The sequence below is a fragment of the Aeromonas sp. 62-46 genome (genome assembly GCF_001898585.1).
Lineage (GTDB): Bacteria > Pseudomonadota > Gammaproteobacteria > Enterobacterales > Aeromonadaceae > Aeromonas > Aeromonas caviae.
Map to the genome: position 1 here is coordinate 113,778 of NZ_MKUI01000058.1, position 115,343 is coordinate 229,120.

95 protein-coding genes (2 of these 95 cut by a window edge) are annotated in these 115,343 nt (G+C 61.6%); 34 read left to right on the forward strand and 61 right to left on the reverse strand.

Features of this window, described 5'->3' with window-relative positions; all coding sequences use genetic code 11:
• From BGO64_RS18355 to BGO64_RS18370, 4 genes are all read right to left on the reverse strand, one after another.
• Positions 1-642, reverse strand: the beginning of a protein-coding gene (locus BGO64_RS18355; RefSeq protein WP_286701143.1) for an ABC transporter substrate-binding protein. The gene continues 885 nt to the left of window position 1, outside the view; the window shows 642 of its 1,527 coding nt (coding positions 1-642); the start codon lies at positions 640-642; its stop codon lies beyond the left edge, outside the window.
• A gap of 195 nt (positions 643-837) precedes the next feature.
• Positions 838-1,500: a glutathione S-transferase family protein gene (locus tag BGO64_RS18360; protein WP_286701144.1), complete on the reverse strand. Its 663-nt coding sequence runs from the start codon at positions 1,498-1,500 to the stop codon at positions 838-840.
• A 31-nt stretch (positions 1,501-1,531) separates the two neighbouring features.
• Positions 1,532-2,140, reverse strand: a complete 609-nt coding sequence (locus BGO64_RS18365) for a glutathione S-transferase family protein (RefSeq protein WP_041213036.1) — start codon at positions 2,138-2,140, stop codon at positions 1,532-1,534.
• A 120-nt stretch (positions 2,141-2,260) separates the two neighbouring features.
• The gene (locus tag BGO64_RS18370) at positions 2,261-2,716 is read right to left on the reverse strand and encodes a hypothetical protein (protein ID WP_286701145.1); all 456 of its coding nucleotides are present in this window, start codon (positions 2,714-2,716) and stop codon (positions 2,261-2,263) included.
• 200 nt (positions 2,717-2,916) lie between these two features.
• On the opposite strand from BGO64_RS18370, the gene suhB reads away from it, so the two are divergent.
• Positions 2,917-3,720 carry an inositol-1-monophosphatase gene (gene suhB / locus BGO64_RS18375; RefSeq protein ID WP_286701146.1) on the forward strand — a complete coding sequence of 268 codons (804 nt, stop codon included), beginning with the start codon at positions 2,917-2,919 and terminating at the stop codon, positions 3,718-3,720.
• 100 nt (positions 3,721-3,820) lie between these two features.
• Here the strand turns inward: suhB and BGO64_RS18380 are convergent, their stop codons facing one another.
• A complete protein-coding gene (locus tag BGO64_RS18380) occupies positions 3,821-4,696 on the reverse strand; it encodes a flagellar protein MotY (RefSeq protein ID WP_039038755.1) in 876 nt (291 codons plus the stop codon).
• Between the two features lie 68 nt (positions 4,697-4,764).
• A complete protein-coding gene (locus tag BGO64_RS18385) occupies positions 4,765-6,738 on the reverse strand; it encodes a methyl-accepting chemotaxis protein (protein ID WP_286701147.1) in 1,974 nt (657 codons plus the stop codon).
• Positions 6,739-6,883: 145 nt separating this feature from the next.
• Between BGO64_RS18385 and rnt the strand changes: the two genes are divergently transcribed.
• Positions 6,884-7,546 carry a ribonuclease T gene (gene rnt, locus BGO64_RS18390; protein WP_010675098.1) on the forward strand — a complete coding sequence of 221 codons (663 nt, stop codon included), beginning with the start codon at positions 6,884-6,886 and terminating at the stop codon, positions 7,544-7,546.
• Between the two features lie 226 nt (positions 7,547-7,772).
• Entirely contained in the window at positions 7,773-9,095 is a 1,323-nt protein-coding gene (locus BGO64_RS18395) for a Na+/H+ antiporter family protein (protein ID WP_039038758.1), read from the forward strand.
• Positions 9,096-9,158: 63 nt separating this feature from the next.
• Here the strand turns inward: BGO64_RS18395 and BGO64_RS18400 are convergent, their stop codons facing one another.
• The 8 genes from BGO64_RS18400 to ydiJ all read right to left on the reverse strand — a co-directional run bounded on the left by BGO64_RS18400 (position 9,159) and on the right by ydiJ (position 20,512).
• Positions 9,159-10,352, reverse strand: coding sequence for an MFS transporter (locus BGO64_RS18400; protein WP_286701148.1), 1,194 nt, complete (start codon positions 10,350-10,352; stop codon positions 9,159-9,161).
• A gap of 104 nt (positions 10,353-10,456) precedes the next feature.
• Complete coding sequence (locus BGO64_RS18405; RefSeq protein WP_128344664.1) at positions 10,457-11,362, reverse strand: LysR family transcriptional regulator; 906 nt, start codon at positions 11,360-11,362, stop codon at positions 10,457-10,459.
• A 208-nt stretch (positions 11,363-11,570) separates the two neighbouring features.
• Complete coding sequence (locus BGO64_RS18410; protein ID WP_213319197.1) at positions 11,571-13,487, reverse strand: putative bifunctional diguanylate cyclase/phosphodiesterase; 1,917 nt, start codon at positions 13,485-13,487, stop codon at positions 11,571-11,573.
• A 1-nt stretch (position 13,488) separates the two neighbouring features.
• Positions 13,489-13,971 (reverse strand): putative pterin-binding protein, encoded by a 483-nt coding sequence (locus tag BGO64_RS18415; RefSeq protein ID WP_286701149.1) that lies wholly within the window; start codon positions 13,969-13,971, stop codon positions 13,489-13,491.
• Positions 13,972-14,300: 329 nt separating this feature from the next.
• A complete protein-coding gene (locus tag BGO64_RS18420) occupies positions 14,301-16,199 on the reverse strand; it encodes a DEAD/DEAH box helicase (protein ID WP_286701150.1) in 1,899 nt (632 codons plus the stop codon).
• A 180-nt stretch (positions 16,200-16,379) separates the two neighbouring features.
• Positions 16,380-16,841, reverse strand: a complete 462-nt coding sequence (locus tag BGO64_RS18425) for a hotdog fold thioesterase (protein WP_286701151.1) — start codon at positions 16,839-16,841, stop codon at positions 16,380-16,382.
• Positions 16,842-16,967: 126 nt separating this feature from the next.
• Positions 16,968-17,456: a hypothetical protein gene (locus BGO64_RS18430; protein ID WP_069651416.1), complete on the reverse strand. Its 489-nt coding sequence runs from the start codon at positions 17,454-17,456 to the stop codon at positions 16,968-16,970.
• Positions 17,456-20,512 carry a D-2-hydroxyglutarate dehydrogenase YdiJ gene (gene ydiJ, locus BGO64_RS18435; protein WP_286701152.1) on the reverse strand — a complete coding sequence of 1,019 codons (3,057 nt, stop codon included), beginning with the start codon at positions 20,510-20,512 and terminating at the stop codon, positions 17,456-17,458. The genes BGO64_RS18430 and ydiJ overlap by 1 nt, the downstream gene beginning before the upstream one ends.
• A gap of 169 nt (positions 20,513-20,681) precedes the next feature.
• Between ydiJ and BGO64_RS18440 the strand changes: the two genes are divergently transcribed.
• From BGO64_RS18440 to BGO64_RS18460, 5 genes are all read left to right on the forward strand, one after another.
• Positions 20,682-21,608: a cation diffusion facilitator family transporter gene (locus BGO64_RS18440; RefSeq protein ID WP_010675108.1), complete on the forward strand. Its 927-nt coding sequence runs from the start codon at positions 20,682-20,684 to the stop codon at positions 21,606-21,608.
• 357 nt (positions 21,609-21,965) lie between these two features.
• Entirely contained in the window at positions 21,966-22,481 is a 516-nt protein-coding gene (locus tag BGO64_RS18445) for a hypothetical protein (protein ID WP_286701153.1), read from the forward strand.
• 638 nt (positions 22,482-23,119) lie between these two features.
• Positions 23,120-24,661: a TerC family protein gene (locus tag BGO64_RS18450; RefSeq protein ID WP_045524375.1), complete on the forward strand. Its 1,542-nt coding sequence runs from the start codon at positions 23,120-23,122 to the stop codon at positions 24,659-24,661.
• Between the two features lie 176 nt (positions 24,662-24,837).
• Entirely contained in the window at positions 24,838-25,947 is a 1,110-nt protein-coding gene (locus BGO64_RS18455) for an alkene reductase (protein ID WP_010675112.1), read from the forward strand.
• 144 nt (positions 25,948-26,091) lie between these two features.
• Positions 26,092-27,078, forward strand: coding sequence for a zinc-binding dehydrogenase (locus tag BGO64_RS18460; protein WP_286701154.1), 987 nt, complete (start codon positions 26,092-26,094; stop codon positions 27,076-27,078).
• A gap of 74 nt (positions 27,079-27,152) precedes the next feature.
• Here BGO64_RS18460 and BGO64_RS18465 read toward each other — a convergent pair whose 3' ends face one another.
• The gene (locus BGO64_RS18465; protein ID WP_045524369.1) at positions 27,153-28,172 is read right to left on the reverse strand and encodes an adenosine deaminase; all 1,020 of its coding nucleotides are present in this window, start codon (positions 28,170-28,172) and stop codon (positions 27,153-27,155) included.
• 201 nt (positions 28,173-28,373) lie between these two features.
• On the opposite strand from BGO64_RS18465, the gene BGO64_RS18470 reads away from it, so the two are divergent.
• The 5 genes from BGO64_RS18470 (at position 28,374) to BGO64_RS18490 (ending at position 32,925) form a co-directional block, all read left to right on the forward strand.
• Positions 28,374-29,123: an HAD-IIA family hydrolase gene (locus BGO64_RS18470; protein ID WP_010675115.1), complete on the forward strand. Its 750-nt coding sequence runs from the start codon at positions 28,374-28,376 to the stop codon at positions 29,121-29,123.
• A gap of 143 nt (positions 29,124-29,266) precedes the next feature.
• Positions 29,267-29,635, forward strand: a complete 369-nt coding sequence (locus BGO64_RS18475; RefSeq protein WP_201888224.1) for a cupin domain-containing protein — start codon at positions 29,267-29,269, stop codon at positions 29,633-29,635.
• Between the two features lie 205 nt (positions 29,636-29,840).
• The gene (gene asnB, locus BGO64_RS18480) at positions 29,841-31,505 is read left to right on the forward strand and encodes an asparagine synthase B (protein ID WP_041213050.1); all 1,665 of its coding nucleotides are present in this window, start codon (positions 29,841-29,843) and stop codon (positions 31,503-31,505) included.
• A gap of 167 nt (positions 31,506-31,672) precedes the next feature.
• Positions 31,673-32,173, forward strand: a complete 501-nt coding sequence (locus BGO64_RS18485) for a thioredoxin family protein (RefSeq protein WP_286701155.1) — start codon at positions 31,673-31,675, stop codon at positions 32,171-32,173.
• 128 nt (positions 32,174-32,301) lie between these two features.
• Positions 32,302-32,925 (forward strand): glutathione S-transferase family protein, encoded by a 624-nt coding sequence (locus BGO64_RS18490; protein WP_263308713.1) that lies wholly within the window; start codon positions 32,302-32,304, stop codon positions 32,923-32,925.
• Positions 32,926-32,996: 71 nt separating this feature from the next.
• Here the strand turns inward: BGO64_RS18490 and maiA are convergent, their stop codons facing one another.
• The 6 genes from maiA to BGO64_RS18520 all read right to left on the reverse strand — a co-directional run bounded on the left by maiA (position 32,997) and on the right by BGO64_RS18520 (position 38,543).
• Positions 32,997-33,635 (reverse strand): maleylacetoacetate isomerase, encoded by a 639-nt coding sequence (gene maiA, locus BGO64_RS18495; RefSeq protein WP_010675120.1) that lies wholly within the window; start codon positions 33,633-33,635, stop codon positions 32,997-32,999.
• Between the two features lie 69 nt (positions 33,636-33,704).
• Positions 33,705-34,703 carry a fumarylacetoacetate hydrolase family protein gene (locus BGO64_RS18500; RefSeq protein WP_286701156.1) on the reverse strand — a complete coding sequence of 333 codons (999 nt, stop codon included), beginning with the start codon at positions 34,701-34,703 and terminating at the stop codon, positions 33,705-33,707.
• 10 nt (positions 34,704-34,713) lie between these two features.
• Positions 34,714-35,862, reverse strand: coding sequence for a homogentisate 1,2-dioxygenase (locus BGO64_RS18505; RefSeq protein WP_286701157.1), 1,149 nt, complete (start codon positions 35,860-35,862; stop codon positions 34,714-34,716).
• Positions 35,855-37,009: a 4-hydroxyphenylpyruvate dioxygenase gene (gene hppD, locus BGO64_RS18510; protein WP_052814552.1), complete on the reverse strand. Its 1,155-nt coding sequence runs from the start codon at positions 37,007-37,009 to the stop codon at positions 35,855-35,857. Before hppD ends, BGO64_RS18505 begins: the two co-directional genes overlap by 8 nt.
• Positions 37,010-37,248: 239 nt before the next feature.
• Positions 37,249-37,902 carry an HAD family hydrolase gene (locus BGO64_RS18515; RefSeq protein ID WP_201957382.1) on the reverse strand — a complete coding sequence of 218 codons (654 nt, stop codon included), beginning with the start codon at positions 37,900-37,902 and terminating at the stop codon, positions 37,249-37,251.
• Entirely contained in the window at positions 37,899-38,543 is a 645-nt protein-coding gene (locus BGO64_RS18520; RefSeq protein WP_029314720.1) for a TIGR01621 family pseudouridine synthase, read from the reverse strand. The genes BGO64_RS18515 and BGO64_RS18520 overlap by 4 nt, the downstream gene beginning before the upstream one ends.
• 88 nt (positions 38,544-38,631) lie before the next feature.
• Between BGO64_RS18520 and BGO64_RS18525 the strand changes: the two genes are divergently transcribed.
• A complete protein-coding gene (locus BGO64_RS18525; protein WP_010675126.1) occupies positions 38,632-40,224 on the forward strand; it encodes a GGDEF domain-containing protein in 1,593 nt (530 codons plus the stop codon).
• Positions 40,225-40,327: 103 nt separating this feature from the next.
• Here BGO64_RS18525 and BGO64_RS18530 read toward each other — a convergent pair whose 3' ends face one another.
• The gene (locus BGO64_RS18530; protein WP_263308719.1) at positions 40,328-41,881 is read right to left on the reverse strand and encodes a methyl-accepting chemotaxis protein; all 1,554 of its coding nucleotides are present in this window, start codon (positions 41,879-41,881) and stop codon (positions 40,328-40,330) included.
• 383 nt (positions 41,882-42,264) lie between these two features.
• Here BGO64_RS18530 and prpB point away from each other — a divergent pair, with 383 nt between their 5' ends.
• The 4 genes from prpB (at position 42,265) to prpF (ending at position 48,361) form a co-directional block, all read left to right on the forward strand.
• The gene (gene prpB, locus BGO64_RS18535; protein ID WP_286701158.1) at positions 42,265-43,164 is read left to right on the forward strand and encodes a methylisocitrate lyase; all 900 of its coding nucleotides are present in this window, start codon (positions 42,265-42,267) and stop codon (positions 43,162-43,164) included.
• Positions 43,165-43,228: 64 nt separating this feature from the next.
• Positions 43,229-44,386: a bifunctional 2-methylcitrate synthase/citrate synthase gene (prpC, locus tag BGO64_RS18540; RefSeq protein ID WP_201872193.1), complete on the forward strand. Its 1,158-nt coding sequence runs from the start codon at positions 43,229-43,231 to the stop codon at positions 44,384-44,386.
• Positions 44,386-47,004: a Fe/S-dependent 2-methylisocitrate dehydratase AcnD gene (gene acnD, locus BGO64_RS18545; RefSeq protein ID WP_286701159.1), complete on the forward strand. Its 2,619-nt coding sequence runs from the start codon at positions 44,386-44,388 to the stop codon at positions 47,002-47,004. The genes prpC and acnD overlap by 1 nt, the downstream gene beginning before the upstream one ends.
• A gap of 157 nt (positions 47,005-47,161) precedes the next feature.
• The gene (prpF, locus tag BGO64_RS18550; RefSeq protein WP_286701160.1) at positions 47,162-48,361 is read left to right on the forward strand and encodes a 2-methylaconitate cis-trans isomerase PrpF; all 1,200 of its coding nucleotides are present in this window, start codon (positions 47,162-47,164) and stop codon (positions 48,359-48,361) included.
• Positions 48,362-48,465: 104 nt separating this feature from the next.
• Here prpF and BGO64_RS18555 read toward each other — a convergent pair whose 3' ends face one another.
• From BGO64_RS18555 to BGO64_RS18565, 3 genes are all read right to left on the reverse strand, one after another.
• Positions 48,466-48,699: a DUF6719 family protein gene (locus tag BGO64_RS18555; protein WP_162726184.1), complete on the reverse strand. Its 234-nt coding sequence runs from the start codon at positions 48,697-48,699 to the stop codon at positions 48,466-48,468.
• Positions 48,700-48,862: 163 nt separating this feature from the next.
• Positions 48,863-49,909 carry an alpha/beta hydrolase gene (locus tag BGO64_RS18560; protein ID WP_286701161.1) on the reverse strand — a complete coding sequence of 349 codons (1,047 nt, stop codon included), beginning with the start codon at positions 49,907-49,909 and terminating at the stop codon, positions 48,863-48,865.
• A 97-nt stretch (positions 49,910-50,006) separates the two neighbouring features.
• Positions 50,007-52,163, reverse strand: a complete 2,157-nt coding sequence (locus BGO64_RS18565; protein WP_286701162.1) for a TonB-dependent siderophore receptor — start codon at positions 52,161-52,163, stop codon at positions 50,007-50,009.
• A gap of 130 nt (positions 52,164-52,293) precedes the next feature.
• Here BGO64_RS18565 and BGO64_RS18570 point away from each other — a divergent pair, with 130 nt between their 5' ends.
• The 4 genes from BGO64_RS18570 to BGO64_RS18585 all read left to right on the forward strand — a co-directional run bounded on the left by BGO64_RS18570 (position 52,294) and on the right by BGO64_RS18585 (position 56,839).
• A complete protein-coding gene (locus BGO64_RS18570; protein WP_042880087.1) occupies positions 52,294-53,232 on the forward strand; it encodes a helix-turn-helix transcriptional regulator in 939 nt (312 codons plus the stop codon).
• A gap of 163 nt (positions 53,233-53,395) precedes the next feature.
• The gene (locus BGO64_RS18575; protein ID WP_010675134.1) at positions 53,396-54,052 is read left to right on the forward strand and encodes a Bax inhibitor-1/YccA family protein; all 657 of its coding nucleotides are present in this window, start codon (positions 53,396-53,398) and stop codon (positions 54,050-54,052) included.
• 179 nt (positions 54,053-54,231) lie between these two features.
• Positions 54,232-56,382 carry a YccS family putative transporter gene (yccS, locus tag BGO64_RS18580; RefSeq protein WP_201872188.1) on the forward strand — a complete coding sequence of 717 codons (2,151 nt, stop codon included), beginning with the start codon at positions 54,232-54,234 and terminating at the stop codon, positions 56,380-56,382.
• A 112-nt stretch (positions 56,383-56,494) separates the two neighbouring features.
• On the forward strand, positions 56,495-56,839 hold the full coding sequence (locus BGO64_RS18585; protein WP_102948544.1) for a TusE/DsrC/DsvC family sulfur relay protein: 345 nt from the start codon (positions 56,495-56,497) through the stop codon (positions 56,837-56,839).
• Positions 56,840-56,952: 113 nt separating this feature from the next.
• Here BGO64_RS18585 and dedD read toward each other — a convergent pair whose 3' ends face one another.
• The 7 genes from dedD to BGO64_RS18620 form a co-directional block, all read right to left on the reverse strand.
• Positions 56,953-57,753 (reverse strand): cell division protein DedD, encoded by an 801-nt coding sequence (gene dedD, locus BGO64_RS18590; RefSeq protein ID WP_182975825.1) that lies wholly within the window; start codon positions 57,751-57,753, stop codon positions 56,953-56,955.
• Between the two features lie 179 nt (positions 57,754-57,932).
• A complete protein-coding gene (gene folC, locus BGO64_RS18595) occupies positions 57,933-59,192 on the reverse strand; it encodes a bifunctional tetrahydrofolate synthase/dihydrofolate synthase (RefSeq protein ID WP_161469632.1) in 1,260 nt (419 codons plus the stop codon).
• Positions 59,193-59,194: 2 nt separating this feature from the next.
• A complete protein-coding gene (gene accD, locus BGO64_RS18600; RefSeq protein ID WP_010675139.1) occupies positions 59,195-60,058 on the reverse strand; it encodes an acetyl-CoA carboxylase, carboxyltransferase subunit beta in 864 nt (287 codons plus the stop codon).
• Positions 60,059-60,177: 119 nt separating this feature from the next.
• Entirely contained in the window at positions 60,178-60,987 is an 810-nt protein-coding gene (gene truA, locus BGO64_RS18605) for a tRNA pseudouridine(38-40) synthase TruA (RefSeq protein WP_041214976.1), read from the reverse strand.
• Between the two features lie 166 nt (positions 60,988-61,153).
• Complete coding sequence (locus BGO64_RS18610) at positions 61,154-63,280, reverse strand: FimV/HubP family polar landmark protein (protein ID WP_286701163.1); 2,127 nt, start codon at positions 63,278-63,280, stop codon at positions 61,154-61,156.
• A gap of 293 nt (positions 63,281-63,573) precedes the next feature.
• Positions 63,574-64,590 carry an aspartate-semialdehyde dehydrogenase gene (locus tag BGO64_RS18615; RefSeq protein ID WP_041214974.1) on the reverse strand — a complete coding sequence of 339 codons (1,017 nt, stop codon included), beginning with the start codon at positions 64,588-64,590 and terminating at the stop codon, positions 63,574-63,576.
• A gap of 147 nt (positions 64,591-64,737) precedes the next feature.
• Positions 64,738-65,859 (reverse strand): 4-phosphoerythronate dehydrogenase, encoded by a 1,122-nt coding sequence (locus BGO64_RS18620; RefSeq protein ID WP_201890120.1) that lies wholly within the window; start codon positions 65,857-65,859, stop codon positions 64,738-64,740.
• Positions 65,860-66,109: 250 nt separating this feature from the next.
• Between BGO64_RS18620 and BGO64_RS18625 the strand changes: the two genes are divergently transcribed.
• Complete coding sequence (locus BGO64_RS18625; RefSeq protein WP_069651435.1) at positions 66,110-66,832, forward strand: phosphatase PAP2 family protein; 723 nt, start codon at positions 66,110-66,112, stop codon at positions 66,830-66,832.
• A gap of 53 nt (positions 66,833-66,885) precedes the next feature.
• Here the strand turns inward: BGO64_RS18625 and BGO64_RS18630 are convergent, their stop codons facing one another.
• Positions 66,886-67,707 (reverse strand): MetQ/NlpA family ABC transporter substrate-binding protein, encoded by an 822-nt coding sequence (locus BGO64_RS18630; protein WP_041214971.1) that lies wholly within the window; start codon positions 67,705-67,707, stop codon positions 66,886-66,888.
• Between the two features lie 341 nt (positions 67,708-68,048).
• On the opposite strand from BGO64_RS18630, the gene BGO64_RS18635 reads away from it, so the two are divergent.
• The gene (locus BGO64_RS18635; protein ID WP_286701164.1) at positions 68,049-68,504 is read left to right on the forward strand and encodes a VOC family protein; all 456 of its coding nucleotides are present in this window, start codon (positions 68,049-68,051) and stop codon (positions 68,502-68,504) included.
• Between the two features lie 11 nt (positions 68,505-68,515).
• On the opposite strand, the gene BGO64_RS18640 is transcribed toward BGO64_RS18635, so the two are convergent.
• A complete protein-coding gene (locus BGO64_RS18640) occupies positions 68,516-68,713 on the reverse strand; it encodes a lipoprotein (RefSeq protein WP_180344801.1) in 198 nt (65 codons plus the stop codon).
• 220 nt (positions 68,714-68,933) lie between these two features.
• On the opposite strand from BGO64_RS18640, the gene BGO64_RS18645 reads away from it, so the two are divergent.
• On the forward strand, positions 68,934-69,473 hold the full coding sequence (locus BGO64_RS18645) for an isochorismatase family protein (protein WP_286701165.1): 540 nt from the start codon (positions 68,934-68,936) through the stop codon (positions 69,471-69,473).
• Between the two features lie 5 nt (positions 69,474-69,478).
• A complete protein-coding gene (locus BGO64_RS18650) occupies positions 69,479-69,670 on the forward strand; it encodes a hypothetical protein (RefSeq protein WP_286701166.1) in 192 nt (63 codons plus the stop codon).
• Positions 69,671-69,688: 18 nt separating this feature from the next.
• Here BGO64_RS18650 and modF read toward each other — a convergent pair whose 3' ends face one another.
• Positions 69,689-71,143, reverse strand: coding sequence for a molybdate ABC transporter ATP-binding protein ModF (gene modF, locus BGO64_RS18655; RefSeq protein WP_286701167.1), 1,455 nt, complete (start codon positions 71,141-71,143; stop codon positions 69,689-69,691).
• A gap of 118 nt (positions 71,144-71,261) precedes the next feature.
• On the reverse strand, positions 71,262-73,634 hold the full coding sequence (gene ppsA, locus BGO64_RS18660) for a phosphoenolpyruvate synthase (RefSeq protein WP_048207926.1): 2,373 nt from the start codon (positions 73,632-73,634) through the stop codon (positions 71,262-71,264).
• A 307-nt stretch (positions 73,635-73,941) separates the two neighbouring features.
• Here ppsA and ppsR point away from each other — a divergent pair, with 307 nt between their 5' ends.
• Positions 73,942-74,754, forward strand: coding sequence for a posphoenolpyruvate synthetase regulatory kinase/phosphorylase PpsR (gene ppsR, locus BGO64_RS18665; RefSeq protein WP_010675153.1), 813 nt, complete (start codon positions 73,942-73,944; stop codon positions 74,752-74,754).
• Positions 74,755-74,884: 130 nt separating this feature from the next.
• Here ppsR and BGO64_RS18670 read toward each other — a convergent pair whose 3' ends face one another.
• On the reverse strand, positions 74,885-75,160 hold the full coding sequence (locus BGO64_RS18670; protein WP_080944247.1) for a hypothetical protein: 276 nt from the start codon (positions 75,158-75,160) through the stop codon (positions 74,885-74,887).
• Between the two features lie 356 nt (positions 75,161-75,516).
• Between BGO64_RS18670 and BGO64_RS18675 the strand changes: the two genes are divergently transcribed.
• Positions 75,517-76,893 (forward strand): amino acid permease, encoded by a 1,377-nt coding sequence (locus tag BGO64_RS18675; RefSeq protein WP_010675155.1) that lies wholly within the window; start codon positions 75,517-75,519, stop codon positions 76,891-76,893.
• A gap of 161 nt (positions 76,894-77,054) precedes the next feature.
• On the opposite strand, the gene BGO64_RS18680 is transcribed toward BGO64_RS18675, so the two are convergent.
• The 10 genes from BGO64_RS18680 to mnmL form a co-directional block, all read right to left on the reverse strand.
• Positions 77,055-77,756, reverse strand: a complete 702-nt coding sequence (locus tag BGO64_RS18680; RefSeq protein ID WP_010675156.1) for an SIMPL domain-containing protein — start codon at positions 77,754-77,756, stop codon at positions 77,055-77,057.
• 54 nt (positions 77,757-77,810) lie between these two features.
• The gene (locus tag BGO64_RS18685; RefSeq protein ID WP_042879892.1) at positions 77,811-78,368 is read right to left on the reverse strand and encodes a hypothetical protein; all 558 of its coding nucleotides are present in this window, start codon (positions 78,366-78,368) and stop codon (positions 77,811-77,813) included.
• Between the two features lie 87 nt (positions 78,369-78,455).
• Positions 78,456-81,968: a beta strand repeat-containing protein gene (locus BGO64_RS18690; RefSeq protein ID WP_286701168.1), complete on the reverse strand. Its 3,513-nt coding sequence runs from the start codon at positions 81,966-81,968 to the stop codon at positions 78,456-78,458.
• On the reverse strand, positions 81,916-83,379 hold the full coding sequence (locus BGO64_RS18695; RefSeq protein ID WP_286701169.1) for a retention module-containing protein: 1,464 nt from the start codon (positions 83,377-83,379) through the stop codon (positions 81,916-81,918). The genes BGO64_RS18690 and BGO64_RS18695 overlap by 53 nt, the downstream gene beginning before the upstream one ends.
• 267 nt (positions 83,380-83,646) lie before the next feature.
• Entirely contained in the window at positions 83,647-85,572 is a 1,926-nt protein-coding gene (locus BGO64_RS18700; RefSeq protein WP_048207928.1) for an EAL domain-containing protein, read from the reverse strand.
• Between the two features lie 3 nt (positions 85,573-85,575).
• Positions 85,576-86,319: a transglutaminase-like cysteine peptidase gene (locus BGO64_RS18705; RefSeq protein WP_410169903.1), complete on the reverse strand. Its 744-nt coding sequence runs from the start codon at positions 86,317-86,319 to the stop codon at positions 85,576-85,578.
• A 114-nt stretch (positions 86,320-86,433) separates the two neighbouring features.
• The gene (locus BGO64_RS18710; RefSeq protein ID WP_010675164.1) at positions 86,434-87,765 is read right to left on the reverse strand and encodes a TolC family outer membrane protein; all 1,332 of its coding nucleotides are present in this window, start codon (positions 87,763-87,765) and stop codon (positions 86,434-86,436) included.
• 35 nt (positions 87,766-87,800) lie between these two features.
• Positions 87,801-89,216: an HlyD family type I secretion periplasmic adaptor subunit gene (locus tag BGO64_RS18715; RefSeq protein WP_286701170.1), complete on the reverse strand. Its 1,416-nt coding sequence runs from the start codon at positions 89,214-89,216 to the stop codon at positions 87,801-87,803.
• On the reverse strand, positions 89,209-91,353 hold the full coding sequence (locus tag BGO64_RS18720; RefSeq protein ID WP_029314735.1) for a type I secretion system permease/ATPase: 2,145 nt from the start codon (positions 91,351-91,353) through the stop codon (positions 89,209-89,211). The genes BGO64_RS18715 and BGO64_RS18720 overlap by 8 nt, the downstream gene beginning before the upstream one ends.
• A gap of 370 nt (positions 91,354-91,723) precedes the next feature.
• The gene (gene mnmL, locus BGO64_RS18725) at positions 91,724-92,668 is read right to left on the reverse strand and encodes a tRNA modification radical SAM protein MnmL/YtqA (protein WP_286701171.1); all 945 of its coding nucleotides are present in this window, start codon (positions 92,666-92,668) and stop codon (positions 91,724-91,726) included.
• 613 nt (positions 92,669-93,281) lie between these two features.
• On the opposite strand from mnmL, the gene gltB reads away from it, so the two are divergent.
• Positions 93,282-97,739, forward strand: coding sequence for a glutamate synthase large subunit (gene gltB, locus BGO64_RS18730; RefSeq protein WP_286701172.1), 4,458 nt, complete (start codon positions 93,282-93,284; stop codon positions 97,737-97,739).
• Between the two features lie 12 nt (positions 97,740-97,751).
• The gene (locus tag BGO64_RS18735) at positions 97,752-99,167 is read left to right on the forward strand and encodes a glutamate synthase small subunit GltD family protein (protein WP_103242941.1); all 1,416 of its coding nucleotides are present in this window, start codon (positions 97,752-97,754) and stop codon (positions 99,165-99,167) included.
• Positions 99,168-99,253: 86 nt separating this feature from the next.
• On the opposite strand, the gene BGO64_RS18740 is transcribed toward BGO64_RS18735, so the two are convergent.
• From BGO64_RS18740 to BGO64_RS18760, 5 genes are all read right to left on the reverse strand, one after another.
• The gene (locus BGO64_RS18740; RefSeq protein WP_010675170.1) at positions 99,254-100,015 is read right to left on the reverse strand and encodes an amino acid ABC transporter ATP-binding protein; all 762 of its coding nucleotides are present in this window, start codon (positions 100,013-100,015) and stop codon (positions 99,254-99,256) included.
• Positions 100,012-100,668 carry an amino acid ABC transporter permease gene (locus tag BGO64_RS18745; protein WP_201935501.1) on the reverse strand — a complete coding sequence of 219 codons (657 nt, stop codon included), beginning with the start codon at positions 100,666-100,668 and terminating at the stop codon, positions 100,012-100,014. Before BGO64_RS18745 ends, BGO64_RS18740 begins: the two co-directional genes overlap by 4 nt.
• Before the next feature lie 57 nt (positions 100,669-100,725).
• The gene (locus tag BGO64_RS18750; RefSeq protein WP_042879441.1) at positions 100,726-101,499 is read right to left on the reverse strand and encodes an amino acid ABC transporter substrate-binding protein; all 774 of its coding nucleotides are present in this window, start codon (positions 101,497-101,499) and stop codon (positions 100,726-100,728) included.
• A 439-nt stretch (positions 101,500-101,938) separates the two neighbouring features.
• Complete coding sequence (locus tag BGO64_RS18755) at positions 101,939-102,163, reverse strand: hypothetical protein (protein ID WP_286701173.1); 225 nt, start codon at positions 102,161-102,163, stop codon at positions 101,939-101,941.
• 24 nt (positions 102,164-102,187) lie between these two features.
• A complete protein-coding gene (locus BGO64_RS18760) occupies positions 102,188-102,766 on the reverse strand; it encodes an O-methyltransferase (RefSeq protein WP_010675174.1) in 579 nt (192 codons plus the stop codon).
• Between the two features lie 61 nt (positions 102,767-102,827).
• Here BGO64_RS18760 and BGO64_RS18765 point away from each other — a divergent pair, with 61 nt between their 5' ends.
• A complete protein-coding gene (locus BGO64_RS18765; protein WP_286701174.1) occupies positions 102,828-102,998 on the forward strand; it encodes a hypothetical protein in 171 nt (56 codons plus the stop codon).
• On the opposite strand, the gene BGO64_RS18770 is transcribed toward BGO64_RS18765, so the two are convergent.
• The 5 genes from BGO64_RS18770 to BGO64_RS18790 all read right to left on the reverse strand — a co-directional run bounded on the left by BGO64_RS18770 (position 102,995) and on the right by BGO64_RS18790 (position 107,706).
• Complete coding sequence (locus BGO64_RS18770; RefSeq protein WP_286701175.1) at positions 102,995-103,426, reverse strand: protease; 432 nt, start codon at positions 103,424-103,426, stop codon at positions 102,995-102,997. The two genes, BGO64_RS18765 and BGO64_RS18770, sit on opposite strands and share 4 nt — an antisense overlap.
• Before the next feature lie 44 nt (positions 103,427-103,470).
• On the reverse strand, positions 103,471-104,511 hold the full coding sequence (locus BGO64_RS18775) for a M35 family metalloendopeptidase (protein WP_029314738.1): 1,041 nt from the start codon (positions 104,509-104,511) through the stop codon (positions 103,471-103,473).
• Positions 104,512-104,764: 253 nt separating this feature from the next.
• Positions 104,765-105,400 (reverse strand): DUF2913 family protein, encoded by a 636-nt coding sequence (locus BGO64_RS18780; protein WP_286701176.1) that lies wholly within the window; start codon positions 105,398-105,400, stop codon positions 104,765-104,767.
• Between the two features lie 114 nt (positions 105,401-105,514).
• Positions 105,515-106,810, reverse strand: a complete 1,296-nt coding sequence (locus BGO64_RS18785; RefSeq protein WP_286701177.1) for a DEAD/DEAH box helicase — start codon at positions 106,808-106,810, stop codon at positions 105,515-105,517.
• A 245-nt stretch (positions 106,811-107,055) separates the two neighbouring features.
• Positions 107,056-107,706: a DedA family protein gene (locus BGO64_RS18790; RefSeq protein ID WP_010675180.1), complete on the reverse strand. Its 651-nt coding sequence runs from the start codon at positions 107,704-107,706 to the stop codon at positions 107,056-107,058.
• A gap of 332 nt (positions 107,707-108,038) precedes the next feature.
• On the opposite strand from BGO64_RS18790, the gene BGO64_RS18795 reads away from it, so the two are divergent.
• The 3 genes from BGO64_RS18795 to BGO64_RS18805 all read left to right on the forward strand — a co-directional run bounded on the left by BGO64_RS18795 (position 108,039) and on the right by BGO64_RS18805 (position 110,434).
• Positions 108,039-109,007 (forward strand): autotransporter domain-containing protein, encoded by a 969-nt coding sequence (locus tag BGO64_RS18795; protein ID WP_286701178.1) that lies wholly within the window; start codon positions 108,039-108,041, stop codon positions 109,005-109,007.
• A 242-nt stretch (positions 109,008-109,249) separates the two neighbouring features.
• Positions 109,250-110,113 carry a nuclease-related domain-containing protein gene (locus BGO64_RS18800; protein ID WP_286701179.1) on the forward strand — a complete coding sequence of 288 codons (864 nt, stop codon included), beginning with the start codon at positions 109,250-109,252 and terminating at the stop codon, positions 110,111-110,113.
• A gap of 81 nt (positions 110,114-110,194) precedes the next feature.
• Positions 110,195-110,434, forward strand: coding sequence for a hypothetical protein (locus BGO64_RS18805; RefSeq protein WP_286701180.1), 240 nt, complete (start codon positions 110,195-110,197; stop codon positions 110,432-110,434).
• A 67-nt stretch (positions 110,435-110,501) separates the two neighbouring features.
• Here the strand turns inward: BGO64_RS18805 and BGO64_RS18810 are convergent, their stop codons facing one another.
• The 4 genes from BGO64_RS18810 to carB form a co-directional block, all read right to left on the reverse strand.
• Positions 110,502-111,665: a DUF1615 domain-containing protein gene (locus BGO64_RS18810; RefSeq protein ID WP_286701181.1), complete on the reverse strand. Its 1,164-nt coding sequence runs from the start codon at positions 111,663-111,665 to the stop codon at positions 110,502-110,504.
• A gap of 145 nt (positions 111,666-111,810) precedes the next feature.
• A complete protein-coding gene (locus BGO64_RS18815) occupies positions 111,811-112,716 on the reverse strand; it encodes a GGDEF domain-containing protein (RefSeq protein WP_286701182.1) in 906 nt (301 codons plus the stop codon).
• A 244-nt stretch (positions 112,717-112,960) separates the two neighbouring features.
• Positions 112,961-114,619, reverse strand: coding sequence for a 2-isopropylmalate synthase (gene leuA / locus BGO64_RS18820; protein ID WP_286701183.1), 1,659 nt, complete (start codon positions 114,617-114,619; stop codon positions 112,961-112,963).
• A gap of 503 nt (positions 114,620-115,122) precedes the next feature.
• Positions 115,123-115,343, reverse strand: partial view of a carbamoyl-phosphate synthase large subunit gene (gene carB, locus BGO64_RS18825; protein ID WP_010675188.1) — the final stretch only. It continues 3,004 nt past the right edge of the window; the window shows 221 of its 3,225 coding nt (coding positions 3,005-3,225); the start codon falls outside the window, past its right edge; it ends in the stop codon at positions 115,123-115,125.

Below are 115,343 nucleotides of genomic sequence, written 5' to 3' on the forward strand. Positions count from 1 at the left end.
GCTCTCTGCACGCCCCACCGTCAGGTAGCTGACCACCTCGATTGCGGGCCTGGCCCCCTGCCAGCCGTCGAAACGCACAGTCTCTATCCGCTGGGGTTGTTGCAGGCGGGTGATGCGGTAGGGGCCAGAGCCTATCACCTGGGTTACCTCGCCCTTGGCATCGTAGGCGGCCTTCGCCAGGATCTGGGTGCTGGGGTGGGCCAGCACGGCGGGCAGGGAGGCGAAGGGTTCGCTCAGGGTGACCTTCAAGACGCCATCGCCAGCCTCGATGGACGCAATGGGAGCGCTGGTCATCACGCCGGGCTTGCGCCAGGCCTGTTGCAGGGCAAAAGCGGCCTGCTCGGCGCTCACCTCGCTGCCATCGTGAAAACGGGCCCCGGGGCGCAACGTGAATCGCCACTGCAGACCGTCATCGCTACGCGACCACTCACTGGCAAGCCCGGGTTGCAGATTGCCTTTCCCATCGACATCCACCAGGGTCTCCGCCACCTGCATGCGAGTAAAGAAGACCCCGTTGCTGGCGGGGTCGACACTGTGGATCTCCCAGGGCCCCACCATGGCAAGCGGTTTGCCGTCGGCTGCAGTCGTTCCTGCCATCAGAGCCAGGGCGAACCACCCGGCTGCGGTGCATTTTTTTGTCATCCTTTCCATCCAAGCTTCATGTTCATCAACCAAAGAAATGGCGTTATAACATAACAATTAATCAGGAAGAATGACTTTTGATTTTTGATAAATGGCTTATTTGAAAGACAAAAAACGACTGCGATGCAGATCGTCAAACAACGGGGAGTCAAAGGGGAATAAAAAAGATGGCCCGTCAGGGCCATCATGATGGTGTCAGCGAGTCACCATCTGCTGCGCCCGCTTGACCTGATCCTCGGGGCTCTCATTGCGCGGTGGAATGGTGATGCCCTTCTGGCAGGCGGGCCTGGCTTCCATGCGTGCCATCCAGGCCTGCAAATGCACCAACCCCTCGATGGAGATACCACTCCAGTCGTGGATGCGCACCCAGGGCCAGGTAGCGATGTCGGCGATGCTGTACTCGTCCGCAAGATACTCATGGTGTGCCAGATGACCGTCGAGCACCTCGAACAGGCGTCGCCCTTCCTTCTGGTAACGCTCGATGGCGGCCGGGATCTTCTCGGGGAAATAGCGATAGAAGACGTTGGCCTGCCCCATCATGGGACCGACGCCCCCCATCTGGAACATCAGCCACTGGATGGCCCGGGAGCGACGCTTGGGATCCTGCGGCAGCAACTTGCCGGTTTTTTCCGCCAGATAGATAAGGATGGCGCCGGACTCGAACACCGCAAAGTCACCATTGTCCCGATCGACGATGGCCGGGATGCGGCCATTGGGGTTGATGGCCAGGAACTCGGGCTTCTTCTGCTCCATGGTCACGAAATCAAGGGGAATGACCTTGTAGGGCAGCCCCAGCTCTTCGAGGGCGATCGACACCTTGAACCCGTTGGGCGTGGCGGCAGTGTACAACTCTATCATCTTCGACTCCTTGAACGTTCAGGGGAAAGGATCAGGCCTGGGCGCTGGACCGGGCACTCACCCGGTCATGCCAGTCCTGCAAACGGGGCTGTTCGGGGGTGATACGCAGGCCGACCACCTTGCCAAAATCAATGGTACAGAGGGCAAGAATGTCGGCGATGGTGAAGCGCTCCCCCGCAATATAGGGCACCTCGGCAAGACGGGCATCAAGCTTGTCAAACCAGATCTGAGCCTGTTGCTTGCACTCCTCCCCCCATTCGGGGAAGACCCGCTCCCGGTCTTTGTAAAAACCGGTGATATGACGAAACGCCATACCGGTCGGCAGCCAGAGGTTGAACTCGATGAAGCGACTCCACATCTCTATGGTGGCGCGCTCCAGCGCGGTGCTGCCAAACAGGTTCGGTTCGGGGTGAAGCTCTTCAAAATAGCGACAGATGGCCAGGGTTTCACTCAGACAGGTTCCGTCATCGAGTTCCAGCACAGGAATGCGCCCGGCCGGGTTCTTGGTCAAAAAAGCGGGCGCCAGGTTTTCCCCCGCCCCCAGATCGACCTGCTGATATTCCATCTCGATCCCCTTCTCCGCCAGAAACATTCTGACCCGACGGGCATTGGGGGCTCGTCTCAGCTCATAAACCTTCATGTCACCTCCGTCGACGAACACACGGTGAGCCGCTGCACAGGCCATAGCAAAGCGGCACAATGTCGGTCAGTTATGACAAATATTGTGCCGCTTGAACAGCCCGCATCGAGGGTGAGATGATTAGCTGCTCAGTACCCCTGGTTGGCGCTGGCGCAGCAAGATAAGACGGGAAAGCAGCGGGAAATAGGATTCAAACTTGCTTTGCAGCACCAGGCTGCAGGCAGGATCCGCCAGTTCGGCCTCATCCAGCAGAATACCGTTGGAGACAAAATAAAAATGCGGATCCCGGACATCCGGCCCCTGTGGAGCATGTTCATACTGTCGATGCACCAACAGGGGAAGCACCGGCAATCCCAGTGCACTGCCTCCTGCTGGCCAGAGCGGAACAGGCCAAGCAGCCCCCTCTTCTTCCAGCAGCAGTATCGCCGCTTCGTCCTTCGACGGTTGCCACTGCTGGGGCTGCGCCACCCGGACCTCGGTGACATAATCGCTCTCTTCGCTGGCGGCACGCAGTGCGGCCAACACACCCAGAGTCGTCCGCGACGACGGTTTCTGACTGACTAATGACAGATTCATGGCTCATATCCCTATGCTCACCACAGCCTGTTATCCGGCTGTCGCGATAAGACTAGTTGATTACAGGTCTTTATTGGAGCCGTCAGATCTGTCAGTCACCACCCTGACCGAATGAGGGCATAGCAGTTGCTATTCCCGAATATCTTGGTAAGATATCGCGTCCTTTTATCCCCCGTTCTTTAACATCCAGTGGTGAACCTATGCATCCGATGCTGAATATCGCCGTGCGCGCTGCGCGCAACGCCGGTCAAGTAGTAGTAAAAGCCTTTTCTCAACCCGAGAACATCGAGGTTATCCAGAAAGGCAGCAATGACTTCGTGACCAACGTTGACCGTGACGCCGAAGCGGCCATCATTCACACCATCAAAAAATCTTACCCGGAACACAGCATCGTTGCTGAAGAGTCTGGCGAGATTGCCGGTACCAATCCGGACTACCAATGGATCATCGACCCACTGGATGGCACGACCAACCTGGTCAAAGGCATTCCGCACTTTGCCGTTTCCATCGCTCTGCGCGTCAAGGGCAAGACCGAACAAGCCGTTGTCTACGATCCCATCCGTGACGAGCTGTTCACTGCCACCCGCGGCAGCGGCGCCCAGCTGAACGGCTACCGCATCCGTGTCGGCAAGGCCAAAGAGCTCTCCGGCACCATCCTGGCCACCGGGTTCCCGTTCAAGCAGAAGCACCACATCGAACCCTACCTGAAGATGTTCCAGAGCATGTTCATCGAGTGTGCAGACATCCGTCGTGCTGGCTCCGCCGCGCTGGATCTCGCCTATGTGGCCGCTGGCCGCGTCGACGGTTTCTGGGAAATCGGCCTGAAACCCTGGGACACCGCCGCCGGTGAGCTGCTGGCCAAAGAAGCCGGCGCCATCGTCACCGACTTCATCGGTGGTCACAACTACGAAAACTCCGGCAACATCGTGGTAGCCAACCCCCGCGTGCTGAAAGAGATGCTCGGCAAGATCCGTGAAAACCTGCCGGAATCCCTGGCCAAGTAATCCCGGATACCCGCGAAAAAAATGCCAGTCGGTTCGCCGACTGGCATTTTTTATTCCTGACTACAGCGAAAATACCGCCCCTCTCGATGACTCAAGTGGATCAGATAGTGCCGTTGCGTCCCATGTTGATCACCACCCGACGGTTCTTGGCTCGGCCAGCTTCCGTTTCGTTGGAGGCCACGTGCTGTTTCTCACCGTGCCCTTCCACCGAGATCTTGCCCTCCTCGATGCCGAGATCCACAAACACCTGCTTGATGGCATCCGCCCGCTTCTCGGAGAGCTTCTGGTTTGGCCAGCGGCCGCCATAGCTGTCGCTGTAGGCGTCGATCACCACCACATCGATGCTCTTGTCTGCCTTCACATAATCACCGATCATCGCCAGCCGCCGCTTGGAGGCCGGTGACAACTGATCGCTGTTCTTGTCATAGGAGAGCACGCTGAAGGCGATGTCGTTGAAGCTGTAGGGCAGCAAGCCACTCAGGCAGTCCATGAACGCCTGGTACTTGACCCTGAAATTGACCGACGAGAGCGATACCCGCACCGGCCTGTCCTGACGATACCAGTCGCGATACTGGAAAGTCGGCATACGCCCTCCTTCCAGCTCGTCCAGCATGGTCCAGGCGGTCTGCCCCGCCACCAGGCCGTCAAACTGCTGATAGAACTGCAACTGGCTGATCTGACGCCCGGCCACCCCGGGACGCCAGCTGGGGGGCATGATCCCGAGGCTCACTGTCTGGGTACGCGCCTGGGGTCGCTGCCCCTTGAGCTCGAAATCCAGATTGATCTTGCGCCCGGCCCGGCTGACAAAGGCCCCGGTTCCCCAGCGGGGAATAGGATGCTCCAGCCTGCACTCCACCTGGGTATCAGAGGTCAGGCGCCAGACGGATTGATCCAGACCGGCGCCAAATTCGGTCACGCCCGCCTGCAACTGCATACTCACTGATATGCTGATCAACCCCAACACCCAAGCATTCAACGGCTTGTCCTCCACACTATCTCGAATTATCTATCGGCAGCGGCAGGACAAGCTTTAGGTCAAAACGCTCAGTGGGGGGAAGAAGGGGCCATCAGCTTGAAGCTGGCGATGCGTCCCGCCAGATCCCGGGCCAGGGCATCCAGTTCGGCACTGTGTTGTTGCAGGGTATGGGAGTGCTGGCGATGGGCCTCATACACGTCACGGATGGTCATCACGTTTTGCTGGATGTCGTCGGTCACGTAACGCTGCTCCTCGGTGGCGGTGGCCACCTGGGCCGTCATGTCGCTCACCTTGCGCACCTCGTTGACGATGTCGGTCAGCTCGCTCCCCGCCCGTTTGGCCTCCGTCACGCTAAGGCCGGCCTGTTCGGTGCCCGTGTGCATGGCAGCCACCGCCTCGTTGGCCCCCTGGCGCAAGCGGCCCAGCATCCGCTCTATGTCGTCCGCCGCCTGCTGGGTACGGGAGGCAAGCGCTCTCACCTCGTCGGCCACTACCGCAAAGCCGCGCCCGGATTCACCGGCACGGGCCGCCTCGATGGCGGCATTGAGGGCCAGCAGGTTGGTTCTGTCCGAGATCTGCTTGATGAGGTTGAGCGCTTCGCCCACCGACTCGGTATCCCGATGCAGGCTGTCCACCAGTTGCTGGGTATCACTCAGGGTACCCGCCACCTGCTGGATGGTGTGGATGGTCTGATCCACCTCCTTGTCACCCTGCTTCGCCCGGCCGATGGCCTGCTGGGTCGCCTGGGAGGTCTGGGTTGCGTTACGGGCAATCTCCGCGACAGTCGATGCCATCTCGGTGGCGGCAGTCGCCACCAGATCCACCTGCCCGCATCCCCTGACTACGCCGGCATTCACCTCGGCAATGACCTCGGCCGAGCTGGCGGCGCTGCGTATCAGCACGTCACAGGAGTGGCGCACAGCCAGCAGCAAACTCTCCAGGTGCCCGAGGAAATGATTCAGATCCCGCGCCAGGGCCCCCAGCTCATCCCCGGATCGCCAGTCGACCCGCACGGTCAGGTCGTTCTCCTGCACCAGGCGCTTGAAGGTCTGGTGCAGGGCCATGAAGCCCAGATGCAGATCCCGCACCACCCGCCAGCAGACGAAGGTGGTCAGGACGATGCACAGCAACACGCCAGCCGCCCCCCACCAGAAGTCACTGGCACTCCCGACCCGCATCTGTTCAACCCGCTCGAAGAGCTGTTGATAAAGGCTGTCTTCTATCTCCTTGAGCAGGCCTATCTTGTCGGTACTCAAGGCAAACCAGGCCTCCGCATCAACACCAAAACCGCCGCTTGCCGCCTTGTCCAGGGCCAGTTTCTCCATGGCGGCCACCTTGGCCACCACGGGTGAGGCGAGGCTGTCGTTCAGCAACTGACGCTGGGCGGGACTCGCCACCGCCTGGAAACGTTCGAGATAGGTATTCTGGGCCGCCAGCAGGGAGATGAACTGCTGCAACAGCGCTGGCGTGAAGCTGTCACGGCCAAAGACGTTGCTGAGCGTCGCCCGCTCCAGCCCCGCACGCTCCTTGCTCTGCAGGAAGGCGGCATAGGCATTGGTCTGCAGGGCGATGGTGGCATCCATGCTGTCGACGCTTATCTTGTCCACCACCGCCAGCAAAGCGGTCACGAGGCGAGTATAGAAGCCGACCTGTTCCGCCACCTCGACCCCCAGGGCGCTGACCCGCTCACGCATGGCGGTGAGTCCCGCCACTCCCTGCTGCACCTCCGTCAGCGCCAGCAAGGCAGGATCCTGATGAAAACGCTGCAACAGGCTGTCCACCACCTTGCGCTGGGCAGGCAGCGCATCGCGAAACTTGTTGCCGCCAGAGCCGAGGAAGCCGGCCGACATGCCGCGCTCCTTTTGCAGCTCATGGGCCAGCTGCGCCGCCTCCTTCACCACCGCCAGCGCGACCAGGGCGCCGCTCATCTCCTGTTCGACCCGATAACGTTCATAGACGTACCGGCCGGAGAAAAACAGCAGGGCCAACAGCGGCAGACAGACCACCAACATCATCTTGTGTGCCAATCCCAGCTTCTTCATCGTCCTCTCCCTCCATGGTTGACGTCGCCCATTATAAGCACAGGTGTTTCAAAATGGTCCTCTTGCCGTCCCATGGCGGCAGATAAGGGACAAGGGCCCGCTTTTTTGCCATAATGCCGCCTCCTTTCACGCCGACCGAGATACCATGACCGACGCCGTTCACACCCTCAAGGGCCGTTTTCGCGGCTTTTACCCCGTCGTCATCGATGTTGAAACCGCCGGATTCAATGCCAAGACCGATGCCCTGCTGGAAATAGCCGCCCACACCCTCAAGATGGATGAGCAGGGCTGGCTCGTCCCTGACCAGATCTTCCATTTTCATGTCCAGCCCTTTGAGGGCGCCAATCTGGAGAAAGCGGCGCTGGAGTTCACCGGCATCGACCCTTTCAACCCGCTGCGGGGCGCGGTGGACGAGAAGGAAGCACTCACCGAGATCTTCAAGGGGGTGCGCAAGGGCATGAAGGAGCAGGATTGTGGTCGCGCCATCATAGTGGCCCACAACGCCACCTTCGACCACGGCTTCGTAATGGCCGCCGCCGAGCGGGCCGGCCTCAAGCGCAATCCGTTCCACCCCTTCGCCACCTTCGACACCGCCGCCCTCTCGGGTCTTGCCCTGGGACAGACGGTGCTGGCCAAGGCCTGTCAGAGCGCCAATATCCCCTTTGACAACAAAGAGGCCCACTCGGCCCTCTACGACACCGAGCGCACCACAGAGCTCTTCTGCCACATCGTCAATCGCTGGAAGAGCCTGGGAGGCTGGCCTCTGGCCAACCCGGATGAAACGACGGACACCGAAGACGAGGGCTGAACACTCCCAGCCCCTGCCCAGACAGGCTGCCCATGGCAGCCTGTCTGCATGAGGGGACCTGTCTGGGCAACGAAGAAGGGCCATTTTCCCGGTTCCCGTTCACCGCCAGCAGAAGATGCGTCCCTTGGCCGGGATCTGCCGATTTTTTTCTCGACATTTAGCCTGTTTTTCGCAAACTAGCTGGCTTTCACACGACTGACAGCAACACAATCCATAAGGAAATCAAATGAATCCTGTTGTTATCGCGGTGGCGCTGATGCTGGTGCTCAGCCTGCTGCGGATCAATGTGGTGGTCTCCCTCGCCATCGGTGCCATCGTGGGTGGCCTGCTCGGCGGACTCTCCCTCGAGCAGACCCTCAGCACCTTCACCGGCGGCCTGGGCGGCGGTGCAGAAATCGCCCTCTCCTACGCCATGCTGGGGGCTTTCGCGGTGGCCATCTCCCGCTCCGGCATCACCGATCTGCTGGCCCGCAAGGTCATCAACCAGCTCGGCAAGGATGCCAGCAGCACCCGCATTCTCTGGGTCAAGAGCCTGCTGCTCACCTCGGTGCTCGCGGTCTCCATCTCCTCCCAGAACCTGATCCCGGTGCACATCGCCTTCATTCCCATCCTGATCCCGCCGCTGCTGCATGTCATGGCCCAGATGCAGATCGACCGCCGTCAGGTGGCCTGCGTCATCACCTTCGGCCTGACCGCTACCTACATGCTGCTGCCGGTGGGCTTTGGCGGCATCTTCCTGAACAACATCCTGGCCAAGAATCTCGTCGACAACGGCGTACCGGTGGAATTCAGCCAGTTGCCCCTGGCGATGGCCATCCCGGTATTCGGCATGTTCCTCGGCCTGCTCATCGCCGTCTTCTTCAGCTACCGCAAGCCGCGTCAGTATGATCTGGAGAAGATCCTGGCCGCCGAACCCGAGACGGTCGAGCTCAATCTCAACCACATCTGGGTCGCCCTGCTGGCCATCGCCGTGGCACTCGGTCTGCAACTGATGACCAACAGCATCGTGCTGGGGGCGCTCGCAGGCTTCATCATCTTCACCTGCGGCGGCGTCATCAAATTCCGCGAGAGCCAGGATGCCTTCACCCAGGGTGTGCGCATGATGTCCCTCATCGGCTTTATAATGATCTCGGCCGCAGGCTTCGCCGCCGTCATGAAGGAGACCCACGGGGTGGAGAGTCTGGTGCAGTCCGTCTCCAGCATGATGGCAGGTCACAAGGGATTGGCGGCCTTCCTGATGCTGCTGGTGGGCCTGCTCATCACCATGGGGATCGGCTCCTCCTTCTCCACCGTGCCCATCATCGCCACCATCTATGTGCCCCTGTGCATCCACCTCGGCTTCTCGCCCATGGCGACCATCGCCCTGGTGGGTACCGCGGGCGCGCTGGGGGACGCGGGTTCCCCCGCCTCCGACTCGACGCTCGGCCCCACATCGGGCCTCAATGCCGACGGTCAGCACGACCACATCTGGGACAGCGTGGTGCCAACCTTCATCCACTACAACATCCCCCTGGTGATCTTCGGCTGGATTGCCGCCATGGTGCTCTGAGTCCATCCCGAGCAGACAGACAAAAGGCGACCCCGGGGTCGCCTTTCTTGTCTTGCACATGCCTCAGATGGCCGGTTGCAGCCCCCGCCTGCCGGCCAGGGCGCAGAGACAGGCAACCAGGGCCAACCCCATGCCGGCTGCTCCCACCCCGAGCCAGTGTCCCTGTTGCCAGACCAGCATCCCCAGGCTGGAGCCGAGGGTTCCCCCCAGGAACATGCCGGTCATGAAGAGGGTATTGATGCGCCCCCTGGCCTCAGGTCTCAGACCATAGATGCGCTGCTGATGGGCGATGAGTGCGCTCTGCACTCCGAGATCCAGCAAGATGACCCCGCACGCCAGCCCGGCCAGAGAGAGCCACAGCTCGAAGCAGATCCAGGCAAGCACCACCAACACGGCACCGGCCAATACCACTGGTCTGGCCCCCAACCGATCCGCCATCCGGCCTGCCAAAGGAGCCGCCACCACCCCAGCCACCCCGATGACGCCGAACAGACCCGCCATGTCGGCCCCCAACCCATAGGCAGGTTCGGCCAGGTAGAACGCCAGCACGGTCCAGAAGGCGCTGAAGGAGGCAAACAGCAAGCCCTGGGTCAGGGTCGCGCGGCGCAAGGCGGGCTCCTCGCGCCACAGACCGACCAGAGAGTGAAGCAGACGGCCATAACCGAGGGGAGAGCGCGGCAATCCGGACGGTATCATCCTGGCCATCAGCAGAGCCCCCGACAGGGCCAGGGGAATGGCCAGCCAGAACATGGCGCGCCAACTGCCATAAGCGGTGACCAGGCCAGCGACGGTACGGCTGAGCAGTATTCCGGCCAGCAGGCCGCTCATCACGCTGCCGACCACGGCACCACGGCGGGCGGGATCTGCCAGGGTCGCCGCCACCGGGACTATCTGCTGGGCCGCCGTGGCCCCGATGCCGAGCAGGACTGAGGCCAGCATCAAGGTGGCGGCACTCGTGGCCGTGGCCGCCAGCAGGGAAGCCAGCGCGATCAGTGCAAACTGCCCCGGAATAAGCCAGCGGCGCTCGACTACATCGCCAAGCGGCACCAGCAAAAGCAGACCCATGGCATAGCCGAGCTGGGTCAGCATGGCGATCAATGGCATGCCCGAGTGCCCGGGAAAGTCCTGCGCCATCACCGCCAACATGGGCTGGTTGTAGTAGATGTTGGCAACTGCCAGGCCGCATGACAGGGCCATGGCGAAGAGCAGGGAGGGGCCGGGGGTTGCGGCCCCTCCGGCAGAAGGCGATGTACTCATGATCTTCTCCTCGTGGTAGAAGGGCTCCCGCCAGGATACGGGCCCCATGCGCACAGCCTACCCGGGGAGCGTCGCCACCAGTAGAGCGGTGGGGACCATAACAGTTATTCCGCTGGCGTATGCCCCACGCCGGGCAGGCCGGTCACGAATGCCAGAAAGGCGCTCGCCTTGGCACCAGGCTGGCGACCTGCCGGGAGCAGGGTCCAGAGCTCCTGCATGGGCAGTTGCCACTCGGGCAGCACCGCCACCACCTCGCCGCGGGCAAGCTCGGGGGCAAACATCCACTCCGAGGCGATACCGAGCCCCAGTCCTGCCAGCACGGCGGCGCGCATGCCTTCGGCCGCCGAGACCGTCAGCCTGCCTTCTCCGGAAACCACCCTCTCCTCGACGCCACGGCGAAATCGCCACTGCTGCCCCACTCCGGGTCGTGGACTGTAAAGCACCAGATCATGCTGTTGCAGGGCCTGAGGGGTCTCAGGCTCTCCTTTGGCGGCCAGATAGGCCGGCGTCGCCAGCACCCGCATGTCGCTTCGGGCGAGGCAGCGGGCGACCAGCGACGAGTCGGCCTGTTTGCCGATCCGCAGAGCCACCTCGATGCCCGCCGAGATGAGATCCACATTGCCGTCATCCAGCAGGATCTCCAGATCCAGTCCCGGGTGAGCCGCCAGAAAACCGGCAAGATGGGGAATGATATGCAGGCGGGCGAAAGTGACGGGAGCGCTCACCCGCAGACGCCCGCTCAGGCCCGCCCGGCATTGCTGCACCATGGCATCAGCCTCGTTGACCTGGGCCAGGATCTCTCTCGCCCGCAGATAGTAGGCCTCTCCGGCCTCGGTGGGCGCCAGCCCCCGGGTCGAACGCAGCAACAGGCGGCTGCCAAGGTGCGCCTCAAGCTGGGCAATCAATCTGGAAACCGTGGGTTGCCCCATCCCCAGTCGGCGGGCCACCGCCGAAAACGAGCCGGTCTCCACCGCCAGCACGAACACCTCCATCACCCCCAAGCGATCCATTTATGGCTCCTCTGTCCTGTGGCACTGTTCGTGGCACAAGGTAGCACCGGGCCTGCCCTCTCGCACCCTCGTTCTGGCAGGAGGCACAAGAAAACCGCGTAATGGGAGGTCCTGCCATGGGAGAAAGGTGTCGGGATGAAATATCAACCAGGAACAATCGAACAGAGGGACTCGAAGACAAGGCTACAGGAGCTCGATTGCCCCAAGGCTACCCCAGTGCCACTTCCTGAATGGCGGCGCTGTGGGCGAAATAGCGGTGACAAAACTGCATGAACTCCGGCAGCGGCAAGGGACGCGAGTAGAAATAACCCTGGATCTCATCCACCCCTATGGTGAGCACCGCCTTGAGCTCATCGCTGTTTTCCACCCCTTCTGCCACGACACGCACCCCCAACTGATGAGAGAGGGTGGTGATGGTCTCGACGAAGAGCGCCTGCCGGGTGTCACTGTCGATCGCGGTGATAAAGGATCTGTCTATCTTGAGCTTGTCGAAATAGAGTTCACGCAGGTAAGAGAACGAGGACCAGCCGGTCCCGAAGTCATCGAGGGCCACCCGCACCCCAATCTGGCGCAGGGAGTGAATGATCTGCTTGCTCAGGGCGATGTCATCAAGGGCGATGGTTTCGGTCAGCTCCACTATCAACTGGTGCAATCCCAACGGACCATCACCCATCTTCTCTTCAATCTCCCTGGCCAACCCCATGTTGAACATGGAGTTGGAGAGGTTGATGGAGATCTCGAGCGGTTCTAGTACCTCCTTCGGGAAGCCGGACAGGTCGATCTGCATGCGCCGGATGATCCAGCCCCCCAGCGCCTCACCCAACCCGTTCTCTTCTGCCAGCGAGATGATGTCGAGGGGGGCAATAAAGCCATATTCAGGATGATGCCAGCGTATCAGCGCCTCGGCCCCCAGCCTCACCACACTCTGGCCGCGCACGATGGGCTGATAGTAAAGGGCCAGTTGCGGGCATTGCGGGCAGTGGATAAGCTCCCGCAGCTCGGTCGACAGCCGGCGTTTGCGCTGATAGTGCTGATACATGCTGCTGGAGAAGAGCACATTGCGATTCAGCCGTTTGCGCTTGGCGCTGTCGAGGGCGATATCGGCAAACAGCAGCATCTCTTCCGGTGAATGATCCGGTTTCACGTACTGGCTGGTGCCCATGAAGACCCGGACCCGGTGCGCCGGATCGGCGGCAAACACCAGATCCGCCAGCTCGCTGCGCAGTTGCTCCAGAAACGGAAAGCGCAGATAGGTGGGCATGGTGCCGGTGATGATGAGGGTGAACTCGTCACTGCCGGTACGGGCAACGAAGATCCCCTGGCCAGAGGCGGCCTTGATCCGCGCCGCAAGCCGTTTGAGCAAGGCGTCCCCCACTTCGTAACCCAGACTGTCATTGACCTCCCTGAAATGCCCCAGATCCATGAGACAGACGGTGATGCTGCTGCGCCGACCGGGATGGCTGGTCCACTGCTGGAGGTGCTTGATGAGCGCCGCCCGGTTGGGGAGACGGGTGAGAGGGTCGTTCCACGCCAGAAAATGCTGGCGACGCACTTCGCGAAACAGCACCATCAACATCACCATGGTCGCCAGCATCAGAAATCCCAGGATGAAGAAGTTCTGGGTTTTCGACTCGTTGAGCAGCTCGCGCTGGGCGATGGCAGAGGGCCCAGTGAAGTTTTTCACCATCACGTCCCGCACCCCGCGCATCTCGTCATCGAGCGCGGCCGTGAACATCTTGAGTGCGGGGGAATCCGGCTCCCCATGCACCACATCCTGCTCATAATGTTCGAAGAGAGCGAGGATCTTGCCGACCGCCTTGTCCGCACCGAATCGGGCCCTGACCGACTTTGCCTCCTCCCCGTGCAAGAAGACATCGAGCCGGTTCCAGGCAATGTCAAAGCGCTTGTTCATCTCCTCCCGGCTGGCGGCACCGGCACGATAGAGCTGCAAGCCCTCCTCGAAGGCGTGGATCTCCAGCTCGAGCTGGGCCAGTGCCCAGGCGGAGAGCTGGGTGTAGCGCGTCACCGCATTGAACGCGCGGTCATAGTTCCAGACCGACCAGAGGGTCACCCCCAAAAAGGTGGTCACCATCAGGATCAGGCTCAAGAACTTGCCGCGCAGCATCTTATTTGCTCTCCAGCGCCGTCAGCTGCCACACCATCCGGCTGTGATAGAGCTCCTTGTTGAGTTCGGGATGGTCGGTGAGGGGATAAATGACCCAGAGCGGCCCCTTGTTGCGCAGGGTCAGAGCCTTGCCATCCTGCTTCTCGGCCACCAGCACCGGGTACTTCTCCCCGTCTTCCAGCGGCAGTGCGGCCCAGTATTCATTGACCGCGAGGGCCTTGACCTCCTGGCTCTTGAGACCGTAGATCCTGACCAGGTCCCGCAGCAACACCCCGCGATAGAGGTGCCCCCCCTCGGTCCAGGGCGTCCCCGTCTTAACCTCCGTCTGCGGCAAGGCCTCAAACTCGGCACGGGTCAGCACCACCTCCCCCTTGCCATTGCAGCACCCCGCCCCCGCAATTCTGAAGAAGGGCTCCTCCGCCAACACCATACCCGACACGAGCCATCCAGATATCAGCAACACCTTGCCAAGCCACTTGCCCATCACGCACCTCCCTGTCATACGGTTTATTTATTCATCTCACTCTGCTGACTCATATGCAAACAACAGAATGCACCTTCAGACCAAAGTCGCAGTCGTTTGCAACCAGCAACGATTCTGCGTCTTCCCAAAGTATCCAATCGCTTCCCAAAGAATGACACCAGGCGCCACCCCCAGGCAAATGGATTGCACCATTTTCTTTTCACTGGCTCCTCATCAAACCGGATGCCCACCACGGCCGGGAAAAGGTGACAATCTTCGCTACGCATCTGAAAAACAGACACAAAAAAGGCCGCTCCATGGAGCGGCCTTCTCATCAGTGCAGTCAGGGTTTAGCTGTCGCGGCGCTTGTTGCCACCGAATTTGCGACCCTTGTCGAAACCGCCTTCACGGCGATCCTTGTTGAAGGGACGGTCACCCTGGGGACGGCGATCCTTGTTGAAAGGACGGTCGCCACGGAACGGACGATCACCACGGGGCGGACGGGGAGCAGTGTTGCCACCGGCCGGCACTTCGGTGTAACGGGTGATCTGCAGCGGACGCTGGCAGACACGGGCCTTCTTGATCACTTCCAGCACCTCGGCGCTCATGCCCTTGGGCAGATCGACGGTGGAGAAGTCATCGGCGATGTCGATGTTGCCGATGAAGCGGCTCTCGATGTTCGCTTCGTTGGCGATGGCGCCCACGATCTGGCCCGGCTTGACGCCGTGATGGGCACCCACGTCGACGCGGTAGCGCTCCATCTCCACGTCCGGGTTGTCTTTCAGCGGACGCGGCTCCAGGGACGGCATGCGACGGGCCTGACGATCGCCACGGTCACCGAAGTCACGACCGCCACGGTCGTTGAACTCACGACGCTCGAAGCCACCGCGATCGTTGCCGGCGTTGAACACCGGATCCGGGATGGAGTCATCCAGCAGCAGCGGTTGATCGCCCTGTACCAGCTTGGCCAGTGCGGCAGCCAGCTCCAGCGGATCGGCAGAATCTTCTTCGATCAGCTCGTTCACCAGGTTGTGGTAGATCTCGAGCTCTTCACCCATCATGGTTTCGCGGATGCGCTCCTTGAACTTGGCCAGACGGTGCTGGTTGATGTCCTCGGTGCTCGGCATCTTCATCGGCTCGATGGCTTGACGAGTGGCGTGCTCGATGGCACGCAGCATGCGACGCTCGCGCGGAGCCACGAACAGGATGGCTTCACCCTTGCGACCGGCACGGCCGGTACGGCCGATACGGTGAACGTAGGATTCGGTGTCGTAGGGAATGTCGTAGTTCACTACGTGGGTGATGCGCTCAACGTCCAGACCGCGGGCGACCACGTCGGTGGCGATCAGAATATCCAGCTGGCCCTGACGCAGCTTGTCAACGGTACGCTCACGCAGCTTCTGCGGGATGTCGCCGTGCAGCGCTTCACAGGCGTGGCCACGAGCGGCCAGCTTGCCAGCAAGCTCTTCGGCGGCGTTCTTGGTACGCACGAACACCAGCAGGGCTTCGTAGGATTCCACTTCCAGCAGACGGGTCATGGCGTCCAGCTTGTGCAGACCAGTCACCTGCCAGTAACGCTGACGAATGGTGGTTGCGGTCGCGGTCTTGGAGGCGATCTTGATCTCTTTGGGCTGCTTCAGGTGCTTCTGGGCAACACGACGGATCTGCTCCGGCATGGTGGCAGAGAACAGGGCAACCTGACGACCGGCCGGGCACTGATCCATGATCCAGTCCACGTCGTCGATGAAGCCCATGCGCAGCATTTCGTCCGCTTCGTCCAGCACCAGGGCTTTCAGACCGGAGAGGTCCAGGTTCTTGCGACGGATCAGGTCCATCACGCGGCCCGGGGTACCCACGACAACCTGAGCACCGCGGCGCAGGGCGCGGGTCTGGGTTTCGTAGGAAGCGCCGCCGTAGATGGGCAGCACGTGGAAATCGGGCATGTGGTGGGCATAGCGTTGGCACGCCTCTGCCACCTGCAGGGCCAGCTCGCGGGTCGGGGCCAGCACCAGGATCTGGGTGTTGCGGTTACCAGCTTCCAGACGAGACAACAGAGGCAAGGCAAAAGCAGCGGTCTTCCCTGTACCGGTTTGTGCCTGCCCCAGCAGATCGTGTCCCGCCATCAGGTGGGGAATTGCTGCGGCCTGGATGGGAGACGGGCGCTCATAGCCCACGTCCTGCAGCGCTTTCAATACAGGCGCGGCCAGTCCAAGCTCACTAAAAAGGGGCAGTTGTTCGGTATCAGACATAGATTCTTCCAGATTAAGGCAGGCGGCTAACACCGCGGAATAGCAAAAAGGCGGCGATTATAGCGCCACTTTGTTCTGCTGTCTTGAAAAATGTGATAGGTGTCTCAAGACGTTGGCAATTATAGAGGGATCTCGCGACTATGGCTTGCTTATTTTTCACTCATGATGCGTTATTGCGGATCACGCTTCGCCAGAGTCCTTGTCCCGCTTGTGCTTGAGCACCGCCATGGTCAATCGGCTGGTGCACAATAAACGACCACGTTCATCCCGAATTTCGATCTGCCACACCTGAGTCGTGGTCCCCAGATGCAGCGGGCTGCAGCGCCCCGTCACCACCCCTTCCCGCTTGGCCCGTAGGTGGTTAGCATTGACCTCCAGCCCCACGCAATAATTCTCCTCCCCCACCGCCATGTTGGCCGCAAGCGATCCCAGCGTTTCCGCCAGCACCACGGAGGCGCCGCCGTGCAGCATGCCGAGTGGTTGATTGGTGCGGTGATCCACCGGCATGGTGGCCTCCAGCCAGTCGGGGCCAAAGGCGGTGTAGACGATGTCGAGGTGGGCCATCAGGGTGTTGCGGGAGCTGGCGTTGAGCCCCTCCAGGCTCATGGGTTTGCGCCAGATGGGGCTGCTTTCTTGACTCATGGTGAGCGGACTCCTTGCGTGATCAACGGGTTATCGCTGCGCTGTAGCGGCAAACCAGCAGTGTCGGCGAAAAAGGAGCAAAAAAAAAGATGCCCACGCCGGGGCATCTTGCATCGAGATTGACCCTCACCAGGGATAGGTCACCCCTGGCCACTCGGCCCAGGGACCGTCCCGCCCCGGCAGACGCGGCTCGGACCAGCGCCATACCTTGCCGAGCCAGGCGCGCAGTTCGGCTTCGAGTTCGCTGTCCATGAGCGGCGCCTCGGCCACCTTCCAGAAGAAGAGCTCCACCTGCACCTCCGGCAGCACCGACGGATAGAGGTAAACCCCGCCCCAGAAGCGGGGCTCCCTGTCCGGGCTCCAGAGGCCATAGGCAAAGGAGCGCTTGGCCAGAAACTCGGCGTGCTGCCACTCCAAGTCGGCCTCGTGCTGACTCAGGCTGAAATTGGCGGAGGGCCACACATCGTCCGGGCGAAACAGCTGATGGAGCTGATCTCGCTCGCGCAGGATGGCGACAAACTCCACCACGGCCTGGGACGGCGTGGTAGGGAGCAACAGAAAATGCGGGTGCCGATAGGCCTTTGGCACCCGGAATCCCTTGGGAAAGTGGAGCATCAGAGCAGTTCCAGCAGGGCCTGCAGCGGATGCTTGAGCTTCTCCCCCTCCATCCGCTTGACCTGGCTGCGGCACGAATAACCGGTGGCCAGACAACGGGCTTGCGGCAGGTGAGCCAGGGGCTCGGCCCAGCTCAGACCGTAGATCCCCTTGGAGTTCTCCACCTGTTTGGCGTCGTGACCATAGGTGCCCGCCATGCCGCAGCAACCCACCGACACCGGCTGCAAACGCGCACCGAAGCGGCCAAACAGGGTGCTCCAGTCACCGTGGGTGGTGGGCTTGGCGGTCTTCTCGGTGCAGTGGGCAAACAGATACCAGGGGTCGGTGCCAGCCTCTTCCCGCAGCGGCAGCGCCTCGGCAGGCAGGGAGAGCAGCCACTCCTGGGGCAGCAGCACCTGGAAATCGCCGCGGGCGGGGCCGAGCGCCTTCACGTACTCGTCCCGGTAGCAGAGCACCAGAGAGGGGTCGACCCCCACCATGGGGATGCCGAGGGCCGCCACCTTGTTGAGGAACTGGGCGCTGCTGGCAGCAGTGCGGGCGAAGGCGCGCAGGAATCCCTTCACGTGCTGGGGCTTGCCGTTGGGTTTGAACGGCAGCAGGTAGGGCTGATAGCCCAGCTTGCTGGCCAGCTTCACCAGGTCACGCACCACGGAGGCGTCGTAGTAGCTGGTGAAGGGATCCTGCACGATGAGCACCACTTTTTGGCGCTGCTCGGGGCTCATGGCCTCGAGGCCCGGCAGATCGAAATAGCGGGCGCGGTGATCCCGCAGCTCCTCGGCCAGGGTCGGCACGGAGAGCAGCGGCACATCCACCATGCCGATGCTCTTCTCGGTCGCCTTCTGGGCCCACTCTTTTTCGAGGAAGAAGTTGACCAGCTTGGGGGCCTTGGCCAGCAGGGGCGCATAGCTTTCTACCGTGCCCACGAAGTAATCCTTGGGGCCGCGCAGATATCGGCTGTGATAGAGCTGCATGAAGCGGGCGCGGAAGGTGGGCACATCCACCTTGATGGGGCACTGGCTGGTGCATGCCTTGCACGCAAGGCACCCCTCCATCGCCTCCATCACCTCGTGGGAGAAGTCATACTCGCCCCGGGCGCGGGCCACCGTATTGCGGAACTTGTCGACGATCTGCTTGAAGCGCAGACCCCCGCTTTGCAGCGCCACCTCTTCGGCAAGGGGATCGAAGCCCTGCTCCGACAACTGGCGCAGCCATTCACGCATCAGGCCAGCCCGCCCCTTGGGGGAGTGACGGCGGTCGCGGCTGATCTTGACCGAGGGGCACATGGGGGAGTCGGTCTCGAAGGTGAAACACAGACCGTTGCCGTTGCAATCGAGGGCCCGTGTATAGCTCTCGCGCACGGCAATCGGGATCTGGCGGTCGAACTTGCCGCGCTTGGGCCCGTCCACCGAGACAAGCGAAGCGCCGCTGCCATAAGGCATGCAGATCTTGCCCGGGTTGATGCGGTTGGCCGGATCGAACGCCCCCTTGACCCGTTGCAGCTCTTCCCACAGCTCGCCGAAGAAGGCGGGGCTGTATTCGGAGCGAAAGCCCTTGCCGTGCTCCCCCCACATCAGGCCGCCGTATTTGGCGGTGAGCGCCACCACCTGATCGGAGATGCGCCGCAGCAGCACCTCCTGCTCGGGATCGCACAAGTCCAGCGCCGGGCGCACGTGCAGCACCCCGGCATCGACGTGGCCGAACATGCCGTAGTCAAGGCCGTGAGAGTCCAGCAGGGCGCGAAACTCCATGATGAAGTCCGCCAGGGATTCCGGCGGCACGGCGGTGTCTTCGGTGAAGGCCACCGGCTTCTTGCGCCCCTCGGCGTTGCCGAGCAGCCCCACCGACTTCTTGCGCATGCCATAGATGGTCTCGATGCTCGGCAGGTGGTCGCACACCTGATAGCCAATGACCCCCGCCTCCCCCCTGGCCAGCAGGGCGTCGATGCGCCGGCACAGCTCCGCCACCTTGGCCTTGTGTGCATCCTCGTCGGTGTCGGCAAACTCGACGATGTTGAGCCCCTGCAGATCCTTGCCCGGCACATCCTGGATGAGATCCTTCACCGAGTGCCAGATGATGTCGGCGCGGGCCAGTCCCAGCACCCGGGAGTCCACCGTCTCCACCGACAGGGCGTGGGCCTGTACCATAAAGGGGGCGTTTCTGAGCGCGGAGGGGAAGCTGTCGTACTTGACGTTGACGAGTGTGCGGTAGCGCGGGATGGGGGTGATGTTGAGCCGGGCTTCGGTGATGAAGCCCAAGGAGCCTTCCGAGCCGCACAGCACCCGGCTCACATCCAGAGTGTCGGTATCGGGCTGATAGAGGTGCTTGAGATCGTAACCGGTCAGAAAGCGGTTGAGCTTGGGGAAGGTGGCTTCGATGTCGGCGCGCCGCTCGCGGCCGATGCGATAGAGGGTGCGATAGATCTCCCCCTCGCGGCTCTCCAGCGCCAGTTTGTCCGCCAGGCGCTGGCCGTTCACCGGCTCGGTGGCCAGGATGTCGCCGTTTTCCAGCACGGCTTTGAGGCCCAGTACGTGATCCGAGGTCTTGCCGTAGACCAAGGAGCCCTGCCCCGAGGCGTCGGTGTTGACCATGCCGCCCAGGGTGGCGCGGTTGGAGGTGGAGAGATCCGGCGAGAAGAAGTAGCCGTGGGGTTTCAAGTAGGCGTTGAGCTGATCTTTGACCACCCCGGCCTGGGCCCGCACCCAGCCCTCTTCCAGATTAATTTCCATGATCTGGTTCATATGGCGCGAGAGATCGACGATAATGCCGCCGCCCAAGGATTGGCCATTGGTGCCGGTACCGCCGCCGCGAGGGAAGAAACTCAAGGTTGCGTACTCTGGCCCCTGGGCCAGCTTGAGCATCACCGCTATGTCATCCGCGCTGCGCGGATAGAGAACCGCCTGAGGTACGACCTGATAGACGCTGTTATCCGTCGCCATCGCCAACCGGCTTGCATAAGACTTTTCGATATCACCACGAAATGCTGATCGTGCCAGCAACTCAAGAAACTGCAGGGTTGTAGGTGACAAACTGTCCTGGTAATCGAGTCTCGGGATCATGAATCCTTGTTCCCATCCTTTGCTTGATGCCGGCATTCCGGCGACAACGACCGTTCGGACCTGCCTCTTTGCGGGTGTCCGAACCAGTCCGCTCACATGTGAGCGGGCAGTATATCAGCTAGAAAACCGCTTGCGCGCGCAATCTTCACCATTTGAAAGGAGGACTTTTATGGCTCACTACAGCCATGTTATCAGTACGCTTATTCGCACCGAAAAACAGGCCCTGACCCTGTCGCTGTTTGGTTGCATCACCTTTGCCATTTTCGGGATCGGCTATGGTCTGTTCGTCGGTTCCAACGCCATCATGCTGGACGGCATCTTCACCCTGTTCAGCATGGGCATGACGGGCCTTGGGCTCATCACCGCCTACCTGGTTACCCGCCCCTCCGACGCCCGTTTCCAATACGGCTACGCCCATTTCGAACCCATCGCCAACGTCATCAACGGCGCCATCATTCTGCTGCTCTGCCTCGGTGCCCTCTATGGCGGCATCACCTCCCTGCTGGCGGGCGGACGGGAGATCGATCTCGGCCACGCCCTCATCTATGCCGTCGTCTCCACCTTCTTCTGCAGCATCCTCTATCTCATCGAGGCCGACGTGGCCGAGCGGGTCAACTCCGAGCTGGTGCGGGTGGACTCCAAGGAGTGGCTGGTGGATACCCTGCTCAGCGCCACCCTGCTCATCGGCTTTCTGGTCGCCATCGGGCTCGATACCCTGGGTTACGGCCACTACAACCGCTACATAGACCCGATGCTGGTCTCCCTGCTGGCCCTGTGCGCCACCCTCATTCCCATCAAGGTGCTCGGTCGCAACCTGCGGGAGGTGCTGAAGATCGCCCCCAAGGGAGAGGTCAAGCAGCGAGTCGAACACGAGATCGAGGCCCTGCGCCAGCGCCATGGCATCGAATGCTACAGCCACTTGGCAAAAAGCGGCCGCCGCTTCGATCTCGAGCTCAACATCCTGGTGGCCCCCGGCCAGGAGTGGCCCGTCGAGCGCCAGGATGCCCTGCGCCAGGAGCTCTGGTCCCGCCTCGGCGACACCCTGGGAGACGCCTGGCTGTCGGTCTGCTTCACCCGGGAAAAACGCTGGCTCTGATCCGGCGCTCGTCATCGCGCTGCAACGCGGGGCCCAGTCGCCCCGCGTCATGACTCCCGGCGCAACCGCCGCCAAGTTCCCTCCTCTGTCGAGGCCCCATCCTGCTTGCCCCCTCACTCCTCGCGCCTTCCCCCTGTCCCGTTCAACCCGCCATGAGAAAACGTTTGCCACCCCTTCCGGATCAATATTCACTTTCATCCCAGGGAAAAATAATAAAAATTCGTTGCTAAAATAAAGTACCGCCGCTATTTATTCCGATCAGGGATGAAGGCTATTTCCTGCCTGGCAATGGAATTGTTGTTAACCGGAAAAATAAAATAATAAATCTCGTATCATTAAACAGTTGAGGTAATGTCCATGAAGAAAGTACTGATCGCTGCCATAACCCTAGCCATGGCGGGTGCGGCGAGCGCCGCCATTCCACAGTTGAATTATCAGTGCCCGGGTCAAATCCAGATGCACAGCGATGAAGGTGGCCCCGTCTATATCAATGGCAAGGAGGCCAAACTCAAGAAGTACAGCGAGGAGTTCTACGAGGCCAAGGGTGCCGGCATCACCCTCTCCATCAGCAACACCGGGGGCCAGTACGATGTCTCCTACACCAGCAAGAAGGGCTCGGGTACCTGCCAGCCAGGCTCCTCTGCGGCCCCTGCTGCAGTCACTGCCCACAAGGCCAGTCCCGCAGAGAAAGCCTGTCTCAAGGCGGTCTCCGACAAGACAGACGTGGCACAACAGCAGCTCCAGGTGATCGACGTGATGGACTCGGAAGCCGGGGTAGGCGTGACCATCAAGGTGCCGGGCGCAGAGGCTCCCTGGTCATGCCTGAGCGACAAGAAAGGGCATGTTCAGGGCGCGGCCTATACCGGCAATTGACCTGACGACCAGGGTTAACGTCCCCTGAAACAACCCGTGTGAGCGCAAACGAGGAGGCCTGGGCCTCCTTGCTTTTTATACGCTGAATATATGATTAATGTGAATTAGTTGGTGGCGAACAAGTTAAATTTAGAATAATAACTCCATATCAAACACCATAACCCCCTCTATTCCTTCTTTCTCCCATGACACAGCCGCAATATTTCCCCCTGAAACAAATTATTACAAAAACAATGGATATATATGAGCCTGATGAATCCGGTTGTCGGTATCAGATCGTTTATTTTCCTTGTTCAGCACCTATATTTGTGATCGTGTCAATGTGTCGCTCTTTTATCTCTAGTCAAACTTGGCTGCGCATCAATGCCCCTTTCCCTTGTCTCTCCCGTCGGCAATCCCCTCGTCGCGTCCCCCTGACAGCCCCCTTGCCAAATGGCGGCGAGTCGTTATCATCAGGGCTCACTTTTGACCCGAGGTTTTATTGCCCATCATGGACAATCCCCGAAGTAGCCCTTCGTTTTTTCCCATCAAAGCCTATCTGTACCTGCTCAACCAACGCCTCTGAAGCGATCGTCTCCGTCACCACGGCCACGCCGTGACCACGATTCACTGCATCTGTCTTCATTGAGGTCAATCACATGGAATTCTTGCTGGACCCGTCAATCTGGGTCGGTCTGCTTACCCTGATCATCCTGGAAATCGTTCTCGGGATAGACAACCTGGTCTTCATCGCCATCCTGGTGAAAAAACTGCCCCCCGCCCAGCGGGACAAGGCGCGCATCATCGGTCTCTCCCTGGCCCTGCTGATGCGCCTGGGACTGCTCACCATCATGTCATGGCTGGTCACCCTCACGGCTCCTCTGCTGCACATCTGGGATCACCCCTTCTCCGGTCGGGATCTCATCCTGATGGGAGGCGGACTCTTCCTGCTGTTCAAGGCCACCTCCGAGCTGCATGAGCGACTCGAGGCCAAGCCCGAGGAGCAAGGCGGCACCGGCGTCTATGCCGGGTTCGGGGTGGTGATCGCCCAGATCCTGGTGCTGGATGCGGTCTTCTCCCTGGACTCCATCATCACCGCCGTCGGCATGGTGGATCACCTCGGCGTCATGATGGCGGCCGTGACCATCGCCATGGTGGTGATGGTGCTCGCCTCCAAGCCCCTGACCCGCTTCGTCAACGCCCACCCCACTGTGGTGGTGCTCTGCCTGAGCTTCCTCTTGATGATCGGCTTCAGCCTGGTGGCGGAGGGCTTCGGCTTCCACATTCCGAAGGGCTACCTCTACGCGGCCATCGGCTTCTCGGTGCTCATCGAGTTCTTCAACCAGCTCGCCCAGCGCAGTGCCCTGCGCCATGAGGCGCGCCAGCCCCTGCGCGAGCGCACCACCGCCGCCATCTTCAAGCTGATGGGGGGGAACAAACGCTCAGCCCACCCGCAGGAGGACGAAGAAGAGGTGCAGGCTCAGCCCCTGCCCCCCGGTTTCGGTGAAGAGGAGCGTTACATGGTGAGCGGCGTGCTGTCGCTGGCCGAGCGTTCCATTCGCACCATCATGACCCCGCGCTCCGAGATGGAGTGGATCGACGTGAGCGACAGCGAGGACGAGATCCGCGCCCTGCTGCAACGGGCCCCCCACAGCCTGTTCCCGGTCTGTGACGGGGAGCTGGACGAGATCATCGGGGTGGTCAAGGCACGGGATCTGCTGTTTGCCCTCAACGAGGGGCAATCCCTGGCAGCACTTGCCAGACAGAACGAGCCCGTCATCGTGCCCCAGACCATCAACGTGATCCGGCTGCTGGCGGAGCTGCGCCAGGCCAGGGGCAGCCTCATCCTGGTGGCGGACGAGTTTGGCGTCATCCAGGGACTGGTCACCAACCACGATCTGCTGGAGGCCATCGTCGGCGAACTGCCGGACGAGGACGAGACCCCCGATGTGGTGCGCGAGGGCGAGCACTGGCTCATCCACGGCACCACCAACATCCATCAGGTGGAGCAGGCTCTGAACTGCGACGGTCTGGTGAGCGAGAGCGACGAGTACGTGACCCTGGCGGGCATGCTGCTCTCCCACTTCGGCAGCCTGCCAGACGTCGGTCAGCAGTTGCACCTCGGCCAGTTCCGCTTCGAGGTCATGGCCGTGAGCGAGCGGCGCATCGAGCGAGTACGGGTTACCCCACTCTCCCCCTGATCATCGGCGGCAATCACAGCAAGAGAGGGCCCTTGGCCCTCTTTTTTCTGGCGCGAACCAGGCCCCTCCCGGGCCATTGCTGCGATAACGGCAATTCTCTTCTGCAATACCCCCTCTTTTTCACAATAACAATCCCCTCTAGAGTCACCTCACTCCCAAAGATTGAGGAATCCATCATGCACCACGATCCCCTGTTCTGCCCCCTTCGCCTCGGCCAGCTGCACCTTGCCAACCGCATCGTCATGCCCCCCATGACCCGCTCCCGCGCCAGCCAGCCCGGGGACGTGGCCAACGCCATGATGGCGACCTACTACGCCCAGCGTGCCGGGGCCGGCCTCATCATCAGCGAAGGCACCCAGATAGATCCCCTGGGCAAGGGCTACGCCTGGACGCCGGGCATCCACAGCGCCGAGCAGGTGGCAGGCTGGAAGCAGGTAACCAATGCCGTCCACGCCGAGGGGGGCATCATGTTCGCCCAGCTCTGGCACGTGGGCCGGGTCACCCATCCTGACAACATCGGCGGCGCCCAGCCCCTCTCCTCCTCCGCCATCCAGGCCAAGGGAGTGAAGGTGTTCGTCGACAACGGCAGCGATGCCCCGGGGTTTGTGGAGACCGTCACCCCGCGCGCCATGACCCAGGCCGACATCGACGCCGTGGTGGGGCAGTTTCGCCAGGCCGCCCGCAACGCCATGGAGGCGGGCTTTGACGGCATCGAGTTGCACGCCGCCAACGGCTACCTCATCAACCAGTTCCTCGACTCCGAGTCCAATACCCGCACCGACGGCTATGGCGGTTCGCTCGAAAACCGGCTGCGCTTCCTGAAAGAGGTGACCGAGGCGGTCTGTGACGAAATCGGTCCCGACCGGGTCGGGGTACGCCTTGCGCCGCTCACCACCCTCAACGGCACCGTGGATGCCAACCCCCAGGAGACCTATCTGGCCGCCGCGCGCCTGCTGGGCCAGCTCGGCGTGGTCTATCTGCACGTCGCCGAAGCGGACTGGGACGACGCCCCCCTGATGGCGGAGAGCTTCAAGCAGGGGCTGCGCGACGCCTTCCCCAACACCCTCATCTACGCCGGCAAGTACGATGGGGAACGCGCCCGCGCCGCCATCGAGGCGGGCTGGGCCGACATGATTGGCTTCGGTCGCCCCTTCGTGGCCAACCCCGACTTGCCGAACCGCCTGCGCCACGGCCATCCGTTCGCCCCCCATGATCCCGCCACCCTGTTTGGCGGCGGCGAGAAAGGGCTGACCGATTACCCCGTCTATGGGGCAGAGCGGGCATAAGGCGGCTGGCGCCGAACCTCTTCCAGGGCGGGCCCTCCAACAGGGGGCTCGCCTTGTTGTCTTGCCAGTGCAACAGTAATTCAAGGCATTGTTACGCCATGTAATTCAATCAAGGCACCCACCCCTCTCATCCAAGGAGTCACCATGACCCATACCCAGGCCTGGTGCTGGCACGCCCCCGGCGAACCGGACCAGCTCACCCTCACCCGGCAAGCGCTCCCCACCCCCGGGCCCGACGAGGTCCTCGTCGCCAACCGGATCATCGCCTTCAATCCGGTGGACTGGAAACTCATCGAACAGGGTCATCCCCACTGGCAGCCAGGCCATGTGCCCGGCGTCGATGGCATGGGCACCCTGGTGGCACTGGGGGCCAACGTCACCCACCTGCGCCCCGGCACCCGGGTCGCCTATCACACCGACTTGCGCCACGGCGGCAGCTTTGCCCGCCACACCCTGGTGCCGGCTCGCGCCCTGATGCCGGTGCCCGATGCCCTGAGCGACGAAGCGGCCGCCGCGCTCCCCTGCCCCGGCCTCACCGCCTGGCAGGCGCTGGCCAAGCTGCCGCACCTGCACGGGGAGGCCCTGCTCATCACGGGGGCTGGCAGCAGTGTCGGCCGCTTCGCGGTGCAACTTGCCCTCCAGAAGGGGGCCCGCGTCTTTGCCAGCGCCAGCCCGCGCCACCACCAGTGGCTCAAACAGCTAGGCGTGCAGGGGGTGGCGGACTATCGGGATCCCGACTGGCTGGCCCAGTTGCAGGCCGCCAACGGCGGTGAACCCTTCGAGGGGATCATCGATCTGGTCTCCAGCCAGCAGGCAGAAGCCTTGCTGCCTGCCCTTGGCTATTACGGCCACATGGTGACGGTGCTCGGGCGCATCGCGCGCAACCCGCTGCCCGCCTTTAGCCATTGCCACTCATTGCACGAGATTGCCCTCGGCGCCCAGCACGCCTTTGGCTCGGACAAACAGTGGAGCCGTCTGGTAGCGGCCGGTGTCGCCATGATGGCGCAGATGGCGAGCGGCGAGCTGACCCTGCCGCCGCTGGTGGTGGGCGACTTCGACGCCCTGCCTGCCCTGCTCACCCGCGTCAAGCAGGAGGGACAAGGGGAAAAGTATCTGGTGAGGGTGGGTTGATACCCGCCCAACGATGGCACAAAGAGGCCCGCCATAGCGGGCCTCCTCCATTCAAGGTGTGCAAGGCGGCCTGCTCAGTGCAGGCTCACCCCGTGCAGGGCGGCATGGAGGCGAATGTCCCGGGTCAGACGCACCTTGTCCGCGAGGCTCAGCCAGCTCGCCTCCACGGCATTGAGACTGAGTCGGCACAGCTGCTCCTGGCTGGCGCCAAGCCCGTCGGCCAGGGCCTGGAAGTTGGCCCCCAGGTATCCCCCGAAATAGGCGGGATCGTCGGAGTTCACGGTGACGCAGAGCCCCTGCTCCAGCAGCCTCAGCACATTGTGATGGGCCATCTGGTCAAACACCCTGAGCCGCACGTTGGAGAGGGGGCAGACGGTGAGGGGCAGCCGGGTATCCGCCAGATAGCTCAGCAGAGCGGGATCCTCGACGCAGCGCACCCCGTGATCGATGCGTTGCACTCCGAGCTCCCGGATCGCCTGCCAGATGTAGTCCGCAGGTCCCTCCTCCCCCGCGTGGGCCACCACCGGCAGCCCCAGCTCGCGGCAGCGAGCGAAGACCCGGGCGAACTTGCTGGGCGGGTTGCCCTGCTCCCCCGAATCGAGGCCGACCCCGTGCAGGCGCGCCAGGTACGGCGTGGCCTCTGCCAGGGTGGCGAATGCCGCCTCTTCACTCAGGTGGCGCAGGAAGCTCATGATAAGCCGCCAGCTGATGCCAAAGGCTGCTTCGCCAGCCTGTAGCGCCCGCTCGATGCCCCCCAGCACGGTGGCAAAGGGCACGCCGCGGGCGGTGTGGGTCTGGGGGTCGAAAAAGATCTCCACGTGCACCACGTGATCGGCAACGCAGCGCTCGAGATAGGCCCAGGTGAGGTCGAAGAAATCCTGTTCGTGGATGAGCACGCTGGCGCCGAGGTAGTAGAGATCGAGGAAGGATTGCAGGCCGTCGAACTCATAGGCGGCGCGCAGGCTGCCAACATCGGGCCAGGGCAGCGCCACCCCGTTGCGCTGACCGAGGGCGAACATCAGCTCGGGTTCGAGGGTCCCCTCGATATGCAGGTGCAGTTCCAGCTTGGGCAAGCCGGCAATAAAGTGCTCCATGATGACGGCTCCATCGTCAGACTCCGTGCGGACACCACCGGGGCGGCGCCCTCCCTTCGCCTTCATTGTGCACCCATCTGGCCCGCCGGAGGAGACTTGTCATCAAAGGGCCTTATAATGGCGGCACAAAAACCATAACCGATTGAAGAGACGAACAGAGGGATGCCCTGTCCCCGCTCTTGCGCCCTACAAGGAGAATTCATGAAGAAAAACGTCATCTGTGACATTGACGGCGTCATCCTGCACAACAACGATCTCATTCCCGGCGCCGACCGCTTCGTCCACCGCCTGCTGGAGCAGGGCAGCAAGCTCCTGTTCCTCACCAACTACCCGGCCCAGACCCAGAAAGATCTGCAAAACCGCTTCCGCTCCGCCGGAATAGAGGTGCCCGAGGAGTGCTTCTACACCTCCGCCATGGGCACCGCCGACTTTCTCAAGCGCCAGGATGGCAAGAAGGCCTATGTGATTGGCGAAGGGGCCCTGACCCACGAGCTCTATAAAGCCGGCTTCACCATCACCGATATCGACCCGGACTTCGTGGTGGTGGGGGAGACCCGCAACTACAACTGGACCATGATGCAGCAGGGCGCCAAGTTCGTGGATCAGGGGGCCCGCTTCATCGCCACCAACCCCGATACCCACGGCCCCCTGATGTACCCGGCCTGCGGCGCCCTGTGTGCCCCCATCGAGCGGATGACCGGCAAGAAGCCCTTCTATGTCGGCAAGCCGAGCGCCTGGATCATTCGCGCGGCCCTCAACCGGATGGAGGCTCACTCCGACGACACCATCATCATCGGCGACAACCTGCGCACCGACATCCTGGCAGGCTTCCAGGCCGGTCTCGAGACGGTGCTGGTGCTCTCCGGGGTGAGCAAGGTGGCGGACATCGACCGCATGCCGTTTAGACCGAACCACATCTTCGACTCCGTGGTGGACATCGACATCGTCTGATCCCGGGTGCCGCCCTTCCGGTAGCCTTCAGCCTGCACGGGCCCCCTTGGCAAAGGGGGCCCGTTTCGTTTAACGTAAGCGCAACATCGTTAAACAAACTAAACGGGAGCAGGATGCTCCCCTCGCCACCCCAAGGACGCACCATGAAGAGCCTGAACGACTGGATCCTGCTGGACAAACACACTGTCTCCCCCACCCCGCTGATGCCGGCCCCCGAGCGCATCAAGGCCGGGACGCCGAGCCAGACGGCATGGAACCACTACTCCGACCCGAGCCAGCAGTTTCACGTGGGCTTCTGGGCTTGCGAGCCGGGCTGCTGGGCCGTTCACTATACCGAACACGAATACTGCCAGATGCTGGAAGGGGAGGCGGTGATCCACGACGAGCAGGGCGGCCGGCTGCACCTCAAACCGGGGGATCAGTTCGTCATTCCCGCCGGTTTTGTCGGGCAGTGGGAGACCCTCACCCCTTGTCGCAAGCTCTATGTGATCTTCGAACCCGCCGCGACTTGACGCGCACGTCAACCCTGGCCCTATCTCTTCAGGCGGCCGGGCGGCCGCCATCCCCTGCGCAACTTGACGCTTACGGCATGATTTTCTGCGGTTTTCCCGCTTGCAAAAGGGTTTTCCGCTAGGCATTGTGATTGGCGAGGAATGTAAATGGAATTTCGAGCCCAAACGTGGGGGGCTCATATAAAAATCAAGAGGATTACCGCCAATGTGTTCTATTTTCGGCATTCTGGACATCAAGACCGACGCCACTGCCCTGCGCAAATCGGCCCTGGAGATGTCCAAGCGACTGCGTCACCGCGGGCCTGACTGGTCCGGCGTCTACAGCTCCGACAAGGCCATCCTGGTGCACGAGCGCCTGGCCATCGTCGATCCGGGCAACGGCGCACAGCCTCTCTACAACCCCGAGCGCACGCACGTATTGGCCGTCAACGGCGAGATCTACAACCACAAGGAGCTGGAGAAGAACCTCAAGGTCGACTTCCAGTTCCAGACCCACTCCGACTGTGAAGTGCTGCTGGCCCTCTACAAGGAGAAGGGCCCGGCGTTCCTGGACGATCTGAACGGCATCTTCGCCTTCATCCTCTATGACGCCGAGCAGGATGCCTACCTGATTGGTCGCGACCACATGGGGATCATCCCCCTCTATACCGGCCGCGACGAACACGGCAACTTCTATGTCGCCTCCGAGATGAAGGCCCTGGTGCCCGTGTGCAAGAGCGTCGAAACCTTCCCGCCGGGACACTACCTGTGGAGCAAGGATGGCGAGCTTAAAACTTGGTACAAACGGGACTGGATGGAATACGCGCCGGTCGAGCACAACGTCAGCGACAAGGCCGAGCTCAAAGCGGCCCTGGAAGCGGCGGTCAAGCGCCAGCTGATGTGCGACGTGCCCTACGGCGTGCTGCTCTCCGGTGGTCTGGATTCGTCCGTCATCTCCGCCATCACCAAGCTCTATGCCGCCCGCCGGGTGGAAGACGATGGCAAGAGCGAAGCCTGGTGGCCCCAGCTGCACTCCTTCGCCGTCGGCCTGGAAGGGTCGCCGGATCTCGCTGCCGCCCGCAAGGTGGCCGATCACCTCGGCACCATCCACCACCAGATCCACTTCACCGTGCAGGAAGGGCTGGATGCCCTGCGGGACGTCATCTATCACCTCGAGACCTATGACGTCACCACCATCCGCGCCTCCACGCCCATGTATCTGATGGCCCGCTACATCAAGGCGATGGGGATCAAGATGGTGCTGTCGGGAGAGGGCTCCGACGAGCTGTTCGGCGGCTACCTCTACTTCCACAAGGCCCCCAACGCCCGCGAGTTTCACGAAGAGAACGTGCGCAAGCTCGCCTCCCTGCACCTCTATGACTGCCTGCGGGCCAACAAGTCCATGGCCGCCTGGGGCGTGGAAGGCCGCGTGCCCTTCCTCGACAAGGAGTTCATGGACGTGGCGATGCGCCTCAACCCCGCCGACAAGATGTGCGGCAAGGGCAAGATCGAGAAGCACATCCTGCGCGAAGCCTTCGAGGATCTGCTGCCCCACGAAGTGGCGTGGCGCCAGAAGGAGCAGTTCTCCGACGGCGTGGGCTACTCCTGGATTGATAGCCTGAAAGCCATGGTCGAGGAAGAGGTGACGGATCAGATGTTCGAGGCAGCGGCCTTCCGCTTCCCCGTCAACACCCCGCTCACCAAGGAGGCGTACTACTACCGCGCCATCTTCGACGAGCACTTCCCGCTGGAGTCCGCCGCCCGCACCGTGCCCTACGGCAAGTCAGTCGCCTGCTCCACCCCGACCGCGCTGGAGTGGGATGCCAAGTTCAAGGAGATGGCCGACCCCTCCGGTCGCGCCGTGATGGACGTCCACCAGCAGGGTTACTGATCGCCCCTGACCTGAATACAAAGCCCCTCTCGAGGGGCTTTGTTGTTTTCTGCCATTCCATTGCCGCTTTTTGCCTTCCCCTTCCCTGTTTGCGGCTTGGCGCAGGAAACGCCTCGTGTCACATTGTCTGCGCCTGGAAGCAAAGATAACGACACAAGGAAGAGACCATGAAACGACTGTTACTGCCCCTGATACTGGGCTCCCTCCTTTTCAATGGCACCGCCTGCGCGGGCGACCACCTCTGGAGTCAGAGCCTGCCCGATTACAGCCAGGGTTATGACGAGACGCGGGATCCGGCCCGCGATCTCGCCGCCGCTACCGCCAAGGCCAGTGCCGAGGGCAAGAAAGTCCTGTTGCTGGTGGGGGGCGAATGGTGCAGCTGGTGCCAGGAGATGAACCGCTTTCTGGACCGGGAACCCGATCTCGCCGGCCAGCTCAACCGCACCTTCGTGGTGGTCAAGGTGAACGTCAGCGAGCAGAACAAGAATGAATCCTTCCTGAAAGCCTATCCCGAATATCTGGGGGTCCCCCACTTCTACGTGCTGGATGCCAAAGGCAAGCTGCTGGAATCCTTCAACACCGGGCTGCTGGAGAAGGGGAAGAGTTACGACGGGGAGAAACTCGGCAAATTTATCGCCTATTTCCAGCCCAGGACCACCCACGGCTGACTCGCCAGTCAATCAAACAGGGCCCCGCACGGTCAGTGACAGTGCAGGGCCTTGATGGAAGCGCAAACAGGGAAGTGGCATGTCTGCGACAAACAGGCCATCCATCACCCCGGACAAGGACGAAAAAGATGTTGCGAATACTGGGCAAGGCGTCGTCAATCAATGTGCGCAAGGTACTGTGGACCTGCGCCGAACTGGCCCTCCCCTTCGAGCTGGAGGAGTGGGGATCCGGCTTCAAACCCACGGACACCCCGGCGTTTCTGGCGCTCAACCCCAATGCCATGGTGCCTGTCATTCAGGATGAGGATTTTACGCTGTGGGAGTCGAACACCATCATCCGCTACCTGGCGACGCGCCATGGTGCCAATGCACTCTATCCCGCCGAGGCGAGAGCCAGGGCTCGGGTCGATCAATGGATTGACTGGCAGGCATCGGACTTGAACAGCGCCTGGCGCTACGCCTTCCTGTCGCTGGTGAGGCGCTCCCCCCAGCATCAAGACCATCAGGCCCTTCACGCAGCTTGCCTGCAGTGGTCTCACTGCATGGAGATCCTGGAGAGACAGCTTCAAACAACCGGAGGATATGTGGCCGGTCCGCACTTCTCGCTGGCAGACATTCCCATCGGGCTGTCAGTCAACCGCTGGCTGGAGACGCCCTATGATCGCCCGTCGCTACCCGCCGTGGACGACTACTACCAGCGACTGAAAGAGCGGCCGGGGTTTCGACGCTATGGGGCCAATGGCACGCCCTGAGGCGAGCAAGATAACCCGGGCAAGAAAGAGACGGCAGACCGGGCCAACGCGCTGGCCCGGTCTGCACAGCTTCAGGGCTGGGCATCCGGCTGATTGGCGGGGGCGGCCTTGATAAAGGCCTGCAACTGCTCGCAGTTGGCGACGATGCGCGCAATGGTGGGGTAGTCATCCAGGGTCATGTCAAAGCGGCGGGCGTTGTAGACCTGGGGCACCAGCATGCAGTCCGCCAGGGTGACCTCGTTGCCCACGCAATAGATGCCGGCGGTGGTCATGAGAAGCTGCTCCAGCGCGGTGAAGGTCTCGTCTATCCAGTGGCGATACCAGGCATCCCGCGCCATCTTGCTCTGCCCCAGCTCCTGCTCCAGGTAGTGCAGCACGCGCAGGTTGTTGAGGGGGTGGGTGTCACAGGCGATCATGTTGACTATCTGGCGCACCCGGGCGCGCTCGATGGGGGCGGAGGGCATCAGGGGGTAGGCGGGATAGGTCTCGTCGAGGTACTCCATGATGGCCACCGACTGACCCAGATGCACGTCATCGTCCACGAGAAACGGCACCAGCCCCTGGGGATTGACCCGGCGGTAGGCCTTCTCCTTCTGCTCACCCTGCCGCAAGTTGACCGGGTGCTGCTCATAATCGAGCCCCTTGAGTTGCAGTACCAAACGCACGCGAAAGCTGGCCGATGAGCGCCAATATCCAAACAACTGCAGCATAGTGTGTCCCTGTGGTGGCAGGTGTCTGCCACCTGCCGTGTCGCCCGCCCCTCCAGGGGTCGGGCTCTCCTAGCTCGCCCGCTCGGCCGTTGCTTGCGTGACCCGCTGCAAAATGGTGCCAAACAGACTCATCCCGTTGCGATCCTGCATCGCGATGGACACTGTATCACCAAAGCGCAGAAAGGGTGTAGTGGCTTGACCTGACTCGATAATTTCCAGCATCCGCCGCTCGGCAAGGCAGGAGGATCCCCGGCTTCTGTCGTAGTTGGAGACGGTGCCCGAGCCGATGATGCAGCCCGCCCCGAGCGGCCTTGTCTTGGCGGCATGGGCAATCAGCTCATCAAAGGTGAAGGTCATGTCCATCCCGGCGTCGGGCTGCCCGAACAGGGCGCCGTTGAGGTGGGTCACCAGGGGCAGGTGGACCTTGCCATCGCGCCAGTCATCCCCCAGCTCGTCCGGGGTGATGGCCACCGGCGAGAAGCTGCTGGAGGGCTTGGACTGGAAGAAGCCGAAGCCCTTGGCAAGCTCCCCGGGAATGAGGTTGCGCAGGCTCACGTCGTTGACCAGCATCAAGAGCTTGATGTGGCTCGCCGCCCCCTGCGAACGGATACCCATGGGCACGTCGTCGGTGATGACGGCGACTTCCGACTCGAAGTCGATCCCCCACTCCTCGGAGCCCATCACGATGGGGCCACGGGGCGGCAGGAAGCTGTCAGAGCCTCCCTGATACATCAGGGGATCGTGCCAGAAGCTCTCAGGCATCTCGGCGCCGCGCGCCTTGCGCACCAGCTCCACGTGGTTGACGTAGGCACTGCCGTCAATCCACTGGTAGGCGCGGGGCAGCGGGGAGAGGCACGCCTCCTCATCGAAGGGGAAGGCGTCGGGGCAGGCGTCCTCGTTGAGTCGCTGATAGACGTTCGCCAATTGCGGCGCCACTTCGCCCCACTGGTCGAGGGCCGACTGCAGGGTCGGGGCAATGGTCGTCACGTGGACGGCGCGCGCCAGATCGCGGCTCACCACCACCAGGGCGCCGTCGCGCTTGCCATTGTTCAGGGTTGCCAGTTTCATATCGAATTCCTTATTTGCCGAGCGTCTCTGGACGCTGCCAGCTGGTGACATAACCGGGGTGTTCGACCCCTTCGCAGATCGGGCCGACGGCCAGGGCATCACGGGTGTCGAGCATCACCGCCACCTCGTCGGTGAAGGTCTTGGCATGAGCCAGCCCCGCCGCAAAGGCCTTGGGATGGGGACCATGGGTGAAGCCGGCAGGGTGGAAGGTGACCATGCCCTGCTTGATGTTGTCCCGGCTGAAGAAGTCCCCGGCGTGGTAGAAGAGCACCTCGTCGAAGTCGTCGTTGCTGTGGTAGAAGGGCACCCGCAGGGCACCTGGGTCACTCTCGATGGGACGCGGCACGAAGGTGCAGATGACAAAACGGCTCGCCACGAAGGTGGTGTGGGCCGAGGGAGGCAGGTGGTAGCGGTGGCTCATCAGCGGGCGGATATCCCGCCAGTTGAGGCGCACCACGCACAAGTCCCCGTGCCACCCTTGTGCATCCAGCGGGTTGAACGGCCAGGTGACGACCGAGACCTGATCGTGGCGCTTGATCTGCAGCGACCAGGGGTTTTCATCCTGCTGGGCCAGGAAGCGCTCATTGATGGCGGGCACGTCCAGGGCCGCCGGATCGAAGATGGCGTGATTGCCCACCAGTCCCTTGTCCGGCAGCTGATAACTGTCTTCCGTCGCCTCGATCATCAGGATGAAGAGGGGCGCGGTGGGCTCGATGCGCCACATGGTGCCACGGGGGATCACCACATAGTCGCCATCTCTCAAGATGAGGTGCCCGTAGTCGCAGTAAAACTCACCGCTCCCCTCGTGAATGAACAGGAGCTCGTCGCCATCGGCGTTTCGCACCAGAAACGGCATGGGCTCATGCAGGCGCCAGATGCGGTAGCGGCAGTGGGGGTTGCTGAGCAGATCCGGCATCACCCAGGGGGAGAGAGAGCTCACCTCCTCCTGCAGATCGTTCAGATCAAACGCCCGTGGCCGAAGCGGCCCCTCCCAGTTGACCCAGTCGGTGGGAGCATGCTTGTGGTGCATGTGGGTGGCCGGACCGAAGAAGCCCGAGCGCCCCAGCTCGCGCTCATAGATGGCCTGCTCCGGCAGATCGGCATGGGCCTGGCGGGAGTGGGTTCCCTCCCGATGGGGGAAGCTTATCCAGTTACGCATCGCTCGGTTCTCCGTTTTTCTGGCCCTGCGCGGCACTGTTCACCTCCCCTTGCGTGGATCCGTCCAGCACGCCACGGCGGATCTGATCCAGCTCGATGGATTCGAACAATGCCTGGAAGTTGCCCTCACCAAAGCCCTCGTTGCCCTTGCGCTGGATGATCTCGAAGAACACGGGACCGATGACGGTGTCGGTGAAGATCTGCAGCAGGATGCCGTCCTTCGTCGGCGAGCCGTCGATGAGGATGCGCAGCGTCTTCAGCGCGGCCAGATCCTCCTGATGACCCGCGACCCGGCTGTCCACCTTCTCGTAGTAGGTGTCCGGCGTCGGCATGAAGCCGGTTCCCCGCCCTCTGAGCGTGCGGATGGTGTGATAGATGTCGGCAGAGGCGAGCGCGATGTGCTGGATCCCCTCCCCCTTGTACTGGCGCAGGTACTCCTCTATCTGGGACTTGTCGTCCGCCGACTCGTTGATGGGAATGCGAATTTTGCCGCAAGGGGCCGTCATGGCGCGCGAGTGCAGTCCGGTCAGCTTGCCCTCGATGTCGAAGTAGCGGATTTCCCGGAAGTTGCCGATCCGCTCGTAGAAATTCGACCAGAGGTTCATGTTGCCGCGATGGACGTTGTGGGTCAGGTGGTCGATCTCATAGAGCCCCGCGTCCACCTCGGCCATGCGGGCCTGCCAGTCGGGGTAGAAGATAAAGTCCACGTCATAGATGGAGCCCCGCTCGCCATAGCGATCGACAAAGGAGAGGGTACTCTCGCCGATGCCGTAGATGGCGGGGATGTTGAGCTCCATGGGGCCGATTTTGCCCACAAACGGCTTGGCCCCCTGGCCAATAGCGTACTGCTGGGCACGGCCGGCATCGCTCACCCGAAACGCCATGCCGCACACGCTCGGACCATGGGCCCGGGCAAACTCCTCCGCTTGGGAGTGGGGCTCGGCATTGACCACGAAGTTGATGTCCCCCTGGCGATAGAGCCAGCACTGCTTGTGCCTGTGCTTGGCCACTTCGGCAAAGCCCAGTGAGACGAACAACGCCTTGAGGGCCGCAATGCCCTTGAGATCCGGCGCCGTGTACTCGACGAACTCAAACCCGTCAGTGCCAAGGGGGTTGATGGTGTGAGTACGGGAAGAAGGGGTGGTCATGATGCGCTCCTTGCGATGAACTGATAACGAAACGGTTCACGCCGCAAGGGCTCGACAGGCAGCCCGCACGGCATTGTTAACAACTTGTTTCATTAGAGTGACAAGCGCAGGGAATGAGAAGGGGCGGCGTTCAGATAGTTTGGCGAGGATCCGCGCCAAAAAATGTAAATGATATGTGACATCACAGCCCCAACCTTGCACTGCGCTCGTTAGCGTCCCGCAAGGCTGTCAGCTTTGCCTTACAGCGACCAATAACGGGGTTCGATATGGGGCAGTACCGCCCTCGCTTTTAGCAATCGAGTCCTTTGCGGGTTGATGAGCCAGGCCTGCTCCCCCAACGCCAGCAGGGGCAGATCGTGCAGGCTGTCACTCAGGGTGAGTGCGGCCTCCAGGGTCAGGAGCTCGGGCAGCAGCTTGTGCCTGCCATGGCAATAGAAGCGCGGCACCAGGCCGCCGAAACGGTAACCCATCCGCGAGCCGATGATGCGGTGAGGGAGCCTTGGCAGTTGACGATGGAGCTGGGCACGGACCAGGGCGCGGGGACTGGCGGAGATGACCCAGCAGCGGCACCCCTCCCCCGTCAGGAGGGCTCGCGCCTCCCGATACAGACCGGGCCGGGTCAGGCTGTACTGCCGTACCAGGGCGCGCCAGGCCAGGGGGGATAGCCCGAGGGTGATGGCCCACCAGATGAGTGCAATGCCGCGACTGCGCTGACCTGGCAGCAGATAGATCACGGCACCGAACGCCATCAGTGGCCACAGCAGCAGCGGCCAGATACGGCGGCGCAAGATGAAACGCAGCAACCCCGCATGGCTGTCATCCGGCGCCAGGGTGTCATCGAAGTCGGCCAGGATCCAGCCGCGGGCTGGGACTCTCGCGGTTGCAGCACTCATTCGGTGATCTCTGCGATGGCGGCATGCAACTCGGGCAGGAGGAACAGCGCTCCCTCATCGGGCGGACAAACGAGATCGAAGCTCTCACCTGCCAGGGTGAAGGCGAGGCGCCAGGCGTGCAGATAACCGCGATCCGCCGCCGTGCCGCCGTAACGCTCATCTCCGAGGATGGGGGCTCCCACGCTCTTCAAGGCCACCCGGATCTGGTGGGTCTTGCCGGTCCGGGGCTTGATACGATAAAGGCGCAGCCCCTCGCGCACCGAAACGGAGTCGAACCAGCTGATGGCCGGGTTATCCTGGGTGCGGCTCAGCATCCAGCTGCCGCCTCGCCCTTTCTCCATGTCACCCTTCACCCAGCCCTGCTTCTTCTTCGGCTTGCGATCGGAGAGGGCCAGATACTGCTTGCTCACTTCCCGCGCCGCGAAAGCCATGCTGAGGGCGCGATTCGCTTCGGCGGTGCGGGCCAGCAGCACCAACCCAGAGGTCATCTTGTCCAGTCGATGGACCGGATAGAGGTCAAGACCGGTATCCATTCTGACCCGATTGACGAGACCCGGCTCGCCGGCATCATCGTGCATGCCAATGCCCGGACGCTTGTTGATCACCATGAAATCTTTGTGCTGCAATTGTATCCGGTACATGTATAACCCTTTAGAATGTTACTTGTTAACAACTTGAATGCAGGCCTGCAGGCCATCTTCATGGACCCTCAGCACAAGAATCGCGCGAATGAAAAAATGCCTGTTTTGGCTGTTGTTGCTTGGCATCACTTGCTTCTCGCCCCTCCAGGCCAGTGAACGGACACGTGATCTGCCGGAGAAGGTGGTATTGCAGTTGCGCTGGCTGCATCAGCCCCAGTTTGTGGGCTATCACATGGCCAAGGCCAAGGGGTATTACGCCGACGCCGGTCTGGATGTCGAGATAAGGCCAGGTGGCAAGGGAATAAGTCCGGTTCAGGAGGTGCTGGCCGGACGCGCCGACTTTGGCGTCGGCAACACCGAGGTGCTGACCCACTACGCCCAGGGCAAGCCGCTGCTGGCGCTGGCCAGCGTCTACCAGCACTCTCCCTCCATCTTCCTGGCACGCCGCGACAGCGGCATTCTCACCGTTGCGGACATGCGTGGCAAACGGATCATGATGTTTCCGGGTCATCAGGATGCAGAACTGCTGGCCACCCTCTACTATCAGGGGCTTCACGAGCGCCAGCTCATCCCGGTACCCACTTCGGTCAACATCGACGATCTGATCGCCGGCCGGATAGACATCTTCAACGCCTATCTGAGCAATGAGCCCTTCTATCTGGAAGAGCGCGGCATCTCGGTGTCCGTCATCAACCCTCGCAACTACGGCATCGATTTCTACAGCGACATTCTCTTCACCACCCAGGCACAGGAGCGGCTCAATCCGGAGCGGGTGGCACGTTTTCGTGCAGCCAGCCTCAAGGGATGGCGCTATGCCCTCACCCACCCCGAGGAAGCCATCGCCCTGCTGCGCACAGAGTATGGCGTCAACCGCAGTCAGGCCCACATGGAATACGAGTTGCAGATGAGCAAGGAGATGATCCAGCCGCTCTATGTGGAGATCGGGTATATGAATCCGGATCGCTTCGCTCACATCATGCAGCAGCTGGTGGAGATAGGCCTCCTTGCCAAACCGGTCTCCCTGACCCGTTTTCTCTATCAGGTTCCCTCAGAACAGTGGAGCTTCTGGCGTCCATGGTTCCTGCTGAGCCTGGGTGTTGGTGGTCTCATCCTGCTGCTCTCCCTCTATCTTCTGATGAGCAACAAGCGGCTCAACCAGGAAGTGGCCCTGCGCAAGCAGCGAGAGCAGGAGATACTGCAACTGGCCCGCCTCGATCCCCTTACCGGGCTGCCCAATCGCCTGAGCCTGATGGAGCAGTTGAAACACCAGGTGCAAAGCGACAATCCGGGCTGCCTGCTGTTTTGCGATCTCAATGACTTCAAGCGCATCAACGACAACTTCGGCCACAGCCAGGGGGATGCCATCCTCTGCCAGCTGGCCCGACGGATCCACGACGCCATCGGCCACCAGTGCTATTTTGCCCGCTTGGCGGGGGACGAGTTCATCCTGCTGCTGCCGGGCTACGATATCCGTCAGGCAGAGGAGGTCACCGCCGTGATCCGCCAGGCCATGCAGGCCCCCTTCGTGGTCAATGACCAGCCGATGCAGGTGGGCATCAGCATCGGCGTCAGCCACTACCAGCATGACTGGAGCCCGGAGCAGTGGCTCATTCAGGCCGACAGGGCCATGTATTGTGACAAGGGCGGCCGCGTCATCACGCTGGCGGAGCAGTCCGGCTGACTGGTTCATCTCCCGGCACACAGAGCCGATACCCCCATGAAACCAATAAACAGGAAGGCCACCCCAGGGGTGGCCTTCCTGCATTGCATGAGTCTGACCGCTCTTACCCGAAGGTCTGCCCCAGGGATTTGAGCTGGCGAGCCTTGGTGAGCAGGATGTCGCTCGAAGCGTCCATGTCCTGCATCTTGTTGCTGTTGGTGTGGGAGTGCTGGGAGATGGCGTTGACGTTGCGGCTGATGTCCTCCACCACCGCCTGCTGCTCCTCTGCCGCCGTCGAGATCTGGGCCGAGAGGTCCACCACCCGTTCTATTTCCGCCAGCACCTGATGCAGGCTCTCTGATCCCTGGCGGGTCAGGGTCACGCAGGATTGGGTCTGTTGCAGGTTCTGCTGCATCATTCCCTTCCAGCCGTTCAGGGTACGCTGGATCTGGCCTATGCTGCTCTGGATCTGCTCGGTCGCCTTGTGGGTGCGCGTGGAGAGGGTTCGCACCTCGTCCGCCACCACCGCAAAGCCTCGCCCCTGCTCCCCTGCCCGCGCCGCCTCGATGGCGGCGTTGAGCGCCAGCAGATTGGTCTGATCCGCAATGCCCTGGATCTCGCTCATCAGCACACCGATGCGGTCCGACTCCTCCGCCAGTGCCACGGCGGCCGTGAAGGCATGCTCTGCCTGGGTGGCCAGCTCCGTCACCCTGTGCTGGGTATCTTCCAGCTGCTGATCGGTGTGTTGGCAGTGCGCCTTGGCCTGGGCTATCTGGTTGTCCGTCTCTAGGATATTGCGGGCAATCTCGTGGGCTGTCGCCGCCATCTCGGTGATGGCCGTCGCCACCTGCTGGGTCTGGATATCCTGTTCGGCGATGTCGGCGCTCGCCTCGCTGGAGGCTGTTTTCAGATGCACCGCGAGATCCTGCAGGGAGAGGGTCGCATCGTCCACTCGTCCAAGGACGGTGCGGATCCTGGCCTGCAACAGCTTGATGTGGAAGTCTGCAATGGCACTGGCATCCTCCCCCGAATAGATGAGCCGGGTCAGGCTGTCATATTCGTCCGCGAGCTGTCGCAGATAACGGGGGGTAGTGATGAGGGTGTCACGATAGATCAGGGCCAGCCACAAGAGAGGCAACAGGGTGAACAACGGCCCCCAGGGCCCCATCAGATAGCCCCCCCCCGCCAGCATCAGCAAGACACCGACGATGGCCAGCCCGTGGCGCATCGGGCGCAGGCTCAATCCGCCCTTTCGCTCCCCCCGCTCCACGCTCTTCAATCTGGCATAGGTGCGCCCGGCCACGGCTTTCATCTCCGGCGCGGCGCGACTGCGGACCGACTGGTAGCCATTGATCCGCCCCTGCTCGAAGATAGGGGTGACATAGGCATCCACCCAATAGTAACGCCCATCCTTGCAGCGGTTTTTCACCATGCCGCGCCAGGGTTTGCCCTGCTTGAGCTTGCCCCAGAGGTCAGCAAAGGCGGCCTTGGGCATGTCCGGGTGGCGAACCATGTTGTGGTGCTGGCCGATGAGCTCGGCCCGGCTGTACCCCGCTACCCGGCAGAAGTGATCATTGGCGTAGGTGATCACACCCTGCAGGTCCGTAGTGGAGACCAGCTGTTCATTGGCAGGAAAATCCACCTCTTCGTCGATGAGATGAACCTGGCTTTTCTTCATGGCGCACACCCCTTGTTTGATCACCCACTGAGCGTAGCCAAACGCCTACGGGCAAGCAACGCAGAGACCCAGTCGGGGAGGATGGCTGAGACACAATTTGCATCCTGTTTGACGCCGCGCAAGATTTTGGCCCCCAAAGCCCCTATTTGGCCAAAAAATGCCCGGTATTTTCCCAGGTTCACCTCTCTCCCGCACGATGCATCACACCAAAAAATGGGTCCAACGAGTCTGTGATACTGGCGTTGCAGGGAACCCCGTCAGGGGAGAGCGCACTTGATGCGACCTTGGACCTAAGCATAATTGACGTTAACGTAAACGTAGTGTGAGATGATACCGTTCACCCTACACATCCAGCAGACACGCACCCTATGAAAGGAGTCACCATGTCCCACCTCTCCCCCTCGGCCGGCAAGCGTTTTCGCACGGCCCTGGCCAACGAAAAGCCCCTGCAGATTGTCGGCACCATCAATGCCTACATGGCGCTGATGGCCGAGCGCAGCGGCTTCCAGGCCCTCTATCTCTCTGGCGCCGGGGTGGCGAACGCCTCCTATGGCCTGCCGGATCTCGGCATGACCTCCATGAATGACGTGCTCATCGATGCCGAACGCATCACGGCCGCCACCCAGGTGCCACTCCTGGTGGACATCGACACCGGCTGGGGGGGCGCCTTCAACATCGCCCGCACCATCCGCGCCTTCGAGCGTGGCGGTGTGGCCGCCGTCCACATGGAAGATCAGGTGGCCCAGAAGCGCTGCGGTCACAGGCCGAACAAGGCGGTGGTCACGGTCTCGGAGATGGTGGACAGGATCAAGGCCGCAGTGGATGCCCGCCAGGACGAACATTTCGTCATCATGGCCCGCACCGACGCCCTGGCGGTGGAAGGACTGGGCTCGGCCCTGGAGCGGGCCGCAGCCTATGTGGAGGCCGGTGCCGACATGATCTTCGCCGAGGCGGTCACCGAACTGGATCAGTACGATCGCTTCAAGCAGGCGGCCGGGGTGCCAATCCTCGCCAACATGACCGAGTTCGGCAAGACCGATCTGTTTGACAAGGAGGCGCTCGCCGCCCACGGCGTGGACATGGTGCTCTACCCCCTGAGCGCCGCCCGCGCCGCCAACCAGGCCGCCCTCAATGTCTATCAGACGCTTCGCCGCGACGGCCACCAGCGCGCCGTGGTCGACACCATGCAGACCCGGGAGTCCCTCTACGATTTTCTCGGTTACCACCACTACGAGCAGACCCTGGACAGGCTGTTCACCCAGGATCTGTCGACCAAGGAATAAGACGGCGACCGGCCGCCTTATGCTGGCGGCTGGCGCATCAACGGACTGAATGAGGAAACATGTGATGAGCGCCCTGCCCGAAACCACCGGCTTCAAGCCGAAGAAATCCGTCGCCCTCTCCGGCACCGCCGCCGGCAATACAGCCCTGTGCACCGTGGGCCTCTCCGGCAACGACCTGCACTACCGTGGCTACGACATCCTGGACGTGGCCACCAGCTGCGAGTTTGAAGAGATAGCCCACCTGCTGGTGCACGGCCATCTGCCCAATGTGGCGGAGCTCGCCGCCTACAAGGCCAAGCTCAAGGCCCTGCGCGGCCTGCCCACCGGGGTGAGGACCGCCCTGGAACAGCTGCCTCCCTCCGCCCACCCCATGGACGTGATGCGCACCGCCGTCTCCGTGCTGGGGTGCCTGTCGCCGGAGAAGGACGATCACAACCACCCGGGCGCCCGGGACATCGCCGACAAGCTGATGGCCTGTCTCGGCTCCGTGTTGCTCTACTGGTACCACTTCAGTCACAACGGCAAACGCATCCATGTGGAGACCGACGACGACTCCATCGGCGGCCACTTCCTCCACCTGCTGCACGGGCACAAGCCACGCGACTCCTGGGTGCGCGCCATGCACACCTCCCTCATCCTCTACGCCGAGCACGAGTTCAACGCCTCCACCTTCACCGGCCGCGTCATCGCCGGCACCGGCTCGGACATGTACTCCTGCATCACGGGAGCCATCGGTGCCCTGCGCGGGCCCAAGCACGGGGGCGCCAACGAGGTGGCCTTCGAGATCCAGAAGCGCTACGAGAATCCGGACGAGGCGGAGGCCGACATTCGCGCCCGGGTCGAGAAAAAAGAGGTGGTCATCGGCTTCGGCCACCCGGTCTACACCGTCTCCGATCCGCGCAACAAGGTGATCAAGGAGGTGGCGCGCGCCCTCAGCCAGGAGCAGCACAACACCAAGATGTTCGACATCGCCGAGCGGCTGGAATCCACCATGTGGGAAGTCAAGAAGATGTTCCCGAACCTCGACTGGTTCAGCGCCGTCAGCTACCACATGATGGGGGTGCCCACCGCCATGTTCACCCCGCTGTTCGTCATCGCCCGCACCTCAGGCTGGTCGGCCCACGTCATCGAGCAACGCATCGACGGCAAGATCATCCGCCCGAGCGCCAACTACGTCGGCCCGGAGGATCTCCAGTTCGTACCGCTCAAGGAGCGCAAGTGATGATCAACACGCAATATCGCAAGCCCCTGCCCGGCACACAGCTCGACTACTTCGACGCCCGGGAGGCGGTGAACGCCATCGCCCCCGGCGCCTGGGACAGGCTCTCCTACACCGCCCGCGTCCACGCCGAGAACCTGGTTCGCAAGTGCGATCCAGCCATCCTCACCGAATGCCTCGGCCAGATTGTCCATGGCAAGCGCGATCGCGACTTTCCCTGGTTCCCGGCGCGGGTGGTCTGCCACGACATCCTGGGGCAGACCGCCCTGGTGGACCTCGCTGGCCTTCGCGACGCCATCGCCGAGCAGGGGGGGGACCCCGCTCAGGTCAACCCGGTCGTGCCGGTGCAACTGATCGTCGACCATTCGCTCGCCGTGGAGTGTGGTGGCTTCGATCCCCAGGCGTTCGAGAAGAACCGCGCCATCGAAGATCGCCGCAACGAGGATCGCTTCCACTTCATCAACTGGACCAAGCAGGCGTTCAAGAACATCGAGGTGATCCCGCCAGGCAACGGCATCATGCACCAGATCAACCTGGAGAAGATGTCCCCCGTCATCCACGCCGATCGTGGTCTCGCCTACCCGGACACCTGTGTCGGCACCGACAGCCACACCCCCCACGTTGACGCTCTGGGCGTCATCGCGGTGGGGGTGGGTGGGTTAGAGGCCGAGAACGTCATGCTGGGGCGCGCCTCCTGGATGCGGCTGCCTTCGATCGTCGGCGTGGAGCTCTCCGGCAAGCCGCAACCCGGCATCACCGCCACCGATCTGGTGCTCTCCCTCACCGAATTCCTGCGCCAGCAGAAGGTGGTCGGCGCCTACCTGGAGTTTCGTGGCGAGGGGGCCGCCGCCCTGACGCTGGGGGATCGCGCCACCATCTCCAACATGGCGCCGGAGTATGGCGCTACCGCGGCCATGTTCTTCATCGACCAGCAGACCATCGACTACCTCAAGCTCACCGGCCGTGACGACGAGCAGGTCAGGCTGGTGGAAACCTATGCCAGGGAGGCCGGTCTCTGGGCCGATGCCCTGGCGAGCGCCCAGTACGAGCGGGTGCTGCACTTTGACTTGTCGAGCGTGGTGCGCACCCTGGCGGGCCCCTCCAATCCCCACCGCCGCCTGCCGGTGACCGAACTTGCCACGCGGGGCATCGCGGTGGATCTGGACAAGGCTCGTGCCCAGCAGGCTAACGGCCTCTTGCCCGATGGCGCCGTCATCATCGCCGCCATCACCAGTTGCACCAACACCAGCAACCCGCGCAACGTGATTGCCGCGGGCCTGTTGGCCCGCAACGCCAACCGGCTCGGTCTGGTGCGCAAGCCCTGGGTCAAATCCTCCCTCGCCCCCGGCTCCAAGACAGTCGCCCTCTACTTGAAAGAGGCGGGACTGGACGAGGAACTTGAGCGGCTCGGCTTCGGCGTGGTGGCCTTCGCCTGCACCACCTGCAACGGCATGTCCGGTGCCCTGGATCCCGCCATCCAGCAGGAGATCATCGACCGGGATCTCTACGCCACGGCGGTGCTCTCGGGCAACCGTAACTTCGATGGCCGCATCCACCCTTATGCCAAGCAGGCGTTTCTCGCCTCCCCGCCCTTGGTGGTGGCCTACGCCATCGCCGGCACCATCCGCTTCGACATTGAAAAAGATGTGCTGGGGGTGGTGGACGGCAAGGAAATTCGCCTCAAGGATATCTGGCCGTCTGATGAAGAGATCGACGCCGTGGTCAAGGCGTCGGTCAAGCCGTCCCAGTTCCGCCAGGTCTATATCCCCATGTTCACCCAGGAAGAGGATCAGGGTCCCAAGGTGACGCCCCTGTACGACTGGCGTGCGCAAAGCACCTATATCCGTCGCCCGCCTTACTGGGAGGGGGCACTGGCGGGCGAGCGCACCCTGCGCGGCATGCGGCCCCTGGCGCTGTTGCCGGACAACATCACCACAGACCACCTCTCCCCTTCCAACGCCATCCTGCCCGGCAGCGCGGCGGGGGAATACCTGGCGAAGATGGGCCTGCCGGAGGAGGACTTCAACTCCTACGCCACCCACCGCGGCGATCACCTGACCGCCCAGCGCGCCACCTTCGCCAATCCCCAGCTGGTCAACGAGATGGCGGTGGTGAACGGCGTGGTGCAGAAGGGGTCCCTCGCCCGCGTCGAGCCGGATGGCAAAGTGATGCGGATGTGGGAAGCCATCGAGACCTACATGGCGCGCAAGCAGCCCCTCATCATCGTGGCCGGTGCCGACTACGGTCAGGGCTCGTCCCGGGACTGGGCGGCCAAGGGGGTACGCCTTGCCGGGGTGGAGGTGATCGCGGCGGAAGGCTTCGAGCGCATTCACCGCACCAACCTCATCGGCATGGGGGTGCTGCCGCTCGAGTTCAAACCGGGCACCACCCGCCTCACGCTGGGCCTCGATGGCACCGAGACCTATGACGTGGTGGGAGCACGCCAGCCGCGCACCGATCTCACTCTGGTGATCCGCCGTCGCAGCGGCGAAGTGATCCAGGTGCCCATGACCTGCCGCCTCGACACCGCCGAGGAGGTCTCGGTCTATGAGGCGGGCGGCGTGCTGCAACGCTTCGCCCAGGACTTCCTGGCGTCGACCGCGCAAAAGGCCGTGAGCTAAATCGCAACCCCGCTCCGCCCCTTTGAAAAAGGGGAAGGCATAAAGCACCCTCTCCCTTTGAGAGAGGGTTGGGGTGAGGGGAAATCCCCCTCATCCGCCCTTCGGGCACCTTCTCCCAGAGGGAGCAGGATCTATGACTCTTCTCAGGACACTCTCTATGGCCCACATACCACAAGTAAAAATCCCGGCCACCTACCTTCGTGGCGGCACCAGCAAGGGGGTCTTCTTTCGCTTATCTGACCTGCCCGAGCGCTGCCAGCAGCCGGGCCCGGCACGGGATGCCCTCTTCCTGCGGGTCATCGGCAGCCCCGACCCCTACGGCGCCCACATGGACGGCATGGGGGGGGCCACCTCCTCCACAGCCAAGTGCGTGATCCTCTCCAAAAGCCAGCAACCCGATCACGATGTGGACTACCTCTACGGCCAGGTCGCCATCGACAGGGCATTCGTGGACTGGAGCGGCAACTGCGGCAACCTCTCCACCGGCGCCGGGGCCTTCGCCATCCACGCCGGCCTGGTGGACCCGTCCCGCATCCCGGAGCACGGCACCTGCGAGGTGCGGATCTGGCAGGCCAATATCGGCAAAACCATCCTCGCCCACGTGCCGGTGACAAACGGCCAGGTGCAGGAGACAGGCGATTTCGAGCTGGACGGGGTGACCTTCCCCGCCGCCGAGATCGTGCTGGAGTTTCTCGACCCGTCCGACGAGGGTGAAGACGGCGGCGCCCTCTTCCCCACCGGCAATCTGGTGGACGATCTGGAGGTACCCGCGTCTGTTGTAAAGAGCGGCGTACTGAAAGCCACCCTGATCAGCGCAGGCATCCCCACGGTGTTCGTCAACGCCGAGGACATCGGTTATGAGGGCACCGAGCTGCGCGAGGCGATCAACACAGACCCGCAAGCGCTCGCCCGTTTCGAGGCGATCCGGGTTGCCGGTGCCCTGCGCATGGGGCTCATCAAGCGCCCCGAAGAGGCGGCCACTCGCCAGCACACCCCGAAAATTGCCTTCGTCGCACCCGCCAAGGATTACCGCACCGCCAGCGGCAAGGAGATTATTGCCGGCGAGATCGATCTGCTGGTGCGGGCCCTCTCCATGGGCAAGCTGCACCACGCCATGATGGGCACCTGCGCCGTGGCCATCGGCACGGCGGCGGCCATTCCCGGCACCCTCGTCAATCTGGCCGCCGGGGGCGGCGAGCGCGAAGCGGTGCGCTTTGGTCACCCCTCCGGCACCCTGAGAGTCGGAGCCCAGGCAGAGCAGGTAGCGGGACAGTGGACGGTCACCAAGGCGGTGATGTCCCGCTCCGCCCGCATCCTGATGGAAGGCTGGGTGCGGGTCCCTGGAGATGTCTTCTAGCCCGCTGCGGCATCACACCAACCAGGCCAGCCAGACGAAAAGAGCCCCAAGGCGACTGCCTCAGGGCTCTTTTTGGGATGTTTCAGGCTGTGAAAATCACATCATCATTGCGGTCTTGCCACACACTCCACCTTTCTTGGCACATTGTGCTTCGCGTCCCCGCCGATGAGCCGCTTGACCTGCCCTGGTGGGCAGCGACCGTCATCCACATAGGCGGTCTCCCCAAGGGGCAGCCTGCCTGGGGGCGGATCCTGACTCAGATAGGTGACGGGAATGGGCGCAGGCGCAAACCCACTGCACCCCGACATCAGGAGTGCACTGCACCACAGGGCCAGCATGCCTCCCCTCTTTCCTGCAACCGCCATCGCTCACTCCCTGCCTCTGTCAGGGCACCGACCCGGCGCCCCTCGTTTCGGCAGTGTACCCAGGGATGGCGCCGGACCGACACCCGTCTCCGGCGCCGTTGTGACGATTCCAGACACAGGCAAAAATATCGGCTTTTCACGGCTTCGACCCGTAGTAGTGGGTCAGCAGGGCATCGGCCTCGTCCACGGGGATCGCCATCTGCGGCCAGCGCGCGGCCTTCTCCCTGATGTCCCGCAGGCTCCCCAGCTCCGGGCGCAGTGCGCTGCCGAGGTGGCGGTTCAGGGCATCAAAGCGGGCGATCACCCCCTGTCGGCTGAAGTGCCCGGGCGCCAGATCCAGCCGGTAGCCCTGAAACAGCCACTGGAGTCCCTGATAGACGGCGGGGTGGTAGACGCTGTGATGATCCTCCTCCTCGAAGTAGCGGCTGGTGACGTGCAGGTTTGTGCCGGGAGCCCCCACTACCTGCCGCGCAAACTGCTGCAGGCGATCCCGGTGAAACGCCGAGCGCCCGAATCCCGGGGTGAAGGGGTTGTTGGCCACCGCCATGAACAGCGAGGAGGCGTGCCTGAGCGGCCCGGTCAACTCCGACGCGATGCGCTCGTAATTGCGGGGGTAATCGAACCAGAGGCTGGCGTCGATGGCGATCACTCCCTGGAACTGGCCGCTATCTTGCGCCTGTGCATCGAGTGCCAGCAGGCCGCCGAGGGAGTGGCCCACCAGCAGGGCTGGCGCCCGGGTCCGAAACCTCTCCTCGATGAGGGGGCGCAGCTCCTCACTCAGATAGCGCAGGAACCGGTGCCCGCCCCCCGTCACGGCATAGCCGGGCCCCGCCGGTGCCCCATTGGGCAAGGTCATGGTGTGGCTCGGGGTGTAATCCCGCATCCGGTCGGTGTTGTGCACCGCGACGATGATGAGGGGGGGAATCGCCGGATTGAGCCCGGCCCGCAGGGCCCGGGTGATGCCGACAACCTCCAGCAGGCTCTTCTCCCCGTCGAGCAGATAGAGCACGGGGAACCGAGCCCCGGGCTCGCGTTCATATTCCTGGGGCAGGGAGACGCTGTATTGCCGCGTCTCCCCCAGCAGGGCCGAATGGTGGGTGAAGCGCTGGGCGTAGTGGAGCATGTCTGCCTGGGCAGAAGAGAGTGTGATCATGGTGAGCAGCAGGGTGATGAGTCTTGTCATGGGATGAACCAGGATTGTGTCGCCAGCCTTGGGGATCCCCCGTAGGGCGGCGCACAGAGACGACAACAGGGCCCGCAGGCCCTGCTGTCGTCGGTCGTTACAGCTTGTAGGTGAAGCCTGCCATCAGGTTCGCCGGCTCGCCGTACATGTTGAAGGTGCTGGTGGAGCCGACCCGGTAGAAGTACTCCCGGTCGAGCAGGTTGTAGAGGTTCAGGGTCGCCTGCATCTTGTCGTTGATCTCGTAACGCACCGCCGCATCGAACAGGGCATAGCCCCCCTGATGGGTCTCGACCCCCTTCTGGTTGAAGCCGTAGTCGCTCACCGCCGTCATTCCTGCCCCGAGGTGCAGCCCCTGCACCCAGTCGGCCAGGTGGTAGTCGGTCCAGAGCGAGAGGGTGTGACGGGGGATGGTGTCGAATTTCGGGTTGTGATCCCCGGCCTTCTCCTCGATGTCGGTGAAGGTATAGCCGGCCATCACCATCCAGTTCTGGCTGAGATAGCCGCTCGCCTCCAGCTCCACCCCTTGCGTCTCCACCTTGCCGGTAGCCCAGTAGGTGTTGGTGATGGCAATGCCCTGATCGTCGTAGGCCTGGGCCGCGATGTTGTCGTCCTTCATCAGGAAGAGGGTCGCCCGGGTGTTGAGCAGGCCGTCACGCAGCGAGGACTTGATGCCGGTTTCCCACTGGCTGCCCTCCCGGGGCTTGAGCAGGTTGCCGCTCTCGTCCTGGCTGGTCTGGGGCTTGAACACCTTGGAGTAGCTGGCATACCAGGCGTGTGCGTCGCTCAGGTCATAGACGGCCCCCGCGTAGGGGGTGAGCTTGCCGTTGAACGCACTGGACTCGCCGCTCTGGGCTCCGGAACTCAGGGTCGTGCTGACGGCATCCAGATCGTACCAGGAGACGCGGGCCCCGGTGATCACCGCCAGCGGCTCCATCAGCCGCCAGGTCACCTTGCCATACAGACCGAGCTCCGACTGCTCCTCATGGTCATTCTTGGTGTAGCTGTAGTCCGGCTTGGCGACCCGGGTCGGGTCGAAATCGAACACATTGATCTTGCCGAGGTTGCGGTTGGTGTAGGTCTGGATGTCCGACTCGTAGCGCTTGTAGTCGGAGCCCAGCACAAACTCGCTCTTGTGCCCCAACAGATCGAACATCTGACTGTAGTTGGCATCGAAGGCCATGTTCTTCTGCTGGTTCCCCTGACCGTTGAACATCAGCCCGGTGTTGCCCGCCGCGTCCACGGGGCCGTTGGTGAAGGTCTGCTCCAGCCGCATGTCGTGATCCATGTAGCGGGCCGAGACCTGACCCACCCCGCCGTTGGCAAAGGCGTGTTGCAGCGAGGCCCCCACATCCGTGGTGTCGGCGTCGAAGAAGTCTTCAGCCGACCCCAGGTAGGTGCTGCGGCCGATGTCGAGCAGGGAGCCGTCCTTGTATGCCGGCAGGCCGTTGGTGGGCAGGATGTCCTTGGTCTGGTGCAGGGCGTAGACGGAGAGGCGGGTGCGATCCGAGAGATCGAATTCCAGGGTGCCGTAGTAGGTACCGTTGTCGTTGTTGTTGTAGTCCACCTGGTTCTTGATGTCGGCGTTGGCCACCACGACGCGACCGCGCAGGGAACCCTCGTCGTTGAGTGCGCCCCCCATGTCCGCCTCCAGGTAATGCCTGTCCCAGCTGCCATAGCGCGCAGTGACCGAGCCCTTGAAGGCGTCGGTCGGACGCTTGAGCACCATGTTGATCACGCCCCCCAGCTCGCTGGTGCTGTTGAAGAGGCCGGAGGGGCCCCGCATGATCTCCACCCGATCCACCGCCGCCAGCGACGGCAGGGTGCCGTACTTGCTCTGCATGGGCGATGGCAGGCCGTTGAGGTTCACCTCGTCGTATTCATAGCCACGGGAGAAGATGGAGGAGCGACCGCTGTCGTTGACCAGGGTGCGCAGACCCGGCGTGTACTTGGCCAGATCGTCCACCGCCACGAAGTTGCGCTCCTCGATGTAGTCGTTGGTCAACACGGTGATCGACTGGGGGATGTCTTTGAGGGCCGCCGGCGTTTTGGTGCCGACGGTGGCCGAGTCGACCCCATAGCCTCCCGTCTCCTCCGACGGCGACATCCCGTAGAGTGGATTGCCATAGACGACCAGGGTTTCGTCCGGCTTGATGTCCGGTGTGTGTGCCCCTGCCGGGGCGGCAACGGTGACGGCCAGAGCGGCAGAGATGGCCAGAGCCAGCGGGCTTCGCGCTTTATCCTTCAAGACAACCATAGTTAGAACGACCCCAAGATAGAGATGATAATCATTTTCATTTAATTTTCCGGGGGCTAATATATCACTCCATCTTCCGCCGCAGTTTTGCGGTGTGGTCATTTCACTCTTCGACATGGTCAAATTGCACATGACTGACACAGTGGCAAGGGATACCAGCGCACGCCAGCGGGGGCGCTTCACCGGCAGGGTGGAGAACCTGGTGATCCAGGAGGGTCTTCGCTTTCACAACAAGGACATCGTTCACAAGGCAGACTTCGCCACCGAGCGGGAGTTGCCGCCGCAGTTGATCATCGCCATTCCCCTCGAGAGCCGGGCCCTGATGACCTATGGCGCCACTCACAGGCTCAAGGGGTGTCGCTTCCACGAGTCCGACCCCATAGTGGCAACCGCCATCCTCTATACCGAGCCCGACATCGTGCAGGGGGCGGCCAAAGCCCAGGTGCGCAGCCGCAGCATCGTCCTCTCCCTGGACCACACCTGGCTCGCCCACAACCTGGCACAGGCGCATCGCAAGGCTTTCGCACAGACCTTCAGCCGCCATCTGAGCCGCGTCGACTGGACCCTGCCCGCGGCGCTTGGACAGATTGCGGAAGCGCTCAATCTCACCAGCAGCCAGAACGCCTCCGAGATGCTGATGCGCAAGGCCTTTGCCCTCAGTGTCTGGGAGAGCCTGATGACCCACCTCCAGCAGGCCGCCTCCCCCTGCTGCCAACGCCAGAACGAGCAACCGACACGCCTCAAGATGCTGCTCAGGGATGAAAAAGTGGACGAGATGACCCTGACCGAGATCGCGGCCACCCTCGGCATGAGCGTCTCCACCTTGCAGCGAGCCGCAAAAAAAGAGCTGGGCATGAGCCTGCAGCGCTACCTTCGCCAGCGAAAGCTGCAAGAAGCGCGGGCCAGGCTGGAGGCGCGCAGCCTCTCTCTGCAAGGGGCCGCAGCCCACGCCGGCTATGACCATGTGGCCAATTTCATCACGGCGTTTAGAAAGCAGTTCGGCTTCTCGCCGACGCGGATCGCCAGACAGGGTAAAGAGCAGGAACAGGCGCCCTCTGCAACGCCTTGAGCCTCCTTGTTCATGCGCAATACATCTTTGCTCTGGGATAGTAGGCACCACGCAGGTGGGGTGGCGCTTGAAATCAGCGCTCGTCATCCACACATTCAGTGCATACAATGCGTTAACGAAGCACACTTGGTCGCTTCACCCCGGAAATCAAGAGGACATCAAGATGGATACCCGTTCTATCTACACTGGCACCCAGGGTGCCGTGCGCGACACCAACAAGGTGCTGCGCAACACCTACATGCTGCTCTCCCTCACTCTTGGCTTCTCAGCCGTGGTAGCCGGGGTAGCGACCGTCATGAACATGCCGCCCCTGCACTGGGCCGTGTTCCTCATCGGTGTCTACGGCCTGATGTTCCTGACCGAGAAGAACCGTGACAACGGCATGGGGCTGGTGTTCACCTTCGCCCTGACCGGCCTGCTGGGCTATAGCCTCGGCCCCATCATCAACATGTACATGAACAACGGCGGCGGCGAGATCGTGATGACGGCGCTGGGCGGTACTGCGCTCACCTTCTTCGGCCTGTCTGCCTATGCCCTGACCACCAAGCGGGATCTTTCCTTCCTCGGCGGCATGCTGTTCGTCGGGTTCTGGGTACTGCTGGTAGCCATGGTCGCCAACATCTTCCTGCAGATGAGCGCCCTGAGCCTGGCCCTGTCCGCCATGTTCATGCTCTTTTCCTCCGGCGCCATCCTGCTGACCACCCAGCAGATCGTGCGCGGCGGCGAGACCAACTACATCTCTGCCACCGTCACCCTGTATGTCTCCATCTACAACATCTTCCTGAGCCTGCTGAGCCTGCTTGGCGGCAACCGCAACTGATGGATGCTTAAGATGCACAAGACCCCGCTTCGGCGGGGTTTTTATTGGCGCCAATTTCTGTCAGGATAAGTTGCAAATCAAGGATATGAAGCGAAGTGGCCCTGATCCAAATCAGGGCCGTTTCGTTATCGACGGGTTATGCTGTTGCTTTCGTTTCGCTCAAGGGTTGCCTTCATCCCATGCCCATGGACTTCTCAGGTTTATTGCGCCGTCTGCTGACCGACAGCCACATCTATTTCGCCCTCAAAGTCCTGCTCGCCATCGCGGGGCTGCTCGCCTTCGCGCTGGCAACCGGTGACATCCAGCTCACCGTGCTGCTCTCCCTCGGGGTGGTGGCCGGTGCCATCGCCGAGACCGACGACAGCCTCTGGGGCCGGGTCAAGAACCTCGCCATGACCCTGCTCTGCTTCCTGTTCGCCTCATTGTGCGTGCAGTATCTCTTCCCCACTCCCTGGCTCTTTGCCATCGGGCTCGCGGGCTCCACCTTTATCTTCGTCATGGTGGGTGCCCTCGGCCAACGCTACGCCACCATCAGCTTTGGTTCCCTGCTGATTGCCATCTACACCATGCTGGGGGCCGCCAAGGCACCGGATCTGCTCTATCAGCCGCTGGCCCTGTGCGCCGGGGCCCTCTGGTACGGCCTGGTGTCCCTGGTCTGGCTCTGGCTGCTGCCCTACAAGACCCTGCACGAGCAACTGGCCCAGAGCTACTTCGCCCTCGCCCGCTATTTGCAGGAGAAATCCCGCTTCTTCCCGGCGGATGAGCACGGCGCCCAGGCCATCCGCCACAATCTGGCCCAGCTCAACATCAACCTGGTCAATGCCCTGAACCAGGCCAAGACGGCGCTCAATGCCCGTCTTCATGCCCCCGGCCGCCACGGGGTTGCCCCCGAGCTCGCGGGCCTGCTGCGCCTCTACCTGCTTGCCCTGGAGATCCAGGAGCGGGCCACCTCCAGCCACTACCCCTACAGCAAGCTGGAAGCGGAGCTCAAGCAGGGCATCGTCCTCGACGGCTTCCAGGAGGTGCTGTCACAGCTTGCCCACGCCTGTCAGCAGCTTGGCTACGCCATCCTGGTGCACAAGCCCTACACCCACCACAAACGCATTCACTGGACCCTGGAGGCCCTCGGCGATCAGCTGGAGTTCACCCACCTCAAGCAGCACTACCCCAAGACCCTGCTGACACCGATGAAGTTCCTGCGTCGCAACCTGGCCAGCATCAACCAGTTGCTGCAAAGCGCCGAAGAGCTGCAAAACCCCGCCGCGCCCCCCACCAGCCTGCCTCCCCTGGCACGGCCGGTCGCCCTGCCCCTGCTGGCATTGCTCAGGCAGCACCTGACCCCGAACTCCATGGTGTTTCGCCATGCCCTGCGGCTCTCCCTCGGGCTGGTCGTGGGCTATGGCATTCTGCAGGCGTTTCACCTGGACAAGGGGTACTGGATCCTGCTCACCGTATTGTTCGTCTGCCAGCCGAGCTACAGCGCAACCCGCCGTCGCCTGGTGCAGCGGATGCTCGGCACCTTCGCCGGTATCCTCATCGGCGTGCCCGTGCTCTGGTTCTTCCCCGAGCTGCACCTGCAACTGGGGATCATGGGGCTTGCCGCCTTCCTGTTTTTCACCCAGGTGCGCAGCAACTACAGCGCCGCCGTCTGCTTCATCACCCTCTACGTGCTGATGGCGTTCAACCTGCTGGATGGCATCGGCTTCGCCATCCTAGGACCCCGGCTGCTCGATACCCTGCTCGGCTGCCTGCTTTCCTACGCCCTGGTGGCCTGGCTCTGGCCCGACTGGCAATACAAGCGGTTGCCGACCCTTATCGCCAACTCCCTGTCCGCCAATGCGAAGTACCTCTCGGCGGTACTCGCCAGCCTGCATCGCCAACGGGATGAATCCCTGGACTACCGGGTGGCCCGCAAGTGTGCCCACCTCGCCGACAGCGAGCTGGCCATGGCCTGGCAGAGCATGCTGGTGGAGCCGAGCAAGCGCCGCCGCTTCCTGGATCTCTGCTTCACTCTCACCTGGCGCAACCATGCCCTGCTCTCCTATATCTCGGCGCTTGGGGCCCATCGCGACAAACTCGAGCCCATCGAGGGGCTGGAGGAGATAAGCCGCCACATCAGCCAGACCCTGGAGCAGGCCGCCGGTCACCTGGCGGGGGAGATGCCGACGCCGCTCGCGGGAGCCTGTCCGGCCATCGCTGCGGAGAGCAGCGAGGAGCAGCTGATGCTGAGCCAGCAGCTCACCCTCATCAGCCAGTTGGCAGACGAGCTGCTGATGCTGGCCAACGACGGCCAGCTGCTGACAGGTCAGGGCGAACCTAGCCGGACATAGCCGCCGGACCGATCCCGCCCGAGGCAGGTGCCAAGCGCCGCCCCGGTTGCCGGACGGGACGCAAGGCGCTACCATGCCCGCCCCATTGAGATAGCCTTTTCGAGGAAGCGTCATGTCCGAGCCACACCATTTGCAGTTCAACGGCCAACTCATCGAGACCGATGCCCAGGGCTATCTGCGCCACAGCGAGCAATGGAGCGAGGCGCTGGCCCTGGCGCTGGCCGAGAAAGAGGGGATAGTGCTGGAGGATCCCCACTGGGAAGTGGTGCGTTTCGTGCGGGCCTTCTATCTGGAGTTCAACACCTCCCCCGCCATCCGCGCCCTGGTCAAGGCGATGGAAAAGCAGTATGGCCCGGAGAAGGGCAACAGCCGCTACCTCTACAAGTTGTTCCCGGAAGGCCCCGCCAAGCAGGCCACCAAGATCGCAGGCCTCCCCAAGCCGGTGAAGTGCATCTAGGCCTCCTCGGCAGCCCGATAGCCCGATATCCACACTGCCTCCCCCGTGTTGGACACAAAAAAAGACCGCGCCCATGTTGCCATGAGGCGCGGTCTTTTCATTTCATCATGCTGTCAGGGGTTGTAGGCCACCACGGAGCCGCTCAGGCCCGTCATCTGGCTGATCCGGCTCTGCATGCCCTGCAACTTGGCCTTGGAGACATCCGGCCCGATGAAGACCCGGTTGATCTGCCCCTGCACCGGGGTTCTCGGCGACGTCTGGGCCGAGTAGCCCGCCGCCCTCAGCTTGCTCACCAGGGCATTGACGCTGTCTGCATTCTTGAAGGCGCCGAGCTGCAGGATCCAGCTCCCCTGAGCCGGGGCTGCCGGTGCCGTAGTCGGCTGGGCCATCTTGCTCGCGATGAGATCATCCATGGTCTTGATCTGGCCCGCCTGTGGCTTGGCCTCCACCGGTTTTTGCACCTCTACCGGCTTGGTTGGCACCGGCTTGGGTTTGGGCTGCTCCACCGGTTTCTTGGCGATCACTTCCGGCTTGGGCTCGGGTTTGGGCTGGGGCTTGGGTTGCGCCACGGCCTGTACCGGCTGCTGCTGGGTAATGGGAGCCTGACTGGCTCCCGCTGGATTGGCTCCCCCCTGATTGGCCAGGGTCACGGTATCGCCAATCTCCTCTACCTGCCACTGGGTCGCGGCAGAGGCCTGCTGCTGACTCGCCAGATGCTCGGCCGGCAGGGTGCTCGCCGCCGAGACCTGAAGCGCAGGTTTGGCGGGCTCGAGCTCCGGACGCAGGGGGATCTTGGCGAAGGCCTCGTCCTTCTGCTCCAGCTTGTTGCCGTCCATCAGGTCCGGCAGAAAGATGACCACCAGGGCGACCAGGATAACGGTCCCCACCAATCTGTTTTGAAACTTCGAAGCCAAGTTAATTTCCACCCATGTTACTTAGGATCCATTGCAATCTTGCACACTTCGCAAAGAACGCCTCCCCTCACGCCGGCTGGCGAAGCCGGGTCCCTCGCCACCCACTTGGCCTGAAAGGGGATTATCCAGTGCAAAACCCGGCCCGTCGTCACGTTGACAGAGCCAGGGGAGCGAACGACTCAGACCGCGCCCAGAGCCAGCACGTCGGCGACAGTGTAAAACGAGCCGAACACAATGACCATATCGTCAGGACTCGATGCGGCCAAGGCGGCGCCGTAGGCATCCCCCACGCTGGCAAAGGTGAGCGCCGCGCCCCGGCCGCTGCCAAGGGCCGTCGCCAACTGGTCGGCCGTGGCCGCGCGCGGGCCGTGGAGGCTTGCCAGGAACCACTCGTCAATCAGACCGTCAAGCTCGGCCAGCGACCCCGCCATGTCCTTGTCCTTGAGCATGCCAACCACGGCGCGGCGCTTGCCCTTGCCGGGGCGCCGACGCAGCTGGCTGGCGAGATAGGCCGCAGAGTGGGGATTGTGGGCCACGTCGACGATGACCAGCGGCGAGGTTTGCAACTGCTGCATCCGGCCAGCCAGGCGGGCATTGGCCAGGCCGTCGCGGATGGCGGACTCCGACAATGGCAGACCGAGGGACTCCAGGGCCGCCAGCACGGTGACCGCATTCATCAGCGGCAGGGCCGGTTTGGGCAATCCCGACCAGTGGTGCAGGCCGTGATAATCCCAGTCACCTTCATGCTCGTCACCACGAAAATCGATGCCGACCTGACGCAGGCAGGCGCCGAGGCGCGCCGCTTCGCTTGCAATGGTCGACGGCGGATTGGGCTCCCCACTGATGGCGGGTTTACCTTTGCGATAGACGCCAGCCTTCTCCACCGCCACCGCCTCCCGGGTATCCCCGAGCCAGTCGCAGTGATCCAGGGCAATGGAGGTGATCAGGGCGACGTCCGATTCCACCACATTGGTGGCATCGAGCCGCCCCCCCAGCCCCACTTCCAGCAAGAGCACATCGGGCGCGGCGCGGCGAAACAGCCACAGACCCGCCAGGGTGGCGAACTCGAAGAAGGTGAGGGCGATGTCGCCCCGGGCGGCTTCCACCTCGGCAAAGGCCGCGCAGTGATCGCCATCGGCCAGCTCCTGGCCATTGACGCGCACCCGTTCGGTAAAGCGCAGCAGATGGGGTGAGGAGTAAACACCGACCCGGTAGCCAGCGGCCATCAGGATGCTGGCCGCCATGGCGCAGGAGGAGCCCTTGCCGTTGGTGCCCGCCACCGTGATCACCTTGAACGGCAGTTCGGTGAGGCCCATGCGGCGGGCAACCGTGCCGACCCGCTCCAACCCCATGTCGATGTTGGCCGGGTGGATCTGCTCCAAATAAGAAAGCCAGTCGACCAGCGACCGGCTTTGGGATTGTTGCATGTGTGAACTCATCTTCAGTCTTCGATGACCTGAGTGTTCATCAGCTTGGCCAGCAGACCGGCCAGACGGTTGCGCATTTCGCGCCTGTCGATGATGAGATCGATGGCACCCTTCTCCAGCAGGAACTCGGAGCGCTGAAAGCCTTCCGGCAGTTTCTCGCGCACGGTCTGCTCGATGACGCGAGGGCCGGCAAATCCGATCAGCGCCTTGGGTTCGCCTACGTTGATGTCACCCAGCATGGCCAGACTCGCGGAGACGCCACCCATGGTGGGGTCGGTCAGCACGGAGATGAAGGGCAGGCCCGCCTTGGTGAGGCGATCTAGGGCCGCACTGGTCTTCGCCATCTGCATCAGGGAGAACAGGGCTTCCTGCATCCGCGCACCACCGGAGGTGGAGAAGCAGACCAGGCCGCGGCCCTCCTTGATGCTCTCCTCGACGGCGCGCACGAAGCGGGCACCGACCACGGAGGACATGGAGCCCCCGATGAAGGAGAACTCGAATGAACAGGCGACGACCGGTACCCCCTTGAGGGTCCCCTTCATCACCACCAGCGCATCCTTCTCGCCCGTCTCTTTCTGGGCGGCAGACAAACGATCCTTGTAGCGCTTGGAATCCTTGAATTTCAGGATGTCTTGCGGCTCCAGCTCGGCCGCGACTTCGCTGCGTCCCTCGGCGTCGAGGAAGCTCTCGAGACGGGCACGTGCGCTGATGCGCATATGATGGTCACACTTGGGGCACACTTCGAGATTGCGCTCCAGCTCTGCCCGGTAGAGCACCTGTTCGCAAGCAGTACACTTGGTCCACACCCCTTCCGGAATGTTGTGACGACGCGGTGTGGTGATCTTGCTCTTGGGAAGGATCTTCTCAAGCCAGCTCATGGAATTCCTTAATGCATTTGTGCCTGACAAAACACATCGAGCCTTGATTGTTCAATGACTTAACGGCTCGATGGCAATAAACGACGGATCATTAAACCACAAATTTTCGGGCCCAGTTACTAAAAACTGGTCGTACCCGGTGCCGAGTCCGGCAGCCACAGCGGGCCGAGGGGCGGCCGGGGCAACCCGAATTCGGCCGGGTAATCCACATCCACCAGATAGAGGCCGCCCGCCTTGGCGGTCGGGCCCGCCAGGTTGCGATCCTTCGCCGCCAGCACCTCGGCAATCCACTCCACCGGTTGAAGCCCCTGCCCCACCAGCAGCAGGGAGCCGGTGATGTTGCGCACCATGTGATGCAGGAAGGCGTTGGCCTTGATGTCGAGCACGATGTAGGGGCCGGAACGGCTGACACACAGGTGGGTCACATTGCGCCAGGGGGTGTTGGACTGACAGGCGACAGCCCGGAAGGTGCTGAAGTCGTGCTCCCCCAGCAGGCTCTGGCCCGCCTGGTGCATCAGCGTCGCATCGATGGCTTCGTGGTAGTGGCTGACGCCTTGGCCCAGGATCGCCGGGCGGTAGTTGTGGTTGTAGATGACGTAACGGTAGCGACGGGCGGTGGCGCTGAAGCGGGCATGGAAATGCTCGTCCACCTCCCTGACCCAGCGCACGGCGATGTCAGGGGGCAGGTTGGAGTTGAGCCCCAGGGTCCAGGCGCCTTCTGCGCGGTTCGACTCGGTATCGAAGTGGATCACCTGGCCGGTGGCATGCACCCCCGCATCGGTGCGACCGGCACACTGGATGGAGACGGGGTGATTGGCGATGCGGCTGAGGGCTTTTTCCAGCTCCTCCTGGACGCTGATCACTTCGCGCTGACGCTGCCAGCCGAAGTACCGGCTGCCGTCATATTCAATACCAAGGGCAATTCGCATGGGTAACGGTGTCTTCTGATGAAAGGATGCAGTGAAAGAAACGGGGCGGATTATACGCGCTCGGGCTCAAAAGTCCCAGACCGGGCGAGGCCGCGGTGCGGGGCCCCCAAAGCGAGAGGGCAGCCCGCGGGCTGCCCTCTCTGGTGCATGGATGACAAGGGCCTGCCTAGCCCAGGCGCTTGAGCAGCTTCTGCGCCTCGCTGCGCTGATGCTCGCTGCCCTGGGCCACCGCCTCTTCCAGCAGCTCGCGGGCGCTCTCCTTGTCGTCGATCTCGAGGTAGGCCCGGGCCAGATCCAGCTTGGCCCCCACCCCGCCGTCATCGGCATCCACATCAAAGCCGTTGGACTCCGGCAGCACCTCGGGGAAACCGTCCAGCCCCACATCCAGGGAGAAGCCCTGATAGGGTTCCTGCTCCGTGCTGCTGGCATCGGCATCGGCCAGCAGCTTGTCGATTTCAACGAAGTCGCTGTCTTGCACCTGTTCGCGGGGTTTCACCTCCCCCTGATGGGACTCCACCTCGGCGAAGGCATCCTCGAAGTCCGCCAGGGCCAGCTCGCTGGGATCCCACTCGGACGCCGTCGGCTTGGTAGGCTCCAGCCCGAGCTCGGCCAGCATGTCGTCCACATCGTCCTTGCCAAACCCCGTCTCGTCGATGTGCGGCGCCTTGGTGGCAAGCTCATCGTCGGTCGGCTCGCCAAACCCGGTCTCTAGATCGCTCAGATCGAAGTTGGCCAGTGTCTCGTCACGCTGGCTGCGGCTCTCCTCCTGGGCCTGGGCCAGATCCGCTTCCAGATCCGCGTCCAGCTCGGCAAACAGAGCGGCCTGCAGCTCCTCCTCGGTCATGATCTCGTCATGACCACGAGCAGAGGAGGTGGGCTCGTCGGAGAGATCGAGTTCCGGCACCACGGGCAGATCGAAGTCCCCCTCATGGGCCAGATCCAGCTCGGGCACCAGATCCGGATCCCGGTTCGCCGTCGTCACCGCAGGTTCCACATCAAAGGCGGAGAGCGCCGTCTCGTCATCCCGGAAGATGACATCGGCGGCAGCACTGGCACCATCTTGCTTCCTGCTCACTTCCGGCTCGTTGAGATCCGGCATGCCATGGAGGGGCTCGTCATCCGCGATGCCCACCGTCATCAACTGCTCAAACTCGCTGTTCTCGTCTCCCATGACCATGGAGGTCGACTCGGAGAGGCTCTTCTCCTGCTCTTCCAGCTCGCGGCGGGCACGAGCACGCAGCCAGAGCGTGACCAGGGCAAGCACCAGGAGCACCGGCAGCAGGATGATCATGGCGAGATTGAGCGGCGAAGAGAGCAGCTCCATCAGCCAGCTCTGTTTGGGCACCGGCGCCACCACGGGAGGCGTCGGATTGGCCTTGAGTTCCGCCACCTCTTTTTGCAGGGCGGTCTGATCCTGCAACTGGGCCTTGAGGGTCTCCACTTCTTCGGTCAGGGCTTGCAGACGCAGCTTGAGCCTGTGGTTCATCTCGGTGACCTGGCCGAGCTGGGCGTTGGCATCTTCCAGGGCCAGCGCCATCTCGGTAGAGGGTTTGCCCACCGCAGTGGCGGGCAGGGGCGCCGGCGCCGTGCTGGCGGCGCTGCTCGCAGCAGCGCTCACCACCACGGGGGTGGAGACAGCCGCCTTGGCGGTCTCCTTCACCTCGGGGGCTGGAGCCGTTGCCTTGGGTGCCGCCGGGATCGGCGCCGCCTTGGGCGGTGTGCTCTTGGCCACCACAGCCGGCTTGGCCGGAGCAGGCTTGCTCACCACCGGCTGGGCGACGTGGGATTGCTTGTTGGCCAGGTATTTGGGGCTCAGCCCCTTCCAGCTCGCGTTGTCGCTGTTGAAGCGACGGCGTGCTTCGGCATCCGTGATGCGCCCCGCCTCTGCGGCGGTGGGCAGCAGGATGTGGGAACCCACCAGAATATGGTTGATGTTGCCGTCTGCGAAGCTTCGGGGGTTCTTGTCATAGATGGCCACCATGGTCTGGTAGACACTTACCCGGTTGGACGGGCGATGCTTGCTCGCCAGACTCCAGAGGGTATCGGTGGGACGCACGGGACCATAACTGCCAGCCGACGCAGCAGGCACCTGACGCACGATGGGCTGGGCTCTGGGCAGGGTGACGGGCGCCACGGGCTGGGCCCGGGGCTCTGGTTGCACCGCGGGGGGCGGTGAGCCATCCGGTCCCTTGAGTTCGACAAAGAAGGGTTCTCGCGCCCCCTCTTCGGCCTGAACCGTGCCCAGAAGCCCCAATGCGAGTAGCGTTGCCAGCGTTATGCGGGAATGTCCCATATTCGTTCCTTCGTATGACGGCCCTATCACATTGAAAAATCTGGATAGTTACCCCAAAACAATCGGCTCAATATAAATCAGGCGCCGGTCTCAAGCCAGCGATCCGACATATTTCGCGCCCGGCGGCGACCAGAAAGCAGCCCCAGACGCGAACCAGAGTGTAGAAAAAAACCTAGTCCACTGATATCACACGGTATTCCAAAAACCGGAGAGTGGGTTCCCGGTCACATCCCGGGGCCAGGGCGCCCACATCAAGGCGGGGTTCCCTCCCCGCCCGGGGCCGACATCCGGCCTCAGAGGTAGTCGCGTACCAGCAGTTCGGCAATCTGCACGCTGTTGGTCGCCGCGCCCTTACGAACGTTATCGGCCACGATCCACATATTGATACCACTCGGATGAGAAATATCCTGGCGTACCCGCCCGACCATCACGTCATCCTGGCCGGTGGCATCGCGCACCGGGGTCGGGTAGTCCCCTTCATCATCAAACAGGGTGACGCCCGGGGCATTGCGCAGCAGCTCCTTGACCTGCTCGGCGTCCAGCGGCTGGTGCAGCTCCACATGGACCGCCTCGGCGTGACCGTAGAAGACCGGTACCCGCACGCAGGTAGGGTTCACGGCGATGCTGGCATCCCCCAGGATCTTCTGGGTCTCCCACACCATCTTCATCTCTTCCCGGGTGTAGCCGTTGTCGGTGAAGGCATCGATCTGCGGGATCAGGTTGAAGGCGATCTGCTGCGGATAGAGGGTCGGCTCCACCGGACGGCCGTTGAGCAGGTGGGCGGTCTGGCCCGCCAGCTCGCTCACCCCTTCCTTGCCGGAGCCGGATACGGATTGGTAGGTCGCCACGTTGATGCGGCTGATGCCCACCTCGTCGTGCAGGGGCTTGAGCGCCACCAGCATCTGGATGGTGGAGCAGTTGGGGTTGGCGATGATGTTGCGGTTGCGGAAATCGGCCAGCGCGTCCGGGTTCACTTCCGGAATGACCAGGGGAATGTCCTCGTCGTAGCGGAAGCAGGAGGTGTTGTCGATGACGATGCAGCCGTGCTCGGCGGCGATGGGCGCCCATTTGGCCGAGACCTCGGCACCGGCGGAGAAGAGTGCGATCTCCACCTGGCTCCAGTCAAAGGCCTCCACATCAAGGATGTCGACGTTCTTGCCGCCAAAACGCACCGTGTCCCCAGCGCTGCGACTGGAGGCGAGCGGATAGAGGGTCGCTACCGGGAAGGCGCGCTCCTCCAGGATCTCGATCATGGCCTGACCCACGGCGCCGCTGGCACCCAATACCGCTACGTTGAATTGCTGACTCACTGATCTGTTCTCCTGTGATGCGGCCCGTCGGGGCCGGGCATGAGGGCCCCGGCTGGCACGCGTATCGGTTTGATGACAGGCCCGCCATGATGCCGGGCCGGGGGGAAGCGCCGCCTGGGCAAGCCCCTCCCCTTGTTGAAATCGGGTTTATTGCTCCGAGACGGCAAAGCCCAGTCGGGCCAGTCTGTCGTCGGCGAAGGGCCCTTTTAGTTGCAAGGCGCCCAATTCGCGCCGCTCGGGGTAGCGCTTGCGCTGCTCATCGAAGCTGCCGGGCAGCCCGATCCGGTTGCGAAAACGGGCGTCGTCACGGCGCACGTCATAAACAAGGTGGACAAGCTGCTTGATGAGCGCCTGATCCGCCGGCTGCCCCGGCGTCAGCTCGCGCACCTCTGGGGCAGGCAGCAGGGATTGCAGATCCTGGCGCGGGGTGCGCCCCAGTTGCCGGCACAGCGCCTCATAGAGCATCCAGGTGCCACGGGCCTTGCCTTCCAGGCTGTAACCGGCGATGTGCGGGGTGGCCAGCTCGGTATGGGGCACCAGTTCCTTGAGGGGCTCCGGCTCTCCTTCCCATACGTCCATCACCAGCCGCAGGGGATGGGGCCCCTGCTGGCGGACAAGCAGGGCCCGGTTGTCCCACACCTCGCCGCGGGAGGCGTTGATGAGGATCTGCCCGGCCGGACGCTCGGCGATCTCCTCGGCTCCCAGCAGGTGGAAGGTGGCCTCTTCCCCTTCACGAAGATAGGGGACATGGAAGCTGACGATGTCGGCATCCAGGGCAGTGCGGTAATCCACGAAGTCGCCAGCGGCGCCGCTACGGGCCAGGGGCGGGTCGCAGCGCAGCACCTTCATCCCGAGCGCCTCGGCCTTGCCGGCCACGCTCTCGCCGGTGTTGCCGGCGCCGATGACGGCGAGGCTCATCTCGCTCAAGGTCAGCTCATGGCGTTCCGCCAGAACCAGCAGGGCGGAGAGCACGTAGTCCCCCACCGACACCTTGTTGCAGCCGGGGGCGCTGAAGAAGGGGATGCCCCGCGCCGCCAGCAGCCCCTGATCGATGTGATCCGTGCCGATGGTGGCCGTACCGACAAACCCCAGCCTGGGGCAACTCGCCAGGAGCGCTTCGTTGACCCGGGTCACGGAGCGCACCAGCAGCACATCCGCCTCTTGCAGATCCGCGGCCTTTATTTCTCGTCCCGGCAGGGGAACCACTTCACCAAATTCCGCAAACAGCTCCACCGCATGGGGCATATTTTCATCAACGACGATCTTCATCGGCACGCATCTCGTCCACAAGGGCCACAGGCGCGCCATTCTAGCCCAAACGCGACGGATTTTCAGAGGCTTGTTGGCAGACCGCTCTGCGGCCATCTTTCCGCCTCCCGGCCTCAGGTGCGGGCACGATGCCCGGCAGCATCATATGTAACAGCCTGTTGCCCTCGCCCCCTTCGCCTTGACCAGAGCAACCTGACTGGCACAATGACGCCTCTTTTTAGCCGCTCGCGCCACCGAACCGGACCCCTTGATGCCGACTCACTCCTCTTCGTTGCCACGCCGCAAGGTGCTTCATTTCAATGCCCTCCTGCTCCTCCCCCTGCTGCTGCTCGTCTGCCTGCCCTGGCAGCCGTTCATGACCCAGGCCCTGCAATCAGGCTGGCTATGGTGGCCCTACGCCCTCACCCGCATGGTGGACTTGCCGGGGCTGGTCTTCACCATCGCCGCCCTGCTGCTGCTCACAAGACACAAGCTGACGCTGGACAGTCGCGCCCTGCTGGCGCTGGCTGGCGCCCTCTTTGCCGTACTGGCGAGCGACTGGGTCATCAAGAGCCTCATCAAGCTGCTGACCGAGGAGCCCAGGCCCTACCTCATCTGGCTGGAGAGCCAGGAGCTGATCCCCGCCATCCGCCAGTTCTATGGAGGAAGCCAGGCCCTTCGCAGTGAACAGGTCCACGCCGCGACCCAGTTGCTGGCGCTGCCCGCCTGGCTCGGTCAGCACTGGCAGGCAGAGGTCAACTACGCCTTTCCCTCCGGTCACAGCATCGCCGCCATGAGCCTCGCCCAGTTCTTCGGCCTGATCTGGCTGGCCCGGGCACCCGCCGGGGCCTGGCTGCTGCCACTCTGGGCCATCGGGATTGGCCTCTCGCGCACCCTTATCGGCATGCACTGGCCCCTGGATGTACTGGCAAGCGCCCTGCTTGGCAGCCTCACCGCCCTCCTGGCCGCCCGCTGGTGGTTGCGCCACTACTGACCTCCAATAAAAAACGGGCACCTGGGTGCCCGTTTTTATCGCTTGTACGCCACTCACCCCTTCTGCTGCCAGCCCTCGGGATACTTGTAGCCGACGAAGCGCTTGGCGGCATAAGCCTTGAATTCAGGGGAGTTGTAGGCGGCCGCCACATCCTTGGCAAACGGCTTGCCCGCATCGGCGCTCTTTACCACCACCCAGTTGATGAAGTCATAGCTGCGCTCGAGGAAGAGGCCGGAGCTGAACGGGATCCCGCTTGAGGCGGCAAAGTTGCCGTTGATGACGGAGAAATCCACATCCTCACGGGAGCGCGGCAGCTGCGCCGCCTCCAGCAGCACCAGCTTGAGGTTGTGGGGGTTCTTCACCACGTCGAACTCGCTCGCCTTGAGGGGATTGATCCCCTCCTTGAGGCTCAGCCAGCCCAGATCCTGCAACATCAGCAGTGCCCGCGCCTGGTTGGTGGGATCGTTCGGGATGGCGACCGTGCTTCCCTCTTTCACCGCCTTCAGATCCCCCAGCTTGCCGGCGTAGAGGCCCATGGGACCGGTCGGCACCTGGGTGATGGGCGCCAGAGAGAGACCCCGGTCTTTGGCGAAGCTCTCCAGATAGGGCTTGTGCTGGAAGCAGTTGACGTCAAGCGACCCGTCCGCCAGGGCGATATTGGGGGTCACGTAATCGGTGAACTCCACCAGTTTGACCTTGTAGCCCTTAGCTTCGAGCTGCGGCTTGATAGAGTCGGTGACCATATCGGCAAAGTCGCCAACCGTGGTGCCGATGACGATCTCTTTCTTCGCCTCATCGATGGCAAAGGCGGACAGCGGCAGGCTGCTGGCGAGCAACGCCAGGGCGGAAAGGGTGAAGAAGGAACGACGTTGCATAAAAACTCCCTGTCAACATGATCATCAAAACGGTGAGCGGTCGGGGGCGCAAACATGCAGTCAGCGCACAACCATCTAGCCATCCAAACGGCTAACTTAGCACACCATAACAGAGCTCGTAGCCTTCGCCAAGCAACAAAACCGGGCAAGCTTGGCCAGCACGAAGCAAAGCGCATCCCGCAACTGGATGAAAAATCTTTGACGGAGCACGCAGTTATGCGCCTTGCCCTCTCCCTGCCTGGCGTCGAACTGACTTATTGTGGTCATTCGATACCCATTTCAACGGGTTCCCATGAGGGCCTGATGGGCTGCTCTACACCCAGGCAACACAAGGAGTCACCGTGTTCGATCATGTTGAAATCAAGGTGGTGTGTTTTGACTCCTGTCAGCACTTCTACGCCACCGTGCTGGCTCCTCTTTTGATAGAACTCAAATGGTCTGATGAGACGGCGGCCGGCTTTGGCCTGATGGGCCGCGATCACGTGGGCTTCATGATTGAGCAGGGCCAGCAGGGCGCCTCCTGCCATCTCGCATTCAGGGCCGACGACACGACACAGGTGGATGCGTTCCATCACGCGGGGATCAAGGCAGGCTTTGCCTGCAATGGGTTGCCGGGACTGCGTCCCCACTATGCCCCCAATTACTACGCCGCCTTCCTGCGCGATCCCGATGGCAACAACATCGAGGCGATGACCTACATTGAGTCCTCACACGCCGCAAACACATCGCAGCACTGTGCCACCCAGCAAAAGGCCCTGCATTCGGTGAATCCAGGGCCTGAGAAGTACACGGAATGAGTCGGGTTAGATTATTTGACCGCCTTGCTGGCGTTCTCCAAGGCCTGCTTCTCGGCGGCGTTCATGATGGACGCCTGGCGGTTTTGCTCGGCCTGGTAGCAGGCGTCCTTGCTGATCCCTTGCGCCTGGCATTCCGCCATGCGTTGTGCCGGACTGGCGCAACCGGCCAAAAGGCCAGCCAGGGAGAGGAACAGGATTATCTTCTTCATGGTACTTCTCATCGTTAATGGAAAATCGTCCAACTACGCAGTAGCGGGTTGATGCGTCGCCCCTTGTCATGCACACCACAACTGAGAAAACGGGCTCCATGACGGGCATCCTAGTGTCCCCCACGCCGTCGGTCAGCTCACAATTTGTATCAAGATGTACGCGAGAATGGCTCCCAGGATGGCGCTGTATCTCATCCGCAACGGAGAAAGGAGACAAAAAATGCAGAAACACCATCACCCAGGCCTGCTGGTGGTCGATATCCAGGGCAAGCTGGCCCGCCTGGTCGAGGAGAGCGACGCCCTGATTGCCAATACCGCCCGGCTGGTGCAAGGGGCCAGGGTGATGGGGCTGCCGGTTGTCTGGCTGGAGCAGAACCCGGACAAGCTCGGTGCCACCGTGCCCGAATTGCAGTCGCTGCAGGCAGGCGATCTTGTGCTGCCCAAATACAGCTTCGGCGCCCTGGGGGAGCCCACTGTGGCGACCGCGCTGGCCGAAAGCGGGGTAGAGCATTGGCTGGTATGTGGCATCGAGGCCCATATCTGCGTCTTCCAGAGCGTGCTGGGACTTCTGGCCAGCGGCGCCCGGGTCTCGCTGGTGGTGGATGCGGTGTCGTCTCGCACCCTTGCCAACCGGGATCTCGCCATCGCTCAGCTGGCGGCCCGGGGCGCCGCCCTCACCTCGGTGGAGATGTGCCTCTATGAGCTGATGGGGGACTGCCGCCATCCGGCATTTCGCCAGATCCTCTCCCTGGTGAAATGACCGCCATGATGGACAATATGGCGCCCTTTCTGTTCGCCCTCATCGCCTTCGGGGCGGCATTCATGGTGACTGTGACGGGGATGGCCGCCACCCGTCACTATCTGGCCTGGCTCTGGCTGGGGATCATGCTCTTCTTCGGGCTGTGGTGGACGCTGCTAGGGATGCCGCCGCTCCTCGCCGAACCGGCCCCTCTCTGACCATGCCGCCCGGACGGCTCAGCTCCCCAGACGCTCCTGCAGATAGTCGTATCCTTCCCCCTCCCTTGGCACGAAGCTCAGCCTGTGGGTCAGACCGGGGGGCGCATCATCGGCATGATGGGAAACGAACAACAGCTGGGTTCCCTCGCCCACGAGGCGCGCTACCATCTCCCGCACCAGGTGACGGTTGAGGGGATCCAGTCCCTGCAGGGGTTCGTCCAGGATGAGCAGCGGCGGATGCTTGACCAGGGCACGGGCGATCAGCACCAGTCGCTGCTGACCGAAAGAGAGAGAGTGGAAAGGCTGCGCCCCCTGATCGGCCAGCCCCAGCAGGGCCAGCCACTGGTTGGCCAGCGCCAGCTGACGATCCCCCGGCCGGGTATAAAGCCCGATGGAGTCGTAGAAACCGGAGAGGATCACTGTCTGCACCGGGCAGCTGACACGATAGTCCAGATGCAGCGCCGGGCTCACGAGCCCGATGTGGCGCTTGATCTCCCAGATGCTCTCGCCGCTGCCCCGCCGCCGTCCGAACAGATGGAGCTCATTGTTGTAACCTTGCGGGTGATCTCCGGTGATGAGGGAGAGCAGGGTCGACTTTCCAGCCCCATTTGGTCCCACCAGTTGCCAGTGCTCCCCCTCGTCAATGGTCCAGTCGAGCCCGTCGATGATCACCTGATCCCCGTAAGCGATACGCATGGCTTTCATGACGACCCGAGGGCCGGGAGGCAAGGGCTCGGGTATCGTCAGCGGGGGCGGCAAACGGGGGGATACCGTTTCGGCGCGTGCCAGCTGGGCCACCTCCTGGCTACCGAGCACCGCCTCACGCTCCCCCGCCAGCAGCAGACGACACTCGCCGAGCAGGCCGAGGTGAGTGGCAAAGGGGGGGATCTCGTCAAAACGATTGACGATCACCACCAGGCGCAGCCCCTCTGACACCAGGTCGGCCAGCAACATCATCAAAGAAGCCCTGGCCCCCTGATCCAGGCCATCGAAGGGTTCGTCCAGCACCAGCAGCTCGGGTCGCCCCAGCAGGGCGCGAGCCAGCAGCAGCTTGCGCCCTTCCCCGCTCGAGAGGTAGCGATAGGGGCGATCCCACAGGGGTTCGATGCCAAAACGGGCCAGCAGCGCGCGTGCCTCATGCTCCTCGCCCCCCGCCTCCAGCATCAGGGTCGATACCCGATACCCCGCCTCCTCCTCTTCTCCCAGCATGTCGGTATTGCGCCGCTGCCAGTCCAGCTCCCCCAGCTGTTGCTGCGACTCGAACGAGAGTCGCTCGGCCCGGACTCGACCCGATACCGCTCCGGCACGCACGGCCAGCTCGCCGCACAGGGCCGACGCCAGCGCCGTCTTGCCGCTGCCGTTGCTGCCGACGAAGGCCCAGCAGGCCTGCGGAGTGAGACAGAGTTCGGGAATAACCAGGGTGTGGTGGCCACGCAGGGCCAGGGTGGCGGATTGCCACTGCAATGAGGTCATGGGATCGTCCTGTGATGGGTGCGGAGCGCCTTGCGCATTCCCCTTGTAACAGAAAAAGGGGGGCGCAGACAAAAACGGCGCCATTGCGGCGCCGTGTCATCAAAAAGCGGGGACGGGTTTAGCCGGCCTTGTGCTGCTCGGCCAGATAGAGCCAGGTGTCGACCACGGTATCCGGGTTGAGCGACACGGAATCGATCCCCTGCTCGACCAGCCAGGCGGCGAAGTCCGGGTGATCGGACGGCCCCTGGCCGCAGATCCCCACGTACTTGCCCGCCTTGCGGGCGGCGGCGATGGCCATGGCCAGCAGTGCCTTGACCGCCTCGTTGCGCTCGTCGAACAGGTGGGCGATGAGCCCGGAGTCCCGATCCAGCCCCAGAGTCAACTGGGTCATGTCATTGGAGCCGATGGAGAAGCCGTCGAAGTGCTCAAGGAATTTGTCCGCCAGCAGCGCATTGGAGGGCAGCTCGCACATCATGATGACTTTCAGGCCGCGCTCGCCACGGCGCAAGCCGTTCTCAGCCAGTATCTCCACCACCTGCTCCGCCTCACCCAGGGTACGCACGAAGGGGATCATCACCTCGACGTTGGTCAGCCCCATGACATCCCGCACCCGTTTCATCGCCTCGCACTCGAGGGCGAAGCAGGGGCGGAAGCTGTCGGCGATGTAGCGCGACGCACCACGGAAACCGATCATGGGGTTCTCTTCATGGGGTTCGTAACCACGGCCCCCCACCAGGTTGGCGTACTCATTGGACTTGAAGTCCGACATCCGCACGATGACCCGCTCAGGCCAGAAGGCGGCCGCCAGGGTAGCGATCCCTTCCGTCAGCTTGGCTACGTAGAACTCGCGGGGGCTCTCGTAGCCCGCGATCATCCTGGTGATGGTGGCCTGGAGTTCCGGGGTCTGCTGATCGAACTCCAGCAGCGCCTTGGGGTGGACCCCGATCATGCGGTTGATGATGAACTCGAGGCGGGCCAGGCCCACGCCGGCATTCGGCAACTGGGCAAAATCGAAGGCGCGGTCCGGATTGCCGACGTTCATCATGATCTTGATGGGCAGGCGCGGCATGTTGCCCACCTCGGTCACCGCCACGTCAAAGTCGAGCTCGCCGTCATAGATGAAGCCGGTATCCCCTTCCGCACAGGAGACGGTGATGAGCTGACCATCCTGGATGTGGTCGGTGGCGTTGCCGCAACCCACCACTGCCGGAATGCCAAGCTCCCGGGCGATGATGGCGGCGTGACAGGTGCGTCCACCCCGGTTGGTGACGATGGCGGAAGCGCGCTTCATGATGGGCTCCCAATCCGGATCCGTCATGTCGGTGACCAGCACATCGCCGGGCTGCACTTCATCCATCTGGCTGATGGAGGAGATGACACGGGCCGGACCCGCGCCAATCTTGTGGCCGATGGCGCGCCCCTCGATCAGCACCTTGCCGGTTTGCTTGAGGGCAAAGCGCTCGAGGGTATTGGCTTCCTGGCGGCTACGCACGGTTTCCGGACGGGCCTGAACGATGTAGAGCTTGCCATCCTGACCATCCTTGGCCCACTCAATGTCCATCGGGCGACCGTAGTGCTGCTCGATGATGAGGGCCTGCTTTGCCAGGGCCATCACTTCCTCGTCCGTGATGCAGAAGCGGTTGCGCTCGGCATCGGTGGTGTCGACCACCTTCACCTGACGGCCATGACCGGCATCCCCGGAGTAGGTCATCTTGATGAGCTTGGAGCCCAGCGTCTTGCGCACCACGGCGGGGCGCCCGGCCTTGAGGGTCGGCTTGTGCACATAGAACTCGTCCGGGTTGACGGCCCCCTGCACCACCATCTCGCCCAGGCCCTGGGCGCCGGTGATGAAGACCACGTCGTTGAAGCCGGATTCGGTGTCCAGGGTAAACATGACGCCTGAGGCAGCGAGATCCGAGCGCACCATGCGCTGCACCCCGGCGGAGAGAGCGACCCCCTTGTGGTCATAGCCCTGATGGACCCGGTAGGAGATGGCGCGATCGTTGAACAGCGAGGCAAACACATGCTTGATGGCAGTCATGACGGCATCGATACCGCGCACGTTGAGGAAGGTCTCCTGCTGACCGGCAAACGACGCATCCGGCATGTCTTCCGCAGTGGCGGAGGAGCGCACGGCAAAAGATGCCTCGAGCCCCGCGCTCAGCTTGTCATAGGCCTCGCGCACCGCCTGCTCCAGAGCGGGCTGGAAGGGCGCTTCCACCACCCAGTCGCGGATCTGCTGACCGGCCCGGTTGAGGGCTGCGATGTCATCCACATCCAGACTGTCGAGCAGGTCATGGATCTTGCCGTTGAGGCCGCTTAACTCCAGAAACTCGTTAAACGCAAAGGCCGTGGTCGCAAACCCGCCCGGCACGGACACGCCGGCCCCCGAGAGGTTGCTGATCATCTCGCCAAGGGATGCATTCTTGCCGCCGACGCGTTCAACGTCCTGCATACCGAGCTGTTCGTACCAGAGTACGTACTGTTGCATTTGCATGTCTCCAGGTTGGGGGGCCAGGGTGACAATTCACCTGCTGTGCCAAGTCGTGTGTTTTTGTTAGTGTCTGTTGCCAACGACCATGAAAACGTTTTCTATTTATTGTCAAAAAAATCCCCGAGCAAGAGTTGGGGATGGTCGTTTGACACAGGCATTCTACAATAGCGACACAAAAAGGTAACGACTCAGGTTTGCAAGCGAGTTCACAACTTGGGCATGGCAGATCTGTTGACAAAAACGATATGGTTTCGAGAGATACTTATTTCTCGCCGCCCCCTGGAGCGCACCACAGGAGTCCGCAGTGCACACCGTATTCTATGTATCCGACGGCACCGCCATCACCGCCGAAGTCTTCGGCCACGCCGTGTTGAGCCAGTTTCCCCTGGCCTTCGAACAGGTCACCATCCCCTTTGTCGAGACCCAGGAAAAAGCGCGCCAGGTACGGGCACGCATTGACGAGCAGTTTCGCCAGACCGGGGTGCGCCCCATCCTGTTTCACACCATCGTCGACCCCATGGTGCGTGAAGAGGTGCTCAAGGCCCAGGCCAGCAGCCACGATTTTCTCAACACCTTCGTTAGCCCTCTCGAACAGGAGCTCGGTATCAAGGCCGAACCCAGGTTGCACCGCACCCATGGCATGGAAAACCGCAAGCTGTACGACGATCGCATCGAAGCAGTCAACTTTGCGCTGGCCAACGACGATGGCATCACCACCAGGGAGTATGACGAGGCAGACATCATCCTCATCGGGGTCTCCCGTTGCGGCAAGACACCGACCAGCCTCTATCTGGCACTGCAATTTGGCATTCGCGCCGCCAACTATCCCTTTATCGAGCAGGACATGGGATCGCTGGAGCTGCCCGCCGCCCTCAAGGCCAATCGCCACAAATTGTTCGGCCTCACCATCATGCCGCAGCGGCTGCACGAGATCCGCAACCAGCGCCGCGCCAACAGCCGCTACTCCTCGCTTGATCAATGCAAACAGGAGCTGGCCAGCGTCGAGAGGCTGTTCCGCCAGGAGGCGATCCGCTTCCTCGATACCAGCTCCCACTCGGTCGAGGAGATCAGCGCCAAGATCCTGGAAGCGACCGGCCTTCGCCGCCAGCTCTGCTAACCTGCAAGGCTGTGACAGCACAACACACCATTTAAACAAGTCAGTGGCAAGATAACGAAACAGAAGAACAGGATGAAAAAATGATGCCAGCATCATCGCTGGCATCCCATCACTCGCGGGGCGAGCAGGCTCAGGGCTTGTTGAGCTCCTTGTTGTTCATCAACATGCCGTGAAAATGGATGAGTCCCCTGCCCTTGCGGACTCGCTCGCTCAGCCAGCAGGCTGGCACCAGCCCCATCCCGGCAGCAAGGATGAGCACCATGGCGATGTGGTTCACCAGGTAATCCGCTCCCAACCAGCCCCAGACAACAAGGCTGCTCATCGCCATCGTCAGCAACATGGGGGATAGCCAGATCCCGAGCCAGAGCACGGCCATCACCAGGCCACCGACTATGCGCTCAATCATATGAGTCCCTTTTTATCAAAGGGAAACAAAGCCATGAAAACAGAACCGAGTCAAGAGATGGAAATCCACTCGAACACAAAACAAGCAATCACTCTCAAAACCCCTTTCCAGATCATGAAAAACCTGCATGGCGCACAAAACAGCAGCCAATGATGAGGAAAACAGGTGCATGGACGGTCGATTATCACTATTCTGCTCGGGTTGGTAGCCGCTACAAAAAACAGCCAGCGGCAAACCGTAACGATATAAATACGGATTTCGTCACGTTTTCGGCACAAGATGCCGCGCCAGGCAGAGGACGTGCTGTGGCTGACGGGACGCGAGCCGAGTGATTTCAGCGACGTAAGGAAGGAAGCATGGATCTTCAACAACACGGCGAGGAGCTCAAGCGCGGTCTGAAAAACCGCCATATCCAGCTCATCGCACTGGGCGGTGCCATCGGTACCGGCCTGTTCCTCGGCATTGCCGACACCATCAAGATGGCGGGCCCTGCGGTGCTGCTGGGCTATGCCATCGGCGGCTTCATCGCCTTCCTCATCATGCGCCAGCTGGGCGAGATGGTGGTGGAAGAGCCGGTTGCCGGCTCATTCAGCCATTTTGCCTACAAGTACTGGGGTGACTTCGCCGGCTTCGCCTCCGGCTGGAACTACTGGGTGCTCTATGTACTGGTGAGCATGGCCGAGCTGACGGCAGTCGGTATCTATGTCCAGTACTGGTGGCCCGAGATCCCGACCTGGATGTCGGCGGCCTTCTTCTTCGTGCTGATCAACGCCATCAACCTCTCCAACGTCAAGGCGTTCGGCGAGATGGAGTTCTGGTTCGCCATCATCAAGGTGGTCGCCATTCTCGGCATGATCGGATTCGGCGGCTGGATGCTGTTCTCCGGCAGCGGTGGCCCCGAGGCCACGGTCAGCAACCTCTGGGCCCAGGGTGGCTTCTTCCCCAACGGCGTCGGCGGGCTGGTGATGGCAATGGCCTTCATCATGTTCTCCTTCGGCGGTCTAGAGCTGGTCGGCATCACGGCAGCGGAAGCGGACAATCCCGAGAAGAGCATCCCAAAGGCCACCAACCAGGTGATCTACCGCATCCTCATCTTCTACATCGGTGCCCTCACCGTACTGCTCTCCCTCTATCCCTGGGGCAAGGTAGTGGAAGGCGGCAGCCCGTTCGTGATGATCTTCCATGCGCTCGACAGCAACCTGGTAGCCAACGTACTTAACCTGGTGGTGCTGACCGCCGCGCTGTCGGTGTACAACAGCTGCGTCTACTGCAACAGCCGCATGCTGTTTGGCCTGGCCAAGCAGGGCAACGGCCCCAAGGCCCTGCTCAAGACCAACAAGAGCGGCGTGCCCCTGACCGCCATCACCATCTCGGCCGCGGCCACCCTGCTGTGCGTGCTCATCAACTATTTGATCCCGGGCAAGGCCTTTGGTCTGCTGATGTCCCTGGTGGTCTCCGCCCTGGTCATCAACTGGGCCATGATCAGCCTGGCGCACCTCAAGTTCCGCAAGGTGAAGGCTGCAGAAGGCGTCACCACCAAGTTCAAGGCACTGTGGAGCCCGTTTGGCAACTACCTCTGCCTCGCCTTCATGGCCGCCATCCTGGTGATCATGTACATGAACGATGGCACCCGCATCTCGGTCGAGCTGATCCCGGCCTGGGTCCTGGTACTCGGTATCGGCTATCTGCTCAAACAGAAGAGCCAACGCAAGCTGGCTACCAACCTGGGCTAGGCATCATGCCTCTCCAGCAAAAATGCCGGTCACTGACCGGCATTTTTTTATTCCATTCCCGTTTCACTTGACCCAGTTCGCGGCTCGCTTGTCCTGCCAGCCCCAGCAATGACAAACCCGAGGGGTTGCCTCGGGTTTGAGTGATGGACAAAGGGGCTGTGTTATTCCAGCAGGAAGACGGCTTCTACATTGTCAGTGATGCTGATCTGCTGCTGTTGATAGCTGTTTTCCATCATGTCGGCGGCAGGGGCTGCCGCAGCCTTCATGGCACGGGTATAGACCGGCATGGGGGAACTGTTGCGGTATTCAACGCTATACACCTTGCCAAGCTTCATGCCGAAAGCCTTGGCCAGGGATTCCGCCTTGCTCGTGGCATCAGCAACAGCACCAAGCCGGGCCTGCTCCTTGATGACCTGTGGTGACTTCAGGCCGTACTCTATCTGGGTCACGGACTCCAGACCCGCCTTGAGGGCGGTGTCCATCAGCTGGCTCAACTTGTCGAGCTGGTAGAGTTTGACCGCCAGCTGACGCTGGGCACGGTAACCCACCATTTCGGGTTGCTTGTTCTGGGGGTACTGGTACTCGGGGGAGATCACCAGATTGCCAGCCTCCACGTCGCTGCGCTTGATGCCCAGGCTCTCCAGCTGGCCAAAGAAGGCTGCTACCTTGGTATCTACCTGCTGTTTGGCCTTGATGCCCTGCTTCTCCAGTGCCGTGACGGCGACATTGAGCGTCAGCATGTCTGGTTCAGCCTTCTGCTCCGCATAGCCACTGACGACCAGATGGGGGGCCTGAGGAACCTCGATGGCAAGCAACGGAGCACTGACAACCAGCGCGGACAGGGTAAGAAGGGGACGCCACATAAAAAAACCTCCATCATTTAGATGGAGGTCATTATGCATGTCGTCGATTGGGATTCATATATCGTGTGTCGGCGGGATCTGGTCCAGCACCTGATTGGTCATGTCGATATTGATGCTGATCTCCCCTCCTCCTGAATTGCCATGGCTTGTCATCACGGGAGCAGGCGCCGGGCTGCCAAACAGCGATTCATCCTCAAAGTGGAACGAATCCCACGACAGAACATGACCTTGTGATGGCAGATTCGGCTCGGACGTCGTCACGACGGCCAGCGCCCCCCAGTCAAGCTCCTCGCCGTGGCTGAGCAGCCCCTGCAAGGAGGTATCGCTCAGGCTCTGCAACGAATACTCCTGCTGCCCCCACTCATGGCCGACCAGCACCATCATGTGGGGCAGGGGCGCATCTTCTGCCGGCGTGAAGCTGATACGAGAAGCGGCAAAGTCCACATTCAGCAACCCCGCCACCTCACCATCTTCGCTCTCCAGCTCCAGACCGTTGAGCGTGTCACCCGTCATCGTGGCCTGATAGCCAAAGCGGCCGGTGCAGACGATATTGTCCTGCCCGTTCCAGCTATAGCGAATGCCGTCGATGTCGACCCAGTTGAATGACTGCATGGTGACCCTCTCCTGATACTGCAGCTATCTTATCTGCCCACTCCATCAAATAACAGGGGCCGGGCACACCCGGCCCCCATACCCTGCTTACGGATCGACCTTGAGGTTGCCCTGATCCAGCAGATCCTGAATGATCTGCAGATTGGATTTACCGGCCGTCAGATCCACGTTGTCAAAGAGGATGGTATGAGTCGTGGTGCCACTTCCCGCTCCATCCAGATCAATGGTCAGTGTCGACTTGCCACTGCCCGGACCAGGAGCAAAGGTAAGATAGTGATCCAGTGTGCTCGCATCGGCATGCTCACCACTGAGCAGTTCACTCAGGTCCAGAACATCTCCATTGGCCCCCGTGGTGAAGTCTTTGATGGTATCCGTGCCTCCTGCATCACCTGCCATCCATTTGAAGGTATCCTTGCCAGCCCCACCAGTCAGGGTATCACTGCCGGTACCCCCAATCAGCAGGTCGTCGCCACCACCACCACTCAAGATGTCGTTACCTGCCAGTCCGCTCAAGACGTTGGCATTACCATCGCCGGTCAGGCTGTCGTTGAACATGGACCCTACCAGATTTTCCATGTTGCTCAGGCTGTCTGTCCCTGCCCCTCCGGTATTCTGACTGGCACCATTGACTGTGACCGTGACCCCAGCAGCGCTGTCGAAGTAACTGGCCGTATCATTGCCGTTGCCGCCGTTCAGGGTATCGTTGCCAGCGCCACCGATCAGGAGATCATTGCCCTCACCACCATTCAAGGTGTCGTTACCGAGTCCTCCAAGCAGGATGTCGTTCCCGGCATTGCCGTTGAGCGTATCGTTTCCAGATCCCCCAATAAGGATCTCGTCGAGATAGCTCCCGGTAAGTGTCAAACCGCTCTGCACATCCACATACACCTTGGCCGTATCTGTGGTCGTGCTATTGGTGTAGTTGAACGAACCCTCGTAAGAGTTGGGAGTCGCATTGCCGGAGGTATCATCAAATGTTACCGAGCCTGCATTGTCTGTGACGGTCCCTCCCACAGCTCCCGAGACGCCCGTGATCATCTGGGTCGCAGCCAGAGGCCCGGTGTCATTGGCAAGCAGAGCCCAATCCGGAATGGTCGCCGGGTCCTGGTTGGTGATGATAAAGTCATCACGAACCACGGTAGGACCGACCGCCGGGTTGATAACGATGGACAAGGTGCTGGACGCAGTATCCCCATCATTGTCTATCACACTGTAACCCACGACCTGATTTATCCCCCCGAGCGGAATGGATGTCGGCGGAGTATAGGTGTAGGCGCCGTTGTCCATATCCACCTTGAGGATGCCGCCTGCAAGTGTAATGGTCCATTCATTGGTCGCTGTATTGAAAGTCCCGACTGATGTTCCTCCCGAGACGCCAGCGGAGTCCGTCTTCTGGTTGTAGGTATAAGTCACCCCGCCCACGGTAATGGCATTGAGCCAGCCACCGTCGGCCCCAGCACTCGCTGCTACCCCGTTGATCAGTTGTCCTGCCAGAGGCGGAGCTACCACAGTGCTCAAAAGGGTCGCGGTCAGTTGGCTGAAGTCAGTCACCACCACTGCGGTGGTATTCGCCGGGCTGGCACCACTGACCCCGTTGTAGGCAATGGGATCCAGTGCAGACTGGGTCGCTCCCGAGCCCATCCCGAGCGCGTATGAATTGATGTTGTTCGCCGTCAGGAAATCGGCCCAGTCCTTGGTTTCACCGCTCAGTGTCGTGCCGTCACCATCGATCCCGTTCCCACCGCCAAGCGAGTTGTTGCCATCAGGAACTGTGGCGGGGGTACCGCTCAACGAGTTGGCATTTGGCAGACCATCCGACATGAAGTAAGAGACATTTTGCGCATTAGCGAGTCTACCTGTATCGCCAAAGGCTTTGATTGCCTCGTTCAGTGCATCATCGTAGTTGGTCGAGTCCGTGGGGGTAAGGCCAAGGATGATGGCCTTGGCTACATCGACCGAGACCCACACCCCGGTCGGATTGGCGGCTGAAGTGGAGAAGGTCACGATATTGACCATGACGCTGCCGTAGGCGCTGTATTTGTCCAGCAGCTCCAAAGCGGACTTTTGCATCACCTGCATCCGAGTCATGCCTTGATAGCCCGATGGATCACCCATACTGCCGGAGATATCGAGGATCAACATCAGATTCGTGTTCTGCACCTGAGTCGCCTGGCCTGCATTGGTAACAGCATTGGCAATGGGGGCATCATCACTGATCACAACCTGCAGGTTACCCGTGCCACTGTCGCCACTGGCATCCGTAGCCGACACGACGAAACTCGGACCATTCGCTGTATCACTGTTGCCTTGAACGTTGTGAGTCAGCACATTGTCTTTGAGCGTGTAGGTATAGTTCACCGTGTAGACACCGGCCGTGGGTCCGCTGACACCGGTTACCGTCAGCATTCCTTCCGTATTGTTGATCAAGGTCTGACTGCCGCCACTGGTCAAGTTGTAAGTCTGCCCACCGATGGTCAAGGTAGTCAGATTTTCCCCCTGGGTGTTGATGGTGAAGCTGCCATTGAATATCTCCGAATTACCACTGGCAGCCGTCCCCTCAGGCAGTCCCTCCTCATCAACCGTCGCATTGCCGATGGTCAATACAGGGACACGGGTATCCTGAGCAATATTGATGGTCAGAGTTGCCGGATCCGTATCACCATCGCCATCTTTGAGCGTGTAGGTAAATACCTCCGAGGCCCCCACGGGAACCGATGCCGCCGTGAGCGTATAACTGTATTCGCCATCCAGCCCCATGGTCAGCGTCCCATACAGCCCGGTCACTGTGAATCCACCGGCAGGATTACTGTCTGAATTGCCGTTCGAGCTCACGACCTGGCTGATTGCCGCACCATCCGCCCCCATGACGTCCACCCCGGCACCGGCTGTACCGCCGATGGTACCCGCCCCGGTAATGACATTCCCCGTCACCGGAGTGAACACACCTTCAGTGGCACTGTCAGCATCATCGTTGGCCGTCGGCACGTCATCCACGATCTGCACGCTCAGGGTGTTCGAGGCCGAGTCCCCGTCGCTGTCCACCAGGCTCACCGCGAAGTCTTCGAACAGGCTGTTGTTGCCGTTCGCCGTCGGGTGCGCCTCATTGTCGTTCAGGGTGTAGCTGTAGCTCACCAGCCCGGTCGCCGGGTTGTACCCGGTGATGGTCAGGGTGTTGCCCAGCGGCGTGGTCACCCCGCTCAGCGGGAAGCCCGCCACCACCCCGTTCACCACGATGTTGATGCCACCCACGCTCAGGGTCTTCACCCCGTCCGGTGCGCTGATGGTGAAGTCCCCCGTCACCGTGGTCGACTCCTTGCTGCTGTCCGACCCCGCCGACTCATTCTCGCCGCGGGTCGCCAGCAGGTCGTCCTCGTACACCTTCGCATCCCCGCCCTCGCCCTTGGGCGTCAGGTTGGTGATGGTCACCCCGTCATCGTCGTTCTTGATGGTCAGGGTCAGGGTCGCCGTGCTCACGTCTCCGTCCGCATCCGTCAGGGTGTAGGTGAACACTTCGCTGCCCACCCCGCCCCCGGTCAGCGCCTTGAAGTCACCGTCGTTCGGGTTGAGGGTGTAGGTGTAGGTGCCGTTGGCATTGAGCACCAGGCTGCCGTAGGTCCCGCTCAGGGTGCCCGCGCACGTCGTTGGTGATGACGTTGCCATTGAGGACCAGGTTGTTCTCGCTCGCTACCGTCAGGTTGACGTCGCTCACCGCCGTCGGCACGTCGTCCAGCACCACGACATCCAGCCCTGCACTGGTCGTGTCGCCATCAAGGTCCGTCAACACGACGTTGAAGCTCTCCGTCAGAGCCCCATCATTTGCAGGTTTGTTATGTGCTTCGTTATCGTTCAGGGTGTAGCTGTAGGTCACGCTGCCAACCCCTGTCACCGGGTTGTAGCTGACGCCGGTCACCAGCAGTTGATTGCCCAAAGGACTGGGGATCCCCTGGGGGAAGGTGGTCAAGACCTGGCCATTGCTGATCAGCGTCACACCTCCCAGCGTCAGGCTTTGCACTCCATCTGCCGCATTGAATGTAAAGGTACTGCTCTTGGTCAAGGCGGCGCCATCGGGGGCTGAGCCATCCGGCAACGCGGCTTCATCAAGGACAAGCTCACCACCCTCGACCTGCAATCCATTCAGCGAGACAGGCTCATCTACAGGGGTGATGGTGATGGTCAGAGTGGAGTCGTTGGTATCATCCCCATCCGTTACGGTGTAATTGACCGCAGGTACGGGGCCTGTGTAGTTCAGCGCGGCGGTAAAGGTATAGGAGCCGTCCGCATTGATGATCAGCGTACCAATCCCATCCAGCGTGCTCTCAACGCCAGCAGCAATTCCCTGATTGCTGCCCCAGCTATAGGAAATGACAGACGAATCAAGGGGACCATCCGGATTGTTGCTGTTGTCGAGCACATTGCCACTGATGGCCTGATCTTCCTGGGTGACAACAGACTCATCCTGATCATCGAGCTGATTCTCGGGCAGAAGATCGTCTTCCTGCAGCACATTTTGATCGATCAACGTGTCATAGCCGGTATCGAATCCGGCCTCGGCTATGGTCGCATCTCCGATGCGGTCTATGACAACAAAACCACCATTGCCACTGGCCCCAGCGACCCCGCCGATACCGCCACCACCACCGGCGGCAGGTGCCCCACCGGCAGCAGAGGCTTCGAAGTTCTTGGTCGGGTCAACCCCTTGCAGGATGGATTGTTGCAACGCCGCAATTTCTGGCGACACTTCAGGCGAGCCTTGCTGATGATTGGCAACCGATGAGGAAGATTGCCCCTCTGGAGGCATCTCTGTCCCTGCCGGGACACCATTGCCCTCTGCAGGTTTGTCATCGTAGGGCGCCAGCATCAATTTGGCATCATCAGCGATATTGAGTCTGGCGCCAGGCTGCAGGATCTCGCCAGGCTGGAGAGGGCGACTGCTGCCATCGGCAAGCAGGATCTGAACGTTGCCTTCTACGGAAGAGACGACCACGGTTTTGTCGATGATTTGGGTGCGCATATCCATTGCTCCAGGGTGACAGATCTTGATGCCTACACTCTAGATACGCCCCCGTCCTGCTTCCGTTGCAAAAATGTACAGGGTTGAGTCTCTTTGACTTCATCCGATGCAGCGAATCGAACGAATATTTTTTACATATAAAAATCAATTAAGTAACAGCGCGAGTTTTAGTGATATTACCTATATGTCGCGTAAAAATGATGTACATATTCTAAACAGATATAAAAAAGGGCCCTTAATGGGCCCCTTTCTATCGAGTTGTACCGCTTATACCAGTGGAAATGCCGGGTGAACGAACCCCTGATAACCATCGATATGCAAACTGGACAACAATTCAACCTGCCGTTGATCTTCCACCCGGGTGGCGATGGTCGTGACACCCGCGTTGTGGGCAGCCCGACAGACAGCCGCCAGGAAGGAGGTATCGGCGCCCGGTTCCATGACCTGGCTGGTATACCCGTGGTCCACCTTGACATAGGCGGGGGTCAGCTCTTCCAGATAGCCGAGGGACTGGAAGTGCCGGCCATAGTGATCGACCCCCCACAAGAAGCCGTGCTCTCGCAACAGCTCAACCAGATGAGTCACATACTCTTTGTGTTTCATGATGGCCGCTTCCGGGATCTCGAACAGCAGTCGCTCCTTCAGCTCCACGTTCAGCGACAGATAGCCTCTGAGCCATGTCAGGAACTCATCCGAACAGAGAGAACCCGCCGTGATATTGACTGCCAACACCAATTCCGGTTGCTGCTTGAACAAGGGGACGCAGGCTTCCAGCACCGCCTTGTCAAACTCGGCCCCCATCTTGAACTGCTCGATCGCAGGCAAGAACTGCCCTGCGAAGTAATCCGTTCCATCTCGCGAGATGGCCGCGAACAACTCGGCATGCAGGCGGGTACCATCATCGAAGCGGCATGCAGGCTGTGCCTTGAAGCGCCAGAGATGTCTGGCAATGGCATCCTGCACCAGGTCTCGCCAGGCAAGGCGTCCCATCAGTCCCTGCTCATTGCCGCCTTCCATCACGACGGCACCGCGCCGCTCATTGCGCGCTTTGCCAAGGGCGTTATCCGCCTTCGTCAGCAGGGCCGAGAGATCGTCATTGCCATCACGGCCAGCGATGCCGACGACGGACAGCGCTCCGCTTTCTCCCATGGGATTGACAACCAGATCGGCGATACGGCTGTTGATGAGCTCCGCCAGTTCCTTGAGCTGAGACAGATCATCGGTGGGGCAGAGCAAGGCATACTCCGTCGCCGAGATCCGGGCCAGCGCCGCGCCATCCCAGCCATCCAGCAGTTCCCTGAGCACCTGTGCAATGGATTTGACCATGTTGTCCCTTGCAGCAAAGCCCTCTTCCCGATAGAGATCGTCCAGCATGTCGACGGCCACCAGCATGACCCCGCCCTGCCCGGCCTCCGCAATCCAGGCATTGACCTGCCCGACGAAGTAAGAGCGGTTGCCAAGCCCGGAGACGGCATCCACATAGACGCGGGCTCGCAGATTCTCGGCCTCGTCGGCCTGCTCTTTGAACTGCACGGCAAGCTTGCTGGAAAGGGTATTGATGGCCTGTACCACTTGCCGCAGCTCGCGGGTCTTGGGCTCGGGAATGGCGTGGCCGAAATGGTGCAGCTCGATTTCAACCGCCTGATCGCAAATCAGCTTGAGCGGTTTGAGCAGATAATTGAGCGCCCGCATCAGCAAGAGAGTGGTGACGAGAAAGCCGACCAGGAACCAGGTGGCCAGTTCGCTCATTCCTTTCCAAAGCTCGTAGTAGGCTTGTCCAGGGTGGCCGACGACCTTCAGCTTGCCCAGTTGCAGCCAACCCGACGTCAAAATCGATTCATTGGCCACTTCAGGGAACAGATCCAGCCCAATGAACCACTGTGGGACCCCTTCGATATGGCTGCTGTTCTCCAGCTCGATGACATCCTTGGAGGCCAGCAGATCGAGACGGACCAGCTTGTAGTAACCCCCGTCGAACACCGCCTTGATCACGGATTCGGCACTGACCTTGTCGCCGTTCTCCAGATAGGGGGTCAGCGCCAGACCGAGTGCGGTGGACGTATTGATGACGGTGGTCTCCTGCTGCTGCGCCAGGTAGTTGCGGGTCGAATTGAATTGCACCCAATAGGTGGCGGCAAACAGCAATCCGAACAGCAGCAGCATGGTTGCCAATAGTTGTCTGTAGAGCGTCATAGGTTAATCATCCAAATTGACCGCAGGCCGAGCCAATCGCCCCGATGTCATGCGATTGCGTAAGTCTGTCCATAATCCCAAGCGGGATGATTGCCCGGCCAGTTCCCCTTGACCACGCGCCTTCATCAGCCACAAGTGACTACCGTTAAAACTGTAAATTGGCAACAAATCCGCCCGTTGGGTCGCCGGGCGAATTGATCCGACAAGATTGTCCAGAATCAGGGGCACTGCCGCAGGCGTCTCATAGTAGGCAACGACCATATGAAACTGGTTATAATCCAATGCCTTGACATATACCATTCGCATTTTTTCATCAGGGATGCCAAGTTCCAGCAAGGTAAAATACTTGGAAATGCTGAAGTCTTCACAATCTCCTCCTGCTGCGCCCAGAAATTCCAGCGGTGTCGCCCAATAATCCTTCTTGTGCCACAACTTGATGTCATCGATGAAACGCATCTGGTTGAAGAACTGGTTCACCTTCTCCAGCTTCTGCCGATCCGTCAGCCCCGCTGCCTTGTTCTGCATTGCCAAAGTGCGCCAGCTGGTGACCCGTTTGCCGGCCCTGGGGCCATAGGTCTCCTCCGCGCGCTTGACCAGTTTCATATCCTCCGGTGAGAGAGGCTGGCTGGCGCTGAGCAGCAGGGGGATCGCCAGCAGGGCCAGCCATAGCAGGCGAACCCGCCAGGGCGCACGTGCACCTGCGATAGCTCGATACCCATCACGTCGGCTCCAGCCTGTCGATGCCACTTCTTTCTGTGTCATGACGCCGCCATCATCCCCTGACCGCCGGACGCATAAAAGAATGACTGCAGCACGCTGCAGCCATTCCCCTTGCCTGATATGACATCAGTGGCAGGGCCATCAGTTGTTGTTGGCCTGCCATTCAGCCGGTTGCTGCACATTCAGGGCATTGAGCAGACCACCGGTGGCATTGAGGATACGATAATCCGCCAACAGGGAGTCGTACTCGGCCGTGATGTAGCTGCGGCGAGCCTCGAACAGTTCGTTCTCCGTGTTCAGCACGTCCAGCAAGGTCCGTTGGCCCAGGCCGAATTGCTTCTTGTACGCCTGTACGGTGTCATAGCTGGCGTCCACGTGCTCTTTGAGGAAGACTTTTTGCTTGGCCAGCGACTCTTTGGCGTTCCAGGCGAGGCGGGTCCCCTCTTCCACCTGACGGAAGGCATTCATGTGAATGTCTTTGGCCTGGGAATAGAGCGCAGAGGTTGCCTTGCTTTCTGCCAGATCGGACCCACCGCGGAACAGGTTGTAACGCATCCGGACCATGGCGGTGAGATCGTCGTTACGGCCTTTGACCGCATCGATGTCCTCGTTCCAGTTCTGATCCACTTCAAAGGCTACGTTCGGGTAGAACCCTGACTTGGAGCCTTCATGCTGGTACTTCGCCTCTTCGATGTCCTGCAGGGATGACAGCAGGGTCGGGTGAACCTCTGTTGCCGTCTTCAGCGCATCTTCCAGTGTTGCTGGCAGGAGCTGGGTGTTCGGTACTGGCTGAACGAGATCCTTGGGCACTTCATTGACGACACGGATGAACTCACTCTCGGCATCCCGATAGTTGTTCTCCGCCGCCGCCTGATTGGAGTAAGCCCGAGCCACACGACCGTCGATCTGGGTCTGGTCAGCGGTCGACCCAAGACCGGAGTCGGTCCGTTTTTGGATGTCACTGCGGATCTGCTCGTGGGTTTCAAGGTTCTGCTTGGACAGCTCCAGGATCTCCTGCTGACGCAGCATGTTGAGATAGACCTCGGCCACGCGCAGGGCCGTGTTCTCCGCCTCGGAGATCATCGCCAGGCGCTGGGCCTGGGCGGCGGCATCGGTCCGTGCCACGTTGCTGCTGACATCAAAGCCGTCAAACAGCATCTGGCGAAGGCTGATCCCGGCCTCCTTGCGCGTCATGGAGTCATCGATCGTCTGTGAATTGGGACCTGCGGCACGGGTCGAGGGACTGTCAGTCTTCTCGTAACCGACGCCACCACGCAGATCAATGGTGGGGTAATAGCCGCCCTTGGCTCCATCATGCTGATACAGTCGTGCCTGATAGAGATCAAAAGCTTCCTTGATTTTCGGATGGGTAGCCAGTGACTGCGCCACTGACTGTTCCAGCGTCTGTGCCTGGCTCAGGCCCGGGAACAGTATGGTGCCACTAACCAGCATGGCAACAATCGTCTTCTTCATGGTATCTCCAGTCATGTTGTTTTTAGATTGTTGGCTTATCGTTCTCTCAGTGCCGACTGCTTAGCCCTCAAGATGGGTTTCAGCAAGTAGTCTAGGACACTTTTTTTACCAGTAATAATATCTGCACTGGCTAACATACCGGGGATGATGGGAAGTGCGTTAAGCTCATCGCCCAGATAACTCTTCTCGGTTCGTACTCGCACCAGATAGAAGGAATTGCCCTCCTCATCCTGGATTGAGTCGGCACTTATCTGTTCAACCTTGCCATGTAAACCTCCATAAATAGTGAAATCATAGGCAGTTATCTTGACCACGGCCTCCAGCCCGGGTCTGAGGAACGCGATGTCCTTTGGCGACACCTTGGCTTCAACCAGCAGGGTGTCTTCCAGCGGCACTATCTCCATCAGGTCCATGCCCGGCTGAACGACCCCACCCAGCGTATTAATCTTGAGCTTTTTGATGGTCCCCTTGAGAGGCGCGATCACACTGGTACGATCGACTCTGTCCCTGAGGCCGACCTGACCCTCCGACAACTGGCTCAACTTGCCTTGACGTTCGTTTAGCTCGGTCTGGGAGTCCGCCCGGAATTTCAGGGCGATATCATTTCGCTTCGAGATGGTCTCCCGCAGTACCGAGTTGAGCTTGGGCACCAGCAGGCGGTTCGCCTCCAGCTCCCCTTGCATTTCGTTGACCTGCCGCTCCAGTTTAATTAGCTCCACTTGAGGAACTATACCCTCTTTTGCGAGAGGACGGCTGATGTTCAGCTCCTGACGAGCCAGATCAACGCTGCGGCCCACGGTCCGGATCTTGGCATTGAGCTCTATGGTCTCCTGCTCTTTCTGCTCGATCTGCTGTCCCAGGATGTAGAGCTGGTTCTTGAGGTTGTTTAACCGCGCTTCCTGCACCGATCTTTCACGGGCGGCATATTCGGCAAATACATTCTCGTACCCTTCGGGGAACTCGATGGCCTGTTTGTCGATGGCTACCTGTTCACGCCAGCCCAGATTGGGCTCGTTCTTGACCACCACGCTGCGAATTTCGGCGCGCAGGCGGGCGATATCCCCCTTGAGGGTGACCAGTTCCTGCTCCCGTTCGCGAAAATCCGACTTGAAGCGGGTATCGTCGATGCGCAGCAGTGGCTGTCCCTTCTCGACGATGTCCCCCTCCTTGACGAAGATCTCCTTGACGATCCCCCCTTCCAGGTTCTGGATCACCTGCAACTGGCGCGACGGTATCACCTTGCCCTGGCCGACGGTCACTTCATCCAGCTCTGCCCAGGCGGCCCAGACGATGGCGCTGACAAAAAACAGGAAGCAGGCCCACAGCAGGACTCTGGCACGGGTGGGTGTCGTCAGCAGCACGGCGGCGGCGCCGTCATCCACGTACTCGAGATGCTCGGGTGCAGGCAAGACCGTATCTGAGGGCGTTTTCTTGAACCAGTGGTTAACCATTCGCCGTCTCCTGCACCCGCACCTTGCCTTCCTTCAATTGCTGCAACACCACCTCTTTGGGACCGTCCGCCACTATCTTCCCCTGCTCCACGACGATGACCCGGGAAGCGACATCCAGCATGGAGGTCTTGTGGGTGATGAGGATAAGGGTGGTTTCGGGGCCGAGCCGCGCCAGCTCCTGCTTCACGTGCATCTCTGACTGGTTGTCCATGTTGGAGGTCGGCTCGTCCATCACCAGAATGGGGGGATCGTTGAGCAGGGCGCGAGCCAGCAGGATGGACTGACGCTGGCCACCGGAGAGCTGACGTCCCCCTTCGCCTATCTGTCTGTCGAGACCGTTGGGATCCCGGTTGGTAAAGTTGGTGACCCCGGCCCGCTTGGCGGCGCGCAAGACACGGGCATCGTCCACCAGGGGATTACCCAGCATGATATTGTCCCGCACGGAACCAAAGAAGAGGGTCACATCTTGCGGCACGCAGCCGATGTTGCGGCGAATGATGGTCGGCGGCAGTTGGTCCAGCTCAAAGCCGTCCAGACGCACCAGACCGTCAGTCGGACGGTAGAGACCCATCAGCAATTTCTCCAGCGTGGTTTTACCCGCACCGATCCGCCCGATGATGGCCACCTTCTCACCCGGCTCGATGCGCAGGTTGATGTTGTGCAGGGTGCTGCTCTCCATGCCCGGATACTTGAAGGAGACATTTTCAAACTCGATGCGCCCCTGGATGACCGGATGGTGGATGTACTGCCTGCCCTCCTCCTGCTCACCCGGCGTCATCATGATCTTCTCCAGGATTTCGAGCGCCGACTTGGCCTGGTTGTAGCGAGTGGAGAGTACCGAGAGCTGCACCATGGGGGCGATGGCCCGGCTCGACAGCATCACGGCCGCTATCATGCCCCCCATGGTCACCAACCCTTCCGAGATCTGGTAAACACCGACGATCACCAGTCCCACTGTCACCACCTGCTGGATGTAGCTCGCCAGAGAAGACATGGAGTTGGTGATGCGCCGGGTCTGCACGCCCCAGGTCGAGATGTGGGACACCGCCTGCTCCCAGCGGTGCTGGAACATGCTCTCGGCCCCGAAAATCTTCACGGTCTCAAGGCCCGAGATGCTTTCGATCAGATTGGCGTTCTTCTGGGAGGCGAGCCGGGAGCCCTCCTCGATGGATTGCTTCAGCGGTGCCTGAATGTAGAAGCTGTAGGCCACCAGGATCAGGATGGCGATGATGGGCACCACCACCATGACACCGGCGAAAATCCAGATGATGAAGAGGAAGAAGATGGCAAACGGCAGATCGATCAGGGTGGAGACGGTGGCCGACGTGAAAAACTCGCGCACCGATTCAAACTCCTGCAAGTGCTTGGCAAAGGCACCGGTCGACGCAGGCCTGGACTCCATCTTCATGCCCATCACCTTGGCAAAGATTTTGGCCGACAACAGCACGTCGGATTTCTTGCCTGCAATATCGATGAAGTAGCTGCGCAGCTGGCGCATCACGAAGTCGAAGGTGAACACCACCATGGCTCCAACCGCCAGCACCCAGAGGGAGTCGAATGCCAGGTTGGGCACAATCTTGTCATAGACGTTCATGGTGAACAGGGGGCTGGCGATGGCAAACAGGTTGATGAGGATCGAGGCCACCAGCACATCCCGATAGATACCGCGGGACTCGAACAAGGTGCTCCAGAACCAGTGACCATCACGGGTCTCCAGCACTTTGGGCGAGCGCTCATCAAATTTGAACTGCCGCTTGACGTAGAACAAACGACCATTGTACTCGTCACCCAGCTGGGCAAGAGTGACCCATTGGGCCGCGTCTCCGGCCTGGGGAAAGATGACCCTCGCCTGGGTGCGTTCTTCATTCCATTCAAGCAAGATGCAGGCGCCGCCATTGCGCGTCTGCAAGACGCAGGGCAGCAGCAGGGAGGAGATCTGTTCAAGGGGCTGGATCACTTCGCGGGCAGAGAGACCGCCCCGCTCGGCGGCACGACTGAAGAGCGCCGTGCTGAGACGCCCGGAGACCAGTGGCAAGCCGGTGGTGAGAGCATCCTGACTGTTGGGCACCCCGTAAAAGCGGGTCAAAAAGACCAGGCACTCCAACAGTTCATCTATATGGCTGGTTTCTGCTTGCATAGCATCCCATCAAACATGATTCAGAAGGTTGTCTCGGGGCCGAATATCCAAAGCCCGGCGGCGATCCGGAAAAACAGAACAGACCTCGCCACCCAGACCCACAACCCGATTAGCGCACAGAGCCGGGACACTGCATGTCTCGCCTCCCTCACAGATTTTCATGCCGGAAACGGAGGGGACATGCCGGGCACCTGATGTTGCCAAGAAATATGCCACCCGGTACGAAGAAAGCCCGCCCGGTATACAAACTGCAAAGAGTTATTGATAACTATATCTTTTTTCAAGCCGACCATCTTATCAAGGTGACTTGAACGAAACTATACTCCAAAGACTGAATTTCATCTAATAACCCACTGTTTTTTTGACGAAATTAGAGTTGGCACTCGCCTGTGGAAGGGAGAGAAAAAGGGCGTCCCAGGCAGTGTCCCTGAGGGCCTGAGCGTGCCAGCGCCGCGGCAATGGCGGTCATGGCGCTCCAGCGATTCTCGCACCAGGTGGGGGCCAGCAGGGTCGGGCGGCGCGCCGACGCCGAGACCCTGTGATAGACCACCTCGGGAGGCGTGTACTGGATCATGGCGACCGCCGCCGCCACATACTGCTCCATCGTCAACACATTCAGCCGTCCCGCCTGCCACGCCTTGCCAAGGGTGCTCCCCTCCACCACATGCAGTGGGTGAAGCTTGATCCCCTCGACGCCGGTCTCCACGATACGGTGCAGGGTTTCCAGGCTGTCCATCGGCACCTCGCCGGGCAGGCCGACGATGAGATGGGCACACACCTTGATGCCTCGCAGATGGGCTCGGGCAACGGCATCGGCATAAGCGGCATAGCCGTGACCCCGATTGATGCGTTGCAACGTCTTGTCGTTGGCACTTTGCAGCCCGAGCTCCAGCCACACCTCGTAACCTCTGGCCTGATAACCTGCAAGCAAATCCAGCACCGCATCGGGTACACAATCAGGGCGAGTTCCGACGCAGAGCCCCACCATGTCGCTCACCGACAAGGCTTCTTCATACATGCGCTGAAGGTACTCCACTTCGGCATAAGTACTGGTATAGGCCTGAAAGTAGGCCAGATAGCGCCTGGCCCGGGTCACCTCGTCCCGGCGTGCCAGCAGTTGCTGCACCACGGAGAGTTGCTGGGCCGACTCGTCGGCAAAGGAGGAGACATTGCAGAAAGTGCAGCCACCCCGCCCCAGGGTGCCGTCCCGGTTGGGGCAGGTAAAGGCCCCGTGGATGGAGAGTTTGTGGATCTTCTGGCCGTGGCGTTGCTTGAGATCCTGGCCAAATGTATTGATGAGTTCGTGTAACTGCATGACACCTCCGAAATGAGGTGCCATTCTAGCGACGCAGCCCGGCGGGCAGGCTGCGCTGGATCAATCCCGCTCTCTACCCAAAAACCATATAAATATTCACGTTAGATGCGATAAATACCCAACAGTCGGCATTCACGGTCACTTTTGACAACCTGTCACTCCTGCAACCTGGAGGAAAGTGTCATAACCTCTCGCCCATAACCGACTGTAACTACTGAAAAAATCCTGTTTAGTCTGCTTATGAACAAATGCAAGACGCAGGATCCTGAAATGTGATCCCCGCCAAGCACACCAGAGATGACTTTGTAAAATTACTACAGTTTCCCTCCACCATGCAGTCAACCACTAAACCGTCCATAATCAGAATATAAAGCCAACAAATAAATAAAAGGCAGTCATAAATACACGAAAATGCTGATCGAGTCTCAAAAACCCACATTTTGTTATGGCGATGTAACATTGCAAACAAGCGGGATGTCCAATTGACCTTGCCCGAAAATCCCATTAGTTTGGAGATTCGCCACCTCAGGCGGACGGAACCACAAGAGCCAATCGCAATTTATGCAGTCTGTTGATGACAGTGCGATGGAAGGCCGAGCAAGGGAGAAATGCAATGTCACTATATGATCCAAAGCTGGAGAGGGATAACTGTGGCTTCGGCCTGTTGGCCCACATGGAAGGGGAAGCCAGCCACAAGCTTGTCCGTCTCGCGATGTCAGCCTTGGCTCGCATGCAGCACCGCGGCGGTATCTCCGCCGATGGCAAGACCGGCGACGGCTGCGGCCTGTTGCTGCAAAAACCCGACAGCTTCTTTAGAGCGGTCGCCGAAGAGAAGGGATGGCACCTGGGCCGCAACTACGCGGTCGGCATGCTGTTCCTCAACCCCGATCCCATCCTGGCACAGGCCACTCGCGACATCATCGACGAGGAGCTGGAAAGAGAGACCCTGAGTCTGGTCGGCTGGCGCAAGGTGCCCATCGATACCAACGTACTCGGTTCCATCGCCAAGGCGTCCCTGCCCAGTATTGAACAGGTCTTTGTCAACGCGCCCCCGGGCTGGGTCGACAAGGATCTCGAGCGCCGCCTCTATATCGTGCGCCGCCGCATCGAGAAGCGCATCAGCGACGACTACTTCTATGTGGTCAGCCTCTCCAACCTGGTCACCGTCTACAAGGGACTGTGCATGCCGGTGGATTTGCCGCGCTTCTATCTGGATCTGGCCGACATCCGCATGCAGGCCGCCATCTGCGTGTTCCACCAGCGTTTCTCCACCAACACCAGCCCGCGCTGGCCGCTGGCGCAGCCGTTCCGCTACCTCGCCCACAACGGCGAGATCAACACCATTGCCGGCAACCGCCAGTGGGCCAAGGCGCGCAGCTACAAGTTCGCCACTCCGCTGATCCCGGATCTGCAAGAGGCCGCCCCCTTTGTCAACACCACGGGGTCGGACTCCTCCAGCCTCGACAACATGCTGGATCTCTTCCTGGCCGGCGGCATGGACCTGTTCCGTGCCATGCGCCTGCTGATCCCGCCTGCGTGGCAGAAGCACCCGAACATGGATGACGACCTGCGCGCCTTCTACGACTTCAACTCCATGCACATGGAGCCCTGGGACGGCCCGGCCGGCATCGTCATGACCGACGGTCGCTACGCCACCTGCGCACTCGACAGAAACGGTCTGCGTCCGGCACGTTACGTCATCACCAAGGACAAGTTCATCACGCTGGCCTCCGAAGTGGGCACCTGGGACTACACCCCGGACGAAGTGCTGGAGAAGGGCCGTGTCGGCCCGGGGGAGCTGTTCGTGGTCGATACCAGCAACGGCAAGATCTGGACCAGCTTCGAAATTGATGACGATCTCAAGAGCCGTCACACCTACAAGCAGTGGATGGACAAGCACTGCAAGCGCCTGGTGCCCTTCGAGCAGATGGACGATGCCAGCACGGGATCGCGGGAATTCCCGGATGACCGGCTCAAGACTTACCAGAAGCTGTTCGGCTACTCCTTTGAAGAGCTGGATCAGGTGATCCGCGTGCTCGGCGAGAATGGCCAGGAGGCGGTGGGCTCCATGGGGGATGACACCCCGATGGCGGTGCTCTCCTCCAGCCAGCGAACCCTGTACGACTACTTCCGCCAGATGTTCGCCCAGGTGACCAACCCGCCCATCGATCCCCTGCGGGAAAATCACGTCATGTCCCTGGCCACCTGTATCGGCCGCGAACAGAACGTGTTCAACGAGACCTTCGGTCACGCCCACCGGGTGCTGTTCCAGTCGCCGATCCTGCTCTACTCCGACTTCCACCAGTTGCTGGCCCTGGAAGGGGAGCACTACCGCCATGCGGTGCTGAGCCTCAACTACCAGCCCGAAGAGGGGCTGCAGGCTGCCCTTGAGCGTCTCTGCCACGAGGCAGCTGAAGCGGCCCGCAGCGGCGCCGTGCTGCTGGTACTGTCAGACCGGGACATCAGCCCGGATACCCTGCCCATCCCGGCCGCCATGGCGGTGGGTGCGGTGCAGCGTACCCTGGTGGACAACAACCTGCGCTGCGACGCCAATATCCTGGTGGAGACCGCGAGCGTGCGCGACCCGCACCACTTCGCCGTGCTGCTGGGCTTTGGCGCCACCGCCATCTACCCCTATCTCGCCTACGAGACCCTCGCCAAGCAGGTAGAAGAGGGCGTGCTCAAGATGAGCCTGCGCCAGGCCATGCTCAACTACCGCAACGGCATCAACAAGGGCCTCTACAAGGTGATGTCCAAGATGGGCATCAGCACGGTGGCAAGCTACCGCTGCTCCCAGCTGTTCGAAGCCGTCGGCCTCTCCAGGGCCGTGGTCGAACTCTGCTTCCGCGGCGTATCGAGCCGTATCCAGGGTGCCGACTTTGCCGACATCCAGCAGGATCAGAGCAATCTGTCCCGTCTGGCCTGGCTCGGCCGCAAGCCGCTGACCCAGGGCGGCCTCTTGAAATTCGTCCACGGTGGCGAGTACCACACCTACAACCCGGACGTGGTGCAGACCCTGCAAGTGGCGGTGCGCTCCGGCAACTATGCCGATTACAAGGAGTATGCCCGTCTGGTGAACGAGCGGCCGGTCGCCACCCTGCGGGATCTGCTGTCGCTCAAACAGGGCACCACCCCGGTTGCGCTGGATCAGGTGGAGCCAGCCGCCAGGCTGTTCCCCCGCTTCGACTCCGCGGCCATGTCCATCGGCGCCCTCGGCCCTGAAGCCCACGAGGCCCTGGCCATCGCCATGAACCGCCTCGGCGGTCAGAGCAACTCCGGCGAAGGCGGTGAAGATCCCAAGCGTTTTGGTACCGAGAAGAACTCTCGCATCAAACAGGTGGCTTCCGGTCGCTTTGGCGTCACCCCGCACTACCTGATGAACGCGGACGTGGTGCAGATAAAAGTCGCCCAGGGCGCCAAGCCCGGCGAAGGGGGCCAGCTGCCCGGTGACAAGGTCACCGCGCAAATCGCCCAGCTGCGCTACTCCGTGCCCGGCGTGACCCTGATCTCCCCGCCGCCGCACCACGACATCTACTCCATCGAGGATCTGGCCCAGCTCATCTTCGACATCAAGCAGATCAACCCGAACTGCCTGGTGTCGGTGAAACTGGTGTCCGAACCTGGCGTCGGCACCATCGCCTGTGGCGTGGCCAAGGCCTATGCGGACTTCATTACCGTCTCCGGCTACGACGGCGGCACCGGCGCAAGCCCGCTCACCTCTGTCAAATACGCCGGCTCTCCCTGGGAGCTGGGCCTGGCCGAAACCCAGCAGGCGCTGGTGGCCAACGGCCTGCGCCACAAGGTGCGTCTGCAGGTGGATGGCGGCCTCAAAACCGGTCTCGACATCATCAAGGCGGCCATCCTCGGCGCCGAGAGCTTTGGCTTCGGTACCGGCCCCATGGTGGCGCTCGGTTGCAAATACCTGCGTATCTGCCACCTGAACAACTGCGCCACCGGCGTCGCCACCCAGGATGAGAAGCTGCGCCGCGAACACTTCACCGGCCTGCCGGAGATGGTGATGAACTACTTCAAGTTCATCGCCGAGGAGACGCGCGAGCTGATGGCCGAGCTTGGCGTCACCCAGCTCACCGACCTCATCGGTCGTACCGACCTGCTGGAAGCCCTGCCCGGCCTCACCGCCCGTCAGGCCAAGCTGGACTTGTCCGGCATCCTGGCGGCCCCGGTTGCACCGGCAGGCTCCAGTCTGTTCAGCCAGCAGCACAACCCCACCTTCGACAAGGGGCCCTTGAACCTCAAGATGGTGGAAGACCTGCTGGACGCGGTGGAAAACATGAGTGGCGGCGAGTTCCGCTACGACATCCGCAACACCGACCGCTCCGTGGGTGCGCGTCTGTCCGGCGAAATCGTCAAGCGCCACGGCAACCAGGGCATGGCGGCCGATCCGGTCAAGGTGCACTTCAACGGCACCGCCGGCCAGAGCTTCGGCGTCTGGAACGCCGGTGGCCTTGAGATGATCCTCACCGGGGATGCCAACGACTACGTGGGCAAGGGGATGACCGGCGGCAAGCTGGTGATCAAACCCCACGTCGGCGTGGCGTTCAAATCCCACGAGGCGGCCATCATCGGCAACACCTGCCTCTATGGCGCCACCGGCGGCAAGCTCTATGCCGCAGGGACCGCCGGCGAGCGGTTCGCGGTGCGCAACTCAGGGGCCTTGGCGGTGGTCGAGGGGATTGGCGACAACGGCTGTGAATACATGACAGGCGGCATCGTCACCGTGCTCGGCAAGACCGGTGTCAACTTCGCGGCGGGCATGACAGGCGGTTTTGCCTACGTGCTCGACGAGTGCGGCAACTTTGCCAAGCGCACCAACCCCGAGCTGGTCGAACTGCTGGAGGTGGCGGATCTGGCCATCCATCAGGAGCACCTGCGCGGTATCATCACGGCGCACCTCAACGAGACAGGCAGCTCGCGTGCCGAGGAGATCCTGGCCAACTTCGACTCCTATGTGCCCAAGTTCAGGCTGATCAAACCCAAGTCCAGCGACGTCAAATCGCTGCTTGGCCACACCAGCCGTTCCAGTGCAGAACTCAGAATCCAGGCGCAATAAGGAGGGAACCCTATGAGCCAGAACGTATTCCAGTTTATCGATGTCCAGCGGGTCGACCCGCCCAAGAAGCCGCTCAAGATCCGCAAGATCCAGTTCGTGGAGATCTACGAGCCCTTCAACCAGGCCCAGGTCGGCATGCAGGCAGATCGCTGCCTCGACTGCGGCAACCCCTATTGCGAGTGGAAGTGCCCGGTACACAACTACATCCCCAACTGGCTGAAGCTTGCCAACGAGGGACGCATTCTGGAGGCGGTGGAGCTCTCCCACCAGACCAACAGCCTGCCGGAGGTATGTGGCCGCGTTTGCCCGCAAGACAGACTGTGTGAGGGTGCCTGCACCCTCAACGACAGATTCGGCGCCGTGACCATCGGCAACATCGAAAAGTACATCACCGACAAGGCCTTCGAGATGGGCTGGCGCCCGGATCTCTCCAAGGTGGTCAAGACCGACAAGCGGGTCGCCGTCATTGGCGCGGGCCCAGCGGGCCTTGCCTGTGCCGACGTGCTGGCACGCAATGGCGTCACCCCTGTGGTGTTCGACAAGTACCCGGAGATAGGTGGTCTGCTCACCTTCGGTATCCCCTCCTTCAAGCTGGAGAAAGAGGTGATGCAGCGCCGCCGCGAGATCTTCGAGGGGATGGGGGTGGAGTTTCGTCTCGAGACCGAAGTGGGCCGTGACGTCACCTTCGCCGATCTGCTCGGCGAGTTCGATGCGGTCTTCCTCGGGGTCGGCACCTACAAGTACATGAAGGGCGGCTTTGCCAACGAAGAGGCGCCGGGGGTCTACGACGCCCTGCCCTACCTCATCTCCAACGCCAACCGGCTGCTGGGCTTTGAGAAGGCGCAAGCCGATTACATCGACTTCGCCGGCAAGCAGGTAGTGGTGCTGGGGGGCGGCGACACCGCCATGGACTGCGTGCGCACCGCCATCCGCCAGGGGGCCGATCGGGTGATCTGCGCCTACCGCCGGGATGCCGAGAACATGCCGGGCTCCAAGCGGGAGGTGAAAAACGCCCAGGAGGAAGGGGTGGAATTCATGTTCAACCTCCAGCCCATCGGCGTGGAGCTGGACGCCCACGGCCGCACCTGCGGCATCAAGGTGGTGAGCACAGAGCTCGGCGCCCCCGATGCCAATGGCCGCCGCAATCCTGTGGTCATTGAAGGCTCCGAGCAGGTGCTGGCTGCCGATGCGGTGGTGATGGCGTTCGGCTTCCAGCCCAACCCCCAGCCCTGGATGGCAGAGCACGGCGTCGAGCTCGACGGCCGGGATCGCATCAAGGCGCCCGAGAAGGCCGAGTACGCCTTCCAGACCAGCAACCCCAAGGTGTTCGCCGGTGGTGACGCGGTGCGCGGCTCGGATCTGGTGGTGACCGCCATCTACGAGGGTCGCAAGGCGGCCGAAGGGATCATGGACTACCTGGCCGTGTGATCTGCCGTCGCAACCACGCTGTCATGCAAACAGCCCCGCTCGTGCGGGGCTGTTTTTTTATCTCGCTCTCAATCCGCCAGAACCGGCTAGATACTCCAGCTCTCCGGCAGCCGTTCGGTGAGGGTGGAGATGTATTCGAAGGTACGCGCCCGCTTGGGGGTGGTGAACATCTGGCGCGCACTGCCCGCCTCCACCACCTCCCCGGCCTCCAGGAAGATCACCTGCTGCGCAATCTGGGCTGCAAGGCGCAAGTCATGGGTGGCGATCAGCATGGTGGTCCCCTCACTGGCCAGTTGGCGCAGCACGGCCACCACCTCCTGGGCAAGCTCGGGATCCAGCGCCGAGGTGGGCTCGTCACAGAGCAACACCTTGGGGGATGGCGCCAGCGCCCGGGCAATGGCGACCCGCTGCTGCTGACCGCCGGAGAGGGTGGCAGGCACCGCCTCGGCCTTGTGCCTGAGCCCCACCTTGTCGAGCAGTTGCAGGGCGCGCGCCACTGCCCTCTCCCTGGGCCACTTCAACACGGTCACCAACCCTTCCATCACGTTCTCCAGCACCGTCATGTGCGGGAACAGCTGGAAATTCTGGAACACCATGCCGGTCTGCTGGCGCAGGGCCAGCACGCTTTGCCGTGACAGATGCCGGGTAAAGTCGAGCTCGCTGCCCCCCAGCACCAGCTGGCCTGCATCGGGTCGCTCCAGCAGGTTCACACAGCGCAGCAGTGTACTCTTGCCGCTGCCGGAGGGACCGATCAGGGCGGTGACGCTGCCCGCGGCCATCGCCAGCCCCACCCCTTTCAACACGCGCTGCCCCGCAAACTGTTTCTCGATGCCACTCAAGCGGATCATAGGGCGACCTCCCGGGTCTCTTTGTGAGCCAGTCGCTGCTCCAGCCTGTCTTGCAGGGTGGAGAGCACCGAGCTGAACATCAGGTAGATGAGGGCCGTCTCGATATAGAGAATGAGCGGCTCATAGGTGACGGAGGCGAGGCGCTGGGCCGCCTGAAACAGCTCGGGCACGGTCACCGCCGCCGCCAGCGACGTGTCTTTGACCAGGGAGATGAAGGTGTTGGAGAGCGGTGGCACCGCGATGCGCGCCGCCTGCGGCAGGATCACCCGCCACATGACCTGGGGCCAGTTCATGCCGATGGAGTAGGCCGCCTCCCACTGCCCCTTGGGGATGGCCGCCAGGGTGGCACGAATGATCTCCGAGCTGTAGGCACCGATGTTGAGGGTGAAACCGATGACGGCGGCGGTGAAGGCGTCCAGCACGATGCCGGCGCTCGGCAGACCGTAAAAGATCAGAAACAGCTGCACCAGCAGGGGCGTGCCCCGAATAAGCCAGACATAGAAGCGGACCAGTATCACCAGCGGAGCCGGACCATATAATCTGGCCAGCGCCACCGACAAGCCGAGCACGATTCCCAGCACGAAGGTAATCAGAGTGAGTGGCACGGTAAAAATAAGCCCCGCACTGAGCAGGGGCCAAAAAGAGTCGATCATTAACTGCAACCAGGCCGGCACGTTAATATCCTCAGTTGTTATTATGTTGCCACGATATTATTGCGAGACGTCGGTGCCGAAATATTTCTGCGATATTTTCTGATATGCGCCATCCTGCTTGGCATTGCGCAGCGCCTGATTGATCGCAGCCAGCAACTCGGGTTGCCCCTTGGCGAGCAGGGCGGCAGATTGATCCCCCTTGGCCTCGCTGGCCGCCACCTTCAATTTGGCGTCCGGCTTCTGTTTCTTGAAGTCGAGGAAGGAGAGGCTGTCGTTGATGGTGGCATCCACCCGCCCGGTCAGCACCAGTTCGAGTGACTGGTTGAATCCCTCGGTGGCCACCACCTCGGCGCCCGATGATTTCGCCAGCTGGGCGAAGTTGCTGGTCAGGGACTGGGAGGATTTCTTGCCCTTCAGATCGGCAAAACTCTTGATGCTTTGGTTGTCGCTGTGCACCACGATCACCGCCTTGGAGGTGATGTAGGGATCTGAAAAATCATATTTTTTCAGCCGTTCAGGGGTGATGGCCACTTCATTGAGCACCAGGTCGTAGCGCTTGGCGTCCACCCCGGCGATGAGCCCGTCCCACTTGCCCTCGACGAACTGCGGCTTCACGCCCAGACCGCTTGCAATCAGCTCGCCTATCTCCACGTCAAAGCCCACCAGCTTGCCGCTCTTGTCGTGGTAGGTGAAGGGAGGATAGGTCCCTTCGGTGCCGATCTTGATCACTCCGGCCCGCTGGATCTCGGCCAGGCTTGACTGTGCCTGTACCGATGTCATGAGTGCCAGCGGAAGTGCCGCCATTAAAAACAGGGAGTGCCGTTTTTTCATTATTCACCTCGTTATATTTATGAACATCCAGAGCGCTTGCCAACCACCACAAAATAAAACCAGCCGATTATCATGTTTAATTTAAATTAATTATCGGCAGAGATAACCTTCATAGTGCTTGCTGGCGGTATGGATGAAACATAACGTGGCTCATGGCATGACCCAACCATGAAATACGGGGATATTTAGCGAAATAATGGATAACGAATAAATAATGGCCGGGCTAGCCGAGGAATTGCCCCGCTGGCGGCGCTCCGTCAGCGGAAACCATATCAGGCGGGTTGCAGCTCCCGCGGGATGGCAGTGGCCCAATCACGACATAACGTATCAATCGGGCCAAAATTCAGTCTGATGGCAAATGGGATTGCCACGCACCACGTGGAAGGTAAAGGCGCGATGGCGCGCGCCTTGACGTCACCGTCAGTGATCACCCCTTCGGTCACCACCTCCCGCCCTGCTCCGGCAGGCGGACGATGTCGACATTCCAGGGCCCGGCCGCCGGGTAGCGCCGATGGATCTCGACGAAGCTGACCCACCCCTCGCTCCGCTCCCCCAACGTTGGCCAGTCACAGAGGAAGTCATCGCTCAGCCACCTGGGGGCCCTGACGAAACCGCTGTTCTGCATGGCCTGCCAGTAGGCCTCCACAACTGCTTTTGGTTCCATGGTCTTGTTTTCCATGCCTTTCCCCTACAACCGCACCACCAGCCACTCCCCCTTGCCCACCGGCACCAGGGAAGTCAGGAAATCGGGGTCACGCCGCACCTGTGCCATCCACTCCCTCATCTCGTCCTCATGGGAGATGGCATTGTCCACCACCAGCAGGCCACGAGGGGCAAGCAGGCGCTGGATCTCGGGCCACCAGGCCTGGTAGTGGCGGCGCTCGGAGTCGAGGAAGATGAGCTGATAGCCCGCCGTCGGCAGGCAGGGCAACAGGCTGCCGGCCTCCCCCGCCAACTGCTCAATCCAGGGAGTGAGCCCGGCCCGCTCAAAGTTGGTCGCCGCCATGGTCCGTTTGCCCTCGTCCAGCTCGATGGTGGTGACCCGGCCCCCCAGCCGTTTCACTGCCTCGGCCAGCCAGAGGGTGGAGTAACCGTTGGAGGTGCCGATCTCCAGCACAGCCTGCGCCCCCCTCGTCTGCACCAGCACCGCCAGCAGTTCGCCGGTGTCGCGGGTAATGTTGAGCATCTTGCTGCCACGGGAGTGTTGCGCGCCGTCATTCTGCTCGCCAAAGCGCTCCAGCTCCCGTTTCAGTTGTTCCAGTGCCATGTCTCCTCCTTGACGGTGTAAACGAGTCGGCCCGGTGCATGGCATGGCTGGACCGCCCCTCATGTTCATCATTTTGCTATCGACCCACTCGGTGGCCCATCCCCTGCGTCATCCGGATAAAGACAACACCCTGGCTCACCATGTGATCACGCTGGTGCACTGCTGCTGGCGGGAAAGCCAATCGTCACGCGGTGGGCTGCTGGATACCAAGGGCAAGCCGCAGATCGCCTAGGGGGCCACCCGGGTAAAGTCGACGGCGGGGCAGCTGGGCGCCACGCCCTTGGTCAGCGTCAGGGGCTGGGCACGATAGCTGAGCCGGTAGCGGCCCGGTTGGGACAGATCGTAGGCCTGCGCCAGATCCGCATCGGCCTGGCTCTGCTCCCCCGCCCCCAGCTGCAGGAAGTCACCGTCCCCGGGGGTACCTCGCTTGGCAAGCGGCCCTCGATAGTCCAGCGGCAGCCCATCGCGGGTCAGGTCGATGGCATCGGCAAACCACCCCTCGAAGGGGGTGAACCAGGTCAATACCTCGAGGGGCGTCTCCCCCCGGTTGGTCAGGGTCATCACCAGGGGCAGGGGTTCGTTCACCCCGCTCTCTGCGCTGACCGACAGCTCGCACTGCAAGGGCGCCAGTGCCAGGGTGGTGAGCAAGAGTGTCATCATGGTGCCTCCGTCAAAAAAGGGGCCATCCGGCCCCTGTTTGCAACTCAATTTTCGCTCGGGGTATTCTCGGCGAAATACTCGTGGTTGTCGGCATTGTTCAGGGCCTTCTGGGGATCCGTGCTCGCCAGATTGCGCGCATTGGCCTGACCGTATCCCAGATCGTCGGTGCCCGCCACCACGTTGAAGTGGCTCAGCTCGTGGACAATGGTGCCGGCGCGGGAATCGGTCCCGGTGACCGGCGCAGTCCAGAAGCTCTTGCACAGATAGACCTTGTAGGGCTGGTCCGGATAGACATAGGCAAAGTAGCTCTGCTTGCAACCGCAGTCGAAGGTGAGCGGCTTGTTGTCGATGGCATCCTTGATCTTGCTGAAGTTGGTCTCGGCCTGGTTCCAGCGGGTGGCGTCATAGGCACCAAACCAGCTGCGGTAGCGCTGTCCATTCGGCTTGTCCACCGCGAGGTAGCTGCTGGAGTTGTTGGCGATGCCACTTGCGGCATCGAGCGCCGCCAGGATGTCGCTCTTCTGGGTGTTGGTGCAACGGCCGCTGAAGCTGACCGAGGCGCTCACCGCCTGGGGCTCGGCCACCGCCGCCTTGGCCAGCACCCGATCGTCGCTCACCCCGTCCACCCAGAGGGTCACGGCATTGGACTCGCTCGCCTGGGCCTGTTTGGCCTTGGCCGCTTTCCCCTCCTGCGCCACGGTCGGCAGCAGGTAACGGATGCTGTACTGGCCCTGGGCGCTCATGTCGTAGAGACCGGAGACCTCCGCCTGCACTGTCAGGCTCTGGCCCGCCTTGAGCAGTTGGTAGTCCTTGTCACTCGGGGCGGCCCGCTTGATCAGGGCCCCTTCGTAATCCACCGGCTGGCCGTCACGCTCCACCTGGAACAGGGGAGCATCCTCGCTGCCCGGCAGTTGCCATTTGAGCAGACGAACCGGCTTCTCCCCGGTGTTGGTCAGGGTCAGGTTGACGCGCACATCGTCTGTGCTGCCCTCCACCAGGGTGAGCCGGGCATCGAGTCCGGCGGCGCAGAGCGGGGACGCCAGCACGCCGGCCAGCAACAGGGCAATTGGAGTCGCTTTCATCATGTTTCCTCATTCATTGAGTGTCGCCTTGTCAGGCGGTCTGCTTCCTTTAAGGCCCTCTTTGGGGCCCATCCACCCTAGAGCAGAAGCACCACCCCACCATCCCTCCATATGGGGGACGCCCCCCATCAGAGGGGGAGCCTCTTGGCTGCGACAAAGATTGCCCGCCCGGCCCTGGGCGTGCAGGCAACCCCGTGTGGCGTATTTGCCATAAAAAAACCCGGCGCAGGGCCGGGTGACGGGATGAGAAGGCGGGTCAGGAGGCCAGCAGCGCCAGGGCCGGCTGCGCGTTGCCCGGCATCAGCCGATAGGCCTTGTGGTGCTTGACCAGGGTGGTTTTCTTGTTGCCCTGGCTCAGCAGCAGGCCCCGGACAAATGCCGCCTCGGCCAGTATCTGCTCGTCCCCGCGCACATAGAGGGTGAGGGGCTTGACCAGCTCACCCCCCTCGATATGGCCCTGATACTCGCTGGCCGAGATGATCAGGCTGGATTGCCCCTGGCTCAGCAGCCGCTGCCGGGTGTTCAGTTCGCTGTCGGTGAACACCAGCCAGCCCGCCCCCTCCAGCGCCAAAAGCAGATCGGCCAGGCGCGCCCCCAGCTGTACCGGCTCATGCATGGCACGCTCATACTGGCGCTGCACCCGCTCAAGCAGCCCCTTGAGATCGGCCCCCGCCCCCAGCGTCCGCCCCAGTTGCACCCAGGTCTTGAGATCCTCCATCACCAGCCGGGAGAAGCGTTTCTCCTTGAGAGAATCCGCCATCCAGGTACAGAGAAAGTGGCTCTCCTGGGCGGGGGTGCGTTTGCCCGTCTTCTGGGCGGCGGTGCGCTCCAGCTCCGCCAGGCTCTGGCGGGCCATCTCGAGCAGGGCCTGATTGTAAGCAGGAAGGGTCATCTCGGATCCTCTGAAACGGGGCGGCCAGGGGCCGCGTCATCGACAGCACAAAGGCGCCAGTGGCGCCTTTGGAGAGTAAACGCCCCTCCCCGACCGGGAGGGTGCGACGTTGCCTTATTTCGGCTGACGGGGCTTCTTGGCCGCCGCCAGACGCTTGAGGCGCTGACCTTGCAGTTTCGCCTCGGCCATGGCCTGGGCGGCGGCATTGTCTTCACGCTGCGGGCGCTTGCCGAAGCGGCGGCGCTCCTGCAACTGCTTGATGAGGTCGTCACGGCTGCTCACCTCGTAACCCGGCACCATGATGCGGCGGATCTTCTGGCCGATGAGGGCTTCGATCTCCAGCAGGGTGCGCTCCTCCTCGCGACTGACGAAGGAGATGGCCATGCCGCTCTTGCCAGCGCGACCGGTTCGGCCGATACGGTGCACGTAATCTTCCGCGAGGAACGGCAGATCATAGTTGACCACGTATTCCAGGCTCGGAATGTCCAGGCCGCGGGCGGCCACCTCGGTGGCCACCAGCACCCGCAGCTTGCCTTCGGTGAATTCACGCAAGGCACGGCGACGGCTCCCCTGGGCCTTGTCACCGTGCACCACGGCAGACTTGATGCCGTCGAGGTTGAGCTCCTCCACCAGTTCATCGCAGCTCTCGCGGGTGCTGGCAAACACCAGCACCTGCTGCCAGTTCTGCTTGCCGATAAGCTCGGAGAGCAGCTCTCGCTTGCGCTTCTGTTCCACCGGATAAACGGTGTGGCTCACGGTGTCGGCAGTGGAGTTCTGCTTGTCGACGGCCACCACCTGGGGTTTGTCCAGCATGAGGTTGGCCAGCTTTTTTACCGCCTCGGAGAAGGTGGCGGAGAAGAGCAGGTTCTGGCGGGTCTTGTTGACCGCCTGCAGGATCTGCTGCACATCGGCGCTAAAGCCCATGTCGAGGATGCGATCCGCCTCGTCCAGCACCAGAGTCTCGACCCCGGAGAGGCTCAGGTTGCAGGCGGTGAGGTGCTCGAGCAGACGGCCAGGGGTGGCCACTATGATGTGTGCGCCCGCTTTGAGCTTCTTGGCCTGCACATCCTCTTTGCCGCCACCCACGATGGTGAGGGTAGTGATATCAAGATACTTGGCAAAATCGTTGATATTGCTCGCCACCTGGGCTGCCAGCTCGCGGGTCGGGGTCAGGATCAGCACGCGGGCATTGGAAGGCTGCACCGGCGCCGGGTTGTCTACCAGGCGTTGCAGGATGGGCAACGCAAAGGCGGCTGTCTTGCCGGTACCGGTCTGGGCACTGGCCAGCACATCGCGGCCACGGCGAATGGCCGGGATGGCCTGGCTCTGCACAGGGGTCATCTCCTGATAACCGCAATCTGAGATGGCGCGCAAAATCTCGGGGGCAAAATCGAACGATTCAAATCTCATGTTGGGTTCCTGTGTTCCAGCGGAGCTGTAGTTGGCGTGGGTGGCCTGGGCCGGCGTGTGGCCTGGCATCGGCGAGGCGTGGAGCCAAGGACGGCTGGGTCTGACATCAGATCAGAAGATGAGCCGGAAAATGGCGGGCGCGAAGTGTAACAGATAGGCGACAGGAATGCCGCCTCAAATGGCCTGTATTTTTCCGGGGGCTGCGCCCTCCAGACGCGGCAGCAGGCGCAGCCCGGGCAGTGAGATCAGCGCACCCGCTTGCTCGGACGCTTGAGCAGCCGCATGCCGATGGCCGCCACCGCGATGACGAACAGCCCGAAAGAGGTGACGAGCAGGCACTTGGTCAGCAGCTCCTGATGATGGGCAAAGACCGGGGTCGCCATCACCATCTTGCCCACCATGCTCAGTACCAGGGACCAGAGGAAGGCGCTGGCAAAACTCGCCACGGCCACCCGCAGCAGGTGCAGGCGGGAGACTCCCATCAACATGGGGGTCAACACTCTCACAAAGGGGATGAAACGGGACACGAACATGGCCCAGAAGCCGTAACGATCCAGCAGTCGGGAGGCCCTGGGCAGGCTCCCTTCCGGGATCATTCGCTCCACATGGCCCATGAAACGGGTGCCATGCAGTGCCTGCCCCTGCCAGTAGGCGAGCACGCTCCCTATCCCGGCCGCGAGCGGCAGATAGAGCAAGGTCACCTCGGGCCCCAGCACCCCCATGCCCACCAGACCGCCCGCCAGCAGCACCAGGCTGTCACCGGGCAGGGGCAGAAAGACGAAGCTCGATTCAAGGAAGAGGATCACCACCAGACAGGTGACGAGCAGACCGATTGCCTGCATTTGTATAAGCTGATCAAAATCCTGATGCCATATGGCAAGCAGCATGTCCTGCATCTGGTGTGACTCCCATCAACGTAATGCGCATTCGTCATGATGACCCGAAGGCCCCGTCTGGTAATCCATCCCTGCTACCACCCCAATGTTCGTATGGGAGGCCTCTTATACACCCGGGGAACTGAACAATAAATTAATGTCTGTGATTTCTGCCCAGCGGTTCACCCTTCTCGCGGCCCCCTGCCCCCGCCAAAGCGAGGGCAGCTTGGCCCATCAGGCCAATGCGCACACCCCAAAACAGGACGGGTCGGCCCTTGCCAGGCTGCCAAGCCAGATGAAACCCGTTACAGTGTGAACATGCCCCAATGGACGGGGTACTCATGGAGCCAGGTATGGCAAGACAGCTCTCTGTTCACACACTTTCCTTGCTGGCGGTTATTGCCGGCGTCTCTGCCGGTCTTGTGACAAAGGCCCGTGCCAGCGACGAGAGCCTGGTTCAACAGCGCGCCAACGCCGTCGTCTCCCTGATGAGCTACGCCGTGGTGCCGGATATCACCGCCAGCAACCTGGATATCGGCAGCGGCACCAACGACACCTCCGCCCTCACCATCACCCAGCTCGGGGGTGGCGCCACCCTGAGCAAGGATGTTCCCCTCTATCTGGAGGGCACCCTGGGTTACAGCCGCTACGATCCCCAGTTCGTGTTCACCGATGGCAACGAGACTCGCACCATTCCCACCAAATGGAACAGCCTGAGCGCCACCGGCGGCATCGGCTGGGATGTCGGCGTCCACCGGGATCGCTTTGGTGGCAATCTGGTGCTGCGGCCCATCGCCAATGTCACTCTGGGCACGGTGGCCAGCGACCTTCGCATCGGGGCCGCCCTGCTCGAGCACCGGAGCGGCAAGAATCTGGACTTCCTCGACGGCGGCACCCTCAATGTCTATGGCCTCGGCGGCTCATTGATGCTGGACTATGAACTCTTCTCCGCCGCCCAGGACATCGATGCCGAGCTGCGCTACTCCTACCAGCATCTGCAAAGCTTCACCGGCACCGCCGAGAGCGTCAGCGGTCAGGCCGATGCGGAAAACCTCGGGCTTTACCTGCGCCGCCGCGCCCCCCTCTGGGACTGGACCCTGCTGGACAGGCCCCTTCGCTACGTGCTGGAAGGGGCCAGAACCGAATACCTGGGGCAGCAACGGGGGCTGCTCGGTTTCAACAGCCTCAACTCCCTGGGACTTGGCCTCGAACTCGACAGCAGCAAGTACGACATCTTCATCACCCGCACCCGGCTGGTGGCCCGCTATATGTTCAGCAACAGTACCAGCGGCTACTCCATCGGACTGGCGATGAGTTTTTAGCCCTCTCACGCCATTGGCCTTCTCTGCCTGTACGCCATGGTGGATGCCCCTCTGGAGCCAAAATTGCGTGATGTACCGCCCAGTTGATAAAGATTGTTCTTCGTTCCTGCACACCACTCACTACAGTCATGCTTTGTCGCCCACTCAACTCCATCTGGCACCAGTGGGCCCCATGTTCATTGCCAGCCAACAGGACTGGCTAGTAGCGCCGGATATGGCTTCGACAACCAAGGAGGAATGAGATGGATGTGACCAGTCTGCTGGCACCGTTGCTGACCAAACTCTGGTTTGTGTTCCCCTTGCTGTTGCTGGCCACGATAGTCAAAAGCCCCTGGTTCAAAGGGATGGTCGGGGAGTGGTTTCTCAATCTCTGCCTCGGGCTCTTTCTCGACAAACGGGAATATCACCTGCTCAAGGATGTGACCCTGCCGATTTCTCAGGGCACTACCCAGATAGATCATGTGATTGTTTCGCGGTTTGGCCTGTTCGTGATCGAAACAAAAAACATGAAAGGATGGATATTTGGCAATCCGGCCCATAAAAGCTGGACTCAGCAGATATATCGCCGCAAGCATCGTTTTCAAAACCCGCTGCATCAAAATCATCTGCACGTCATGACCCTGAAGGCCCTGTTGGGCCTAGCGGATCAGCAACTGCACTCAGTGATTTACTTTATTGGCGACTGTACTTTCAAGACGCCAATGCCGGACAACGTCATGAACCGTGGATTGATCCGATATATCAAGGAGAAGACCACACAGGTATTGACCCCTGCCGACATCATCCAGGTGGTCAAGACCATCCAGCAAACACGATTGACTCCCAACTGGCAGACCCACAGACAACATGTTGCACAACTACAACTAAAGGCGCGCCACCTGGCGCCCTCACGAAAATCGCCCTCTGCTACCCTTCTGGCTGACAATACGACTGCCTCCTCTCGCATCCTGCCTGCTCCCACGGAGCAGAGTCCTGCATGCCCCCGATGTGGCAACCTTATGGTATTGCGTACCGCCAGCCGAGGGGAGCATAAAGGCACCCAGTTTTGGGGATGCAGCGGATATCCAAAATGCAGGGGGATGAAATCATTCAAAATTACACGCTAGAAAAATAACCGCGGTACAGACCTGGCAACCATGGGGCCATAATCACAAACCCAAATAACCTCTATTCAAAGGAATTGATGAATGAGCATAAAAAAAATATCGGTAACAATGGTGATCGCCAGCATGAGTATATTGCTGACATCCTGCGCATCTGACCCGCAGCCAACATGGAGACAAGAGGGCGTGTCACACGATGACACTCTCACTGCATTGTCTCAATGCAAATATGAGATCCGTCTGAACAATATCTCTGATGAGGAAAAAAACGAAGTCATCACCGATTGTATGCAGGCCAAGGGGTATCGCTGGAGAGCCTATTAATGACTTCAGCCGGTTGTCATTAATCATGGCAACCGGCTGTTATATTTCTTACTGACCAAACGCCTCATCACTTAATTGTCGCCATCTTCCGTACGCAGGATTGCTCCCTGTCATCCACCCGCTTGGCAAACCAGGCGGTGGTGAGGTTGCGGGTGATCTTGGGGCTCTTTAGCTGGATGCCGGGCAGCACGGCGCGGGGTTGGCGCTTGCCCGCCTGCTGGTCGGCCAGGGTAAAGACCCGATGATAGAGGTCGGTCTGGGAAAAGTCGCTGCTGTCCCCCTTGAGCAGGCTCTGGTGGATGGCCTGCTTGCTCATGTTGACGCGGCTGGCGATGCTGTGGACCGCGAGTTCGGTCTTGCCGGGCAGATCCGAGTCGTAGCGGATGAGATCCCCGTCCAGGGCCAGGGGCTTGCCACTCACCCGGCTTACCGCCGCCTGGAAGGCCGCATTGCGGCTCGCGTACCAGCCCGCATTGAAGTCGGCGAAGCGATAGAGGGTATCCGGGTAGTCGGCGGGATAGCCGAAGATGTGCCTGGTGCCAAACCAGATGCCGCCCCGGCGGGTAAAGACTTCGTGGCGGATGGACTCCTTGACGGGATAGGGGTAGCCACGGGCGTTGGCTTCGGCAAAGGCGACGCTCACCTGCATGGGGCCGCCGGTGCGCACCGGGTTGAGGTTGCCAAAGAGCTGCTTGCCCATGGGGACGCTGCCTATCATGTCTTCGAAGATCTCGCTCATCTCCCGCTCGGTGCGAAGTTTGTCGATACGCTCGGCATAGCTCTTACCGGTGGGGGATTGGATGGAGAGGGCCGTGCGCACCATGAACTCGGGGATCAGCAGCTTGCCGGCCCGGGCATTGATCTCCTTCCAGGCAATCTTGTTGAGGTTGGGCACCACGGGGTCCGCCTGATAGGTCGCCTCCTGCTCCGCCACCGCCAGCACGCTGCAGACATTGTGATCGCTCACCGTCAGCCCCTGGGTGGTGAGCGCCGTCACCACGTCATTGGCCCAGCCCGGCTTGTCCACCACGTTGCGCGGCAGGAAGCGCACGATACGGCTCTTCATGTCGGCCGGTTTTTGCGGCTGCATCGCCTTGGGAATGGGGCGCCCCGCCGGCGTCGCCGGGCTGGTCGGGGCGGGAGGCTCGCTGGCACAACCCGACAGCAGGGCAAGGGAAAGCAGTGACAGCCAGCGCCAATGGGCATCAAACAAGGAGTGAGAGGGGATCATGAAGGCTTCCTGAAGAGAGGGACCTGCCCCTCACCGCGAATGAGAGGGCTCGAATGCATGGAGGCGGACATTGTAGGGAACAAGTCTGACAAGATGAAGGCGGATGAACCTGCTGGCCCGCTGGCTGCGGCATCCCCTGGCGTCATCACGCCAGCTCCACCCGGTTGCGTCCCAGGTGCTTGGCCTGATAGAGGGCGAGATCGGTGCGCTGGAGCAGGGCATCCACTCCCTCCCCGCTCTGGCTGATACCCAGGGCAAGGCTCACGGTGAATCTTACCCCGTCACCTGAGACCAGCTCTTCGGTCGCGCACCTTATCTGCTCCGCCAGCGAACGGGCCTTGTCGCCCGTCATGCCGGGCAGCCAGATGGCAAACTCCTCTCCCCCAAGGCGTGCCACCACCCCATCCAATGGGCAGAGCTGGCGCAGCAGGGTGCTGAATTCACGCAGCACATTGTCGCCAATCGCGTGGCCATAGCGATCGTTGATCAGCTTGAAGTGATCGAGATCCAGCAGCAGGAGCGGCGTCCCCTCCTCTCCGTGCGCCTCCAGCACGGCGCGAAACGCCCGGCGATTGGAGAGCCCGGTCAGCTCGTCTGACATGGCGAGAGAGGAGAGCCGCATCTGGGTGCCATACATCTGCTGCACCATCAGCAGCACACCCCAGGCCGAGGCCAGCATGCCGATCGTGCGCAGGCTGTCTTCCACCGTGGAGAGCCACCAGGGCTGGAAATAGACTTCATCCATCAGATCGATGACGCCAGAAACGAGCCAGAGGATCAGCCCGCCGTTGAGGGAGATATAGGTTCTCAAGGTGATCTGGGCACACTGCACCACCCAGAACATGAACATCAGGGTCAGCACGTTGAGCGCTTCGGCCAGAGCCCCGACGGTATAGAGGTTGTGCTCTGCCAGGGGATCAAAGCTGACCCCGGCCAGGATCCCCGTCAGCAGCAGCAGACAGGGCAGGCTCACCAGCGCGAGACGACGGCAGGGAGGAAGCGAGAAGAACCGGGCGGGGTGAACGGATAACCTGAGGGGAGTCTTCATCATGTTTTGGGCTCCAAGCGCGCATGTCTTCTATCCCGAATGGCAGCCGTTGGCTGCCATCGCCAGCGAACCCCGACGGCATTCCTGGTGGCAAATCACTGATATTGTGGGCCGATTTTTCCATAAAAAACAATCCCCTCACCATATGGGTCAGGGGATTGTTGCAACGGGGACGGCGCGATCTGCCGTGACATCGGGGTGGGCGGCCCTTCCCTGCTCGCCCTCACGGCAAGCGGGCAGTGCCGCCTCAGGCGCTCTGGCGCAGGGCCTGATGCTGGGCGGCGCCGTTGATCACCGCCTGCAGGGAGGCGTTGACCACGTCGCGACCGACGGCGACGCCACACATCCGGGTGCCCTCGACGCTCAGCAGCACATAAGCGGCGGCGCGGGATTCGGTGCCGGCGGTGAGCGCATGCTCGGAGTAATCCAGCACATCGATGTGCATGCCGGTCTGACGCTGCCAGCCGTTGACCAGGGCCGTGATGGCACCCTCCCCTTCACCGCACAATTGCAGGGTGCCGTGGGGGGTCTGCAACTCCAGGCGCAGGCTCTCCTGACAGTCATGACCGAGCTGGAAGCGCCCGATGCGATAGCCGTGGGCCGGCTCAAGATAGTGCTGCTCGAACAGGGTGCGGATCTGCTCCGGGCTGATTTCGCTGCTGCTCGCCTCAGCCTCGGCCTGCACCCGGCGGCTGAAGTCGATTTGCAGCCAGCGCGGCAGTTGCAGACCGAGGTCACGCTCCAGCAGATAGGTCACCCCTCCCTTGCCGGACTGGCTGTTGATGCGGATCACCGCCTCGTAGCTGCGACCAAGATCGGCAGGATCGATGGGCAGGTAAGCCACGTCCCAGTAGTGATCCGGTTTTTCTGCCGCGAGAGACTTGCGGATGGCGTCCTGGTGGCTGCCGGAAAACGCCGTGTAGACCAGCTCGCCGGCATAGGGGTGGCGCGGGTGCAGGGCAATCTGGGTGCAGGCCCCCACGGTGGCGACGATGGCATCCATGTCAGACAGGTCCAGCTCGGGGTCAATCCCCTGGCTGTAGAGGTTCATGGCCATGGTGACGATGTCCATGTTGCCGGTGCGCTCCCCGTTGCCGAGCAGGGTGCCCTCGATGCGATCCGCCCCCGCCAGCACCGCCAGCTCGGCGGCGGCCACCCCGCAGCCTCTGTCGTTGTGGGTGTGGATGGAGATGCTCACCTCGGGTCGCGCCTTGAGGTTTCGGCAGAACCACTCCACCTGATCCGCAAACACGTTGGGGGTGCTCACCTCCACCGTGGCGGGGAGGTTCAGGATCATGGGACGGGCAGCGGCACGCCACTCGTCGATGACGGCGTCACACACCTCGACGGCGAACTCCACCTCGGTGCTGCTGAAGCTCTCCGGAGAATACTGGAAACTCCACTCGGTGCCCGGATTGCGGGCCGCATACTCCCGCACCCAGCGCGCCCCCTGCACGGCGATGGCCTTGACCCCGTCCTTGCCTGAGTTGAACACATAGTTGCGCTGGGTCGGGTTGACCGAGTTGTAGACGTGAACGATGGCCCGCTTCGCCCCCTTGAGCGCCTCGAAGGTGCGGGCGATCAGATCTTCGCGCGCCTGCACCAGCACCTGGATGGTGACGTCATCGGGGATGAGGTTGCGCTCGATGAGTTCGCGCACAAAATCGAAGTCGGGCTGGGAGGCCGCCGGGAAGCCCACCTCGATGTGCTTGAAACCGATGTGGGTCATCAGCGCCCACATTTGCAGCTTCTGGGCCACCGTCATGGGCTCGACCAGCGCCTGGTTGCCATCGCGCAGGTCCACGGCGCACCAGAGCGGTGCCCGCTCCAGTACCCGGTTGGGCCACTGGCGATCCGCCAGGTTGATCACGGGGGCACGGCGGTATTTGCGATGATCGAAGCTCATATTCAGATTCCCTTGACGGATGGGCGAGGCGCCGGACGACCGGGCCGACAGGCGGGTGGGGCAAGGAGGGGAAGCGGGTTGGTGCGGTAACACCGTCCCTGACGAGTCGCGCGGCGGTAACCCCGCGACCGGTTTTCCTGCGGCCCCCGTCGGTCACCGGGGCCGGCCACGGCAGCCGGATGGGGCTGCGGGCGCTGATCCTCTCGCACGCCACCTTTCGGTGTGTCGGCGCAGACGACCTTGTTTGTATGAGCACCCAGTATAGGGAGGTCGTGGGGGCGAGAGATTGCGAAGATTGCACCCCATCATGCCAATTCAGCAATATTGATGCAGTGAAAGTTCATTCATGGGGTGAGTATCACCACCCATGATGAATTATTCGCCATCTCACCCATCTTCCTTGAAGGCGTTTCCCCGGAAGTGGCAGGGCGCAGGCAATAAAAAACCCCGCCGTTGCTGGCGGGGTTTGCGTGCATCGAGCGGGCAGTGTGCTGCCGGTGCTCTTAGCGGTTGTTCACCTTCTCATGCAGCTCCTGCACTGAGTTCACATTTGCGGTGGCATCGACACTGATGGCCATGCAGGTGGCGAAGGCCGCATGCAGCGTGGTGGTGTAAGCCACCTTGTGCTGCAGGGCGCCACGGCGCAGCTGCTTGGAATCCTCGATGGCCTGACGACCCTCGGCGGTGTTGACGATGTAGGTGTACTCGCCATTCTTGATGCGAT

Bases quoted from the DNA above. Each gene is read 5' to 3' on its own strand.
- prpC (WP_201872193.1), top strand. From the start codon at position 43,229: ATGAGCGCCCTGCCCGAAACCACCGGCTTCAAGCCGAAGAAATCCGTC.
- BGO64_RS18625 (WP_069651435.1), top strand. From the start codon at position 66,110: ATGCCGACTCACTCCTCTTCGTTGCCACGCCGCAAGGTGCTTCATTTC.
- BGO64_RS18405 (WP_128344664.1), bottom strand. From the start codon at position 11,362: ATGGATCGCTTGGGGGTGATGGAGGTGTTCGTGCTGGCGGTGGAGACC.
- BGO64_RS18760 (WP_010675174.1), bottom strand. From the start codon at position 102,766: ATGGCACTGGAACAACTGAAACGGGAGCTGGAGCGCTTTGGCGAGCAG.
- BGO64_RS18640 (WP_180344801.1), bottom strand. From the start codon at position 68,713: ATGAAGAAGATAATCCTGTTCCTCTCCCTGGCTGGCCTTTTGGCCGGT.
- BGO64_RS18745 (WP_201935501.1), bottom strand. From the start codon at position 100,668: ATGATCGACTCTTTTTGGCCCCTGCTCAGTGCGGGGCTTATTTTTACC.
- BGO64_RS18645 (WP_286701165.1), top strand. From the start codon at position 68,934: ATGCAGAAACACCATCACCCAGGCCTGCTGGTGGTCGATATCCAGGGC.
- BGO64_RS18630 (WP_041214971.1), bottom strand. From the start codon at position 67,707: ATGCAACGTCGTTCCTTCTTCACCCTTTCCGCCCTGGCGTTGCTCGCC.
- BGO64_RS18395 (WP_039038758.1), top strand. From the start codon at position 7,773: ATGAATCCTGTTGTTATCGCGGTGGCGCTGATGCTGGTGCTCAGCCTG.
- asnB (WP_041213050.1), top strand. From the start codon at position 29,841: ATGTGTTCTATTTTCGGCATTCTGGACATCAAGACCGACGCCACTGCC.
- maiA (WP_010675120.1), bottom strand. From the start codon at position 33,635: ATGCTGCAGTTGTTTGGATATTGGCGCTCATCGGCCAGCTTTCGCGTG.
- BGO64_RS18680 (WP_010675156.1), bottom strand. From the start codon at position 77,756: ATGTGGCGTCCCCTTCTTACCCTGTCCGCGCTGGTTGTCAGTGCTCCG.
- BGO64_RS18410 (WP_213319197.1), bottom strand. From the start codon at position 13,487: ATGCTGCGCGGCAAGTTCTTGAGCCTGATCCTGATGGTGACCACCTTT.
- BGO64_RS18385 (WP_286701147.1), bottom strand. From the start codon at position 6,738: ATGAAGAAGCTGGGATTGGCACACAAGATGATGTTGGTGGTCTGTCTG.
- BGO64_RS18750 (WP_042879441.1), bottom strand. From the start codon at position 101,499: ATGAAAAAACGGCACTCCCTGTTTTTAATGGCGGCACTTCCGCTGGCA.
- BGO64_RS18700 (WP_048207928.1), bottom strand. From the start codon at position 85,572: ATGACGCTCTACAGACAACTATTGGCAACCATGCTGCTGCTGTTCGGA.
- mnmL (WP_286701171.1), bottom strand. From the start codon at position 92,668: ATGCAGTTACACGAACTCATCAATACATTTGGCCAGGATCTCAAGCAA.
- BGO64_RS18805 (WP_286701180.1), top strand. From the start codon at position 110,195: ATGAGCATAAAAAAAATATCGGTAACAATGGTGATCGCCAGCATGAGT.
- BGO64_RS18575 (WP_010675134.1), top strand. From the start codon at position 53,396: ATGGATACCCGTTCTATCTACACTGGCACCCAGGGTGCCGTGCGCGAC.
- BGO64_RS18585 (WP_102948544.1), top strand. From the start codon at position 56,495: ATGTCCGAGCCACACCATTTGCAGTTCAACGGCCAACTCATCGAGACC.
- BGO64_RS18740 (WP_010675170.1), bottom strand. From the start codon at position 100,015: ATGATCCGCTTGAGTGGCATCGAGAAACAGTTTGCGGGGCAGCGCGTG.
- BGO64_RS18790 (WP_010675180.1), bottom strand. From the start codon at position 107,706: ATGCAGGACATGCTGCTTGCCATATGGCATCAGGATTTTGATCAGCTT.
- BGO64_RS18670 (WP_080944247.1), bottom strand. From the start codon at position 75,160: ATGATTGAGCGCATAGTCGGTGGCCTGGTGATGGCCGTGCTCTGGCTC.
- BGO64_RS18685 (WP_042879892.1), bottom strand. From the start codon at position 78,368: ATGCAGTCATTCAACTGGGTCGACATCGACGGCATTCGCTATAGCTGG.
- BGO64_RS18485 (WP_286701155.1), top strand. From the start codon at position 31,673: ATGAAACGACTGTTACTGCCCCTGATACTGGGCTCCCTCCTTTTCAAT.
- BGO64_RS18770 (WP_286701175.1), bottom strand. From the start codon at position 103,426: ATGATGACACTCTTGCTCACCACCCTGGCACTGGCGCCCTTGCAGTGC.
- BGO64_RS18570 (WP_042880087.1), top strand. From the start codon at position 52,294: ATGACTGACACAGTGGCAAGGGATACCAGCGCACGCCAGCGGGGGCGC.
- truA (WP_041214976.1), bottom strand. From the start codon at position 60,987: ATGCGAATTGCCCTTGGTATTGAATATGACGGCAGCCGGTACTTCGGC.
- BGO64_RS18530 (WP_263308719.1), bottom strand. From the start codon at position 41,881: ATGAAGAAAAGCCAGGTTCATCTCATCGACGAAGAGGTGGATTTTCCT.
- leuA (WP_286701183.1), bottom strand. From the start codon at position 114,619: ATGAGCTTCGATCATCGCAAATACCGCCGTGCCCCCGTGATCAACCTG.
- BGO64_RS18775 (WP_029314738.1), bottom strand. From the start codon at position 104,511: ATGATGAAAGCGACTCCAATTGCCCTGTTGCTGGCCGGCGTGCTGGCG.
- yccS (WP_201872188.1), top strand. From the start codon at position 54,232: ATGCCCATGGACTTCTCAGGTTTATTGCGCCGTCTGCTGACCGACAGC.
- BGO64_RS18455 (WP_010675112.1), top strand. From the start codon at position 24,838: ATGCACCACGATCCCCTGTTCTGCCCCCTTCGCCTCGGCCAGCTGCAC.
- BGO64_RS18500 (WP_286701156.1), bottom strand. From the start codon at position 34,703: ATGAAACTGGCAACCCTGAACAATGGCAAGCGCGACGGCGCCCTGGTG.
- BGO64_RS18370 (WP_286701145.1), bottom strand. From the start codon at position 2,716: ATGAATCTGTCATTAGTCAGTCAGAAACCGTCGTCGCGGACGACTCTG.
- gltB (WP_286701172.1), top strand. From the start codon at position 93,282: ATGTCACTATATGATCCAAAGCTGGAGAGGGATAACTGTGGCTTCGGC.
- suhB (WP_286701146.1), top strand. From the start codon at position 2,917: ATGCATCCGATGCTGAATATCGCCGTGCGCGCTGCGCGCAACGCCGGT.
- BGO64_RS18475 (WP_201888224.1), top strand. From the start codon at position 29,267: ATGAAGAGCCTGAACGACTGGATCCTGCTGGACAAACACACTGTCTCC.
- BGO64_RS18565 (WP_286701162.1), bottom strand. From the start codon at position 52,163: ATGGTTGTCTTGAAGGATAAAGCGCGAAGCCCGCTGGCTCTGGCCATC.
- BGO64_RS18795 (WP_286701178.1), top strand. From the start codon at position 108,039: ATGGCAAGACAGCTCTCTGTTCACACACTTTCCTTGCTGGCGGTTATT.
- BGO64_RS18675 (WP_010675155.1), top strand. From the start codon at position 75,517: ATGGATCTTCAACAACACGGCGAGGAGCTCAAGCGCGGTCTGAAAAAC.
- BGO64_RS18780 (WP_286701176.1), bottom strand. From the start codon at position 105,400: ATGACCCTTCCTGCTTACAATCAGGCCCTGCTCGAGATGGCCCGCCAG.
- BGO64_RS18650 (WP_286701166.1), top strand. From the start codon at position 69,479: ATGATGGACAATATGGCGCCCTTTCTGTTCGCCCTCATCGCCTTCGGG.
- BGO64_RS18505 (WP_286701157.1), bottom strand. From the start codon at position 35,862: ATGCGTAACTGGATAAGCTTCCCCCATCGGGAGGGAACCCACTCCCGC.
- BGO64_RS18460 (WP_286701154.1), top strand. From the start codon at position 26,092: ATGACCCATACCCAGGCCTGGTGCTGGCACGCCCCCGGCGAACCGGAC.
- BGO64_RS18710 (WP_010675164.1), bottom strand. From the start codon at position 87,765: ATGAAGAAGACGATTGTTGCCATGCTGGTTAGTGGCACCATACTGTTC.
- BGO64_RS18810 (WP_286701181.1), bottom strand. From the start codon at position 111,665: ATGATCCCCTCTCACTCCTTGTTTGATGCCCATTGGCGCTGGCTGTCA.
- folC (WP_161469632.1), bottom strand. From the start codon at position 59,192: ATGAGTTCACACATGCAACAATCCCAAAGCCGGTCGCTGGTCGACTGG.
- BGO64_RS18490 (WP_263308713.1), top strand. From the start codon at position 32,302: ATGTTGCGAATACTGGGCAAGGCGTCGTCAATCAATGTGCGCAAGGTA.
- BGO64_RS18465 (WP_045524369.1), bottom strand. From the start codon at position 28,172: ATGGAGCACTTTATTGCCGGCTTGCCCAAGCTGGAACTGCACCTGCAT.
- BGO64_RS18800 (WP_286701179.1), top strand. From the start codon at position 109,250: ATGGATGTGACCAGTCTGCTGGCACCGTTGCTGACCAAACTCTGGTTT.
- BGO64_RS18425 (WP_286701151.1), bottom strand. From the start codon at position 16,841: ATGAGTCAAGAAAGCAGCCCCATCTGGCGCAAACCCATGAGCCTGGAG.
- ppsA (WP_048207926.1), bottom strand. From the start codon at position 73,634: ATGCAACAGTACGTACTCTGGTACGAACAGCTCGGTATGCAGGACGTT.
- BGO64_RS18445 (WP_286701153.1), top strand. From the start codon at position 21,966: ATGAAGAAAGTACTGATCGCTGCCATAACCCTAGCCATGGCGGGTGCG.
- BGO64_RS18520 (WP_029314720.1), bottom strand. From the start codon at position 38,543: ATGTACCGGATACAATTGCAGCACAAAGATTTCATGGTGATCAACAAG.
- BGO64_RS18420 (WP_286701150.1), bottom strand. From the start codon at position 16,199: ATGTCTGATACCGAACAACTGCCCCTTTTTAGTGAGCTTGGACTGGCC.
- BGO64_RS18430 (WP_069651416.1), bottom strand. From the start codon at position 17,456: ATGCTCCACTTTCCCAAGGGATTCCGGGTGCCAAAGGCCTATCGGCAC.
- BGO64_RS18755 (WP_286701173.1), bottom strand. From the start codon at position 102,163: ATGGAACCAAAAGCAGTTGTGGAGGCCTACTGGCAGGCCATGCAGAAC.
- hppD (WP_052814552.1), bottom strand. From the start codon at position 37,009: ATGACCACCCCTTCTTCCCGTACTCACACCATCAACCCCCTTGGCACT.
- acnD (WP_286701159.1), top strand. From the start codon at position 44,386: ATGATCAACACGCAATATCGCAAGCCCCTGCCCGGCACACAGCTCGAC.
- BGO64_RS18815 (WP_286701182.1), bottom strand. From the start codon at position 112,716: ATGATGAAGACTCCCCTCAGGTTATCCGTTCACCCCGCCCGGTTCTTC.
- BGO64_RS18440 (WP_010675108.1), top strand. From the start codon at position 20,682: ATGGCTCACTACAGCCATGTTATCAGTACGCTTATTCGCACCGAAAAA.
- BGO64_RS18695 (WP_286701169.1), bottom strand. From the start codon at position 83,379: ATGCGCACCCAAATCATCGACAAAACCGTGGTCGTCTCTTCCGTAGAA.
- BGO64_RS18735 (WP_103242941.1), top strand. From the start codon at position 97,752: ATGAGCCAGAACGTATTCCAGTTTATCGATGTCCAGCGGGTCGACCCG.
- BGO64_RS18415 (WP_286701149.1), bottom strand. From the start codon at position 13,971: ATGGGCAAGTGGCTTGGCAAGGTGTTGCTGATATCTGGATGGCTCGTG.
- BGO64_RS18360 (WP_286701144.1), bottom strand. From the start codon at position 1,500: ATGATAGAGTTGTACACTGCCGCCACGCCCAACGGGTTCAAGGTGTCG.
- BGO64_RS18400 (WP_286701148.1), bottom strand. From the start codon at position 10,352: ATGAGTACATCGCCTTCTGCCGGAGGGGCCGCAACCCCCGGCCCCTCC.
- BGO64_RS18715 (WP_286701170.1), bottom strand. From the start codon at position 89,216: ATGGTTAACCACTGGTTCAAGAAAACGCCCTCAGATACGGTCTTGCCT.
- BGO64_RS18720 (WP_029314735.1), bottom strand. From the start codon at position 91,353: ATGCAAGCAGAAACCAGCCATATAGATGAACTGTTGGAGTGCCTGGTC.
- ydiJ (WP_286701152.1), bottom strand. From the start codon at position 20,512: ATGATCCCGAGACTCGATTACCAGGACAGTTTGTCACCTACAACCCTG.
- BGO64_RS18785 (WP_286701177.1), bottom strand. From the start codon at position 106,810: ATGAGATTTGAATCGTTCGATTTTGCCCCCGAGATTTTGCGCGCCATC.
- accD (WP_010675139.1), bottom strand. From the start codon at position 60,058: ATGAGCTGGCTTGAGAAGATCCTTCCCAAGAGCAAGATCACCACACCG.
- BGO64_RS18515 (WP_201957382.1), bottom strand. From the start codon at position 37,902: ATGAGTGCTGCAACCGCGAGAGTCCCAGCCCGCGGCTGGATCCTGGCC.
- prpB (WP_286701158.1), top strand. From the start codon at position 42,265: ATGTCCCACCTCTCCCCCTCGGCCGGCAAGCGTTTTCGCACGGCCCTG.
- BGO64_RS18450 (WP_045524375.1), top strand. From the start codon at position 23,120: ATGGAATTCTTGCTGGACCCGTCAATCTGGGTCGGTCTGCTTACCCTG.
- rnt (WP_010675098.1), top strand. From the start codon at position 6,884: ATGACCGACGCCGTTCACACCCTCAAGGGCCGTTTTCGCGGCTTTTAC.
- BGO64_RS18470 (WP_010675115.1), top strand. From the start codon at position 28,374: ATGAAGAAAAACGTCATCTGTGACATTGACGGCGTCATCCTGCACAAC.
- BGO64_RS18610 (WP_286701163.1), bottom strand. From the start codon at position 63,280: ATGGGACATTCCCGCATAACGCTGGCAACGCTACTCGCATTGGGGCTT.
- BGO64_RS18555 (WP_162726184.1), bottom strand. From the start codon at position 48,699: ATGCTGGCCCTGTGGTGCAGTGCACTCCTGATGTCGGGGTGCAGTGGG.
- BGO64_RS18620 (WP_201890120.1), bottom strand. From the start codon at position 65,859: ATGAAGATCGTCGTTGATGAAAATATGCCCCATGCGGTGGAGCTGTTT.
- modF (WP_286701167.1), bottom strand. From the start codon at position 71,143: ATGACCTCATTGCAGTGGCAATCCGCCACCCTGGCCCTGCGTGGCCAC.
- BGO64_RS18765 (WP_286701174.1), top strand. From the start codon at position 102,828: ATGTTCATCATTTTGCTATCGACCCACTCGGTGGCCCATCCCCTGCGT.
- prpF (WP_286701160.1), top strand. From the start codon at position 47,162: ATGGCCCACATACCACAAGTAAAAATCCCGGCCACCTACCTTCGTGGC.
- BGO64_RS18560 (WP_286701161.1), bottom strand. From the start codon at position 49,909: ATGACAAGACTCATCACCCTGCTGCTCACCATGATCACACTCTCTTCT.
- BGO64_RS18365 (WP_041213036.1), bottom strand. From the start codon at position 2,140: ATGAAGGTTTATGAGCTGAGACGAGCCCCCAATGCCCGTCGGGTCAGA.
- BGO64_RS18525 (WP_010675126.1), top strand. From the start codon at position 38,632: ATGAAAAAATGCCTGTTTTGGCTGTTGTTGCTTGGCATCACTTGCTTC.